Source organism: Streptomyces sp. CB01373, assembly GCF_002803075.1.
GTDB lineage: Bacteria > Actinomycetota > Actinomycetes > Streptomycetales > Streptomycetaceae > Streptomyces.
The window spans coordinates 1-115,343 of the sequence record NZ_NNBK01000023.1; the positions used below are offsets into that span (position 1 = coordinate 1).

The following is a 115,343-nucleotide window of genomic DNA, read 5'->3' on the forward strand; positions in this document are numbered from 1 at the left end:
GTACGTTCTCCGGGTCCCGGCCTCGGCCTGGACTCCGGCCGTCGAGTCGGACGGCGAGGTCCGTGACGGGGCCTGGCTCGCCGAACTCACCGGGAACCTGATCGACGGCTGGCCGAAGGGCATGCGGCTGATCGTCCGCAAGGACATCGGAGGCCACCGTAGTCAGACGCGAGTCGGTGAACTCGATCGGAGCTTCTCAACGGCACCGACCACCGCAGCCACGACGAACAGAACGCCGCCATCGCCGCCTACGTCCGCTGGCACAACGCCCGCGCCGAACCGAAGACGAACTTCGCACCCGACTCACCGATCCGTACCTGGACCTATTACCCGGCCAAGGCTGCGTGACGAGCCACTAGTCGGTGGGGGCTGGCGGGGTGTTGCCGGTCGCCTCGGGCCCATTCTCGGGCCGATCGGACGCGGGTGATGCGGTGCCATCCGTGTCGTCGGGACCTGGGTGGGATCGGTCGTCCAGGGTGATGGTGACCGGCTCACCGCTGGTGGTGAGGCCGGTGAGGCTCTCCTCAATCCGCTCATACAGGGCGGTGGCGAGCTCCCTGTCTCCGTCGCCGTTGCTGGCGGTGTGCTTGATGGAGTGCAGGCTGATCAGTAGGGCGATCAGGGAGCGGCCGGACAGTGCGGCACGGATCCGCTCGTCTCCCTCGTCGGCAACCTGCGGCGGTACTCGGAAGTGCGGGTGCCGTCCAGCGTGGGCGGTGATGAACTCCCAGATGTCGCGGTGGCACAGCAGTCTGGCGGAGGAGACGCGGGCTGCTGTCTTGAGCAGGCTGCTGTGCTCCGCGCTCACTTCGGCGGCCGCGGCCTCGTCAGTGGTGTCGGGCCGGGGCCGCAGCTCCTCCACTGCGGCACGCAGGTCGAGGATCTCCCGCTTCAAGGAGACGAGTCCGCTCCGGGCTTCCTCCAGCACGGTACTGAGCTCTTCCTTGATCTCCCCGGCCGCTTCGCGCAGCTGGTCCGGCACGGCCTGCCGGCCGCTGGCCGGGCCGTCGCCGGTACTGCCCGAGGCAGTAGGCAGGCTGAGCACGGAGGCGAGTTCCTCGGTGAGGACCTCGCGGATGGCCTGGCGAACCGTGTCGACCGACAGCGCCGGGCTGGGCGATGAGTCCTGACCGGCGGCGCGCTGCGCCGGAATCGCGGGATGGAGGGCGGTCTCCTCCTGAAGTTCTTCGGGCTCGGTGATGGTGGTGACCGGTACAGACGTACGGCCGGTGTGGTCGCCCTCACTAGCGGATGCCTCCTGAGAGTCCGAGGCGGGTGCGTGCGGGCCGGCGAGCGGTAGCGGTGCGGGCGGAGTGAGGTCCGCGAGCACGACGCGGACGCCCTGCAACTCGGTGCGCAACTGGGCGACGACGTCACGGACGGCGCTGTTGAGCGATTCTCCGTTGGAGTTCAGCTTGTTGTAGACGTCGCGGAAGTTCGCGCGCATCCGGCCAAGCTCGTCGACGACCTCCTTGGTCGTCTCGTCGTGGGCGGCCCGGCCCACCGACTCCAGCTTCTCGACGCTCTTGTCGAGTGCGTCCCGGATGTTTTTGTCCGTGTGCATGACGGCTGCGTGGAGCATCGTCAGGGTATTGGGCAGGTCCGGGTTCGGCTGACGGGCCATCATCCCCCATTTCGTTGCAGTCAGTAGTCGATCGAGTTCAACGCGTATGCTGCCCTGGATGGGGCCTCCCAGCGCGAGAATCGGCTCAACTGACCTAAGACCAGCGGTTATTCAGGCCGAAACCAGTCAGCTCTGGCCAACCGGTTGACGTTCCGGCCCAGCCGGCCGTCGCCATCTGCCCTGTGTGCCCGAGCTTCCCTCCAGCCGAGCGGGGCACGGCAAGCAGCTGGAGATGGCGCTACAGCTGGTCGGCACCCTCAGCGCCGACTGGGACCCGGCCCGCTACCACGACACGTATCAAGAGAAGGTGCGCGAGAGGGCCTGAGACGGGCACTACTTCCGCCGCCCCGCCCGCCTGTTCTTCACGTCCTGGTCCTTGGACTTCGCGGACTGCTTGGGCTTCCTACGGGTGTCCTTCTCGCGGTAGGACGAGTACCGCGCCGGCATGGGATCACTCGGACGGGTGCGTGCCTGGAACCCGGAGGGGGCAGCTGAGAGGGAGGACGCGGTCGGTCAGCTGCCCGGTGAGGTGGGTGTCGGTGAGGCGGACGTCGGTGAGCCAGTCCGCTGCGGTCAGCTGGTCGGCCAGGTGCTTCAGTTCGCCGGCATCGACCGGGACCCGGGCGGTGAGGACGTTCAGGGCGATGCCGTGGCCGTCGGGACCGAGGCGGCCCGAGGCGTTGGTCTGCGTGGCCAGTGTCAGGGCGAGCAGCCGGGTGCCGGCGGCGGCTTTGGTCTTGCGGAGCTTCTTGTCCGAGACGACCTTCTGAGCCCATCCGGAGAGTTTGGGCCGCATCTTCTTGCCGAACGTGAACTGGCCCGTCCCGTCCTCGCGGGGTGCCAGGGAGGGGACGGTGATCGGGGTGGGGTTCTCCGGCCGGGAGGCGAGCAGGTCGCCGACGGTGCCCGGAAGTTCCAGCCAGCCACAGCCAGTCAGCTTCTCGATCAGGTCCTCCGGGTCGGTCAGGCCCAGCGCGGTGAGGTCCTGGCCGACGAGGTTGCCGCTGCCGCTGTGCGCGGTGCGCAGGGCCAGCATCAGCACCAGCAGCCGTGCCTCCGGTCCAGGCAGCGGCGCGTGGTCGGCTACGTGCGCGAGGACAGAGCGCGCGTGCTCCCACTGTGTCGCCACGGTCAGCAGCCGGGCCACTGTCGGCCCCTCACCGTCGGTGATGCCGCCGGTACGCTGCTGGTGCTGGAGGCGCGCGGCGTCAGCGGCCTGCTCGGCGCGCCGGGCATCCAGCCGCAGGCTCACGATGCCGCTGACGTCGGCCCAGGTAGTGAAGGCCCGAGCCTTGCGCTCCTGGAGGTCGGCAAGCAGCGCCAGGTCGGGTTCGTCGCGCTGCTGGTAGGCACGGAAAAGGTCACCGAGTTCGACGAGTTCGTCCCGCAAGGCGACGGGCCGCAGGTCGTGTGGGATGACCCGCTGGGCAATCTTTGCCTGTGGCGGCCGACGCCGCGCGGGTGCCGAGCGGGGAGCCGGGACCGGGCCAGCGGCGACCTGGCGGTCGGAGAACTGCGGCACATTCGTTCCCGTGGCGACGGAGGCCGAGCGGTCCGCGGCCTTGAGGACCTGGGAGGTAGCCGCAGTCTTTGCTCCGGGGGTGGCGGCCGCGCACCGGGAGCAGCACTCCATGGCCTGCCACCAGCGGCCTTCCCGATCTGTGATCACGGCCAGGACGACCGGTCCGCCGCACCTCCAGGGTTCTGAACGCACGTGGCGGCTGGTGTCGGGCAGATGGTTGTGGCAGCCCTCAGCCCTGCACGCGCAGTACACCCCGGCCCTGGGGGCGGGAGCAGCGCGCAGGTGAGCCTTGAGATGGGCGATGGCGGCCGCACGGCCGGCGGCCGCGGACGGCAGGCGCTGGTCGGCGCAGGCGGGGCGGCTGCACGAGACGCGTACCGCCCCACTGCCCCGGCCAGCGGCGTCCAGACGCACCGTCCAACGGCGCCCCGGCACCCGTTCGTCCAGCTCGCTCACTGCGGCCTGCGTCATCCCGGCCTTCCTCCCGTCCCGTGTCATTCGATGCTCGCCGCTCCATCCCGGCCTTGCCGGGCGGTGTGCGGGCGGCGAGGCCACCGTATGCGGCACACGGGCGAAGGCAGGTGAACCCGGGCCTGTTCCGGAGCGTGTGGCTGGCGAAGCAGCCCACTCAGGACGTGCGCGCCCGGGTGGGTGCGCCGTTCAGGGAGTCGAGGAGCTGACCGAAGGTGATCTTCGCGTCGTCGTAATCGAAGGACATGGTGACGGCGAGTGCCTCCCACCGTCCCGTGCTGCGCCCACAGTGGTCCAGCAGGATGTTCAGGGCGACTTCGGGTTCGTGGTGGGCGAGGATCTCGTCGGCGGGGATCTGGCGCAGGTGCTCCAGGGTGCGGTAGCGGGACTTCACGACGGCGCGGTAGCCTTCGGAGCGGGAGAGGATTTCACCGGTGGCGGGGGAGTCGAGCCAGGACTGCAGGACGGCCGCGGGGTCGGGGTGCTTGCCGAGTTCGTCGTCATCCAGCAGCCGCACCACACCGTCGTCCTCGTCTTCGGGCACCGGGACGGCGGCCGCCGCGGCCAGGAACCAGTCGGGGCCGCCGGCCTTCTCGGCGATCCAGGCCAGTTCGGCGGGGTGCAGCCCGTTCAGGACGTCCGCGACGTCGGTGTGCGGGGTGTGCGGGTTGGCGGCGAGGGTGGCCAGGGCCTGAACCCGGCGGTGCTCTGAGTGGCGTTCCAGGAGCCGGGCCGGGCGGTCGTGGTCGGGATCGACGTTGTCGAGGACGCGGATCAGGGTCCGGCTCGGCGTGGGTGAGACGACGGCCGGCGGATCCAGCCGGGCGAGCTGGGCACAAGCCCCGGCAAGGTGGTCGGGGTTGGCGCTGAGGAGGGCCAGGTCCTCAGCGAGGCGGAGGACGCGGCCGTCGAACCCGTGGTCGCCTTCCTGCTTGTCAGCCCAGGTGAGTAGCTGGCCGCGGGTGACGAGAGCGTCGGCGGCCGCGTGCAGCTGGTCAGCGGCGAGGTCGACCAGGCGCGGGTTGTTGTGGACGCGGTTTGCGAGGTGATGCAGGGTCCGGCGGGCGGTCACCTGCGGGTTGGACAGGTCGGCCAGTTCGGGCAGGCACAAAGCCGGAAGGCAGGCGAGCAGCAGGTCCTCGCTGAGAGCGGGAGACGGGTCGGCGGGCAGTTCCTCGCCATCCGGGTCGGCGGCGCGGAGCCGGGCGTCCTCGAGGGCCTGCGTCTCGGCCTGGTCCAGCAGCAGATGCTGGACAGCCGCCCCGAGCACGGGGTGCGCGGTGAGCTGCTCCCACCGCTGGGGACACCTGGCCAGCATCGCCCAAGCGCTGTGACCGCCCAGCTCCAGCGACCAGTCCTTCGAGACCGCGGACACAGCCTCCCAACCCTCTTCGGGCTCTGGGTGGAGCAGGTACGCGGCGAGCGGGGTGAGGCAGGCTTCCAAGACGGCGTCGAACAGTTCCCGCGGCAGGGGCGGGGCCGGCGGGGTCTCTTTGGTGCGGGTGTAGCGGTCGGGATCCCAGTCCCGGACGACTCGTTCGACTTCGTGGCCGGGGAGGCGGGGCAGGAGGCCGATTGCCGCTTCGACCTGGCCATGGTGCCGTGCCAGCGCGGAGATCAGACCGGCCCAGGCCCGGCGGTGCCGCAGGATGGCGGGCACGTCGGCGGCGGTCACGGTGCCGTCGGCTGCCAGGACGGCCAGCGTCTTCTCGTCGGCGTGCACCAGGAGCTGGCCGCGCAGCCGCTTGGCAGAGGTCCGGGCCAGCAGCGCGGGCAGCGCGGCCTTGAGGGCTTCCTCTCGCCACCGATCGGCCTGAGAGTCAAAGCCGTGCGGAGCCTTCGCCGGGGCACACAAGGCCTCGATCACCGTCTTGAGGGCCTCCTTGGGGAGGTCCTCGCTCATCGCAAGATCCCGCCACAACGGGTACGTACGGGCATTGACCATCCTCGGATCCCCTCCCAACCCTTGACCCGGCGTCACCGCCCGGTCGCCATCCGTAGAAGCGACCGTACGGCGCACCCGGGCCCGAGCGGGGCGCGATCCGCGAAGTCGATCTCCTTGCGCGGCCTTCAGCTGCCCGGTACGAGTGTCCAGGTGGGGCCTGGCGGCCGCGCAGCTTACTGGTGGCGCCAGTGGTGGTGGACCTGCTGCACGTCGGCTTCCAGGACGTCACGCAGTTCGTCGTCGTCTGCAGGAACTTCCAGTCCCAGTGCGGCAGCGACCTCGCGGTAGGACGCCGCCATGCCGGGATCACCTGCGGCGACCAGGCTCGACAGCAGAGGCTGGTCTTTCGGCGTCTGCTGGTCAACGAGGCTGAGGACGGAGATGCGTTCGGCACCGGTCATGCGGGGCAGTGCCGAGCCGAGCTGACGCTGCAGCCTGCTCCAGCTGGTGGTCGTCTGCTCACGGGCGGCCTTCTTCAGCGCCCCGCGCACGGCGGTGGCGGCGGAGCGCAGGTGGTCCGGGGCCAGGGCGTGGCGCTCGAAGGGCGTACGCGCGGGTTCCGGCTGGGTCGGGTGGTCGATCCAGGCTTGGGCCTTGCGGCGTTCGCTGGGCAGGAGCTTGTCCCCTGCGGTATTCAGCGCAGCGGTGAGGTCCCGTCCCATCTGCTGCATTTCGGCGTCGGAGAGAGGCACGGGCTGAGTGAGGCGCAGCAGGATGTTCCTCGCCTGGCGGACCGCCGCGCGACGGGCCTGCCGCTCCTGGCGCGGCCCGTTCTTCGCCGGGCGGGTGCTTGTCTTCTCGGTAGACGCTGCGGCGGGTGCGGGGAGGAAGCGGGTCGGCTTCTTGCGCTGTGGCCGGTCCGGTGCTGCTGCGCCGACGCCGCGGCGCAGCCGCAGCAGCACGTCGGATGCCTGCCGGATGAGTTCGTTCTCCTGGGCGGTAGCTCCCTGTCGGGTGGCTGCTTCGAGCCGGTCCAGGCAGCGTTGCAGTGGCGTCACGCTTACGCGGCCGGCCAGGGCCTCGCGCAGCGCTTTCACCAGCTCGGTGCGGTCCTCGGGCGTGTCCGGTACTGCCGTGGCCGACGTGGACGCGGACGCGGCGGGGGTCTTCTCGGTGAAGTCGCGTGCGTGCGCACCGATCGGCACGGTGTGGCTGCGCCGGCGCCGGATCTCGGTTGCTGCCCGAGTGGACAGCCCCTCGGGCGCCAGCTGCACGTTGTCTGCGGTGAAGTCGTACCAGTCGACCGCGCCGTCGCTGCTCTGGGTGCCGAACTGCACCTTGCGGTGCGCCCCTTCGGACACACAGCGCACCCGGTGCACGTAGCCCTGCTCGCGCAGAAGGCGCGGGTTCGGCTCGATGTCCGGGCCGAACACCGTGTCGGCGTCGAACTCGCCGGGCACGAGCAGCGCGGACGGGTCGAGGATGAAGCGCAGGGGCTTGTGTCCGCTGGGCTCTGCGGTGATCTGGGCACCCAGCCTGACCTCTCCGGCCGGGTCGCGCAGGATGCGGGCGTCGCCGCTGAGGCCGTGACGGGCCATCCAGTCAGCCACGGCGGCCTTGACGTAGAGGTGGTCGGCGCTGCCCGATCCGGAGGACCTCGAACTTGTCCTGCGGCATGGGGAGTCGGGGGCATCGGGGTCCGGAACATGCGCGAAGTGGCAGATCTTGTCCGTGCAGAGCCTGGTCGTCAGCCGGCCCCCGCAACCGCCCAGCCACACCCCGCACCAGAAGGTGCGGCCCACGTGGCCCTGGCGAAACAGCTCGAGGTCGACCGCGTCGGTGGGAAGTTCGACCGGATCTTCGGAGTCGGCGTTGTCGAGCACCGCTGTCTGCACACGGCGTGAATCCCTGACCATTATGCCTCCGGCTCAGAACCGTCATAGCCCCAAGGCGAGGGTACGGGTGGCCACTGACAACGGCCCTGGCCAGCGTTTTGCTCCCGGGCGGCAGCACAAGGGAATTGATGGATCACCCGCTTTCCTGCGCGAGCAGGGGCGTCGGATCACCGGCTCCGGCCGGATGCACCTCCAGGCCGCCGTCGGCATTCAGCACCGGACGACGGCCCGGATAGGTACGCCGCGCTGTCTCCAGGTCACGTTCGTCGAAGTCGCCGACGAAGATGAGCACGCCGTGAAGTAGTTCCACCTTCTGCGCGCCGGTGGGCCACCGGCTGAGCAACGCTCGTGCGGTCATGGGATCCGCCGCCGGCGGCAAATCCGGTCCAGGCATGAGCCGCCTTCTCTCGGTCGGTGAGCAAACCCGCCGTTACCGCACTTGTTCCGCTTGATGGTGCTGGTCGTGGTGCTGGACAGCGCGGCGTGGAAAAGCTCGGGCCATCCAGCCTGGCGATGCTCCCACCTGGTGCAGCGTCTCGATCTGCTGGTCGTAGTCGCGCCCTTCGGGGCTGGCGTGGACGCGGAGATAGATGCGGTCGTCTTCGTCGTGGCTGTCGAAGTAGAAGGCGCAGGTGTGGCCCCACTGGTAGGGGGCGTCCGGTCCGGCGCAGTGGCAGAACCGGTGGGCCACGTGCACGGGCAGGCCCCAGCGCGGGTGGCACAGCCGCTGCAGGAGCTGGTCGTGCCACAGGGCCCGAGGGTGGGCGGTGCGGGCGTCGATCTTCCAGCTGCCGCCGTCGTCCCAGCACTGGACACGGTAGAACGCGGTGACGGTGTGGAAGAGCGCGATACGCCGGAGCAGAGCACTGCCCACCGCGGCCCGCCTGGCTCGCCTCGCAGGTGACATCGGCCCAGGTGGTGAACGCGCGGGCCTTGCGCTCCTGGAGGTCGGCGAGCAGCGCCAAGTCGGGTTCGGTGCGCTGCTGGTAGGCGCGGAAGAGATCTCCGAGCTCGATGAGTTCGTCCCGCAGGGCGACGGGCCGCAGGTCGTGGGGGATGACCCGCTGAGCGATCTTCGCCTGCGGCGGGCGGCGCCGCGCGGGTACCGAGCGGGAAGCCGGAGCCCCCGTCCTGGCGGCGACCTGGTGGTCGGAGAACGGTGGGGAACGAGGGCCTTTCGGTCGGTGTAGACGTCGCAATCCACACCGAACCCGGAAGGCCCTCACCGGTTCAAAATCCCCCAGCCGAGACCTGCCTCACCCGTCCACAACCTCCCCGGACAGAACACCTAGCTCACACACCGCATCGGCCACCGCCCCCGCCCGCTCCTCGACACCCGGCCCGGCCTCTCCGTCCCGGACGATGCGACGGCCCCGATTGAGGCGGTCCGCGCTCAGTGGCGGCGCCAGGCCGCGGCGACCAAGGCCGCCCTTACTATGCGGCAGCGAGCTGGAGGAGTTCTGGAACGCCCTGGGCGCCCTGGTAGTGCTGGAAGCGGGGGAGAAGGTCGTCGACAAGCTTCACGCAGCGGGGTGCTCCAATGCGACGTGCCAGGAGCAGGGATTCGGTGGCGGCGGCCGCGGCGGGCTCGGGTTCCTTCAGATCGAGGTAGCTCGCGGCACGGTAGGCGAGAAACACCCCGCGGGTCTTGTCCCGGGCCGGGGGCAGCAGGCCTTCGCCTTCGGCGATGAGCCGATGAGCGCGGCCGATGTCGCCGAGGTCCAGGAGGGCCTGGCCGGAGTCCACGGCGAGATCGGCTTCGGATACCCAGGCGCACCAGGCGGGCCGGTCGGCGCCAGCGTCGCCCAGGTGTTTCTCCGCCGCGGCGAGGGCACGCAGCACGGCGCGTCGTTCGCTGCGGTCGCCCTGTGCGGCGAGGGTGCGGGCGAGGCGTAGCTGGAGCAGGCAGCGGGCGGCGGGGTTCTGGGCGCGGGTCAGGGCGTAGTTGAGGATGTTTGCCGCGGTGGTGTGGTCGCGGCGCCAGGCGGCCTGGTAGGCGAGGTCGCCCAGGAGGCTGGCGCCCATGTCGTGGTCCCCGGCTGCGTGGGCGTTGTGCAGGCCGGCGATCCAGTTCTGGCTGGCGTGGGTGTGGCGGCCCAGGTCGAAGCGATGCCAGGCGACAGTCTGGGACAGGGAGGCAGCCAAGGTGTGCAGGCGCAGCCCGAGGGCGGGTGTGTAGCGGCCGTGTTCGAGCAGTTCGGTCACCGTGGACAGGTGGGCATCCAGCAGCGTGGCGGTGTGCTGCCGCTGCTCGGTGGCATGACTGGCGAGTTGCTGGGTGGTGTTCTCCAGGAACACGACGAAGTCCTCGCCGATTGGTTTGCCGTCGCGGGCCTGGGCGAGCGCGCTCGTAGGGCCGGCGGCCCAGTCCGCGGCCAGCGCAGACAGGGTGGCGCCGGAGATCGTGAAGAAGGTGCGGCGGTCCATCGCTGTTCGCAGGGCCTCTCTCAGGGCGGGCACAGAGCTGTGGGGTCCGAGCGGGACCACGCCGTCGGCAGTGAGCGGCAGCCAGTTCGGCCAGTCGTCAGCGCGGACAATGTTCGCGGGCCAGCCGAGCGCTTCGGCGATGTAGATCTGCGATTCCGCGTTGGGCTTGACGCCACGTTGCCATTTACGCACCCGCGCCTCGTCCGTGCCTGAGCGCAGACCACGCCGGGCGGCCGCGGCACGAATTCCGGAGACGAGTTCCTCCATCGTCATGCCGAGCGCGAGCCGCGCCAGGGCCAGCGGGTGACGGGTGGTCTCATGCACGCCTCCATCCAATCACTCAACGCACATGAACGGTGACTGCTTCGCGGAGACGGGACCCCTGCGGGACCCCTCTAACTAGTCGACCGAGCAGAACAGTTGAGCCCATCCTCGTCTTCTCGCGCCGCGCCACGCGGCAGCGGGGCCCCACTTGAGCGTGAGAAGAGAGGAGCCCCCATGGCACAGACGGATACGCCGCTGGTGTCCGTGGTCGTCAGCACCTGCGGAAACACTGCGAACGTACGAAGTCTGCTGAATGCGCTGGCAGCGCAGACGCTGCCCGGCGAGCAGATGGAAGCGGTCGTCGTCGACAACGACCTGCCCGGCCCCGTCCGGCCGGTCGCGGACGCAGTCCGCGACGGCGACTGGCCGTTTCCCGTACGAGTGCTGTACGAGCCGACGCCCGGGCTGAGCGCGGGCCGCAATCGCGGGATCTGCGCGGCCCGCGGCCGGTACATCGCCATCACCGACCCCGACATCACCCCTGAACCCGACTGGCTGCAGGCCCTCGTCAACACGATCGAGGAGGAGAAGGTCTTCGCCGTCGGCGGCCGCACCACCGTGGAGTACCCGGGTGGTCAGGTCGTGGCTCTGACGAAGGCGCTGCGGGAGTGCCACGGCGCGGTGGACTGCCCCGAGGGCCGGGAACTGGCCGTGTGGCCGTACTGGGTCACCGGCTGCAATCTGCTCTTCCACCGTCAGACCGCGCTGGACATCGGCCTGTTCCGAACCGATCTCGGACGTCGGGGACGATGGATGGGTGACTGCGAGGACCTGGAGTTCATCGACCGGGCCCGCCAGGCCGGCCACCAGACTCTGATCGAGCCGACCGCGGTCGTCTCCCACCCGGTCTACCGGCCGGAGACGACCCTCAGGTACTTCGTCCGCCAGGGCGCCGGGCACGGCGTGTGCGTCGCCCGGATGCACCTGAGCGTGACGGTGGAGCCTGCCGCGATCCAGGCCGACCGCCAGGCGGTGCACGCCGCGGTCATCAACCTGGCCGCCGGGTGGACCTTCCTGGACCGCTCCCGCGCCGTCGAGGCCGCCCGCAACCTTGCCCGGATCGGTGCCTACCACCTCGAACGCGGCCGCCTGCGCCTCCTGAGCCGCCGCCCCATCGCCCTCGCCCAGCACACCCCGAAGAAGGAGACCCCCGCATGGACGTGATCACCACGACGGGCCTGTCCGCCGCCTCCGCCCTGACCGGCGTCGAGGTCGTCGAACGCAAGGGAGCCGGTCACCCCGACACCCTCGCCGACGGCGTCGCCGAGGCGATCTCCCGCGCCTACAGCCGCTACTGCCTCGAGGAGTTCGGGGCGATCCTGCACCACAACACCGACAAGACCAGCCTGCTCGGCGGGGCCGCCGACGTGCGCTTCGGCCACGGCGAGCTCACCGCGCCAGTCCAGGTCCTGGTCAACGGACGCGTCACCGCCGCCCTCGGTGACCACACCATCCCGGTCGCCGACATCGTCACGACCGCGGCGCGCGACTACCTCGCGAGCGCGCTGCCGCTGCTCGACACCTCGCGGTGGGTCGACGTGCGGCCACGGCTGACCCAGGCCTCCAGCCCCGGCGCCGTCAGCGCCCCGGACACCGCCGAGCGTGAGGCGTCCCGCCAGCGGTGGTTCGCCCCGCGCAGCCTGGACGACCTCGCCGAACGCCACCGCATGTTCAGCAACGACAGCAGCGCCGGCGTCGCCTACTGGCCCCTGGGCATCGGCGAGCGGCTCGCCGTCGGCATCGAAGCGCACATGACGGGCGAGGCGTTCCGCACTGAGCACCCCTACTACGGCACGGACATCAAGGTCATGGTCGTCCGCCACGGCGCGCGCGTGCAGCTGACCGCGTGCGTGCCGCAGATCGCCCGCGAGACCCCGGACCTCGACACCTACATCGCCCGCCGGGCCCAGGCCCGTAACCTGATCGCCGAACTCGCGTCGACGATCGCGCCCGAGCATCACGTGACGGTCTGGGTCAACACCCGCGACGTCGACACCCGGCCCGAGCTGTACCTGACCGCGACCGGCTCCTCCATCGAGTCCGGCGACGAGGGCGTCGTCGGACGCGGCAACCGGGCCAACGGCCTGATCAGCATGTTCCGGCCCTGGTCCGCGGAGGGCGTGTCCGGCAAGAACCCGGTCTACCACGTCGGCAAGCTGTACAACCTGGCGGCCGCAGAAGCCGCACGCCGGCTGCACGAGGAGACCGGGCTGGACTGCGCGGTCGCGCTGGTCTCCCAGTCCGGCCGGGACCTGACCGACCCCTGGCAGGCGATCGTGCAGACCTCCGGCCCCAACGCCATCCTCGCCTCCCGAGTACACCGGGTGATCGCCGATGTCATGGAGGACCTGGGCGCCCTGCGCGAGCAGCTGCTCGACGGAAAGCTGGCCACGGCATGAGCGCATCCCTCAGCGAAGCGTTCGCGCCCTGCCTCAACCCGGCCACCCTCTCCGGGCTCCCACTGCGAGAGTTCCTCGCCGTCGCCGCGGGGGCCGGATTCCCCACGGTCGAAATCTCTATCCAGCAGGCCCAGGCCCACGGCACCAGCCCGTTACGGGACCTGCTCCAAGAGCTCGGGCTCACGGTCGCGGCCGCGAGCGGCATCCTGCCGGCCGGGCCCGTGCTGCCCGCGCCGCTGCTGGTCGACCCGGACACCTACCGCGCCTACCTCCATGGGCTGGACGGCCGGCTGGAGGCGATGGCCGCGCTGGGCTGCACCGTCGCCACGACCGTGCTCAACCCCCGCTCCCCGCTCGATACCATCCAAGCCCAGGCCGTCGCCCGGAAGCGCATCGCTCAACTCGCCGACGCGGCCGCCGGGCACGGGGTCCGGCTCGCCGTCGAGGCTGTCAGCGTCCAAGGAGGCCTGCCCGCCGACCTGGACGGCCCGCACCCGGTCGCAGGCACCTTGCCTCAGCTGGCTGAGTTGCTGCACGACACGCGCGCGGAGGGCGTCGGCGTGCTGGTCGACTCCTTCCACTGGGCGGCCGCCGGCGCCGACCCGGCCCACATCACCGGCCTCGGCTCGGGCGGCATCACACACGTGCAGGTGGCCGACGCCCCCGCCGACCGTGCCATCGGCGAACTCACCGATGTGCAAAGGCTGTTCCCCGGAGACGGCGCCCTGAACTGGACGGTGTTCGCCGATGCCCTCACCCAGGCCGGCTACGCCGGGCCGGTGTCGGTGGAGCTGTTCAACCCCAACCTGCGGGCGCTGCCCGCAGGTCAGATCGCCCGCCTGTCCCACCACGCGGCCACGCGCTGCTGGACTCCTGTGGAGGCACCCCGATGACCCCCACCCTCATCCCGGCCGTACGGCCGTGGCGTCTCGCGGTCGCCGGATGCGGCGCCGCCGCCTTCGGACTCCACCTCCCGCTCCTCACGGCCTCGGACGCCTTCGATGTGATCGCCGTAGCCGACCGCGACCCCGCACGGGCCCGCACCGCTCAGAAGCGGTTCGCGGTGCCCCGCACCGCAACCCGCGTCGGTGACCTGCTGACCGACGCCGACGTGCTGGTGATCCTCACCGGCGTACACGAGGACCTCATCGAGGAGGCGCTCGACGCCGGAGTCCACGTCGTCACCGAAAAACCCGTCTGCCTGGACGTTGTGCGTACCCGCAAGCTCGCCGCCCGGGCCCGGGACGCCGGGCTGCTGCTGGAGGTCGGGGCGATGCGCGCCCACGACCCTGCGTTGCACGCGGCCCTCGCCCACGTGCCCGAGCCCGCCGGAGGCTGGCTGGTGAAAGCGGACGGCGTCGACGAGGCCGCGCGCCGCCGCCTGCTCCCGGCCGGCTTCTCCCCCTACACCTTCGACCAGGACCCGCCCCAGCCCGTCCCCGGCCACCTGGAACCGCACCAGGTGACGGCGCTGCAGATCCTGCTGTGGCAGGGCTACCACCTGCTGACCGCGCTCATCCTGGCCCTCCCCGGCACCACCGCCACCGCCACCGCCACCGCCACCGCCACCGCCACCGCCACCGCCTGCAGCATCGATCCGGCCGGAAGTTCCGTCCACGCGCTGCTGCACGGCCCGAACGGGGAGCCGTTCACTCTGGTCATCGGCGCAAGTCCGGCCGGTGTCTTCCGCGAACAGATCCACCTCGCCGACGCGGCCGCGGCCGCCACTCTCGACTTCGCCCGCCCCTACGAGCCGGCCGCCACCACCCAGCTCACCACCGCCGACGGCATCCAGAGCGGCTTCGGTGACCCGTTCACCGCCATGTGGGCGTCCGTCAACGCACGCCTGGCCGGGCAGCACCCCGCCGACCTGCCGACCAGCGCCGACCTCGCGCTGCGCGTCGAGGACCTCGCCCTCGCCCTGGCCGGCCTCGCCCGACCCGGCGCCCGCACACGAAAGGACTCCTGATCATGGCCGACCACGCCCCCGTAATGGTCCTGGACGGCCCGCCCGGCGCGGGCAAGACGTCCCTGCTCGCCCGCATGGTGTGCGCCCTGGGCGACACCGCCATGTGGTTCACCGAGCCCAACGCCCACCTCTCCGCAGGCCTCGCCGCCCCCGTGCACCCCAGCCCAGCCGGACACACCCTGTGGTTCCTGCGGCACGAACTCGACAAGGCCCGCGCCATGGCTCACCTGGTCGCCGACCCGGCAACGAGCCTGCTCATCTCCGACCGCAACCACCTCGGGGCCCTGGCGTACTGCTACGCCACCCGCGCCGAAGACTCCCTGCCGTACCGCACGGCCCGCGACTTCTACGCCCGCCGTATCGCCCCCGAGCTCCCGGAGACGGTGCTGACCGCGATCCTCCTGGCCAGCCCCGAGCAGAGCCTGACCCGCCGCGGTAACGTCGCCGAGCTGCCCAGGTGGAAGCAGTGGTTCGACCAGGGGATCCTGGAGCGGTTGCACACCTTCTACACCGACATCGCCCCCACGCTGTGCCCCATCCCACCAGCGATCATCAACACCGACGACGCCACCCGGGAGTCGGTCCCCGCCCAAGTCGCCGACGTGCTCGAGGACGCCGGCTTCGACCACACCGCCCGGGCGCTCAGGTCCGCCGGCGCTCCCGCCGCGCGGCCGCCGCTGAACGAGCAGTTCGCCGACACCTACTCCGAGCTCGGCGGGCTCGAGGCCTTCGGTCACCCCTTCACCCCTGCCTTCGCCCACCGCGGCGGCACCGTCCAGCTGTACCAGCTCGGCGCCCTGCACACCGACGCCGCCGGCCACACCCGGCTGTGGAACCCGCTCACGGACGCTCCGCCGGTACGGGGGGCCGCCTGATGAACAGCCCCACACCCTGCGTCGTCGGCATCAACCTCGGCCACAACGGCGGCGCCGCCCTGATCACCGACACCGTGATGGTCGCCATCGGCGAGGAACGCCTCAACCGCACCCGCTACAGCCCCGGCTGGGAAGCCTCCCTGCTGTACTGCCTGCGCTCCGCCGGCCTGACCCTCGCCGACGTCGACCTGGTCGCGGTCAGCGGCATCGGCCGCACCCCACCCACCTGGGCCGAGACCGGCCTGGCCCACCTCGGCATCGACCCGAACCGGATCGTCCCGGTCGACCACCACCTCAGCCACGCCTACACCGCCTACTGCCTCAGCCCGCACCAGGAGGCGACCGTGCTGGTCGTCGACGGCGGCGGCAACAACAACGACACCGAGACTTACTACCGGGCCACCTCCGCCGGGATCGAGCGCGTGGGCGGCACCCCGGCCACCCGGCCGCGCTCCGGTGGGATCGGAGCGACCTACGAGGCCTTCACGAACTGGCTCGGCTGGCACGAGCAGGAGGCCGGCAAGACCATGGCGCTCGCCTCGTATGGCGATCCAGGCCTCTACCCCGCTCCGCTGTTCGACGTCGTCGACACGCAGGTCCACGGACGGCTCACCCGCACCCACGCGCCCGGCGTCGCCGACCTCGCCGAACAGTCCGGCTTCGACTTCGGCCCGTACGGCAGCCGCGGCGAGCACGAGCTCGGTATCAACGCCGCCGCCTACGTCCAGAGCCAGACCGAGCGCGCCCTGTGCGCGCTCGCCGAACAGACGATCGCCTCCACCGGCCTCGGAAACCTGTGCTTCGCGGGCGGCGTGGCCCTCAACTGCGTCGCCGCCGACAAACTCCGCCGCCTGGACGCGGTCACCGGCTACTTCGCCCCACCCGCCTCATCCGACCGCGGCCAGGCCCTCGGCTGCGCCCTGTACGCCTGGCACCGCCTCACCAGCGAACTGCCCAGGCGGCCGCTGTCCAGCGACTACTTCGGCCGCGACTACACGTCCGAGGAGATCGAGCAGGCCCTGCGCCGCGACCCCCGTTCCGGCCTGGTCGAACGGCGCCGGAAACCGTTCACGTGGCGCCGCGAGAGCGACATCGCCCGAACAGCCGCCCAGATGATCGCCGACGGGAAGATCATCGGATGGTTCCAGGGCGGCAGCGAGCTCGGGCCCCGCGCGCTGGGGGCCCGCAGCATCCTCGCCGATCCCCGCACCACCGCCAGTTCCGACGCCCTCAACCAAAGGATCAAGCACCGCGAGCCATTCCGGCCATTCGCACCGGCCATCCTCGCCGATCACGCCAGCACCTGGTTCGACCTGGACGTGACCAGCCCGTTCATGCTGCTGGCCCCGCCCGTCCGCCCCGACCACGCCGACAAGATCGCCGGAGTCGTGCACGTCGACGGCACCGCACGAGTCCAGACCGTCGACCCGGCCACCGCGCCCGCCTACGGGGCACTGATCGAGCACTTCCACCAACTCACCGGAGTGCCCGTCGTCCTGAACACGTCCTTCAACGACCGCGAGCCCATCGTCGAGACTCCAGCCCACGCGCTCGCCACGTTCCAGGCCTGCGATCTGGATGTGGCATGCGTTGGCGAATACCTGGTAGAGCAGTCCTGACCTGCCTTCGCGGACTGCCACACTGGAGGACATGACGACCTCCACTCCGCCGCCGAGGGAAGCCGCCCGCGCCATCGTCCTCGACGCCGACGATCGCGTCCTGCTGCTGCGCTACGACGAGAACGGCGGCTTCTGGGCGACGCCCGGCGGCTCACTGGAGGACGGGGAAGACCACGCCACGGCGACGCTCCGCGAGCTGAGCGAAGAACTCGGTATCGACGAGAAGGCGGTCGAACTGGGGGCGCAGCTCGCGGAGCGCAGCAAGGACCACCTCGTTGGCGGCCGTGAGGTCCGCCAGGTGGAGAAGTACTTCCTCACCCGAGTCTCCGCAGCCGACGTCGACCCGGCCCGGGCATCGCAGCCCGACAACATCCGCGAACACCGCTGGTGGACCCTCGCCGAACTGCGTGCCACGGCCGAGACGGTCTACCCGCTCGGTCTCGCGGACCTACTCACCGGCGTCCTCGCGCACGGTGCACCCATGCGCCCCGTCGTCATGACCGGATGAGCCTTCCCCGCACCGCGCGGGACAGCAAAGTACGGACATGACTCAACACCTCCCGCCCCGCGCTTCGATGCCGTAAGCCGTACTCTGCGACGTCGACGGCGTCCTGCGGCACTAGGGTCCGTCTTCAAACGGATCTTGCCCAGAACAGGAACGACGCAAGAGTGATCGCTGCTTCGTTAGCCTCGCGCTTTCACGAGGTGGGGTGTCCGAGGCTTGATCGAATAAGCGGAGAGTGCTTCTGACCTGCAACGATGGGACTTGTCTAGGGTCCTGTTGGCTGCACGGAAAGAAGCACTCTCCAGGTGAAGAAGCGTATCGGGTCGTACCCGCGTGTCCGCATCGAGGGCGGCGGCCGGGCGGTGGTCTCGCAGGCCGGGGGCGTACTGCTGGTTGAGACCTTCCGCAAGGCCGGCTTGGACACCGCGATATCAGCGGCGCTCACGCCGTGGCGGAAGGCTCGGGCGGTGCACGATCCGGGCAAGATCCTGCTGGATGTGGCCCTGGCGGTCGCGCTGGGAGGGGACTGCCTCGCGGATGTCGCCGTGCTGCGGGCCGAACCGGCCGTGTTCGGGCCGGTCGCCTCCGACCCGACGGTCTCCCGTCTCATCGACACCCTCGCCGCGGCCGGGGAGAAGGCCCTGCGGGCCATCCGTGCCCCGCGGGCTGAAGCCCGTCGACGTGTCTGGCGGTTGGCCGACCGGGAAGCGCCTGATGCGGGCGGGACGGTGACCGTGGACCTGGACGGAGTGCTGGTCCTCGCCCACTCGGACAAGCAGGACGCGGCCCCGACCTGGAAGAAGACCTACGGCCACCACCCGCTGATGGGGTTCGTCGACCACGGACCGGGCGGAACCGGCGAACCCGTCGCGGCCCTCCTCAGACCAGGCAACGCGGGCTCGAACACGGCCGCCGACCACATCACCGCCGCCGGCCTGGCCCTGGCCCAGATGCCGAAGAAGTACCGGCGCGGGCGCCGGACCCTGATCCGCACCGACTCCGCGGGCGGCACCCACGACTTCGTCGCCTGGCTCGCCCAGCGGGGACGGTGGCTGTCCCACTCGGTCGGCATGACGGTCACCGAGGCGATCCACCAGCATGTGCTGAAGGTCCCGGCATCGGCGTGGACGGCGGCCGTCGAGGCGAACGGCGAGATCCGCGACGGCGCCTGGGTCGCCGAACTCACCGGCGACGTCCTGGACGGCTGGCCCAAGGGCATGCGGCTGATCGTCAGGAAGGAACGGCCGCACCCCGGGGCCCAGTTGCAGCTCACGGATGCGGACGGCATGCGGATCACCTGTTTCGCCACCAACACCTTGGGCCGGCCGATCGCCGAGCTCGAGCTCCGTCACCGGCTGCGGGCCCGGGCCTAGGACCGCATCCGCGCCGCCCGGGCCACCGGCCTGCGCAACCTGCCCCTGCACCGCACGGCCCAGAACCGGATCTGGCTGGAGATCATGCAGATCGCTCTCGACCTGCTGGCCTGGATGCCGATGCTCGCCCTGACCAGCCAGGCCCGGCTCTGGGAACCCCGCCGACTACGGCTCCGCCTGTTCACCGCGGCCGGACAGCTCGTGGCCACCGGCCGTCGGCGAATCCTCCGCCTGGCCCGGCACTGGCCCTGGACCAGCCACATCACTGCAGCCCTCGACCGGCTCACCCAACTGCCCGACCCCGGCTGACCAGCGGATTCCCCGTCCCTTCGACAGCACCTCAACACCCGGAGCAGTGGAATCCGGCGCCACCCCGAGGCGACACTCGGGCCCTCGGCCTGCACAGCCTCAGCCCACGGCACGAAAACGGTCCACCTACTCCGTCGGCGGACCGTCACGAAACTTCGAGGCTAGGAGGCAACACCGCGAGCACGCGTACGATGTGATCGCGAAACTCCTCCATGAAGCGTCGCAGAAACTGTTCCGTATCACTATTGGCGACCTGGCCATCGTCCGTGAATACCTCCGGGTTGAATCTGATGTAGGCCTCGGGCGCGTTCATTTGTGGAGAGTTGCAGTAGCTGAGGACGCTGCGAAGGCTCTGCTGGGCGATGGCTGTCCCGATGGCACCGGGGGAGGCTCCGATCACCGCGGACGGTTTGTGGGTGAATGAATTGTCTCCCCAGGGGCGGCTGGCCCAGTCGATGGCGTTCTTCAGAGCGCCGGGGATTGACCGATTATATTCCGGGGTCACGAATAGAATGGCGTCGGCGGAAGAGATCGAAGTTTTGAGCCTCCTACCTTCACTGGGAAAATCACTGTCATAGTCGTAGCTGTAGAGTGGGAGGTCGCTGATCGGGATCTCATCAAACTCCAAATCCGGTGGGGCCAGTCGGATCAGGACCTTGGAAAGCGTGCGGTTGATTGAGTGAGTCGCCAGGCTTCCCACGATGTAGCCGACCTTGTACGTGGTCATTTCTCCTCGATTCGATGCGCGCGCCTCGCATTCTCCCGGCCTCTTGCTGGAAGCAGGCGCACTTCCTCCAAGTGCACGAAATCACGGTCGCTGGTAATTCGCCTTCCAGGCTGATCCAACCGGAGGAGCACGGGGCACGGTGCCGTCAGGGCAGCTCGATCCGGCGGGGCTTTTCGCTGTCCAGGCGATCTCCGGTGTGTTCCAGGCGGAGCGGTTTGCGGCGCCGCGAAGTCCGGCTTCGCCTGATCATCGGGATGCCATGAGTAAGGGGCTGACTGCATTTACTCACCTTCAAAGCGTGGTGTCGGCAGGGGCTGACGGCCCGTGATCTCTGCGGTATGCCGATTGCATGCGGTATGCGCAAGGGGGCGGACTGACCGAGGAGCGGCGGGTCTTCCACGAGAAGCTGAGGGTGGAGGCGGCCGAGCGGTTCGTCCCCGAACGCGAGCGGGGGCACGCCGGCGTCCACGTCCTGGACGCCGTGCGGCGCTGCGTGGGACGCACCCTGGATCCAGCGGCGACCGGCGACGAGTCCGCCGGGGCCGTGGTCCCCGCGTTCGCCGACATCGCCGTCGTAGAGGTGGTGGACTCCGTGATGCGCGGCGACGACCCGCCGCAGGCCCCGCTGCCGCCGGGCACACTGCTGATGCGCACCGCCTTCCGCAGCGGCCACCCCCCACCCTCTACAGGCCCACCCTTTGGGTGATGTGCGCCTCTTGCCGGCTCCCACACCCTTCACCCAGGCCCTGACCGACCCGCGCCCCCGCCTGGTCCCTCTGGACCCCTCCGCGCCCCGGCTGCCCACCTACCGTCCGCGCGCGGATGCCATCCAGTCGGCGCAGGCCCACACCCTGCTGGTAGTGCCGCCGGCCCTGCGCGACGCGGCGCTCGGCCTGGTCAGCCTCTACCGCACGGGGAAGTCGCCGCCATTCGACGAGGCCGACCAGAAACTCGCGGTGGAGGTGGCTGCCCACACCGCCCTGTCCATCGACAACGCACGGCGCTTCACCCGCGAGCACGCCATCGCCGCCACGGTCCAGCGCCGGCTACATGCCCCGAAACCCACGCCTCGCTGGAGGCCGCCCACCTCTCCCCCACCGGCGCCGCCCGCGGCGCCTGGTACGACACCATCGCCCTGTCCAGAGCCCGCACCGCGCTCGTCGTCGGCAACGTGTCCGGGCAGGGTTTGAACGCGGCCGCCGCCATGGGCCAGATGCGGACGGTCATCCGAGCCCTGTCCGCCTTTGACCTCGCGCCCGACTCGCCCGCCTGCAGGACACGGCAACCGAACTGGCCACTGAACGGGCCAACCTGCCGCTGGGCGACCCGCTACGCCGCGAGGCACTCACCGCGGACTGCATCCACGCCATCCACGACCCCCTGGCCGGCACCTGCGTGATGGCGACAGCCGGCCACCTGGCCCCCGTCACGGTGCGCGGACAGGCTGCTCGCCGCCCACGAGCTCTGCCTGGAGAAGCGGCTGTCAGGCCGTGACGACGCCGCCGGGATGCGCTACCTGGTAATGGACTGGGCCTTCGACAGCAAACGCCCCTTCCTGGTGCGGTGACGTACTCTCCACTTTCGACGATTCGTTGGTCATCGCGTGGGTCGCTCGGGCGGGTGATGTGGCGTCACCTGGCCACGCCGGCTGGTGACAACAGAGAGGCATCGGCGGCGCCTTGCGTCTCCTCCGGGGAGAGACTCGGCCCTTGCCGATCCGGTCCACCGCGGACCGGATCGGCCGATCGGCAGGATCCGGCATGGCGGACCGCTGCTGGGCCGGCGGCCGGGACGACGCGCCCGGGAGCGCGAAGGTCCGGACGCCGGCCGGGCGGAAAGGCGAGACCGGCCGCCGGGGTACGGCGGCCCCCGTGCGGCGTCGGCCTCGTCAGGAGCCGCTGCGCCGGTCTCCGTCTTCGTTGCGCGCGGAGCTCTGTCGCGTCGTGTCCGGCGCCGTGACCGTCGTGAACGGCAGCACCAGCCGGGAGGGGTGTACGGCGTCGCGGTAGATCTTGTGGGTCACGGGGCGGCCCACCGGCAGGTGGAAGGCGTCCGGTGGCAGCAGCGCGTTGTGCGCGTCGGCCAGCGGCTCGTCGTTGGAGAGCTCCACGACCAGCTTGTGACCCGGCAGGAACATCGCCGCGAACGGGTAGACGCGCAGCACGTACTCCTCGATCTTCCCCGGCTCGACCGGCACCGCGCGGGTGTGCGGGTGGTAGGGGTCGCCCTCGGTGGTGCGTCCCTCGTCGAGCTCGCGGTGCGAGGCCTTGAGGTAGGCGGTCGTGATGAGCTGCCGCTTGCCGCCCGGGGCCTCGTCCCACATGCGCAGGATGAAGTTGGTGTCGGGCTGGTCGATCTCCGCGAAGAGGTGCGCCGCGCCCTGGCCGATCATCTCGATGGGCTCGGTGAACGGCTCGGTGCTCCAGCTGAGCATCTCCACCTTGTCGGTGACCGTGAGCGGCGCCTGGTAGAAGCCGTCGGGAACGGCGTGCTCGGCGCCCATGGGCTCGGGTTCGAAGGAGAGCTTGTGGCGCGGGCGGAGGTAGAGCGGCTTGTGCTCCACGTCCTTCGGCGGCCACTGGGCCCCGGTGACGTACTGGCGTGAGCCCTCGACGTGCACGGTGACGGAGGGCTCGTCCATGATCCCGTTGTCGATGTCCTTGATCCAGTAGTCGTACCAGCGGAACATCTTGTCGTGCTCTTCGATGAAGGGGCGCGACTGCATGGGCGGGTACGGGCCGATGTCCAGCTTCTTGGGGCCGTTGAGGCGGTTGAAGACCTCGATGGTGCCGTCCATCGTCCAGCCGCGGCCCTGGTCGATCTGGAGCCAGACCGGGATGTCGATGTTCGGCGCGAGGGTGACGGGGTTGCGCTCCTCGTACCAGTCGCCGTCGACCTCGTTCATCACGATGTCGAACCAGGCCTCGTGGTTCTTCGGGTAGTTCAGCACGTGGACCAGGTTGGGCCAGGCGGCCACGTCCGGGTCCTGCAGGCGCTCGGCGACCCGCTTCTTGATCTCTTCGGGCGAGCAGGCCTCTAGCATGCGGGACTTGACGCCGTCGGTGAAGGCCCAGCCGGAGTCGCCGCCGCGCCCCTCACGGGCGGCGCGCGGCATGAACCACATGACGCCGCCGTGGTAGGTGGTCTCGTAGAAGTCGTAGTGGCCGCCGCTGACGAAGATCGCCTTGAGGCTCGGCGGACGCTCGGCCGCCGCCAGCACCTGCATCGAGCCGAAGTAGGAGATGCCGATCATGCCGACGTTGCCGTCGCACCACGGCTGCGCGGCGACCCACTCGATGAAGTCGTACGCGTCCTGGCCGAGCGAGACGCCACCGGCGTTGTAGTTGCCGATGTGCTCGCCCTCGGAGGCGCCGGAGCCGCGCAGGTCGCCGATGACGTGGACATAGCCCTCCTGGACGACGCGCGCGATGTCGCCGGCCTCGATGCAGCCGTCCCACATGGGGCTCGGCCGGCGCTGCGGCGGAGTCGTCAGGGCCAGGGCCTGGAGCTCCTTGCCGTACGGGCTCAGGGCCACCAGCGCGGGCCGCGGCGTGTCGTCCACACCACTGTACGCGTCGGCCACCAGCGTGACACCGTCGCGCATCGGCACCTGGAGATCCTTGCGGACGGCGATCGACTGCTCGCCCGAACGGATCGTGTGAAGGTCAGTCATGGGTGTGAAGCTCCTGTGTTACGCGTTCTGTTCGAGGTGCGTGCGGTAGCCGGCCATGGAGGTGAAGAACGGCGACGGCTCGAGCGCGGGGTCCCCGGTGTAGCCGAGCTCCTCGGCGGCACGGGCGAACGGGGAGTACGGCGAATCCGTCTCCCGCAGGCCCGCCTCCAGGCATCCGCAGGCGGCCGCGGCGACACGGGCCTCGACGTCCAGGCTCTGGGTGATTGCCTCCTGGGCCTGCGCCTCGTCGAGCTCGACGCCGTACGGTGTGCCGTCGACGCGGCGGTAGGGGTGCCCCAGGTAGAGGTGCCGCGGGCGGATCTCGTCCCGCAGGTACTCCAGGCCGGCGCGGTAGGCCACCGGGTCCGTGTAGCCCGGGAAGCCGTTCGCCGCCCCGTGGACCTGGACGGCGTCTCCGGTGAACACCGAGCGCTGTCCGTCGACGACGTAGGCGACCGATCCGGGTGTGTGGCCCGGTACGGAATGCACCGACACGGTGACATCACCGCCGAGGGAGAGGGTCTCGCCGCCCTTGACCAGTAGGGACGGCTCCATCTCCCCGGAGATGACGGCCTCCGTTGCGGCCGCCACCTTCGCCTCGCCCTCGGGGGCGTCCAGGTACCGGCCCCGTCCCGCGAGGTACTCCTCGACGTGGGCCCGGCGCGAGCGGAGCATCGGTGCGTCCGCTTCGTGGATGACCACCTGGGCGCGCCGCCCGGTGAGCTCCCACAGGGCGTGCGCTCCGCCGACGTGGTCGATGTGACCGTGGGTCAGCAGGATCCAGCGCACGTCCTCGATGCGGCGTCCGATGGCCTCGAGCGCGGGAGCCATCCCTTCTGCGGGCGACGAGGCGATGCCGGTGTCGACGATCACCGGCTCAGGTGCGTCGATGAAGAAGCTGTAGAGACCGAACCGGCCCCAGGGCGAGACCAGGGGGTGGACGGTGACTGGGTGCGTCATGCTTTTCTGCTCCGCTCGTGCACGGGCCGGCCGGTCAGCTGCGGCCGAGGAAGTCACGCGTCTGCGTGAAGACCGCGTGGTACTCCGGGATCCAGGAGAAGTGCTGGACGAACCCGTGGCCCGCTCCCCCGTACCGGCTCACCGTCGCTTCCACACCGGCTTCGCACAGCCGCTCGCCGTACAACTCCCCCTCGTCGCGCATGGGGTCGTGCTCGGCGGTGACGACCAGCGCGGGCGGCAGACCGGTGAGGTCGGTCCGCTTGATCGGCGACACCAGCGGGTCCGCGGGGTCGGCGCCGCTGTCGAGGTAGAAGGCGTTGAAGGGCTTCAGCCCCGCCGTCTCCAGGCCGTAGCCCACCGCGTTCTCCCGCAGCGACGGGTAGCGGTCGACGTCGAAGTCCAGGTCGAGCGAGGGGTAGTAGAGGATCTGGTGGGTGATCCCGTCGAAGCCGTCGTCGTGCGCCCTGGCGGCGACCGCGGCGGCGAAGGTGCCGCCGGAGCTGTCACCGGCGACGGCGAGGGTCGTACCGTCCCAGGCCAGGCCCGTACCCTCCTCGGCGACCCAGCGCACGACCGCGTAGCAGTCGTCGAGACCGGCCGGGAAGGCCGCCTCGGGTGCCAGGCGGTAGCCGACGGAGACGACCTTGAGCCCGGTCTCCTTGGCCAGTGAGCGCGCGACGTGGTCGTGGGTCTCCAGGCTGCCGAGGAAGAACGCGCCGCCGTGGAAGTAGACCAGCACACCGTAGCTGTCGGCCTCGACAGGGGTGTAGATCCGTACGGGTACCTCGCGGGCGGCTGTCTTCGCCGTCACGTCGTCGACCGCGTGGAGCGGCAGGCGCTCCTCCAGGGGGGCGACGTGCGCCTCGTCCGCGGCGCGCAGGGCGACCGGGTCGAGCGGACCCTCGGGCGGGGCGGGCAGGCTCGCGATGAATGCGGCGATCTCGGGATGCAGCGTCACGGTGTCACTCCTGCCCGGCAGCGGCGGGCTTCTGACCGGGGAAGACGTCGTTGATCTCGTCCTCGGTCCACCCCTGGCGCGAGATGCGCTGCAGCTCGTCGGTCACCGGCTTGCGGGTGGCCTGGTACAGGGCCAGCGCCTCCTTCACGGAGTCCGCCTGCCGCAGGGCGTCGGCGAGCGCGCCGCCATCCTCGATGGCCGAGTTGGCGCCCTGGCCCTGGTGGTGCAGCATCGAGTGGGCCGCGTCGCCGACGAGGACGACGGAGTCCGAGTGCCACGTGTCGACCGGGTCGATGTCGTAGACGGCGCGGATGTTCACGGTGTTCATGTCGAGGTCGCGCGTGATGCTCACGAGGCGCTCGTCGAAGCCCTCCACCGTCTTCAGCATGTCGTCCTTCGTGACCTGCGGGTTCCAGGTGCCGTCCGGGCACAGGGCGGTGATGTCGAACGACACCTGGCCCCGGTGGCGCAGCGGCAGCAGGTAGATCTTCGTGCCCTTGCCGATGTACATCCGGAGGTTGTCGTCGACGACCATCCCGTGGGCGGCGTCGACGGGGATGACCGCGCGGTAGGCGTGCTCGCCCGAGAACACCGGGCCCTTCTCGCCGAACAGCTGCCCCCGCACCACCGACTTGATGCCGTCGGCGCCGACGACCAGGTCGGCCTCGACGGTCTTGCCGCCCGCGAAGGTGAGGACGGAGCTGTCCCCCTTGTCCTCGACGCTCTCGAGCTTGTGGCCGAGGTGCACCATGCCCTCGGGGAGGACGCCCAGGAGCGCGTCGATGAAGTCGCCGCGGTGGATCAGGTGGGTATGGGTCTGTTCGTCGTCGACCGGCCACGTCTCTTTCATGATCGGGTCACCGGTGGCCGTGAGGATCTCGAAGTACTCGCTCGGCGAGGTCACCTTCGCGATCGCGTCGAAGATCCTCCACTGGCGGAACCGGTTCATGGTGACGGGACGCAGACCGATGCCGGCGCCCACCTCCCGGATCTGGTTGGCCTGCTCGTAGACGTCGACCTCGGCGCCGAGCAGGCTCAGGGCCTTGGCCGCCGCCGCGCCGCCGTACCCCGCTCCGACGATGGCGATCTTCAGGTTCTTCAGGTCTGAGGACTGCATGGTGGTTCTCTCTTTACTTCTGAAGGGTGAGGAAGTCGGCGGGGTTGTCGACGAAGATCGTCTTGATGGCGGCCTCGTCGAGACCGGCGGCGCGGAGGTCCGGGATGAGGTCCTCGAAGATGTAGTTGACGGTGTGGCCCTCGACGCCCGGCCAGCCCAGCGGGCTGCAGTTGGCGTCGGCGGAGGCCAGGACCTGCTTGAGCCGCAGGCCTCCGTCGATGAACCGCAGGAAGTGGTCCAGCCGCTCCTTGCGGGGGCGGGCCCAGAACGGCGGGTCGGGCAGCTCGGTCTCGTAGCCGAAGGTGTCGAAGCCGATGCGGCCGCCCTTCTCCGCGATCCAGACGTCGCGCGTCTTGTCGGCGTTCACGCCGTCGTCGACGTGCCCGAACAGGACGCGGTCCAGCGGCAGGCCCTCCTCGTCGAAGATGGCGATCGCGTTCTCGGCGTCGATCGCGAGGTGGGTCAGGATCGGCACGCCCGTGGTGAGCGAGGCGCGGGCCGCGGCGCGGTAGATCCGCTTGTCCAGGTCCGTCATGCGGCCGCCGCGGCTGACACCGACCTTGATGACACCGGCGAGGCCGCCGGTGCTGCCGATGCCGACGGTGATCTCGTGGACGAACTGCCGCATCAGGTAGTCCACGTCGGCGTTCGCGAAGTGCGGCTGGGCGGTGTCGCCGCCGACGAAGCCGGTGCAGGCGACGATGTGGACGCCGGTCTTCGCGGACAGCGACTTGTAGTAGTCGACGTCACGGCCGTTGCAGATGCCGGTCGCGTCGACGAAGGTGCCGCCGCCGTACTCGTGGAACGCGCGCAGCTTCGGGACGGTCTCCTCGTACCGCTGCTCGGGGGTCTTCCACCACTTGGTGTCCAGTTCGGAGCCGGGCATGCCGTACCCGATGTGCTCGTGGACGGCCACGAGTCCCAGCTCCTCGGCCGGGACCGGGCCCAGGACCGTGTTCACTCTCGACACAACACTCACCTTTGAGTAGGAGACTTGATGGTCGTTCGTGCCGGCGCGCTCAGCGCACCGACAGCAGGTCGCGCGGGTTCTCCACGAGAATCCGCCGCGCGTCCTCGTCGCTGAGACCCTGTGTCTTCAGGAGCGGGACGAAGATGGTCAGGACATGGCTGTACGGCAGGTCGTTGCCGGAGTGTCCCTTCGCCACACCGGTCGCGCTGCTCGACAGCAGGATCCGGTCGGCGACGCCGGCCTTCACCATGTCGGCGACCAGAGCGGCACGCTCGGCGTCGGTGACGTGTTCCCCGTCCTCCACGCCGACGTGGTCGAGGGCGACGTAGGCGCCTCGCCGGGCGACCTCCAGGGGTGCTCCGGCGGCGACGGCGTCCTTGCGGTCGAGTCCGCCGACGACGACACGGTCGGCCGCCAACTTCTCGTCCAGGACGACGTCCAGGTCGTGCGCGGCGTCGCTCCCGTAGCGGATGGAGACAGCGACGCCGGTACTCAGAGCGGTCCGGGCCGCACCCCGGAACAGGCTCTCGTCGGTCGCGGTCATGCCCTCGCGGGTCGCGGTGGTGGCCACCAGGCCCGCCGCGCCGCGGCGCTCCACCCGCGGGACCACCATGCCCTCGGTGACCTCCTTGGTGAAGAGGTCGGCGAACTTCTCGGCCGGCCACGGCGTCGGCGGGTTGGTCTGCGGCGTGAGGAAGTAACCGCCGAGCAACTCCTCGGGGCCCTGACCCGTCGACGCGACGATGTGCACGCCGGTCGTGCGGGCGAGGGTCTCGTACAGCCGGACGTCCCGGCCGTGGAACATGCCGGTGCTGTCGACGATCGTGCCGCCGCCGTGGGCGCGGAAGTCCTTCAGCTTCGCGGCGAGGGTCTCGAAGATCTCGGCGCGGTCGATGGTGATGTCGAAGGCGTGCTCGGCGCCGGGCACCACCGACAGCAGAGCCTCGTGGACCGAGACGACACCCAGCTCGGCGGCCGGCACCGGGCCCAGGACGGTGTTCACGGTGTTGCTTTCGACGCTCATGGCTTGCCTCACATGTCCGGCGTGGGGTGCCCGCGCACCCTGTGGCTGCCGTCACGGTAGCCATTCGCTTTACATGCCGTCAATGAAACGAACACCACGAAAAAACAATTCGCCAAGGGTTGCGCGAACGCGACCGGACCCCTTGCGCCGGCGCGCACTGTCAAGTGCATGACACATGCACGCCATGCATGAAGAGCCATGTAAAGCATTCACTTGTTCGATATGAGGTCGGACACTTCACTGTGGGGCATGAGCACCCCGCCTACCTCCGACGTCGACCTCTTCGCCGACGAAGTCGTCCTCGATCCCTACCCCGTCTACGCCGAACTCCGGGAACGGGGCCCCGTCGTCCACCTCCCGGAGAACGACGTCTACGCGCTGACGCGGTACGACGTCGTCCGTGGCGCCCTCGCCGACTGGGAGTCGTTCTCCTCGGCCTCGATCGCGTTCAATCCGATGGCCAACGAGGCGCTCACCGGCACCTCGCTCGCGTCCGACCCGCCCGTGCACACCCAGCTGCGCGCCACGCTCACCGAGAACCTCTCCCCGCGTGCGCTGCGCGGTCTCAAGGCCGGGATCGAGACGAAGGCGGACGCCCTCGTGGCCGGGCTCGTCGAGAAGGGCTCCTTCGAGGCCATCGACGCGCTCGCCCGGGCCTTCCCGCTGGAGGTCGTCGCGGACCTGATCGGCTTCACCGGTCACGTGCGCGACAACATGCTCCGCTGGGGACAGGCCGCCATGCAGGTCCTCGGCCCCATGAACCAGCGCACGGCCGAGAACTTCCCCATCGCCGGCGAGCTCTACGCCTGGTGCTCCCAGGTCAAGGCCGACGACCTCGCGGAAGGGTCCGTGGGCCGCGGCATCTTCGAGGCCGAGGACCGCGGCGCCATCCCGGCGGACACGGCCGGCCACATCATCCACCAGTACCTCGGGGCCGGCGTCGACACCACCATCGCGGCGATCGGCAACATCGTCGCCCTCTTCGCCCGGCATCCCGACCAGCTCGCCCTGGTCCGCGAGAACCCGTCGCTGGTCCCCGCGGCGTTCAACGAGGTACTGCGCTTCTGGGCTCCCGTCCACGCCTGGGGCCGGCGCGTCACGAAGGACGTCACGATCGAAGGGGCGGTCGTCCCGGCGGGCGCACAGGTCGCGATCCTGTTCGGCGCCGGCAACCGCGACCCCCGGCACTACGAGAACCCGGACTCCTTCCTCGTCGAGCGCAATCCTGTCGACCACCTGTCGTTCGGCTACGGCCCGCACGGCTGCGCCGGCCAGGGGCTCGCCCGCCTGGAGGCGCACGCCGTGATCGAGGCGCTCTCCCGGCGTGTCGAGCGCCTCGTCGCCGGACCCGAGGTCCGCGTCCCCAGCAACACCACCCGGAGCATCGAGGAGCTCCCCGTCCTGGAGGTGATCCCCGCATGAAGATCGTCCTTGACCGCCCCCGCTGTGAGGGCCACGGCCTGTGCGAGGAGGCCGCGCCGCAGCTCATGCACCTCGACGACGAGGGCGAACTGGTCCTGGACCGCGAGGAGGTCGGTGAGGCCGACGCCGCCCTGGCGAACGCCGCCGTCCGTGTGTGCCCGGTCGCGGCGCTGAGGGTCGTATGAGCACCGGCACTCTGAGGCGCGTCGTCGTCGTCGGCAACGGGATCGCCGGGCTCACCGCGGCCGACACCCTCCGCGAGGCCGGCTTCGACGGCGAGCTGACCATCGTCGGCGACGAACGGCACCCGGCATACAGCCGCCCGGCCCTGTCGAAGGCGCTCCTGCTCGACGGTGACGACATGTCGTCGCACGAGCTGCCGCCGGCCGGCCACGGGGCGAGCGAGCTGCTCGGCGTGCGGGCGACCGGCCTCGACCTCGACCGCCGGCTCGTCTCGCTCGACGACGGTACGGCGCTGCCGTACGACCGCGTCGTCCTGGCCACCGGTTCCCGGGCGCGACGTCTCTCCGATCTGCCCGGGGAAGTCACCCTGCGCGGACTCGACGACGCGCTGTCCCTGCGCGGCCGGCTGGCGACCGGGCCGTCGGTCGTCGTGGTGGGCGGCGGCCCACTCGGCATGGAGATCGCGTCCGGATGTCTGGCCGGCGGCTGCAAGGTCACGCTCGTCTCCCAGGGCGCGCCGCTGATTCTCCAGCTCGGCCCGTATCTCGCCGACGTGTTCATCAAGGCCGCCCTGGGGCAGGGTCTCACCGTCGTGGAGACCGCGGCCGCCCGGCTAGAGGGGAGCGACGGAAGCACCCGGGTCGTCCTCGACGAGGGCGGGGTTCTCGAGGCCGAGGTGATCCTGACCGCCGCCGGCGACGTTCCCAACACCGAGTGGCTCGCCGAATCGGGACTCATCGCCAAGGGCGCCATCCCGGTCGACGAACGCGGTCTCGTCCGCCCCGACGTGGCGGCTGTCGGCGATCTCGCGGCCTTCCCCACCCCGCAGGGCCTGCGCCGCATCCCTCTGTGGAGCAGCGCGATCGAGCAGGCGAAGGTCGCGGCGCGGGCACTCGTCCGCGGCGACGAGGCTCCGCCGCTGCGGTTCCAGCCGTACTTCTGGACGGAGCAGTTCGGAGTGAGTCTGAAGGCGGTGGGCAACCTGCCGGTGGAAGGGGAGCCGGAGTACGTCGACGGAGGGCCCGGCGGCGGTCCGGCGCTGATGCGCTGGTCGCACGAGGACGGCACCGGTGACGCCGTGGCGCTCAACTACCGGATCCCGATCCCCCGGCTGCGCCGGATGACCCGGGCGGCCACGTAGGGTTCGCCGCATGAGCACAGAGGAACGGGGCACCACGGGTTCGGGCCTGGACCGACTGGCCTCGGTCAACCTGAACCTGCTGGTGCCCCTCCTCGCGCTCCTCGAGGAGCGTTCGGTGACCAGGGCCGCGGAGCGGGTCGGTCTGTCGCAGCCGGCCATGAGCCACGCCCTGACGAGAATGCGGCGCATGCTGGGGGACGACCTCGTCGTCCGGCAAGGGAGCGGGGTCACGCTGACACCGCGCGCACTGGAGTTGGTGGGGCCGCTGCGCAGTGCCCTGCAGCAGACGGCACGCATCGTGAACTTCCCCCTCTTCGACCCCGCGACTGACCGGCGGGTCATCACGGTCGCCATGACGAACAGCACGGCGTTCGTCGTGGGGCCCCGGCTGACCCAGCTCGTCACCGAGCGCGCTCCGCACGCCACGCTGCGACTGCGGACGATCACAGTGCCGACCGAGGCGACCTTCACCGATCAGGGCGTCGACGTCGTGCTGATCTCCGAGGGGCACCTCTCGCCGTATCCGCGCGAGCGCCTGTACGACGACCGCTGTGTGGTGGTGGCCTCCCCGGACACCCCACCGGACGCCGGCGCGCTCGAACTCCTGACGACACAGCCGCACATCGTCGTCGACACCGACCGGCGGGTCTTTCCCTACTCCGTGCTGGAGGACAAGGGCATCCCCTACCGGGTGGGCCAGCTGAGCTCCGACTTCCTGCTGGTGCCCTTTCTGGTCGCCCGCGCGGGCGGCGTCGCTCTCCTGCGCTACCAGGTCGCCGCCGCCATGCGCACGCTCGCCGACCTGCGGATCGAGGAGTTCCCCTTCCCGCTTCCCGGACTCGGGATCGACATGGTCTGGAACCCCCGGCTGGCCGATCAGTACTTCGTCGAATGGCTCCGGGCGCTGCTCCTCGACGTCGCGGCGGGGCTCTGACCCGGTCAGCTCAGCAGCCGCACCCAGCTGGCACCGAGCTCGTCGAGCATCTGGTCGCGCGTGATCTTCCAGTCGGCACCGTCCCAGTGCTGGGCGACGTAGTCGAGCTGGGACATGGCGAGAACGCCCCGGAAGTGGCGTTGGTGGGGTTCGAGGCGCCCGGCCGCCGTCAGTCCGTCCTCGATGTCGCTGATGGCCTCCTCCAGCCACCGCTCGACCAGGTCGGGGAGATCCGGATCGATCACCGCGGCATCGCGGCCGATGCGGATGATCGGCCGGATGGCCGGCCAGCTCTCGGCGGTCCGTCGCAGCCACGCCATGATCGCCTCCGGCGTCCCCTCGGCGACGGTGGCCACCAGGTCCCGCGCCGTGGAACCGTGTTCGGGAGAGCGGACGCGCTGCAGCACCTCGTTGAGCTGCTCGTCGATCAGTGCCCTCATCAGGTCACTGCGCGAGGGGAAGTATGCGTAGAAGGTCACGCGCGTGGTGCCCGCGGCGGTCGCGATGTCGTCGACCGTGGTGGCTGCGTACCCCTTCGTCTTGAACAGCTCGAGTCCCGACTCCAGCAGCAGACGGCGGGTCATCTGCTTCTGTGCCTCACGAAGGTTCGCCATGCCCGAGATCCTAACGCCGTCTCTGCACGGCGAACGCACACACCGAACTTTTGCTTTTCACACCACCTGCGATCTTTACTCGATGTAAGGAATTCAGGCGTTCAACTGCACGGAGAGCCGCTCCCGCAGTTCCGCCACCGCAATGCCGTACGTCTCCAGGACCCGGACACCGTCCGGGCCGACGGCGAAGACGCCGTGGTCGGTGTAGACGCGGTGGACACAGCCGGGTCCGGTGAGCGGGTACGTGCACGCGGGGACCAGTTTGGGGGCGCCGTCCCGGGTGAACAGCTTCATCATCACCAGGACCCGCCGTGCTCCGACGGCGAGGTCCATCGCACCGCCCACGGCGGGGATGGCGTCGGGGTCACCCGTGTGCCAGTTGGCAAGGTCACCGTGCTGGGACACCTGAAACGCCCCGAGGACGCACACGTCCAGGTGACCGCCGCGCATCATCGCGAAGGAGTCGGCGTGGTGGAAGTACGCCGACCCCGGCAGCTCGGTGACCGGCACCTTCCCGGCGTTGGTGAGATCGGGGTCGATCTCGTCGCCGGTCGCGGCCGGGCCCATGCCGAGCATGCCGTTCTCTGTGTGCAGCACGATCCCCGCGTCCGGCGACAGGTGCTCGGCGATCCGGGTCGGCTGCCCGATGCCCAGGTTGACGTACGAGCCGGCCGGTATGTCGCGGGAGATGCGGGCGGCGAGTTCGTCGGTGGTGAGCGGGCCCCGGTCGGTGTGCTCCACGGTGGTGGCTGCGGTCGTCATCAGCGGGCTCCTTGCACGGTCAGCCGGCGGGCCTCGGCCCGCACCAGGCGGTCGACGTAGATGCCCGGGGTGACCACCGTCTCCGGGTCGATCTCCCCGACGGGCACGATCTCGGTGACCTGGGCGACGACCGTGGCGGCCGCGGTGGCCATGACGGGGCCGAAGTTCCGGGCGGTCTTGCGGTAGACGAGATTGCCCATGCCGTCCCCCCGGTGCGCCGAGATCAAAGCCACGTCGCCCTTGATCGGGTACTCCAGGACGTGGACGCGTCCGTCGATCTCCCGGGTCTCCTTGCCCTGCGCCAGCGGGGTGCCGACGCCGACCGGGCTGTAGAAGGCGCCGATGCCCGCCCCGGCGGCCCGCATCCGCTCGGCGAGGGTGCCCTGCGGTACGACCTCCAGCTCGACCCGGCCGGCCCGGTACAGGTCGTCGAAGACGTAGGAGTCGCTCTGCCGGGGGAAGGAGCAGATCACCTTGCGCACCCGGCCGGCCTTCAGCAGCGCGGCCAGGCCCACGTCCCCGTTGCCGGCGTTGTTGGACACCACGGTCAGGTCGCCGGCGCCCTGCCGGATGAGGGCGTCGATGAGGTCGAACGGCATGCCCGCCAGACCGAATCCGCCCACCAGGACCGTCGAACCGTCCTCGATGCCCGCCACGGCCTCGTCGGCCGTGGCGGCGATGGTCGTGGTCATCCCTGGCTCACCTCGTCGGTCACGTTCTCCAGGACCACGGCGAGGGCCTGGCCCACGCCGATGCAGATGGCCGCGACGCCCCAGCGCTGTCGCCGCTCGCGCAGCACCTTGGCCAGGGTCCCGAGGAGCCGGCCTCCCGAGGCGCCCAGCGGGTGTCCGAGCGCGATGGCGCCGCCCCGGGTATTGACGATCTCCGGGTCGACGCCCCAGGCATCCACGCAGGCGAGCGACTGGACCGCGAACGCCTCGTTGAGCTCGACCGCGCCCACGTCGTCCCAGCCGATCCCGGCCCGGCGCAGCGCCTTCTCGGCCGCCTCCACCGGGGCGAAGCCGAACATCTGCGGCTCGACCGCGTGCACGCCGCGCCCGGCGACGCGGGCGACCGGGGCCAGCCCGATCCGGCCGGCCGCCGCCCCGGTCCCCAGCAGCACGGCCGACGCCCCGTCGCTCAGCGGGGAGGCGTTGCCGGCCGTGATCGTCCCGTCCGGGCGGAACGACGGTTTCAGTGCTGCCAGCTTCGCGGGGTCGGTGCCGGGGCGAATGCCCTCGTCACGGGCGAGGTCCTCCGTCGGGAGGACCAGGTCGTCGTAGAAGCCGTCGTCCCAGGCGGCGGCCGCGAGCCGGTGCGAGCGCACCGCGAACTCGTCCTGCCGCTCACGGGAGATCGAGAACTTCTCCTGGAGCAGTTCGTTGCTCTCCCCCAGCGAGACCGTCCACTCCTTGGGCATCGCCGGGTTGACCAGCCGCCAGCCCAGGGTGGTGGAGACGGCGGTGACATCGCGGGCGGGGTAGGCCCGGTCCGGTTTGGGCAACACCCAGGGTGCCCGGGTCATGGACTCCACGCCGCCGGCGACGACGACGTCCACGTCGCCGGACTCCAGGGTGCGCGAGGCGATGATCGCCGCGTCCAGACTGGAGCCGCACAGCCGGTTCACGGTGGTGGCGGGTACGCTCACCGGCAGTCCCGCCAGCAGCACCGCCATCCGGCCGACGTTGCGGTTGTCCTCACCGGCCCCGTTGGCGTTGCCCCACACCACGTCTCCGATCGCGGCGTGGTCCAGGCCGGGTACCTTGGCCAGCAGGCCGGTGAGCGCGGTGGCGGCGAGGTCGTCGGGGCGCGCCCCGGCGAGGGCCCCGTTGAACCGGCCGAAGGGGGTTCGGGCCGCCGCGTACAGGTAGGCGTCGCTCATGCCGCGTCACCCGCGAGCACCGATTCCCCGACGGCCGCCGAGGACAGCGGAACCGGCGTGAACATCTCCGGCTCCTCGTCCGGCGTCAGCGCGGTCGGCCCGTACAGCCAGTCGGTGAACGCGTAGTCGTACGTGTCGCGGACGCGCAGCAGCACATTGCGCTGCTCGCGGGCGATACCGTCGAGGTGCCACAGCTCGCCCCACTTGCGGGAGGTGGTCAGCACGCGGCGGCAGTGCTCCGGGCGGACGGCCTCGTAGGCGGCGAGCGCGGTGCTCCAGTCGACCGTGCCGTCCTCGGCACGGTTGCGGGCGACGTGCTCGCCGAACACCCAGCCGTCCTCGATCGCCATGATCGCGCCCTGGGCGATGTACTGCAGCGGTGGGTGCGCGGAGTCACCGAGCAGCGCGATCCGGCCGTGGACCCAGTTCATGATCGGGTCGCGGTCGAACATCCGCCACCACTTGTCCCGCCACATGAACGGCAGACCCTCCCGGACGAAGTCGGAGGTCTTGGCGAAGGCGGCGTCGAGCTCGTCGGGCGTGCCCCAGTCCTCCTGCCCGGCCAGCGCCTTGGGCGACTCGAAGACCGCGACCTGGTTGAGCATCTCGCCGCCGCGCAGGCCGTAGTGGACGAAGTGGCAGCCGGGGCCGACGTACACCACGACCTCGCTGAGGTCGACGGACTTCACCCGCGGCTGCTCGGCGGGCACGGTGCCGCGGTAGGCGACGTACGCCGAGGAGACGGGCTGGTCGTCGACGAACAGCTTGCGGGCCGGAGAGTGCAGGCCGTCGGCCGCGATCACCATGCCCGCTTCGTGGGTCTCGCCGGAGGCGACGGTCACACGGGCGCCCCCGTCGGTGTTCTCGTACGAGGTCACGCGTGCGTCGTTGATCAGCTCGACACCGGCGCGTTCGCAGGCACGCAGCAGCAGGCCGTGCAGGTCGCTGCGATGGATGACGAGGTACGGGTAGCCGTAGCGCTTCTCCAGGTCGCGCAGGTCGAGCCGGGTCAGCTCGTCCCCGTCGACGGCGTCGCGCATGACCATCGCGTCCGGGACGACGCCGAGGCTCTTGGCTTCCTCCAGGAGACCGTAGTCGTCGAGGATGCGGGTGCAGTTGGGGGCGAGCTGGATGCCGGCGCCGACCTCGCCGAAGGCGGGGGCGCTCTCCAGCAGGCGGACGCTCTGGCCCTGGCGGGTCAGCGAGAACGCGACGCCGAGGCCGCCGATGCCGCCGCCGACGACGATCACATCAGGGTGGGACATGGGATGCACTCCTCTACAGCCACGGGCCGAGGTCGGGGGCGTCGGCGAGCGAGTGGGGACGGCCGGCCAGCCAGGCGGCGACCTCGGGCAGGGGGCCGTCGGGGAGCTCGGTCAGCCCGCGTTTGGCGCTGATCTCGGCGACCAGGGCGGTCAGGAAGCCCTTCGGGAGGTCGGCGAAGGTGACGACGCCGGCGCCGAGGTCGACGGCGTGGACGCACACCTCGCGGGCGCGCATCCACGGGAGTTCGGTGGCGGGGACAGTGCGGCCCTGGGCGGTGACGACCTTGTGCTGCCACTGCTCGTCGGTGAGCCCGTCCAGTCCCTCCGCGAGCCGGTGCGCGGAGGTGGTCAGCCAGGTTCGGAGCTGGTCGGCCGACAGGGACGGGCCCTTGGCGATACCGGCGGCGCGCTCCTCGGCGGAGGCGTACATCGGCGTCTCCTCGCCGGTGGCCGCCCAGTGCACCAGGTTGCACAGGGCGGCGGCGTTTGCGGCGACGTGCGCCACGAGGTGCCCCCGGGTCCACTCCGGCAGCACGCTCGGGGCCGAGAAGCCGGCCTCGTCGAGGCCCGCGACGGCGACGAGCATCAGCTCGGTGCCCGTGCGGGCCCACGCGCGCGCGTCGGCGAAGGTCCGCGTGACCTCGGTCATTCCGCGACCACCTTGTTGGTGCAGGCACCCAGGCCGGCGATCTCGGTGACCACGGTCTGGCCGGGGAGCAGGAAGACCTTCGGGTCGCGGGCGTTGCCCACGCCCGCCGGGGTGCCGGTGGCGATGATGTCGCCCGGACGCAGGGTGATGACGGTGGAGATGTACCGCACCAGGAAGACCGGGTCGAACAGCAACGTTCCGGTGTCGTCCTGCTGCATGACCTGGCCGTCGACGACCGTCTTCACTTCGAGCGCGGGGCGGACGCCTCCGACCTCGTCGGGGGTGACGACGTAGGGGCCGACCGGGGTGGAGGCCTCCCAGATCTTGCCCTGGGTCCACTCGATGGTGCGGAACTGCCAGTCGCGCACCGAGATGTCGTTCATGACGGTGAAGCCTGCGATGGCGTCGGCGGCCTGCTGCTCGTCGGCGCGGCGCACCTGCTTACCGATCACGACGGCCAGCTCGACCTCCCAGTCGAGTGCGTCGGTCTCGGCCGGCTTGACGATGTCGTCGTGCGCGCCCAGCAGGGTGTCGGCGAACTTCGGGAAGAGCGTCGGGTGACTCGGCAGATCCCGGCCCATCTCCTTGATGTGGTTGGTGTAGTTGTGGCCGACGCAGACGACCTTGGAGGGGTTCGGGACGACCGGCGCGAAGTCCGCCGCCTCGGCCGGGTAGGTGGTGCCGGACGCGGCGGCGGCCCTGGCCTGCCAGCCGTCCTCGGCGAACAGCTCGCCCAGGTCGGCGTACCCGAGGTCGACCAGGAGGTCTCCGTCGAGGCGGACCGCCCGGGTGCCGTCGGCGGTGCGGATGGTGGCGAGCTTCATGGTCAGGCGTCCTTCTGGGTGCGGTTGAGCCGGAGCGCCTCGAAGACGGGCGCGTCGGAGAAGCGGAAGAGGTCGAGGGCTCCCTCGTCGGAGTCGGTGGCGCCGGCCTCGGACCTGGCGGCGAACGGTTCCCAGGACGGGACGACGAACAGGTCGCCGCGGGTGACCGTCCAGGACGTGTCGCCGACGGTCACCAGGCCGGAGCCGTCGAAGACCTGGTAGACCGACGAACCGGTCTCGCGCACCGGCGCGGTCTCGGCGCCGCGGGCGATGCGGTGGAACTCGGCGCGGACGGTCGGCAGGACGTCGGAGCCGTCGTGCGGGTTGGAGTAGCGCACCGCGGCGTGGCCGGGTTCGACGGTGCCGCCGAAGCCCTCCTTCTCCAGCAGCAGCTGGTCCCGCAGGGCCGCGTTGGTGTACTCCCACTTGTACGACAGCAGCGGGCTGCCCGGCGTGGCGGGTACTGCCGACAGCGGGCGCAGGCCCGGATGACCCCACAGGCGCTCGGAGCGCGACCGCACGGGGGTGATCCGCTCGGCGTCGCTGATCTCGTCGCGGCCGAACTCGAAGAACTGCGCCTCGGTGACGTACTGGAAGGGGATGTCCAGACCGTCGATCCAGGCCATCGGCTCGGAGGTCGCGTTGTGGTGGGCGTGCCAGTTCCAGCCCGCCTGCGGGAGGAAGTCACCGCGGTTCATCGGCACCGGGTCGCCGCCGACGACCGTCCACACGCCCGAACCCTCGACGACGAAGCGGAAGGCGTGCTGGGTGTGGCGGTGCTCGGGGGCGTCCTCGCCGGGCATGAGGTACTGGATGGCCGCCCACAGCGTCGGCGTGGCGAAGGGCCTGCCGCCGAGGGAGGGGTTGGCCAGCGCGATGGCCCGGCGCTCACCGCCGCGGCCGACCGGCACCAGGCCGCCGGCCCGGTCCGCAAGCTCCCGCAGCCTCTCCCAGCGCCACAGGTGCGGCACGGCACGCGAGCGCGGGTGGGCCGGCATCAGGTCGCCGATCTCGGTCCACAGCGGGACGAGCAGTTCCTGTTCGAAGCCCCGGTAAAGCTCTTCGAGCGCCGGGGTGACCTCGGGCTGCCCCTCCGCGGCGACAGCCTGGAGCCGGACCGGGGAACCCGTGGCGGTGTCTTGGGCTATGGAGGTCTCAGTCACGGCATCAGCGTGCGCTGCGTCTGGTGAGGGAACATGGAGATTCTGGAGAGCAGAATCAGGGGACGCGCCATGGACAAGCCGCTGAAGACACCGCCGCCCTACCCGATCGCCAGCGTGGACCACGCGCTGCGGGCGGCGACCATCCTGCAGATGGAGGGCGGCGCGACCGTCTCGCAGATCGCCGAGCGGCTGGGCGTCGCTCGGTCCACCGCCCACCGGATCCTGGCGATGCTGGTCTACCGGGACTTCGCCGTGCAGGACGAGGACCGCCTCTACCGCGCGGGACCGGTGCTGGAACTCGCCGCGCACTCCCAGTCCCTGGTCTCACGGCTGCGTGCGGCGGCCTTGCCCCACCTGCACCGGGTCGTCGATCTGCTCGACGAGACCGCGAACCTGACGGTGCGCACCGGGGACACGGCCCGGTTCATCGCCAGCGTCGAGTGCCGGCAGGCCCTGCGGGTCGGCTCCCGGGAGGGCATGGTGTTCCCGGCGCACCGCACCACGGCGGGACTGCTCCTGCTCGCCGAACTCTCCGACGAGGAACTGGACGAGGTGTACGCCCCCGAGCGCTACCGCGACCGTCCGGCCGACCGACCGGACCTCGCCCGCCTGCACACGGAGCTGAAACGGCTGCGGCGCAACGGGTTCGCCGTCAACAAGGAACGGTCCGAGCGGGGTCTGATCGCCGTCGGCGTACCGGTACGTGATCGGGACGGGACCGCGCTGGCCGGCCTGTCGGTGTCGATGCCCACCGTGCGCTACGACCCGCACCGCCTGCAGCCCCTGGTGGCCACTCTGGACGCCGCCGCGCGCGCCCTGGAGACGGACCTGGCCGAGCGGTTCTGAGCCCCCGGCTCGCCTTACATCAAGACTGCTGATTTTAAGTTGTGCGCATTTCATTGACGTGACGTAAAGCGAAGTGTCATCCTCCACAACACCACGCCGGACTCGCGACGTGCCCTCTCCCCCCACCGCGTGCGCCGAGCCGAGCGCTTTCACGCTCTCGGGGCTCCCGCTTCCGGGACGCCCGCCTTCCCCAGCCAGGGAGAACAGCAATGACGCTCAACAACGGGACGACCACGTCCCAGGGCCCAACCGCGGGGGCCGCCCGGAGACCGGGCTACGCGGGAACACTGGCTGCCGCCTGCGGTGCGGTCTTCGTGGCCCAGGTCGCGAACGCGCTGCCGGCCTCGCTGCTCGGACTCTTCCAGGAGGACCTGAACACACACGGATCCCAGCTGACGTGGATCACCGCCGCGTTCATGATCGCCGTGGTCTGCTTCGAGTTCACCTTCGGTGTCCTCGGTGACCTCTTCGGGCGGCGAAGGCTGGTCGTGGCCGGCACGGCCCTGGTCGCCGCGGGCAGCACCGTGGCCGCGCTCGCGCCCACCGTGCAGGTGCTGTGGATCGGCGCCGCCCTCAACGGGCTGGGGGCCGGCGCCATGTTCCCCGGCTCGCTCACCGCGATCACCGCCGTCACCCGCACCCTGCGGGAACGGGCGCACGCGGTGGCACTCTGGAGCGGTTTCCTGTCCGCCGGCGCCGCCGTCTCGCCTCTGCTCGGCGGCATGTTCGCCAAGGTCGGGTCGTGGCGTGGTTCCTTCGGGGTGCTCGTCGGACTCGCCCTGGTCAGCATGGCGCTCACCCTGGTGCTGGCCACGGAGTCGAATGCGCCCGAGGGCCGTAAATTCGACGTACCCGGCCAGATCACCTTCGCCGTCGGGCTCATCCTGGTGCTGTACGGCGCCGTCGAGGGACCCGAGTCGGGCTGGACCACCCTCCCCGTCATCCTCGCCTTCGCCTTCGGCATTTGCTTCCTCGCCGGATTCGTCGTGGTGGAGCTGGGGGCCGAATCCCCCATCTTCGACCTGAAGCTGTTCCGCAACCGGGCCTTCACCGTGTCGTCCGTCGCCGCGGTCATCGGCATGCTCGCCTTCCTCGGCGCCTGCTTCGCGATGAGCATGTGGCTGGGTCCTGTGCAGCACCAGGACCCGATCCGCGTCGGGATCCTCTTCCTGCTCCTCCAGGGACCCGCCTTCGTACTCATCCCGGTCGTCTCGCGCCTCCTGCACCGGGTCGCCGCGTCCTGGCTGCTGACCTCCGGGTTCGTCCTGATGGCCGTCGGCTGCCTGCTGTTCACCGGGCTGGACGTCACCGACCCGGGACTCGGCGCGTTCCTCGCCCCCGCCCTGCTGATCGGCATCGGTTTCGCCCTGACCGTCAGCTCGGTGACGGCCGTGGCGCTGAACAGCGTGCCCCTGCACCTGGCGGGCATGGCCAGCGCCACCACCAACATGCTGCGCGACCTCGGCTTCGCCCTCGGCCCCGTCGTCGTCAGCGCGGTCGCCCTCTCCAACGCGGGGGCGGCGTTTGCGGCGAACCTGTCCGACGCGGACCTGCCGGGCGGTCAGGTGGCAGCGGCACGCGAGATCGCCGAGGCCGGAGGGCCCATCGCCGTGAACAGCCTGCCGCCCGACGCCCCGGGATCCGCCGCGCACGGTCTGGCCCTGGAGGCCCTGGGCAGTGGTTTCAGCACCGCGTTCCTGGTGTGTGGTGTGGCGGCCGCCGTCGCCGCGGTCCTGACCGCCTTCGGCATGATCGGGCTCCACGCCCGCCGTTCCGCCGAGGACGAGGCGCCCGCACCGCCGGCTCCGGGAAGCGACGGCGGAGCGGAATCGGCTCCGGCCGTCCTCCATCCCTGACCTCAGCGACTTCTCAGGACGTCACCGGGGCGATCGACGCGCACCACCCCGTCTGCCGCACACCGGGCGCGGCGGACGGGCCGTGTGCCCGGCTTCGGCCCACCTCTCCGCCCCACCCGCCATCAGCCGTCGGCGGCGGGCGAGTTGGCGCCGCGGCGCAGGCCAGCTGCGGCGAGGAGGGCACCCGCGACGCACAGGACGGCGGTGACGAGAACGGCGGCGTGCACACCGTTCATGAAGGCGTTGCCGCTGCCCTCGGCAACGGCGGCCTTCAGCTGTGCGGGCATGCCGTCCGTGACCGGCGCGATGCCCATGGCCACGGCATCCTTGGCCTCCTCCAAGCCGTGTGCTGCGGAGGCCGGCACCCCGGCGCCGGTCAGCTCCCCGGTGAGCGTGGCTCCGACCCGGCTGCTGATCAGCGAGACCAGAACGGACGTACCGAGGGCGCCGCCAATCTGCAGTGCGGTGGACTGCAGGCCGCTCGCCACACCGCCGTCCCGGACGGGCGCGTTGCCGACGATCGCGTCGGAGGAGGCCGACATGACCATGCCGACGCCCAGGCCGGTCAGGACGAAGGGCGGCCACATGGCCGCGTACGAGGAGTTCGCGTCCCAGGTCAGCATCCACACGGAGGCCACCGCCTCCAGCAGCATGCCGGCCGGCATGGACAGGCGGGCTCCGAGCCGCTCGGTCAGCGCCGCACCCAGCGGTGCCGCGACCACGGAGGCCAGGCTCAGCGGCAGGGTGCGCACGCCCACCTCGACCGGGGTCAGACCCCGGACGTTCTGCAGGTACAGCATCAGGAAGAAGATGACGCCGAGCAGCACGAAGAAGTTGATCGCGGTGACGAGGGTGCCGATGGTCAGCGCCGGGCTGCGGAACAGCCGCATGGGCAGCAGCGGGTGCCGGACACGGGTCTCGTACCAGCCGAAGAGCACCAGCAGGACCAGTCCGGCGGCGAGGGCGCCCAGGGTCCCTCCCGAGGTCCAGCCCCAGGTCTCACCCTTGATCACGCCGAAGACCACGGCGACCAGACCGAGCGCCAGCAGGATCACGCCTGGGATGTCGAAGCGGTGGCGGCCGGTGAAGTCCTTGCTCTGCGGCAGCACGAGTGCGCTGAAGACCAGGGTCGCGATGCCGATGGGCGCGTTGATGTAGAACACGGACTCCCAGTTGACGTGCTCGACCAGCAGGCCGCCGACGATCGGTCCGAGCGCGGTCGAACACGAGGCCACCATGGCCCACAGGCCCACCGCCGTACCGAACTTCTGCGGCGGGAAGACGGCGCGCAGCAGACCGAGTGTGTTGGGTATCAGCAGCGCGGCGCAGAGCCCCTGCAGCGCGCGGAAGGCGATCACGCCCTCGACGGAGCCGATCAGCCCGATCATGACGGAGGCCACGACGAAGCCCGCGACTCCGGCCATGTAGTACGTGCGCCGCCCGAACCGGTCACCCAGCTTGCCGCCCAGGATGAGGGCGGCGGCCATGGCGATGAGGTAGGAGTTGGTGACCCACTGCAGGTCGGCGGTGGACGCGTGCAGGCTGCGGCCGATCTCCGGGTTCGCTATTGAGACCACGGATCCGTCGAGGTTGACCATGAAGAGACCGATCGCGACGGCGATCAGCGTCAGCCACGGATTGGAGCGCGGGCCCGGCTTGGCGCCCAGTGGCGAGGGAGCGTGCAGAGTGGAGTGGTCCACGGGCGTGGAGGGCATGCGGGTGCCTTGTCTGTGGTGAGAACGTCGACAGGTCGACGAGATGGATCAAGGCCTTCGGCGCAGGCGGAGATACGGCAGCGCGCGGCCACCACGCGGGAAGCGCGGCGGGGCAACGGCGCGCTCGAGATGCGGGCTGCGCACGCGGCCGGGCGCTCGCCCCTGAGCACCGGAGCCGGAAGGTCAGTCGGCGGAGTAGAAGCGCCGGGTCAACGCCAGCAGCGCGCCACAGGCCGAACCGAGAGCGTCCTGCTCCCCTTCGGTGAGGGACTCCAGCAGACGCGCCACGTGGACTTCCTTCAGCCCCCGCGCTTCCGCGAGTCGCTCCGCGGCCAGCGCCGTGGGGTACAGATGAGCGACCCGCTTGTCGACGGCATCCCGCCTGCGCTCCAACAGCCCCAACTCGGTGAGCTGGGCGACGAGGGCGCTGACATTGTTCGGCTTCATCAGCAGGGCGTCCGCCGCGTCACGGACCGTGACGCCCGCACGCTCCTCGACAAGCCGCAGCAGAGCGAGCTGCCCCTCCGGCAGCGTCGGGTACGGAAAGTCCCGGATCACCTGCCGCTCGAGCGCCCTGTTCAGCACAGGCAGAACCGCCACGAGGACCGAGGCCACGTGGTCGTTCTGCCGGCCAGAGGCACTGGAATCGAGCACGCATCGACTATAGGTACGCCAACATACCTATGTCAACATAGGTACATGCCGGGCGGCCAGACGCAGTAGTCAGTGGCGACCGACCGCGGGCCCGACGACTGGTGAGTGCACCGGTCGCGCCGCCTTCCACGAACTGGCGGCGGTGTAAGGCCGGTAGGAAGGACCCCGGGCACGATGGGCGGCTCGGGGTCCTTCGCTGTCCCGGGGCTGCGCCATCGCACTGGATTGCGTGTAGGCCCTGGGACTGGGCGGCTCTCCCTGTCGGTGGTGATGGTCCGGGAGGGGCTCGCTGAAGCGGTCCAACGGACTGCATACTCGACTTCGCTAGTGCTGTGATCGGGAAGGTTCACCGTGATCGGAAGGCGGCTCGTGGGACGAGCGCACGCGAAACGGCTGGTATTACTGGGGCATGCAGGAAGAGACCGCACGCTCCGCGATCGACACGTTCATCTCCGCGTTCAACGCCTCGGACGACAGCTATGTGACTGCCCTGCTCTCCCAGGCCCTGACCTCAGACGTGGTCTTCTGGGGGCCGTTGGGTCGCAGCGAAGGAATCGAGGCGGTCGAGCGGTTCGTGCTGGACATCCGACGCCACCCGGCGGGGACCGGCACGATGGTGCGCTGCTCAGCGGTGGACATGCCTGACGAATGGGCCCGGTACCAGTGGGTCTTCACCACACCTGATGGAGGCCCCCGCCTGGCGGGAACGGATGTCGTCCATCTGCGACGGAGCCTCATCGACCAGGTCATCGTCTTCGCGGGGGAGATCGAGCCGTTCGCCTCCTGAGTCATCCTTCTGTCGCTGTCCTTCTCCTGAACTTGCCCCGTCGGCGTTCGGGGGCTGCTGTTCGCGGTTGGTCAGGCCGCGGTGTCGAGGGGGCGTCCGCCCCAGCGAATGCCCTTTTCGCTGCGGGTGCGGGCGCGTTCCTTGCGTTGTGAACCTTCCCCTTGATCGTGGACACCTGGAGACTGGGACATGAGGTTCCAGAGGAAGTAGTGCCAGGTGGGAAGCAAGAGCAACCGCAGCAGGCGGTACACGGAGGAGTTCAAACGGGACGCGGTCGCGCTCGTTCGCTCCTCCGGGAGACCGTCACCGAGGTGGCCCGGGAGATCGGGGTCAGCGCCGAGGGACTGCGGAACTGGGTCAAGCAGGACACGATCGACCGCGGGCAGGGCGCGCCGGGAGAGCTGACGACGGCCGAGCGTGAAGAGCTGCGCCGGCTGCGGAGGCTGGCCGCCGAGCAGGCCGAGACGACCGAGGTACTGCGAAAAGCGGCGGTCTTCTTCGCGAAGGAGAGCGATCGATGAGCGATGTGTACGCGTTCATCGAGGCGGAGAAGACCACCCATGACGTTGCTCTGTTGTGCCGGCTGCTGAAGGTGGCCCGCTCCTCCTTCTACGCGTGGCCGGCCGGCGAGAAGACGCGCTCGGCGAGGAAGGCCGCCGATGACGCCCTGGCCCACGAGATCACCGTGCTCCACGTCGCCTCCAAAGCCACCTACGGGGTGCCGCGCATCCACGCCGGGCTGCGCCGGCTCCGACACCGCGTGAACCGCAAACGGATCGAGCGCGTCATGCGTGAACGCGGCATCAGCGGTGTCACACGGCGCAGGCGCAAGGGCCTGACCCGCGCGGCCAGAAGGGCGGTGCCCGCCCCGGACCTGATCGGCCGCGACTTCACCGCAGCGGCGCCGGGGATGAAGCTGGTCGGCGACATCACCTACATCGCCACCGGCGAGGGCTGGCTGTATCTGGCGACCTGGCTGGACCTCGCAACCCGCGAGATCGTCGGCTACTCGATGGCCGACCACCACCGCGCCGGCCTGGTCGTGGACGCGCTGAAGATGGCCGCCGGACGCGGGCAGCTGAAGCCCGGATGCATTGCGCACTCCGACCGCGGCAGTGAATACACCTCCGACGAACTCCGGTGCGCAATATGCGGGTTGGGACTGCGGCAGAGCATGGGCCGCACCGGCTCGTGCTTCGACAACGCCGCCGCCGAGTCGTTCTTCGCACTGCTGAAGGAGGAGATCGGGACCCGTCGCTGGCCCGACCGGTCCAGCGCCCGCGCGGACATCTTCGCTTTTGTCGAGACCTTCTACAACCGACAACGCCTACGCCGCCATCCACGCTGGGGCTACCTCACCCCGCTGGAGACCCGGCAGCGCCTCCAACAAGAACACGCCCCCACGGCGTAAGCATCGAGTGTCCAAGATCACGGGGAAGCTTCAGGGCCGCCTCTCGAACCGTCATGTGCTGACGTTCGGCGTGGGCATGAGTCCGTGGAACGCTGTCAGTGGAGCACGTATGACGTCCCGGACACGAGCGCCCATTCACAAGGCCGGTGCCGTCCGGCAGTTGATGTGCCGGACGGCACCGGTCTCGTGGATCCCGAAGCGGTCTACCAGCGGCCGCGTGCCGACGCCGAGCCGAGCTTGGAACTCAGCACCGGCAGGAAGACAGGGAGCCTGGCCACCGCGGATTCGGGAACCGGGGTGACCTGGACCGTGTCTCGCACCACGTCCTGCACCACGAGTTTGTAGGTGCCGTCTTCCCCCCGGACGAGTTCGGCGGCGTAGAGCAGTGTTTCCACCAGAGGCCCTTCGGTCGTGTCGTGCGGCGGGGTCAGGAGCCGTTGAGCCAGGCGTTCCAGGTCTTGGTCGCCTGCGCTTCGTCCGCATCCTCGGCGAACAGGTGATGGCCCAGCCAGATCGGCCAGTTCCAGGAACTGCCGTTGAAGAACCGGTACAGCGCGTCCGGGCCTCGCAGGCCGACGAAGTCGGGGCTCAGCCAGTCCACGACCACCTCCGTCGAGCCGTCTTCCGTACCCGGGAGGTCGAGCGAGCGCCGGTCGCCGACGGCCGCGTCGTCGAGGCCGAGGCGTCGGCGCAGGGCGGCGAAGTCGGCGGGGTCGTCGGTGCACTCGGCACGGGCGGCCTTGACGTAGACGGCGGGGCGGCCGGCGAAGTGCTTCAGGTACTCGGGGAGGGAGTGCTGGTAGAAGTCGACGTGCTTCTCGGCCGCGTCCGCCTTGGTGTCCCAGTTCCAGGTGTCGTCGACGACGCCCGTGTGCACCCAGTGGATTCCCATCCGAAGGTGGCTCGTGCCGCCGTCGGCCGGCTCGATGCGGTAGGTGAGCGTGTTGGAGAACCCGCCTTCCTGGGTGGCCCGAACCGCGAAGTGGTGCGGCGGTTCCCACGCGACGACGGTGCTGTCACCGCGCGAGGCCTTTCCGCCGACGCGCGGCTCGACTTCCATCGGGTACAGCCAGCCGAGGTTGCCGGCGCCGGTGGCGACCGCGTCCCAGACCTGTTCGGGCGTGGCGGGCAGGTCCTGTTCCCGGCGGACCTCGAGCTCTCGGGCCATGGTCACTTCTCCTTCGTCGTCATTCATGGGTCAGTAGGTGAGCGGAAGCGCGGTGAGTCGCCGTTGCAGCGGGTTGGGCCGCCAGTCGAGGACCGCGCCGTCGGCCAGCCGCAGGTGCGGGAGCCGGCGGACCAGCGTGCCGACGGCCACCTCCGCCTGGAGCTTGGCCAGCGGGCCGCCGAGGCAGAAGTGCGGGCCGTTGCCGAAGCTGAGGTGCCGGTTGCCGGGGCGGGTCAGGTCGAGCCGGTCGGGGTCCTCGAAGCGCTCGGGATCCCGGTTGGTCGCGGCGAGGAACAGGTAGGCCAGCTCGCCCTGCTGCAGCGTCCGCCCGCCGATCGCGATGTCCTCGGCGGCGACCCGGACGATCGCCTGGGTCGGGGTGTCGTAGCGGGCGAGTTCCTCGACGGCGGTGCGGACCAGCGCCGGGTCGGCACGCAGCCGGGCCAGTTGGTCGGGGTGACGCAGCAGGGCGAGCATGCCATTGCCGACCAGGTGGGTGGTGGTCTCGTCGCCCGCAGTGATCAGGACGAAGCAGGTGGACAGCAGCTCGGAGTCGGTGAGCCGGTCGTCCTGCGCCTGAGTGGCGACCAGGGCGCTGATGAGGTCGTCGCCGGGGTCGGCCCGGCGGCGGCGGACGAGCCGGGCGAGGTACTCCTCGTACTGCTCGATCGCCGCCTCGGACTTGTCGATGTCCTCGCTCAGCCGGCCGAAGCGGTGGAACCAGGTCTTGACCTGCGGGAGGTCCTCGGGCGGGATGCCGAAGAGCTCGCAGACGACGGACATCGGCAGCGGGGAGGCGACCGCCTCGATCAGGTCCATGGTCGGCCCGGCCGCGACCGCCTCGTCGATGAGCCGGTCGACGATCCGCTGAATGCGGTCGCGCAGGGCTTCGACGCGCCGGGCGGTGAAGGCGCGGTTGGCCAGCTTGCGCAGCCGGGCGTGGTCCGGTGGATCGGTGTTGCTCATCACCCGGCCGAGCCGGTCGGTGAGCCTGCTGAATGCCTTGAGGTCGCCGCCGAGCGCGCTGTAGGCGCGGGTCATCCGGTCCCGGTCGCTGGAGAGCCGCAGGTCGCTCAGTGCCGCCTCGATGTCGGCGTACCGGGTGAGGTACCAGATGCCCTGGTTGCTGCGGTGGACCGGGCTCTCGCGCCGCATGCGGGCGTAGAACGGGTACGGGTCCCGGCGGGCCTCGGGCGTGAGCAGGGCTGCGGCGAGGTCGTCGGACCGGGCGAGGCCCGCTCTGTCGCGGGCCTCGCCGGTGGTTTCGGTCAGGTTCACTGCGAGCCGTGCTACCGCTGGGCGTTCATGGCGTCGGCGAGGCTCTTGGGCCGCATGTCGGTCCAGGACTGCTCGACGTACTCCAGGCAGGCGGCGTGGGTGTCGGGTCCGTGGGCGACGCTCCAGCCCGCGGGGACATCGGCGAACTGCGGCCACAGCGAGTGCTGGTTCTCGTCGTTGGTGAGCACGAGGAAGGTGCCGTCCTGGTCCTCGAACGGGTTGGTCATGGGTCAGTCCTCCTGTTGGGGAAGGGGGTTGTCATCGGTGGCCTCGGCGAGGCGTGCGGCCAGGATCGGTCCGATCTGGGCCAGCGAGCCGGCTTCGGTCATCCGGTTGTGCCGGGTGGTGATCTCGTGCGATTCGATCCGGCCCGCGATGTACGGGCGCCAGGTCGCGGGCCCGGCGTCGTCCCCGCCGCGGTCGATCGTCGAGTTGAACAGCAGCAGGTCGCCGTCGAACCTGGCGGGGACGAAGTCGACCGCCAGCTTCGCGTTGTTGATCATGATGTGGACGATGACCTCGATCTGCTGCTCCGTCAGGCCCTGCAGCGCGCTGCCCCGCCGGTTCAGGACCTCGGCGACCTCGCCGTAGGTCAGCTCCCGGTCGCCCAGCTCGTCCGGGTCGACGTCGAGCACGCCGACGAGCACGTCCCGCTCGGTGGGCACGGGCATCTCCTCGAACTGCACGTCCTTCACCGGGTAGGCGTCGAGGATGGCCAGCAGCGCGGTCCGCGCGCCGCGCGCCTGCAGCTCGCAGGCGAGCGCGTGGGCGATCAGGCCGCCGGCGGACCAGCCGAGCAGCAGGTACGGGCCCTCGGGCTGGATCTTGCGGATCTGGTCGGCGTAGTCGGCCGCCATCTCCTCGAAGGACGTCGCCAGGGGTTCGGGGCGGCCGAGGCCGCGCGCCTGGATCGCGTAGACCGGGTGCTCGGAACCGACGTGGTTGAGAAGCCCGCTGTAGGACCAGCTGATGCCGCCGCCGGGGTGAATGCAGAACAGCGGCGTGCCGGTCCCGGTCGAACGCAGCGGCAGCACCACGTCCAACGCGTCGTCGGGGTCGTCCATGACCAGGCGCTCGGTGAGACCGGCCACGGTCGGTGCCTCGAACAGCATGCGCAGGCCCAGTTCCAGGCCGAGGGTCTCGCGGACGCGGGAGGCAAGGCGGGCGGCCAGCAGCGAGTGCCCGCCCAGATCGAAGAAGTTGTCGTCGATGTGCACCTGTTCCCGGCCGAGTACCTCGGCGAAGAGGTCGCACAGCAGTTGCTCCCGCGGCGTCCGGGGGCCGCGTCCGGTGCCCTGCGCCCCGTACTCGGGGGCGGGCAGGGCGGCCCGGTCCAGCTTGCCGTTGGCGGTCAACGGCAGCGTGTCCAAGGTGACGAACGCCGACGGCACCATGTAATCGGGCAGTTCACGGCGTAGCCGTCCGGAGAGCTCGCCCGCCTCGGGCGGGCCCTCGGGGGCGGGCACCAGGTAGGCGACAAGCCGCTTGTCGCCGGGCCGGTCCTCTCGGGCGATGACGGCCGCCTGGGCGACGCCCGGGCAGCTCGCGAGGATCGCCTCGATCTCGCCGGGCTCGATCCGCAGGCCTCGGAGCTTGACCTGGTGGTCGGTCCGTCCCGCGAACTCCAGTGTGCCCTCGGCCGGCCACCACGCCAGGTCGCCGGTGCGGTACATCCGGCTCCCGGGCGGCCCGTACGGGTCGGCCGTGAAGCGCTCCGCCGTCAGGCCGGGTCGGCCGAGGTAGCCGCGGGCCACGCCCGTCCCCGCAAGGTACAGCTCGCCGACCAGGCCCGTGGGCACCGGCCGCAGGCGGTCGTCAAGGACGTAGGCGCGCATGTTCGCCATCGGCCCGCCGATCGGCACGGTCGCGGCGTGCTCGGGGAGGGTGTGCACCGGGTGGCAGGTGGCCAGGGTTGTGGCCTCGGTGGGCCCGTAGCCGTTGACCACCTCGATGCCGGGGCAGACTTCCAGCACCCGGGCGACGGCGGCCGGGGAGACCACGTCTCCGCCGGTCCACACCTCGCGGACCCCCGCGAGCAGGCCCGGCCTCTCCTCGGCGACCAGGCGGAACAGGCCGGCCGTCAGCCACAGTCCGGTCACTCCGTGCGTGCTGATCGTGTGCTGCAGCAGGTCGAGGTCGAGCCGCTCGGGTGGTCCGACCACGACCCGGCCACCGTTGAGCAGCGGCACCCACAGCTCGTAGGTCGAGAGGTCGAAGGCGGTCGGGGAGTGCATCAGCACCCGCTCGTGTCCACCGCCGCGCCATTCGGGGGTGAGCGCGAGGCCCACCACATCGCGGTGGGTGACGGCCACGCCCTTCGGCCGGCCGGTCGAGCCGGAGGTATACATCACGTACGCCAACTGTCGCTGGTCGCACCGTACTTCGATGCCGGAAGAGTCGGGCTCACTCTCGGTCAACGCGGTCAGCACGTCCTCGGTGAGCACCAGCGCGGCCCCGGCCTCCTGGAGGATCAGGTCGATGCGGGACTGCGGGAAGCGCGAGTCGAGGGGCGCATAGGCGCCGCCCGCCTTGATGATCGCCAGGAGCGCCACAACGAGGTCCGCCGAGCGGTCCAGCAGCACCGCGACCGGTGTCTCCGGCCGTACGCCCTGGCGGAGCAGTGCCCGCGCGAGGCGGTTGGACCGCTGGTCGAGTTCCCGGTAGGTCAGCTCGGTGGCGCCCGCCACGACGGCCACGGCGTCCGGGGTGGCGCGCACCTGGCGGGCGAACAGCTCCGGCAGCGCGGCCTCGGGCAGCTCGACCGCGGTGCCGGTGGATTCGTCCAGCAGCCGACGGCGTTCCTCACCCGACATGATGTCGATCCGGCTGATCGGCCGGCCGGGGTCGGCGACCGCCACGCGCAGCAGCCGTGCCCAGCGCTCGAACAGAAGCTCCACGGTGGCCGGGTCGAACAGGTCGGTGGCGTACTCCACCGCGCCGACCAGGCCGTCGGGACCGCCGTCCGGGCGGAACTGCTCGGCCAGGCTGAACGTCAGATCGACCCGCGAGGTCCCGGTCGACGCCTCCAGGTGGCCGGTCGACAGGCCCGGCAGCGCGAACTCGCCCACCGGCGCGTTCTGCAGGGCCAGCATGATCTGGAACAGCGGGTGGTGCGACAGCGAACGGGCGGGATTGACCACCTCGACCAGGTATTCGAACGGCACGTCCTGGTGGTCGTACGCGGCGAGCGCCTTCTGCCGCACCCGGCCGAGCAGTTCGGCGAAGCCGGGATCACCGCTCGTGTCGGTGCGCAGCACCAGAGTATTGACGAAGAAGCCGACGAGGTCGTCCAGCGCCTGGTCGATACGGCCGGCGATCGGGCTGCCGATCGGGATGTCGGTCCCGGCACCGAGCCGGGTGAGTAGCGCGGCGAGGCCGGCCTGGAGCACCATGAACATGCTGGCGCCGCGCGCGGCGGCCAGGTCCCGCAGTGCCTGATGCAGGTCGGCGTCCAGCCGGACCACGACCCGGCCGCCCAGCTGGGAGGCCACAGCCGGCCGAGGCCGGTCGGCGGGCAGCTGCACCTGCTGCGGAATTCCCGCCAGCTCGTCCTTCCAGTAGGCCAGTTGCTGGGCGAACAGACTGTCCGGGTCGGCGGCGTCACCGAGCAGATCGCGTTGCCAGCAGGTGTAGTCGGCGTACTGCACCGGCAGCGGGGACCACTGCGGCTCCTCGCCACGGCAGCGCGCCGTGTAGGCGGCCGCGAGGTCGCCGGCGAGCGGCCCCATCGACCAGCCGTCGGCGGCGATGTGGTGCACCAGGACCAGCAGCACGTGCCGGTCGGGCGCGAGTGCGTACAGCTCCGCCCGGACCGGCGGCTCTGCCGCCAGGTCGAAGCCTCGCCGGGCCGTCTGCGCCAGCCGCTCGGCCAGCCGGCTCTCGTCGAGCTCGATCACCGGCAGCTCCGGGTGCGCCTGCGAAGCGCTCAGCACGACCTGGTACGGCACGCCGTCCGTCTCACGGAAGACCGTCCGCAGGCTCTCGTGCCGGGCGATCACGTCCGCGAGCGCAGCGTGCAGGGCCGGGCGGTCGAGTTCGCCGGTCAGGCTCAGCGCGAGCGGCATGTTGTAGGTGGCGCTCGGCCCGTCCATCCGGTGCAGGAACCACAGGCGGCGTTGAGCGAAGGACAGTTCCACGCGTTCGGGTCGCGGCTGCGCGGTCAGGGCGGGGCGCGCCGTGCCGGAGCCGTCAAGGCGGGCCGCCAGTCCGGCCACGGTCGGCGTCTCGAACAGCGTCCGGACTTCCAGCTCCGTGCCGAGGGTCGCCCGGACGCGGGAGGCCAGACGGGTCGCCAGCAGTGAGTGTCCACCCAGGTCGAAGAAGCTGTCCTCGACGCCGACCTGGGCCAGGCCGAGCACCTCGGCGAACAGCTCGGCAAGGAGCTGTTCCTGCGGGGTGCGCGGCGCCCGCCCGGCTCCGGCCGGCCCGAGGTCGGGCGCGGGCAGCGCGCGGCGGTCGAGCTTGCCGCTGGCTGTCAGCGGCAACGTCTCCAGCGCCACGAACGCGGACGGGATCAGGTAGTCGGGCAGTCGCCCCCGCAGCCATTCGCGGAGTTCGCCGATGAGGGCGCCGGTGTCCCGGCTGCCGGTCGGGCGGTTGGTCAGCGACGACAGCGGCCTGCCGGCAGTCCGGGCCGGCCGGTACGGCTCGACCGGGGAGCCGTGAAGCGCCCGCGGGTCGGCGAAGACGACGTCCAGGGCGTCGGCCACGGTGGCCGACCAGGTGACGCCCACCCAGCGGTCGAACTCCAGCCCGATGGCCCGGAAGTCCTCCGGGTCGGGGAGTTCGCTCACTTCCGGGCCGTGCAGCCGCTCCAGCAGCTCGGTGAGCGAGCCGTCGCCGTTCTGCACCGCCCGGGCCAGGGCGGACTCCCGCACCACGCGACGGTTCGGCACCCCGGTGATTCGCAGCACGTCCACGTGCGGCCGGGCGAGCAGCTCGCGCAGCTCGTCGAGTCCGGCGACCTGCCGCCCCCACGCCAGCTCGACGGACCGGCTCGGAACCACCGGACCGACCGGCGGCTTGTGCAGCGTCACGTCGTAGCGGTAGCGGGTCAGTTCGTTGTGGTGGCGGCCGCGCTTGACCTCCACGGCCACCGCGCCGATGTCCGTGCCGCGCTCACGCAGGACGGTGAAGAAGTCCGGGTCGACCAGGAGTTCCTTCTCCACCCGGACGGCCTGCTCCACCGTGCGGCGCACCGCTGCGAGGTCGCCGTCGGCACCGGTCCGGTGCAGCTGGACCGCGGTGGCCAGCGCTCGCAGCAGCCGCAGGTTGCGGACATCGCCGACGAAGAGCGTGCCGCCGGGGGCGAGCAGCCGCATCAGCTTCCCGATCACGTCAGCGAGGTATTCGGCGGACGGGAAGTACTGCACCACCGAGTTGATCACGATGGTGTCGAACCGCCCGGCCGGCAGGCCGTCGGTGTCGTGCGCAGCGCGGGTCTGCAGCACGACACGCTCAGCCAGGTCGTCCTGGCGGGCGACCTGCGCGGTCAGCGCGTCGACCGCCGTGGCGGAGAAGTCCGTCGCCCAATAGGTCTCGCAGTGCGGTGCGACCTGCGAGAGCAGCAGTCCGGTGCCGACGCCGACCTCCAGCACCCGACGGGGGCGCAGGGCCAGGATGCGGGCCACGGTGGTGTCCCGCCACTCTCGCATCTGCTCGACAGGGATCGGGATCGGGCTCGCGTCGTAGCTGCTGTTCCAGCCGACGAAGTTCTGGCCGAAGTCGGCTTCCTCAGGGGTGATGGGCAGGGCGTCGTAGATGTCCTGCCACTCGCCCACGTGGTCCGCTTCCAGGCCACTGTCCCGGGCCTCGTCCTGGTGCGGGACGACGTAGCCGACGAGCCGCTCGTCCTGGGCGAGAACGGCGGCCCGGGCGACGGCGGGGTGCTCCGCCAGGGCCGCCTCGACCTCGCCCGGCTCGACCCGGAAGCCGCGCACCTTCACCTGGTCGTCGGCACGGCCGACGTACTCCAGCTGGCCGTCGCCCAGCCACCGCACCAGGTCTCCGGTGCGGTACATGCGCTCACCGGCCCCGAACGGGCAGGCGACGAACCGTCCGGCCGTCAGACCCGGCCGGTTCAGGTAGCCGCGCGCCAGTCCCGCGCCCGCGACGTACAGCTCCCCTGCCATACCCGTCGGCACCGGCCGCAGCCGCTCGTCCAGGACGTACACCCGGGCGTTGGCGATCGGACGGCCGATCGGCGGCACACCCGCCCCCGGGGACAGCGGGTCGCTCATGGTCGCGCACACCGTGGTCTCGGTCGGACCGTACGCGTTGACCATGCGCCGCCCGGACGCCCAGCGGGACACCAGCTCCGGCGGGCACGCCTCACCCGCCACCACCAGTGTCGGCACCTTCACCGCGCCCTCCGGCACGGCGGCGAGGACGGACGGGGGCACGGTCACGTGGGTGACCGCGAGGTCCCGGTCGGTCAGCGCGGCGACCGGGTCCGCCGTCGGGGGCAGCACCAGGGCCGCGCCGCGCAGCAGTGCGGTGTAGATCTCCGAAACCGAGGCGTCGAAGCTGGGCGAGGCGAACTGGAGCACCCGGCTGTCGGGTTCGATCGCGAAGCGCTCGATCTGTGCGGCGACCAGGCTCGCGACGCCGCCGTGGCCGACCACGACGCCCTTGGGGCGGCCGGTCGAGCCCGAGGTGTAGATCACGTAGGCCGGATGCCGGACGTCGAGCGCGACCACGGGGTCGGTTTCCGGCCATGCGGACACCTCGGTCACCAGCGCCGGGTCGTCGACCATCAGTGCCGGCCGGGCGTCCGCCAGCATGTACGCGATCCGCGCCTGCGGGTACGCCGGATCCACGGGCAGGTACGCGGCCCCGGCCTTCAGCACGCCCAGGACGGCCACCACGGACTCCACCGAGCGCGGCAGGGCCACAGCCACGGTCTGCTCCGGGCCGACGCCCCGAGCGATCAGTGCATGCGCGAACCGGTTCGCCCGGGCATTCAGCTGCCGATACGTCAACTCGGCATCGCCACACACCAGCGCGACCGCGTCCGGTGTCGCCACCACCTGCGCCGCGAACGCCTGCGGCACCGGGACGGCCTGCACCTCCCGGGCGGTCGCGTCGCCCTGTTCCAGCAAACGGTGCCGCTCGTCGGCGTCGAGGATTTCGATCCGTCCGATCGACCGGTCCGGGTCGGCGGTGACCGCCTCCAGGAGGTGCGTCCAGCGTCTGGCGAGGGCTGAGACCGTCGAGCGGTCGAACAGGTCGGTGGCGTACTCCACCGCGCCGACGATCCCCGCCGGGCTGCCGTCCGGACCGAACTGTTCGACGAGGCTCACACCGAGGTCGAACTTGGCGGTTCCGGTGGCCACCGCGTAGGTGGCGACGTCCAGGCCGGGCAGGGAGAACCGGCCCATCGGCGCGTTCTGCACGGCCAGGATGGTCTGGAACAGCGGGTGGTGGGACAGCGAGCGGGACGGGTTCAGCGCCTCCACCAGGTGCTCGAACGGCACGTCCTGGTGCGCGTAAGCCGACAGCGCCGTCTCCCGCACCCGCCCCAGCAGCTCGGCGAAACTCGGATCGCCGCTCGTGTCGGTGCGCAGCACCAGCGTGTTCACGAAGAACCCGACCAGATCGTCCAGCGCCTCGTCGGTACGCCCCGCGATCGGACTCCCGATCGCGATGTCCGTGCCCGCACCCAGCCGCGTGTACAGCGCCGCCAGCGCCGCCTGAAGCACCATGAACAGGCTCGCGCCCGACTTTCGGGCCAACTCCACCAGGGCGGCGTGCAGTTCGGGGCTCAGCTCCAAGCCGACGTGGTCCCCGCGCCAGCCGGCGACGGCCGGCCTCGGCCGGTCGACGGGCAGCTGGAGCAGCTCCGGGAGGTCGGACAGCTGACGCTTCCAGTAGTCGAGCTGCTTGGCGAACCGGCTCTCCGGGTCTGTGGCCTCGCCGAGCAGGTCGCGCTGCCACAGCGTGTAGTCCGCGTACTGCGCCGGCAGGGCCGGCCAGTGCGGCGCGCGGCCCTCGCACCGGGCGGCGTACGCCTCGGCCAGGTCACGTGCCAGCGGGCCGGTGGACCAGCCGTCCCCGGCGATGTGGTGCATCACCAGCAGTAGCACGTGCTCGTCCGGCGCGAGTGCAAACAGCTCCGCCCGCAGTGGCGCTTCGGCCTCCAGGTCGAAGGGCTGTCGGGCGGACTCGGCGAGCCGCTCGCCCAGTTCGGCCTCCGACACCTCGGTCAGCCGGGCCCGGGGCCGGGCCTCGGCCGGGTCCAGGATGAGCTGGCAGGGTACGCCGTCGACCTCCGGGAAGACCGTCCGCAGGCTCTCGTGCCGGGCCATCACGTCGGCCAGCGCCTCGTCGAGCGCCGCCCGGTCGAGCGTTCCGGTCAGCTGGAGTGCGAGCGGGATGTGGTAGGTCGCGGCGGCACCGTCCATGCGGTGCAGGAACCAGAGTCGGCGCTGGGCGAAGGACAGCGGCACCGCCTCCGGCCGCTCGTGCTCGGTCAGCGCCGGGCGGGAGTGGTCGGCCTCGGCCAGCGTCCCGGCCAGGCCCGCCACGGTGGGCGCCTGGAACAGCGCGCGCAGCCCCAGCTCCACGCCGAGTACCGAGCGCACCCGCGCGGCCAGCCGGGTGGCGAGCAGGGAGTGACCGCCCAGGTCGAAGAAGCCGTCGTCGACCCCGACCCGCGGCACGCCCAGCACCTCGGCGAACAGCTCGCACAGGATCTGCTCCTGCGGCGTACGCGGAGCCCGGCCGCCGGCGGTCGCGCCCGGCTCCGGCGCGGGCAGCGCCGCCCGGTCCAGCTTCCCGTTCGGCGTCAGCGGCAGTACGTCCAGCACCATGAAGACGGCCGGCACCAGGTAGTCGGGCAGCCGGTCGCGCAGGTACGCCGCCAGTTCCGCAGGGCGGACGGCCATGTCGGGACGGGCCGCGACGTAGCCGATGAGCCGGTCGTCCTGGGCGAGCACGGCGGCCCGGGCGACGGCGGCGTGCTCGGCCAGCGCCGCCTCGACCTCGCCGAGTTCGACGCGGAAGCCGCGCACCTTCACCTGGTCGTCGGCACGGCCGACGTACTCCAGCTCGCCGTCGGTCCGGCGGCGCACCACGTCCCCGGTGCGGTACATCCGCGCACCCGCCGGGCCGAACGGGCAGGCGACGAACCGCCCGGCCGTCAGCCCGGGCCGGTTCAGGTACCCGCGTGCCAGACCGGGACCGGCGACGTACAACTCCCCTGCCACCCCCGGCGGCACGATGCGCAGCCGCGCGTCGAGGACGTACACCCGGAAGCCCGCGACCGCCCGGCCGATCGGCGGTACACCGGACCCCGGGGACAGCGGGTCGCTCATGGTCGCGCACACCGTCGTCTCCGTCGGACCGTACGCGTTGATCATCCGCCGGCCCGGCGCCCACCGGGCCACCAGCTCCGACGTGCAGGCCTCACCCGCCACCACCAGGGTGGCGGCCGTGACGTCGGCGCTTTCCAGCGCCGCCAGGGCCGACGGCGGAAGTGTCACATGGGTGACGTCGAGCCGGCGGTCCGTCAGGGCCTCCAGCGGGGCCTCGGACGGGGGCAGGACGAGGGCGGCCCCGCTGAGCACGGCACTGCACAGGTCCCAGAAGGACGCGTCGAAGCTGAGCGAGGCGAACTGGAGAACCCGGCTGCCCGGAGCCACGCCGAGCCGGTCGACCTGCGCCGCCACCAGGCCCGACACGCCGGTGTGGCTCACCACGACGCCCTTGGGCCGGCCCGTCGAACCTGAGGTGTAGATCACGTATGCCGGGTGTCGGGCGTCCACCACAACACCTGGATCGGTCTCCGGCCGGCCGGAAGCCTCGGCCACCAGTGCCGGATCGTCGATCACCACGGCGGGCCGCGCGTCGTCCAGCATGAACGCGATCCGCGCCTGCGGGTACGCCGGATCCACGGGCAGGTACGCGGCCCCGGCCTTCAGCACGCCCAGGACGGCCACCACGGACTCCACCGAGCGCGGCAGGGCCACAGCCACGGTCTGCTCCGGGCCGACGCCCCGGGCGATCAGTGCATGCGCGAACCGGTTCGCCCGGACATTCAGCTGCCGATACGTCAGTTCGGTATCACCGCAGACGATCGCGACCGCGTCGGGTGTCGCCGTCACCTGCTCCGCGAACAGCTCCGGCAGGCTCATCCCGGCCGCCTCGCCCCGGACGGCGGGCAGCAGCTCGCGGCGCTCCTCGGCGGACAACAGGTCGATCCCGCCGATCGGCCGGTCGGGCGCGGCGGCGACCGCGGTCAGCAGCCTGGTCCACCGGGCGACCAGGACCTCGACCGTCGAGCGGTCGAACAGGTCGGTGCTGTATTCGACCGCGCCGCTGAGCCCGGCCGGCGCTCCGTCGGACCCGTGCTCCTCCGCGAACCCGAAGGTCAGGTCGAGCCGCGCGGTCCCGGTGAGCACGGTCACCCCGGAGACCCGGAGACCCGGCAGCTCGAAGTCACCACCCGGCGCGTTCTGCACGACCAGCCCGGTCTGGAACAGCGGGTGGTGGGACAGCGAGCGGGACGGGTTCAGCGCCTCCACCAGGTGCTCGAACGGCACGTCCTGGTGCGCGTAAGCCGACAGCGCCGTCTCCCGCACCCGCCCCAGCAGCTCGGCGAAACTCGGGTCACCGCTCGTGTCGGTGCGCAGCACCAGCGTGTTGATGAAGAACCCGACCAGATCGTCCAGCGCCTCGTCGGTACGCCCCGCGATCGGACTCCCGATCGCGATGTCCGTGCCCGCACCCAGCCGCGTGTACAGCGCCGCCAGCGCCGCCTGAAGCACCATGAACAGGCTCGCGCCCGACTTTCGGGCCAACTCCACCAGCGCCGCGTGCAGTTCGGCGTCGATCCGGAGTTCCAGCAGGTCGCCGCCGTACGACATGGTGGCCGGGCGCGGCCGGTCGGCGGGCAGGTGCAGCTGGTCGGGCAGCCCGGCCAGCGCCTCCGTCCAGTAGGTGATCTGGCGGGCGAACACGCTGTCCGCGTCGTGCTCGTCGCCGAGGATCTCGTGCTGCCACAGGGTGTAGTCGCCGTACGTCACCGGCAGCGGCGGCCACGCCGGCGCCACGCCACCCTGCCGGGTGGTGTAGGCCGCGGCGAGGTCGCGGGCCAACGGGCCCATGGACCAGCCGTCCCCGACGATGTGGTGCATGACCAGCAGCAGCACGTGCTCGTCCGGCGCGAGTGCGAACAGCTCCGCCCGCAGCGGTACTTCCGAGGTCAGGTCGAAGCCACGCACCGCCGCCTCACGCAGCAGGGTGGGCACTTCCGCCTCGCCGGCCGCGCGTACCGTCAGCGGGACGGCCGCTTCGCTGGTGTCCAGCACCCGCTGGTACGGGACTCCGGCGGTGTGCGGGAAGACCGTGCGCAGGGTCTCGTGCCGGGCCACCACGTCCGCGAGCGCGGCACACAGCGCGGCCCGGTCGAGGTCGCCGGACAACCGCAGGGCGAGCGGCATGTGGTAGGTGGCGCTCGGCGCCCCGAACTGCTGGAGGAACCAGAGCCGGCGCTGGGCGAACGACAGCGGCATCGGTTCGCGGCGGGGCTGGGGTACCAGGGCCTGCCGCGCGGTGCCGGCGTCATGCAGCCCGGCCGCGAGCCCGGCGGGTGTCGGCGCCCGGAACAGGCTGCGCAGTTCCAGCTCGACCCCGAGGGTCGCCCGGACCCGCGAGACCAGCCGGGTGGCGAGCAGGGAGTGCCCGCCCAGGTCGAAGAAGCCGTCGTCGACCCCGACCCGCGGCACGCCCAGCACCTCGGCGAACAGCTCGCACAGGATCTGCTCCTGCGGCGTGCGCGGAACCCGGCCGCCGGCGGTCGCGCCCGGCTCCGGCGCGGGCAGCGCCGCCCGGTCCAGCTTCCCGTTCGGCGTCAGCGGCAGTGCGTCGAGCAGCACGAACGCGGATGGCACGAGGTGGTCCGGCACCCGGTCGCGCAGGTGCGCTGCCAGCGCCGCCGTGGTCGCCCCGGTCCCGGCCAGGGGGACGACGTACGCGACGATCCGGTCCTCCCGGGCGAGCACCGCGACCTGGGCGACACCCGGGTGCGCGGTCAGCTCGGCCTCGATCTCGCCCGGCTCGACCCGGAACCCGCGGACCTTCACCTGGTGGTCCACCCGGCCCGCGAACTCCAGCTCGCCTCCCCCAGCCGCCGGACGGGGGTGCCCCCCGGCGCGCCAGCGGACCAGGTCACCGGTGCGGTACATCCGCGCGCCGGGCGGACCGTACGGGTTGGCGACGAATCGCGTGGCGGTGAGCCCGGGCCGGTTCAGGTAGCCGCGGGCGAGTCCCGCACCGGCGAGGTACAGCTCGCCCGTCACGCCGGGGGCGACCGGTTGCAGGGCCGAGTCCAGCACGTACACCTGGCAGTTGGCGATCGGCCGGCCGATCGGTACCGGCAGCGGGCAGTCGGCGGGATCGGCCGGCAGCGGGTAGGCGGTGATCACATGGGTCTCGGCGGGGCCGTAGTGGTTGTGCAGCTCCCGGCCCGGCCGCCGGGCCTGGAAGCGGCGTAGGGCACCGCCGAGGCGCATCGCCTCGCCGGCCTGCGCGATCAGCCGCAGCTTCGGCAGCTCCAGGCCGGCCTCCTCAGCGGCCTCGGCCAGCGCCTCGACCACCAGGTTGGGCGCGAACAGCTCCTCGACCCCGTGCCGGTCCAGCCAGCGGGCGAACAGCTCGGCGCTGCGGCGCTGCTCCTCGGTCGGCACCACGAGGGTCTTGCCGTACAGCAGCGCGGAGAGCGTCTCCTGCACCGAGACGTCGAAGCTGATCGCGGTGAACTGCGCGGTACGCGTGCCAGGTTCGCCACCGACGGCCCGGTGGTGCCACGCCAGCAGGTTCAGCAGCCCGGCGGCGGGCATCACCACGGCCTTGGGCCGGCCGGTGGAGCCCGAGGTGTAGATGACGTAGGCCGGGTGCCGGGGGTCCACGGCAATGGCCGGATCGTGCTCCGGCAGCTCGCCGTCCGGTGTGACGGCCGCGAGGTCGTCGAGCACCACGACCGGGCGCGCGTCCTGAAGCATGTACGCGATGCGGGCGGCCGGGTAGTCCGGGTCGACCGGAAGATACGCCGCGCCCGTCTTGAGCACCGCGAGGACAGCGACCACCAGCTCGGCCGAACGCGGCAGCCGCAGGGCGACGACCTGCTCCGGCCCGACTCCGCGCGCGATCAGCGCGTACGCCAGGCGGTTGGCCCTGCGGTTCAGCTCCCGGTAGGTCAGCACGGTGTCCTCGAACACCACGGCCGGGGCCTCCGGCGTCGCCCGGACCTGCGCCTCGAACAGAGCCGGCAGGCCGGCATCATGAGCCGGGCACGCGGTGTCGTTGCGCACGACCAGCAGCTCGTGCCGTTCCTCGGCGGTGAGGACGTCGATCCGGCTCAGCGGCCGGTCCGGCTCGGCGACCACCGACGCCAGCAGACCCAGCCACCGGGCGACCAGTGCCTCCACCGTGGCGGAGTCGAAGAGGTCGGTGCTGTACTCGACCCGCCCGACGATGCCCTCGGCCGGGCCGCCGCTGCCGCCGCGCTCCAGCAGGTGGAAGCCGAGGTCGAACATCGCCGTCGGCGTCCGCACCAGGAGGATCTCGGCGGCCAGACCACTCAGCGCGAACTCGGTACGGGGCACGTTCTGCAGCGCGAGCAACACCTGGAACAGCGGCTGTCGGGCAAGCGAACGGGACGGGTTGAGGGCCTCGACGACGTGCTCGAACGGCAGGTCCTGGTGCGCGTACGCGGCCAGCGCGCCCTCGCGGACCCGGCCCAGCAGCTCGGCGAAGGTCGGGTCGCCACTGGTGTCCGTGCGGAGCACCAGGGTGTTGACGAAAAACCCGACGAGGTCATCCAGGGCCTGGTCGGTCCGGCCGGCGATCAGGCTGCCGACCGGGATGTCCGTTCCCGCGCCGAGCTTGTCCAGCAGCGATGCCAGGCCGGCCTGCAACACCATGTACACGCTGGCGCCGTGCTCCCGGCCCAGCCGGATCAGCCCGGCATGCAGTTCGGCGTCCAGTTCGACCGCGAGGTGGCCGCCCGAGCAGGAGGGGGTCGCGGGGCGAGGACGGTCGACGGGGAGCCGGATCTGCTCCGGCAGGTTTGCCAACTGCTGCGTCCAGTAGGTCTGTTGGCGGGCGAACAGGCTGTCCTGGTCGGCCGGGTCGCCGAGCAGGTCGTGCTGCCACAGGGTGTAGTCGGCGTACTGAACGGGCAGCGGCGCCCACTGCGGTTCCTCGCCCCGGCAGCGTGCCGCGTACGCGGTGGCCAGGTCAGCGGCCAGCGGGCCCAGCGACCAGCCGTCACCGGCGATGTGGTGCATCACCAGGAGCAGCACGTGCTCGTCCGCGGAGACTCCGAACACCTCGGCGCGCAGTGGCGGTTCGGCCGCGAGGTCGAATCCGCGCACTGCGGCCCCCGCCAGCAGTTCCGGCAGGTCCGTCTCGTCGGCCGTGGTGAACGACAGCCTCGGGCGCGCCTCTCCGGTGGCCAGTACCTGCTGGTAGGGCACGCCGTCCGCGGCCGGGAAGACCGTGCGCAGGGTTTCATGCCGGTCCACGATGTCGCCCAGCGCCGCCTCCAGGGCCGCCAGGTCCAGTGGTCCCGAGAGCCGCCACGCGAGCGGCATGTTGTAGACCGAGTCGGCGCCCTCCAGCTGGCGCAGGAACCACAGCCTCCGCTGAGCGGACGACAGCGGCACCAGCTCGGACCGCTCCGCCCGCCCCAGGCCGGGCCGGGCCCGGTCCGCGCCATCCAGCGCGGCGGCCAGCCCGGCCACCGTCGGGGTCTGGAACAGGGTGCGCAGCGCCAGTTCCACGCCCAGGGCCGCACGGACCCGGGCCACCAACCGGGTGGCCAGCAGGGAGTGCCCGCCCAGGTCGAAGAAGTCGTCGTCGACACCGACCTGAGACAGACCCAGCACCTCGGCGAACAACCCGGCCAGCACGTGTTCCTGAGGAGTGTGCGGGCCGCGGCCGACCCGCGACGCCGCGTACTCGGGCTCGGGCAGGGCGCGCCGGTCCAGCTTGCCGTTGGCGTTCAGCGGCAGTGCGGCGAGGGAGACGAACGCGGCCGGCACCATGTAGTCGGGCAGCCGCTCGCGCAGGTGCGCCCGCAGGTCGTCCGGGCGAAGCTCCGCCCCGCCGGCGGGCACCAGGTAGGCGACCAGGCGGGTGTCCTCCGCCCGGTCCTGCCGGACGATCACGGCGGCCTGCACGACCTGCGGGTGTTCCGCCAATGCCGCCTCGATCTCGCCGAGTTCGATCCGGTATCCCCGGACCTTGACCTGATCGTCGGTGCGGCCGAGGAACTCCATGTTCCCGTCCGAGCCCCACCGCACCAGGTCGCCGGTGCGGTACATCCTCGTGCCGGCCGGACCGAACGGGTCCGCCACGAACCGTCCCGCGGTCAGGCCCGGCCGGTTCAGGTAGCCGCGTGCCAGCCCCGCACCGGCGATGTACAGCTCGCCCGGCACACCCGCGGGCACCGGCTGCAACGCTGCGTCGAGCACGTGCAGCCGGACACCGCCGAGCGGCCGGCCGATTACTTGGCGCTGGCTCGACTTCAGCGGCGCGAAGACCGAGTCCACCGTGCACTCGGACGGCCCGTAGTAGTTCAGGGAGAACACCCCGTCGGCCGCCCGCAACCGCTCCCACAACTGCTCGGGAACGGTCTCCCCGCCCAACCCGACCACCGACGGACGCCACTGCGGGTCGTTCAACAGGCCGTGTTCGACGAGGACTTGCAAGTAGGACGGAGTGCCGCCGACAGTGTCCAGCCCGGCCCGCGCTGCGTACTCGAGGTAGGCGTCCGGGTCGGACCAGGTCGCCTCGTCCAGGACGTGCAGCTCGTGGCCGGCGTACAGGGCGAACATCTGGTCGCAGGAGGCGTCGAACGACACGGATGTGGTCAGCCCCATCCGCAGCGGCTCCCCCGTCCGGAAGACCAGCGGACACTGGTTGGCGAACAGGTTGCGCAGGCCGCCGTGCGTCGCCACCACGCCCTTGGGCTTGCCGGTGGAACCGGAGGTGTAGATGACGTAGGCCGGATGGCCCGGATCGATGGCCACCGCAGGGTCCGTCGACGGGCACCCCGCCACCAGCGCGGCCGTCTCCGGGTCGTCGGCCACCAGCCACCCGGTGGGACCGGTCTCCGGCAGTCGGCCCCGGGCTCGGGAGTCGGTCACCACCAGGACCGGCCGGGCGTCGTCGAGCATGTATTCGACGCGCGCGGCCGGGTACTCCGGATCGACCGGGAGGTACGCGGCGCCGGTCTTCAGCACCGCGAGGATGGCCACAATCAGCTCGGCCGACCTCGGCAGGGCCACTGCCACCAGCCGCTCCGGCCGCGCGCCCCGCGCGATCAGCGCATGCGCCAGCCGGTTCGCCCGCGCGTCCAGCCCCGCATACGTCAGCGATGCTTCCGGCCCCACCACCGCGACGGCGTCCGGAGTCGCACGCACCTGAGCCCGGAACAGCTCCGGCAGACTCTCGGTGAAGGCCTGGGCCGCCGGGCCGGTACCCAGCGCCGTCAGCTCACCGTGCTCCTCGGCGGTGAGCAGGCCGAAGCGGCTGAGCCTCCGCTGCGGGTCGGCGACCACGGCGCGGAGCAGCCGCTCCCACCGCTCGATCATCGTCTCGACGGTGGCCGGGTCGTACAGGTCTCCGCTGTACTCGACGGACCCGTCGATCCCCTCCGGGGAGCCGTCCTGCGCGTGCCGCTCGGACATGGTGAAGAGCAGGTCGAGCTTGGCGGTGGTCGACGTCGACGGCATGTCGCCGACGCGCAGCCCGGGCGGCGCGAAGTCCGCCCGGGGTGCGTTCTGCAGCACCAGCATGACCTGGAAGAGCGGGTGGTGCGCCAGCGACCGGACCGGGTTGAGGGCCTCGACCAGGTACTCGAACGGAAGGTCCTGGTGCGCGTACCCGGCCAGCGCGGTCTCCCGGACCCGGCCCAGCAGTTCGGCGAACGTCGGATCGCCCGAGGTGTCGGTACGGAACACCAGGGTGTTGACGAAGTAGCCGACCAACTCGTCCTGCGCCTGGTCGGTCCGGCCCGCGACCGGGCTGCCGACCGGGATGTCGTCGCCCGCGCCCAGCTTGCTCAGCAACACCGCCAGCCCGGCCTGAAGCACCATGAACAGGCTGGTGCCGTGGGCGCGGGCCAGCTCGCGCAGCCCGCGGTGCAGCTCGGCGTCCAGCCGGGCACGCACGGAACCGCCCCGGTGCGAGGCGACCGCCGGGCGGGGCCGGTCGCCGGGCAGCTGCAGCTGCTCCGGCAGATCGGCCAGCTGCCGGGTCCAGTAGGCCGCCTGGCGGGCGAACAGGCTGTCCCCGTCGGCCGCGTCGCCGAGCAGCTCGTGCTGCCACAGGGTGTAGTCGGCATACTGGACGGGCAGCTCCTCCCACTGCGGCTCCTCGTCGCGGCAGCGCGCCGCGTAGGCGGTGGTCAGGCCCTGCGCAAGCGGGCCCAGCGACCAGCCGTCACCCGCGATGTGGTGGAGCACCACCTGGAACACGTGCTCGTCCGCCGCGAGCTCGAACAGCCCGGCACGCAGTGGCACATCGACCGACAAGTCGAACCGTTGGGCCTTCGCTTCCGCCATGGCGGCTGGCAGCTCGGCCTCGGTGGTCCGGCTCACGAGCAGCCGCGGGCGGGCTGCCACGACGTCCAGCACCTGCTGGTACGGCACGCCGTCGACCGCCGGGAAGACGGTGCGCAGGCTCTCGTGCCGGGCCACCACGTCCGCCACGGCGGCTTCCAGGGCCCGCCGGTCCAGATCCCCGGAGAGCCGCCAGGCCAGGGAGATGTGGTAGTTCGCGCCGGCGCCCTCCAGCTGGTGCAGGAACCACAGCCGCCGCTGCGCGAACGACAGCGGGATCGCCTCGGGGCGCTCGCGCCGTGCCAGGGCGGCCTGCGCGGGTCCGGCCGCCACCAGGGCGGCGGCCAGGCCGGCCGGGGTCGGCGCCTCGAACAGGGTGCGCAGCGGCATTTCCACGCCGAGCGTCGCGCGGATCCGGGCGGCCAGGCGGGTGGCCAGCAGCGAGTGCCCGCCCAGGTCGAAGAAGTCGTCTTCGACGCCGGCCGATGCCACGCCCAGGACCTCGGCGAACAGCTCGCAGAGGATCTGCTCCTGCGGGGAGCGCGGCGCGCGAGCGGTGGCTGCCGGGGCGAGGTCGGGGGCGGGCAGCGCCCGGTGGTCCAGCTTGCCGTTGGCGGTCAGCGGCAGGGCGTCCAGCATGACGAACGCCGACGGCACCATGTACTCCGGCAACCGCTCGCGCAGGTGCGCGCGCAGTTCGGCCGAACTCGGTGCGGTACCCGCGGCCGGCACCAGGTACGCGACCAGCCGGGTGTCGTCGGCCCGGTCCTGCCGGGCCAGGACGGCGACCTGGGCCATGCCGGGGTGCGCGGCCAGCACCGCCTCGATCTCGCCGAGCTCGATCCGGAAGCCGCGCACCTTCACCTGCTGGTCGGCCCGGCCGACGTAGCGCAGGCTGCCGTCCACCGCGCGGCGCACCACGTCGCCGCTGCGGTACATCCGCGATCCCGGCGGTCCGAACGGGTCGGCCACGAAGCGCCCGGCGGTCAGGCCGGGCCGGTTCAGGTAGCCGCGAGCCAGGCCGGCGCCCGCGACGTACAGCTCGCCGGGCACGCCCGGGGCCACCGGCCGCAGGTGGGCGTCCAGCACGTACGTCCGCAGGTCCGGAATGGCCGCTCCGACCTGGCCGGCGGCGGTTTCGGCCCCGTCGAGAGCCGCGTACGTGACGTGCACCGTGGTCTCGGTGATGCCGTACATGTTGACCAGCCGGGGCGCGTCGTCAGGGTGCCGCTCGTACCAGCTCGCCAGCCGGGCGTGCTCCAGCGCCTCACCGCCGAACACCACCGTGCGCAGCGCGAGCGAGCGGCCGGTCTCCGGGGCCTCCGCGTCCGCCTGCATCAGCTGGTAGAACGCGGACGGCGTCTGGTTGAGGACGGTCACCCTTTCGCCGGCAAGGAGCTCCAGGAAACGGCCGGGCGAGCGGCTGGTGTCGTGGTCCACGACCACCAGACGGCCGCCGTACAGCAGCGGACCCCACAGCTCCCACACCGAGAAGTCGAAGGCGTAGGAGTGGAAGAGCGTCCAGACGTCCTCGGCGGAGAAGCCGAACAGCCTCTCGGTGGTGCCGAACAGCCGCACCACGTTCCGGTGCGGGACCACCACGCCCTTGGGATCGCCGGTAGAGCCGGAGGTGTAGATGACGTAGGCAGCGTGGCCCGGGTCGAGGGGGACTTCCGGGTCCGTGTCCGGCAGCCCGTCCAGATCGGCGGCGTCCAGCAGCAGCCGGTCCACCGGGTCCACGCCCGGCAGATCGCCGATCCGGCTCGTGGTCACGAGGAGCGCGGGCCGGGCATCCTGGAGCAGGTAGGCGATCCGGGCGGCCGGGTACTGCGGATCCACCGGGAGGTAAGCGCCGCCCGCCTTCAGCACGGCGAGCACCGCCACGACCTGCTCCGCCGAGCGCGGCAGGGCCAGCGCCACGCGTTGCTCCGGGCCCACCCCCCGGTCGATCAGGGCGTGGGCGAGCCGGTTCGCGCGGGTGTTCAACTCGCCGTACGTCAGTGAGACTTCGCCGTCCGTGAGGGCGACGGCGGTCGGGTTCGCCCGTACCTGCCGCTCGAACAGCGCGGTCAGGCTGCTCTCCGACGGCCCCTCGCTCCGGTCGGTACGCGCCGGGAGCAGCGCGCGGAGCTCGTCGGCGGACAGCACGTCCACCTGGCCGATCCTCCGGCCGGGGTCCGCGACGACGGCGCGCAGAAGCCGCAGCCACCGCTCGACGATCCCGGTCACGGTGGCCGCGTCGAACAGGTCGGTGCTGTACTCCACCATGCCCGACAGACCGCCCTCGCCGGGCTGTTCGGCCAGGATGAAGGTCAGGTCGCACTTGGCCGTCCCGGTGTGGACCAAATCGGTCGCCACCCGCAGCCTGGGCAGATCGAACGTGCCGAGGGGCGCGTTCTGCAAGGCGAGCATGGTCTGGAACAGCGGATGGTGCGCCAGCGACCGGGCCGGGTTCAGTGCCTCCACCAGGTGCTCGAAAGGCACATCCTGGTGCGCGTACGCGGCCAGCGCGTAGGCCCGCACCCTGCCCAGCAGTTCGCTGAACGACGGGTCGCCGGAAAGGTCGGTGCGCAGCACCAGGGTGTTGACGAAGAAGCCGACCAAGTCGTCCGCGGCCTCGTCGGTGCGTCCGGCGATCGGCGTGCCGATCGGGACGTCGGTGCCCGCGCCCAGCTTGCCCAGCAGGGCGGCAAGCCCGGCCTGGAGCACCATGAAGAGGCTGGCCCCGCCGCCGCGGGCGAGCGTCCGCAGGCCCTGGTGGAGCTCGGCGTCGATCCGCACCGGCAGGTGGGCGCCCCGGTAGGACATCGCGGCCGGCCGGGGCCGGTCGAACGGCAACTCCACCTGCTCCGGAAGGTTCGCCAACTGCTCACGCCAGTAACCGAGTTGGCTGCTCAGCAGGCTGTCCTGGTCCGAGCCGTCGCCGAGCAGCTCCCGCTGCCAGAGGGCGTAGTCGGCGTACTGGACCGGCAGCGGCGACCACTCCGGCTTCGCGCCCTCGGCGCGGGCCGCGTAGGCGGCCGTGAGGTCCCGCGAGAGCGGCCCCATCGACCAGCCGTCGCCGGCGATGTGGTGCACCACCAGCAGCAGCACGTGCTCCTCAGCCGTCAGCTGGAAGAGTTCGGCGTGTAGCGGCGGCTCCTCGGCGAGGTCGAAGGCGTACCGGGCCGACTGTGCCAGCCGCTCCGGCAGCTCGCGTTCGCCGAGTTCAGTCACCCGCAGCCTCGGCCTGGCCTCCTCCGGGTTCAGCACCCGCTGGCACGGCACGCCGTCGACCGTCGGGAAGACGGTGCGCAGGCTCTCGTGCCGCTCGACCACGTCCGCCAGGGCGGCTTCCAGGGCCCGCTGGTCCAGGTCACCGGACAGCCGCAAGGTCAGCGGGATGTTGTAGGTGGCGCTCGGGCCTTCCATGCGGTGCAGGAACCACAACCGGCGCTGCGCGAAGGACAACGGGATCGCGTCGGGCCGCTCGCGCAGCCCCAGTGCCGGGCGCGCCCGGCCCGCGACGTCCACGGCCGCCGCCAGTTCCGCCACCGTCGGCGCGTCGAACAGGTCGCCGAGCCGCAGCTCCACGCCGAGGATCGAGCGGGCCCGGGCGACCAGCCGGGTGGCCAGCAGGGAGTGCCCGCCGAGGTCGAAGAAGCTGTCGTCCGGCCCTGGCTCGGCCACCCCGAGCACCTCGGCGAACAGCCCGACGAGCAGGTGCTCGGTCGCGGTGCGCGGTGCGCGGCCCGGCGCGGCGGGCTGTCGCTCGGGCGCCGGGAGGGCCCGCCGGTCGAGCTTGCCGTTCGGGGTCAGCGGCAGCGCGTCCAGCAGCACGTACGCGGCCGGCATCAGCTGCCGGGGCAGCCGGTCCCGCAGGTGTTCGCGCAGGGCGGTGCCGGTCACGGTGGCGCCGGGCTCGGGCACCGCGTAGGCGACCAGGCGGGGTTCCTCCTCGGTGCGCACCATCACGGCGGCCCGGGCTACCTGCGGGTGCTCGGCGAGAACGGCCTCGATCTCGCCGAGCTCGACCCGGAAGCCGCGGATCTTGACCTGGTCGTCGGTGCGGCCGAGGAACTCCAGGTTCCCGGCCGCGCCCCAGCGCACCAGGTCCCCGGTGCGGTACATCCGCGACCCGCTCGGCCCGAACGGGTCCGCGACGAACCGCCCGGCGGTCAGCCCCGGCCGGTCGAGATAGCCGCGAGCCAGCCCCGCGCCCGAGATGTACAGCTCACCCGCCGCACCGGTCGGCAGCGGCCGCAGGGCGCCGTCGAGCACGTACAGCCGGGCGTTGGTGACCGGTCGGCCGATCACGGGGCGTGGGCTCGACTCCAGGGGCGCCACCACCGAGTTGACGGTGCATTCGGACGGCCCGTAGAGGTTGAGGCAGGACACGCCCTCCGCCGCCCGCAGCTGCTCCCACAGCCGCTCCGGGACGGCCTCGCCGCCCGCCGCGACCAGTGCCGGGCGCCGCTGCGGATCACTCAACAGCCCGTGGGAGACGAGCACTTGGAGATAGGACGGGGTGGCCTCGATGTAGTCCAGTCCGCAGCGCGCCGCGTAACCGACGAAGGCGTCGGGGTCGGTCCAGGTGGCGTGCTCCAGGACGTGCAGCTCGTGGCCTCCGAACAGGGCGAGCAGCTGGTTCCAGGAGGCGTCGAAGGACACCGAGGTGGTCAGCGCCACCCGCAGCCGCTGCCGCTCCTTGAGTACCGGGGCCAAGTGCACCTGCCGGAGGTCGGTGAGCAGGTCGAGCAGGCCGCCGTGGGTCAGCAGCACGCCCTTGGGCCGTCCGGTGGAGCCGGAGGTGTAGATGACGTACGCCGGGAGGCCCGGGTCGACGGCCACCATCGGGTCGGCCGCCGGGCAGTCGGTCACCAGGGCGGCCGTCTCCGGGGCGTCGAGCACCAGCCGGTCGACGGGGCCGGCCTCCGGCAGCCGCCCCTCGCTGCGGGAGTCCGTGACCAGCAGGGCCGGCCGGGCGTCGTCGAGCAGGTACGCGATCCGGGCGGCCGGGTACTCGGGGTCGACCGGCACGTACGCCGCCCCGGTCTTCAGCACCGCGAGGATCGCCACCACCAGCTCCGCCGAGCGCGGGAGGGCCACCGCCACCCGCCGTTCCGGGCCCGCTCCCCGGGCGATCAGGGCATGCGCCAGCCGCTTGGCCCGCGCGTCCAGTTCCACGTACGTCAGCGAGACGTCGCCGCACACCAGCGCGACCAGGTCCGGAGTCGCCCGGACGTGCTCCCGGAACAGCTCCGGCAGGCTCTCGGCCGGGGCCGGCGCCACCGGCCCGGCGCCGAGCACCGCCAGCTCGCGGCGCTCCTCGGCGGTGAGCAGTTCGATCCGGCCCACCGGCTCGTCCTGGTCGCAGTCCGCCAGGGTGTCCAGCAGCGCGAGCAGCCGCTGCTGGTGGTCGGCGAGGTCGTCGGGGGCGTACGCCTGCGGCGAGCCGTGCAGCCGCAGCAGCGGCGGATTGCCGTCCCGGTAGTCGAAGACCCAGACGGCGAGGTCGGTGGTCGACCCGGACACGAAGTGGTGCACGGAGGCCGGATGCCCGGCGAAACTCGGCCTGGAGTTGAAGGCCATGATGTTGACGATCAGTGGGAACGCCGTCCCGATGCTGCCGGGGGCGCCCAGGTCCCGCAGCAGGTCCTCGCTGCGGTAGCGCTCGTGCGCGACGGCCGTCTCGACCTCCCGCGCCGCCTGGGCGACGAGTTCGCGCCACGGCATGTCCGGCCGCACCGACAGCCGCAGCGGCACCACGTTGGACATCGTGCCCGGCACCGCCGTCAGGTCGCGGTCGGCACCCCGACGGGCGGTGACGGGCAGGGCAAGCACCACGTCCTGGCTGCCAGTCAGCCGGTGGGCGTAGAGCGCCGTCGCCGCGACCAGCAGCCGGGACCACCGGACGCCGGAACGTCCCGCCGCCGCCCGCAGGGCGTCCGGGCGGCGCAGTTCCCGCTCTTCGGCCAGCCGGAGGGCGCGGTGCGGGTCGGTCACGGAGGTGTCGGTGAGCCGGGTCGGAGCGGGCAGGTCGGCGAAGCGCTCGGTCCAGTAGGCGCGGTCGGCGGCGAAGTCGGTGGAGGCGCGGTAGGCGGCGTCGCTGTCGACCAGGTCCCGCAGCGAGCCGAACGGGCAGGGCGGCACGGCGCCGCCGTCGGCCAGTGCCGAGTACACCTCGCCGACGCGCTGCCGGAGCATGGAGCTGCTGATCGCGTCCAATACCACGTGGTGGTAGTTCAGGTACCAGAGATACTCCGTCGGCGAAGCCTTGATCAGCGCGTGGCCGAACAGCGGGTCGCGGGCGAGGTCCAGCGGGCGCAGCAGGTCCCGTTCCATCCATTCCACGGCCGCCGCCCGGGGGTCGGGCTCCCCGCTGAGGTCGAGGTGGGCCGGAGCCCAGTCCCAGCTCTCCCGGAGGACCTGGCGCGGGCCGTCCCCATCGTCGACGAAGGTCACGTGCAGGGCATCGACCTCGTCGACCACCCGGCGCAGCGCGCTCTCGAACAGCTCCCGGTCCACCGGCCCGTGGATCTCCAGGCACTCGCCGACGCGGTAACCCGGAATCGGCGTCCGGGAGCGTTGCTCGGCGAGCCAGATCTCGCGCTGGGCCGCTGTCAGGGGAAGGGCGTCACCGTCGCGACGGGGCATGGCGGTATCTCCGAATGTATGGGCAGGCGTGGTGGCAGGGCGCGCCGGACCGCGCCGACAGTGGTGTCGTCACGCGGTCGGTCGGCGGGAGGGGCGGCTGCTGCGGTCAGGCGGCGGGTTCGCCGGCCTGGAGTTGCCATAGGGACGCGTAGAGTCCGCGCTGGGCGAGGAGTTCGTCGTGGGTGCCCTGCTCGGCCACGACCCCGCCCTTGTCCACGACGTAGATCCGGTCGGCGTGGCGGACCGTGGAGAGCCGGTGGGCGATGATCAGCATCGTCCGGTCCGCCGCGAAGGCGCGGAGCGTGCGCTGGATGGCGGCCTCGGTCTCGTTGTCCACTGCGGAGGTGGCTTCGTCGAGGATCACGACCGGCGCGTCCTTGAGGATCGCGCGCGCCAGCGCGATCCTCTGTCGCTGACCGCCGGAGAGCGCGGCACCGCGCTCTCCGATCACCGTCTCGTAGCCGTCCGGCAGAGATGCGACGAAGGTGTGTGCCTCGGCCTTCATGGCCGCCTCGACCACGGCCTCGTCCGAGGCTCCGAAGCTGCCGTAACGGATGTTGTCGGCGACGGTGCCGTCGAAGAGGAAGGGGTCCTGGGCGACGAACCCGATCGCGTGGCGCAGGTCGTGCCGCGACAGCTCGCGCACGTCCCGCCCGTCGAGCAGTACGCTGCCGATGTCCGCGTTCTGGAATCGCATCAGCAGCTTGGCGATCGTGGTCTTGCCGGAGCCGGTGGCGCCGACGAGGGCGGTGACCTGCCCGGCCGGGATGGTCAGCGAGAGGTCCTCCAGCGCCGGTGGCCGATCGGGGTAGGCGAAGGTCACGCCGTCGAGGACGATCTCCCCGTGCACCTCTTCGACGTCGAGCGGTCCGCCGGTGCCATCGGTCTCGGCGGGCAGGGCGCGCAGCCGCCGGACCCGGTCGTAGGCGGTGATCGTGCGCTGGTACTGGTCGACGATGCCGCCGAGCCGGCTCATCCGCAGCAGCACCATCTGGGGCAGCCCGATCAGCGGGCTGAACACCTCGAACGGCAGGCTGCCGTCGAGCACCGCCCGGCCGCCGATCAGCAGGGTTCCGGCCATCGAGCTGGTCGTGCAGACCCGGACGGTCTCGGCGTGGCGGATCGTGCTCCGGTCGGTCCGCCGGCTGCTGTCCTGGACCTCCCCGCTCAGCCGGTCGATGCGCTCGGCCTCGTAATCCTCGGTGCAGAAGCTCTTGACGGTGGCACCGGCCTCCAGAGTGTTCACCAGCTGGCTGTGCAGCTTGGCCCGGTGCTCGCCGGAGACGGCGTAGTCGGCCGCGACCTTGTCCTGGTAGTGGAACGACAGCCAGGCGATGACCGGGATGGGCAGGAACGCGATCCAGGCGATCTGCGGCGCCAGCAACAGGAACAGCGGCACCAGGAGGGCCAGACCGGCGCCAAGTTGCAGCAGGTCGTTGGCCGAGGTGGCGAAGAAGGTACCGAGCTGACGGACGTCGTCGGTGAGCGCGCCGGCGATCCGGGTGGTCCGCTCGCCCTCCAGGTGTCGTAGTTCGAGGTGCTGCACGTGGGCGTATGTCCGGTTGCGCCAGTCGTGCTCGATGTCCTGGCCGAGCCGGCGCCACTGGAGGTTCGAGGCGTACGAGAGGCCCGCCACGGCGGCACAGGCGGCGGCCACCAGCCCGGCCAGACCGAAGAGTTGAGCAGACGCGGTGGTCAGGCCGAGACCGACCAGCGGAGCTGCCTGGCCCTTGATGAGGACCAGTCCGGTCCAGCCGAGGAAGGTACCGAGCGCCACCTCCGAGATCTGGCAGGCGATGGACAGGGCAGCGGCCCGGTAGAGACGGCGTCGGTGCGGTCCGACGATCTCCGGCAGGGGGTGGCGTTCGACGCGAGGCCCGGCCGCGTCCTGGGACGCGTCGACCCCTTTGCGCCAGGCCTTCCGGAGGACGGCCGCGGTCGCCGCGGCCACCCCGCCCACTGCCACCAGCTGCCTGCTCAGCGCCGATCCCCTGATCAGCGCGACCCCTGCCGCGACCCCGCCGCCGACGGCGAGCACCGGTCGCACGACCAGTCCGCGGTCCGCCCGCGGGACCGGTGCGGCGACGGGTCGGGCCGGTGCCGGGCGTCCCACTCCGGTCGGATCCTCCGCGACCAGGGTGACGGCTTTGCAAAGGATCCGGCCGACGTCCGTGGCGCGCACCCGCGCATCGTGCCGGACGAGCACCCCGCCGGTGACCGGGTTGGCCCGGGCCTCGGTGATCCCGGGAACGCGGCGCAGCGCGGCGGCGAGTACCTCGGCCGTCCTTGGCCGTCCGAGCACCGGCTTGACGTCCCAGCGCTGGCGGCCCGGAGTGACCGAGCGCGGACGCGCGCCCCATTCCGCGGATCGGAATCCGGCTGCGGCACCCAGTAGCGATGACATGCGTACGATCACCTGTTTACGGAGGTCACGGGTAGTCCGTCAACGGGCGCGGCGGAATTCGGCGCGCGACGGATTACTGCGACGGAGTGGAAAGTCCGAAAGGGGGCAGAAGCGCGACCGAAAGGCCCACGGCCGACCGCCGCGAGGACCCGTCTTCAGAGGTCGGCAGGAAGAAGCGCCGAAGCGGCGGGCCGGGCAGCGCATCAGGGCGTCACCGCGACGCCTTCCCGGGGGCGGCGGTCGCACGGGTCTTCGGAGTCCTGGCCCCGTCCTTCTCGCCGTTCGAGGCCGCACCCTCGGTAGGCCGGTGGCCGTCACCGGCGGCGTTCTGCGCCGCCATCATGTCGGCAGCCACGTCGACCGCGAGGTCGTGGATGTTCTCTCCGGCCTCATGGGCCGCCTTCTTCACCTCCATGACAAGACCGACGGACGTCGTGACGACACCGCGCACCAGCGGCTTGAAGACACGCCTGGCCAGTGGCACGACGATGAGACCGATCAGAAACGGTGGAACGACGGGCGGCATGATGCTCCAACTTCTCTACGCAGATGTATGACAGCGGACCCAGGGCACTGCGAACCCCGGAGCACGCACAGCGGAGGGAAGACGGAAGCACCCATTTTCGGAATTCTCGATATCCCGTGCCGGACTCCCTGCCGGGTTGAATTCCTTGTCGATGAGGTAAACCGTCCGCTCATCGATCACCGTAGTCCAGTCATGCCCGTCGAGACCAAACGGTCTCGACGGGTTTCACTCATGCGAGTGCTATCCATGTTCGGACCGCTACGGATTGCGGTAGGCGAATCCACCAAGCGAAGCGCTTTTCTAATTTACCTATTACTGGTGATCGCCTTCATGACGACTGCCGAGTTCGCGCGGCGCACGCCGAGCACGAAGCGGCGAGGGTCTCCCACCGCGGTCCGGCTGACGCCGTACGCACCCGACGACCTCGACCGCACACTCCGCAGCGAGTTGCGCAAGATCCGGCGGAGACTTCCCACGCCCGCGCCTGCGTCCTGAGTCACGTCTCAGCTCCGACCACTCACGGACGAGTGAACTCCCAGCCGGCCACTGGCGCACCGGCTGCTGCGGACGCCAGCATGGCCGGCATGGCCACCACGCACCCCCGAGCTGAGCGGGCCGCCCAGGCCCGAGCGGCCGAAGCCCAGCTCGCCGCCGACGGAATCGACGGGGTGGTGTTCGGCTGGGTCGACAACGCCGGGCTCACCCGGGTGAAGTCCGTCCCGCTCGCCCAGCTCGAACACGCCGCGGAGTACGGCGTCGGCGCCGTACCCTGCTTCGACGTCTCCCTGGTGGACGACTCCTTCACCACTGCGCCTTCGAGTACCGGCCCGGTGGGCGACCTGCGGCTCGTCCCCGACCTCGACCGGCTCACCCCGCTCGCCGCCCAGCCCGGCTGGGCCTGGGCCCCGGCAGACCGTTACGCCCAGGACGGCACCCCGCACCCCGGCTGCCAGCGCCGATTCGCCCACCAGGTAAGCGAGGCCATCGAGCGGCGCGGGCTTTCCGTGCGAGCCGGGATCGAGGTCGAGTGGGTGGTGGCCGACGCCGCCGGGGCGCCCGCGACGCTCGCGCCCGCGTACGGGATGACCCGCTTCGTCGAGCACTCCGGCTACCTGCGGGAGGTGCTGCGCGCCCTCACCGCTCAGGGGCTGGCCGTGCTCCAGCTCCACCCCGAGTACGCCGCCGGGCAGTTCGAGGTCTCGGTCGCCGCCGAGGGGCCGGTCGAGGCGGCCGACACCACGATGCTGGTGCGCCACACCATCCGGTCCGTCTCCGCCCGGCACGGCCTGCGCGTCTCGTACGCGCCCGTCTTCACCGAGGGCTCGGTCGGCAACGGCGGCCACCTGCACATCAGCCTCTGGCGACAGGGCCGGAACCTCGGGCACGGCGGCCCCGGCCGCCACGGGCTGCACCCCGACGCCGAGCAGTTCTTCGCGGGCGTACTGGCCGAACTGCCAGCCCTGCTCGTCCTCGGCGCGCCCAGCGTCGCCTCCTACCTGCGGCTGGTCCCCTCCCGCTTCGCCGGGGCCTACCGCTGCTGGGGCCTGGAGAACCGTGAGGCGGCGCTGCGCCTGATCACCGGCTCCGCCGCCGGGCAGGCAAACGCCGAGCTCAAGTGCTTCGACGCCGCCGCCAACCCGTACCTGGAGGTCGGAGGCGTGCTGGCCGCCGGACTCGCCGGACTGGAGGCCGGCCTGCCCCTCCCGCCCGAGACCCCGAGCGACCCAGCCGCCCTCGGCGCCGCCGAGCGCCTCCCGGCGAGCCTGCCGGAGGCGATCGACGCGTACGAGAAGTCCGCGCTGTTGCGGCAGGCGCTCGGTCCCGAGTTGTACGAGGCCGTGCTGGCCGTCCGGCGGGCGGAGGCGGAGCTGTTCGCGAGGCACACGGATGCGGACGTCATCGAGGCCGTCCGCTGGCGCTACTGACGAGCATCGGTTCTGATCCTCCGGCTCCCAGGCGATGAGCTGGTCGAGGAACTGCTGTTCGCCGTCACGATTCACGGAGCTCAGCAGGATGCGGCCCCGGAGGGTGAGGAGCGGTTCCTCGGCCGTGCCCGTGCCTGTGGCGGAAGCAGTCGCAGGCATGGCGTCGTCCGAGGTGAGAGAAGCGGGCCAGACGCCGTTGCCGTTCATGAGGCACCGGGTGCACTGCGCTTGGGTGCACACCGGCGATGCCCCGCTCGCGCAGCCGCGTGAGCGGCGGTGTTCCACATGCCGGAATTCACTTCATGCGGCCCTCGTCGCGAGCCCGACCGGGGCGGCTGCTGATCACCTCGGTGTGGGGACGCTCGTCGAGCGCGGCGAGCGGCGAGGCCCACCAGCCAGTTCCAGTGGCTTCGCCATGTAGACCGCCCCGGCGCCGTAGCCGGCGGGCAGCCCGATCTCGGGCCGGGCTCGGTAGCCCAGCCGGGACCACAGCACCTCGGAGCCGCGCACGGCGACCAGCGAGAGGGTCCGGTAGCGGGCCGCCCGCCCGGTCTCCTCCAGATGCCGCTGCATCCGGCGGGCCAGGCCCCGGCCGCGCGCCCGCTCGGCGATCGCCAGGTCGTGGGTGTGCAGGTTGCTTCCCCGGTTGGTCTCCTGCACCGCGTCTTCCTCGGCCAGGGTCAGGTCCGGGCAGCGGAACAGCGGGTACGGCAATGCGAGCAGGTAGCCTCCGAAGCCGCCCGCGTGCTCCAGCACGAAGCAGGTCGAGGGCGAGGCGCGGTGCCGGGAGCGCAGCGTCTCCCGCCCCTCGGACAGGCCGCTCGCGGCGTAGGCGCGTTCCTCCAGCGCGACCACCTCGTCCCAGTCCTCCTCCCGAAGCAGCCGGATCCGGGTGTTGGTCATGCGTCTCCTCCGCCCAGAGCCGGGCCGCCGACGCAGGTGTACGGCAGCGGCGCGAACCCGTTGAAGCCGCGGGTGGCGTAGCCGGCGGCGTACGCGCCGCAGGAGTGGACCCACACCGGGTCGCCGGAGGCGATCGCGCGCGGAACCCGTACCAGACCGTCCTCCTGGGCGTACGCGTCGTCGCTGTCGCAGGTCGGGCCGGCCACCACGGCGTTGACGAACTGCCCGCCGGGGTGGGTGGGGAACTCCAGGCGGTACTGCAACTGGTCCATCTCGTAGAGGCCGTTGAACTTACCGCAGCTCAGGTAGAGCCAGTCCTCGCGGGTGCCGTCGAGCCGATGGCGGGAAGAGAGCCGGGCGACGTGGGCGCGGATCGCGCCGTGATCGGCGACCAGGTGGCGGCCGGGCTCCAGCAGGAAGTCCAGCGGAGCGGCGTTGACGGCGCGCAGCCGTTCCATGCCCTCGCGCATCACCACGAACATCTTGTCCAGCGGCGGTTCCAGCGGCCGGCGGCGCCGGTCGAGTACGCCGAGGGCGGGCAGTCCGCCGCCGAGGTTGATCCGGTCCAAGGTGATGCCGTGCCGGCTGAGCGCCTCCAGGACAGCGGCCAGCGAGTCGATCGCCGCGACCCAGGCCTCGGCGGTCATCTGCTGGGAGCCGACGTGCACGGACAGACCGGAGGGCACCAGCCCGGCGGTGCGGGCGGCGCCGAGCACCCGCGGGGCGTCGCCGGGCGAGCAGCCGAACTTGCGGCTGAGGCCCCACAGCGCGCCCTCGCCGGTGGTCGCGATCCGGCAGAACACCCGAGAGCCGGGGGCGTATTCGGCGATCGCACCGACGTCCTCCAGGCAGTCGGTGGCGAAGTCGCGCACGCCCAGCCGGTAGGCCTCGGCGATGTTGCGGTCCGACTTGACGGTGTTGCCGTAGTGGATCAGCCCGGGCGCCACCCCGGTGCGCAGCGCCTGGGCGATTTCCTGCGGGCTCGCCGCGTCGAAGCCGGAGCCGAGCCGGGCGAGGTGGCCGAGCACCTCGTCCACAGGGCAGGCCTTCATCGCGAACCGGACGGCGACGCCGGGCAGTTCGGCGCACAGGGCGGCGTACTGACGGCCGATGCCGTCCAGGTCGTAGATGATGGCGTCCTCGACGGCGGCGGCGAGCGCGGCGCGCAGGGCGGGGTGGACGCGCTGGTCGGGGAGGGGCGCGCTGGATACGTGCACGGTGGCCGGCGCGGTCGGGGCGCGGTGGCCGGTACTGCCATGGTCGGCCGTCCAGCGCGGTTCGGCGATCTGGCGCACGTCGGTGGTCTGAGGCCTCACGTGTGAACTCCCGGTCCGACTGGATGAATGATGCCAGGGGCTTGCTGGCACGCATGAGATGAAGCGAGGGAGTCCAAAGGTCGGCTGTGACGCCTGACCTGGACTCCCTCCACGCCGCACTCTATGCACTTCTGGGGCCTGCTCCTGCACCTGCTGTGCACCCTGCACGGCCTGCCCGCCGCCTTCGCGCCGACCGGCGTGAAGGCCATCCCTGTCCTCGGCCCGGCACTGACGGAACGTGAATCCCCGCAAGAGGAGGGACGTGTGCCCGAATGAGCCGCGCCGCCTCTCGTCCTGGCAGTAGTCGAACGCGTACTGCACCGAACATGTTTACGCCGACGCGCCGGCAGACCCTTGAGGAGTCCCCCGATCCCGCTCCTGCAAGGTGCCGCCGGACAGTTGCAGCGCGCCTTGAGCCACCGCTCGACATACAAGACCACCCAAACGGCGTCGGTTTGAGCCTCCACGGCCTTGACGACCAGGTGCCGCCGGACGCTGTCGAAGAACTTCCGGATGTCGAGATCGATCACCCAGCCCTACTTCCAGCAGCGGTTCCGGCAACACCCCAACGCGTCATGGGGCGACCGTCATGCCCGGTACCCGTACGAGTCCGGGTGGGACACCGGCTCCACGCGCCTCGCCAGATGCCTGGCCACCACGATCCAGGCAACCCGATCGGCGACTGCCGGAACGCCGAGCATTCTCGGGCGGCCGCCGTGCTGCTCGGGAATCTCCACCCACAGGGCCGGCAACCGGGCGAGATTCGAGGCGCCAGCGGTACCCCACCGGGGCCGGCAGCGCCCGGGGGCTGCGTTCACCGGCGACAAGTGCACCGAGCATGACCCGATTCGTTACGCCGAGGAGATCCGAGACCACGCTGGACAGTTTGGTCTGCGCGTCCTGGAGTCTCTCGTTGAGTGAGGTCAGCGGGGTCGCCCGTGTCCGGCGTGATGCCCGTCTCGTTGCGGTAGCTGGTTGATCGGCTGGCGTGAGAGGTGGGTCGGATGAGCTGCGATGAGGTACCGCGGCGGCTGCGGGAGCGGGAGGCGGCTTGTCACAGCGAAGCCGAGCGGCATCGGGCCGAGGCTGAGCGGATCACGGTCCTGCTGGCGATCGGCGAGCAGGAGCCGGGCCGTATCTCAACGGCGTGCGAGGTCGTCGGTGAACAGCCGTGAATCGAGACGGTGTTGGTATCCCCTGCTGATGCAGACTCCGGGCGGGTTGTTCACTCTGACGCATGGCGCGGTCGCGGCGAGCGGATGAACGTGCTGCAAGAGGAAGGTCTTCTCCTCGTCGGCCGGGTTGCTCCGCCTGACCCCGCTGGAAAGAAGATGAGGGCCCGTACCCAGGAGACACTGGAGAACTACGCCACGGGCAGCTCGTGGAGATCTGTGCGCGGGCCGCCGCGGACATCGACGCGTTCCGCACTGCCGCACGCCGGGCGGACGCCGTGCACATCGACGCCGCCGAGCTGCTGGTGCTCACCTGCGACGCCACCGGCGTGAACATGATCCCGTCCGGATGGAGGGACGCCACCCGCACCACCGCCGAAACCCACGCGGCGGCCGGCCCTCCCCAAGCATTTCGACGTCTGTCCATAAAGGGGCGCCTTGCGGCGCCTTTGCCTGCAGATGTCTCTGAACGATGTTTCGCCCCGACAGCTGGAAGGTGCCATGAGCGCGCGTCGTCTCTTACCGAACGAGGAGTCCCTTGACCTCATCAGACTGGTCCGGAAGATGGCGGCCGATGAACTCGCTTCGCGGGTGGATGCCGATGAGGCCAGCGACGCGTTCCCGCGTGACATCTTCAGGCTCCTCGGAAGCGTCGGCCTGCTCGGTTTGCCGTACTCCGAGGCATACGGTGGCAGCGGTCTGTCCTACGAGGTGTATCTGCAGGTTGTCGAAGAGATCGCGTCCGTGTGGGCTTCGGTCGGCGTAGGTGTCTCCGTGCACGTGCTGTCGTGCTTCGGGCTGGCGACGATGGGTACCGAAGAGCAGAAGCAGGAGTGGCTGCCCGCAATGCTCGGTGGCGAGCTGCTGGGTGCCTACTGCCTCTCGGAACCGCACGCCGGCTCGGACCCGGCCGCGATGCGGACCCGGGCCCGTCTGGTCGGCGATCACTACGTCCTGAACGGCGCGAAAGCCTGGACGACCCATGGCGGCCACGCGGACTACTACAAGGTCATGGCCCGCACCTCGGAGGAGCGCACGGGTATCTCGTGCTTCATGATCCCGGCTGGCACCGAGGGCCTCACCGCTGATGTGCCTGAACGGAAGATGGGTCTGACCGGGTCCACCACGGCGACCATGGTGCTCCAGGACGTCCGCGTCCCCGTCGAGCGGCGTGTCGGCGCTGAGGGCGGCGGCCTGCGCATCGCTCTCGCGAGCCTGGATTCCGGCCGTCTCGGTATCGCGGCCGTCGCGGTCGGTCTCGCCCAGGGCGCTCTCGACCACGCGATCGCCTATGCACGCGATCGGGAGACGTTCGGATCACGCATCATCGACCACCAGGGAGTCGCGTTCCTGCTCGCCGACATGGAGGCCGCAGTCTTTTCAGCACGTGCTGCGACCCTCCATGCCGCCCGGTTGAAGGACGCGGGACTGCCGTTCAGCCGCGAGGCGTCGGTCGCGAAGCTCGTCGCGACCGACAACGCGATGCGTGTCACCACCGATGCGGTGCAGGTGCTCGGCGGGGTCGGCTACACGCGGGAGTTCCCGGTCGAGCGGTACATGCGTGAGGCCAAGGTGACTCAGATCTTCGAAGGCACGAACCAGATTCAGCGCATGGTCATCGGGCGGTCGCTAGCCAAGTCCAACAATGGTGACCTCACCCTGGCCCCCTGAGCTTGGCTCTGAAGCTGATCGGAAAATCGATGTCCGGGAGGGCAGGCGGCAGCATCCGGTCCGCGTGCGGACCGGTGCAAAAGGTGGCACCAGGCGTGGGCGCTCGGTGGAGCGTCGGCCCCTGAAGTTGAAGGGGCCCGCGTCCAGGCCCATGCTGAGCGAGGCACTGATCGCGCGAGGCCGTCGAAGTCGGCGGGGACGCGGCGGCGGGTGCCGGCAGCGCGGATGGCGCAGCCCTGTTCTGTCGGCGCGAGGTGGACGAGGACGGCGGTGCCGTTCCCGACAGTTTCGCTGACGGCTTTGCCAGAGTTGGTCGCGCACCCAGGCTGAGACAGAGCCGATGAAGACTTCCCGTACGACCTCGCTGGTCCACCGGCTCAGGGCGCCGCGCACAAGTGGTCGGGAGCGGTAGCGGCGATTAATGACATGCACGGCATCAGGGCAACACCCAAGGCGTAGTTGACGCCTGGCCAACAGGACGCCCCCCTCGGCGTGCGCGGCCAGTGAGCCAGTACCACCAGCAGACGAAGAATCTTCTGGTGTCGTACTCGCCGAAGAGGCTGGGCTTCTTCTAGACACATGCGAAATGGCGCCTGACCTGGGTTTTCACCCGTCAGGCGCCCTTCGTGCAACCCGTTCTCGACCGGGCCCGGCTTGCGTGCTAACTCCCAATTCCTCCCACGACTGCACCCCTCCTGACCAGTGCTTCCGGACCAGTCACGGACCAAACCCCCGGTTCAGCCCTCGGGTACGTCACCCTGACTGACGCGCTGCCACTCGTTCATGGACTGCTCGATGAGACGGTTCGCCTGCTCTCGAAGGCCGTCAAGGAACTTGGCGTAGTGGCGAAAGAGAACCTCGATGCTCTGGCCGGCGCGGCGGGCGCACTCGGCCGGGTCCACTCCGGAGTAGAGCCAGAACGAGATCCCGGCGTGACGGAGATCGTAAGGCCGCTTGGCCAGGCGAGAAGTGCGCTCAGTACGGGTCAGGGCGTATTCCCGGGCCCGCGCCCATGTGATGCCGTAGGCGGCAGCGTCCACGTAATTGCCAGCCTGGTTCCGGAAAAGTCGACCGTCAGGTGCCACGTCGAACCGATTCACATGGGCACGCAGCATGCGTACGAACTGCGGCGGGATGGGAACAGGCCGCGTCGCGCTTGCCGCGCGACGCTTGAGCGAGTGCACCTCGTGCACCTCACCGTCGTCGGTCCACCCCTTGCCAGACGTGACGACCCCGCCCGAGAGATTCAGCATGCCCCATCCCGTCTTTGGCAAGTGGCATTGCTCGATCCGAAGGTGGATGACCTCTGCTGGCCGCATAGCCGCGAAGTACATGCAGCCGAAGAATGCTTCAAGATGAGGACCCCGCCCCCGCTGGCGAGCAACGGCCTCGAGCAGCCGAAGCACCTGGGCCGGATTGGGAACGGCGGCCGGATCCACCTCCTCACTGACTGCTGGCGCTTGCCACCGGAGCCCTTTGAGGGGGTTCTCTGCGAAGTACCCCTTCTCCACCGCAGTGTTGAGAGCTTCGTTGAATGCAGCCCTCTTGCGTCGGGCTGTTTTAGCCGCAGCCGCCTTGCCGTCCAGCTTGCGGCACATCGCATCGAGGGCCCGCCTCAGAACGTCGGCTTCCGCGAGGGCGCTGACCGGCAGCGAGTTGCGCTTCATCCAGTCCAGCGCATGGAGCCACTCCTCGGTGGGCTCGCACTCCCAAGCTTTCTTGTTGAATGCCCACGAGTACAGGGCACGCCGCAGTACCCGCGGATCGGAATATGCTGCGCCGGGGCGTACCAGGGCGGGCGTGACCGTAGCGAAGGCATCAGCCAGGGTGCGGCGGGTGTTCCCTGGCGTGCGCTCCCATCTTTGCTCGATGTATTCGTGCACCAGGTCGTACCACGTAGTGCGCTGCTTGATGGACCGCAACTCGGATGCTGGCAGACCTGTGTGCTCGTCAAACGGCTCACCCTCGCGCGCGGCTGTCATCAGCTTCGCACGCCGGCTGTCAGCAAGCGCGAACGCGATGAAGGACTCAGACTTCTCTCGCCCGTTAACCGTCCACCGAATCTGGAAAGGCTTGCGCCGGTCGGGGCGCTCACGTATCTCCCAGAAGCGGATGTTATAACTCATCGCCATCCAGGCGTATCCCTTTCACAGGCATCCCACCACGCATCCAGATCGGCGCGGCGGCAGCGCAGTTCACCATTGGGCAGCTTGATCATTCGGGGTGCCTGACCGCGAGCGCGCAGGCGATAGAAAGCCGACGGGCTCATCCTGATTTCCGCTAGGACCTCGGCGAGCTTGAGCGCAGGTGGACGAGCCATTGATGTTTCCTCGGATGTTCCAGATATGTCGGCGGCCCAAGCAGCAGTGCTCGACTTGCACCCACTCCGCCGCAACTGATGGGCAAACTCTGTCAGTTACGGGGACTACTGGTCGCCGACATGAAGGGCCATGGTGTCCGAACGGCTCCACCGCCAAGCACAGCCGCTGAGAACACCTCAATGGTCGTCACGATCGCCGGTTTGGCCAACCGGCGATCGTGGTCTATGTTGCGCCCCGCAGGGCATCTCACGGACGATTGCAACGGACGAAACGCAGGGGCCCAGTCGGCGCGATCGGAGAACAAGGCCGCGCCATCCGTCACGAACACCCCGAGTCCGTTGTCAACGCGGTCGCACAAACACAGAGGCACAGCGCCGGGGAGGAGCGGCGCAATCCTCTCGCTCCGATGTGGTCCATACGTTCAGGGCACCAAGTGTCGAGCAGATGGGGGCGTTGAATCGGACCGATCGGAGAGCGGCATTCGACAGGGGTGCTCCTTGGGTCGGGGCCTCCGCGATGAGGCCGAGCAGCGCGAGGTGTCGGACGTCGTCATGGCCGACGTGCAGGTCGGCCTGGAATCCTGAATCCCGCCACTGACCTGGTATTTTCCGGGACGTTGTACGTTGACATATTCCCAGAGGAGGTTCCAGTCCTTCGGGGCTGTTTCTCGTCTGCCGTGGGCGAATGCCGAGCCGCGGGAAGGCCAACCAAAAGACGCAGGGGGCGTTCCGTCGGAGAAGAGGGGCAAGGCGTGCTCCTCCTTCACCTGACTCGGTCGCACCGTGATGTCGATGTGCACGATGCCAGGGACCAGCCCGGACGAGCGGCCGACAACCTCCGAAAAGAAGGCGGCGGAGGTCGCCGGCTACGCTGCAGACATACCAGTGGAGGGCGCAGGCAATTGGGGAGCGAAGTGAAACTGAAGAGCTACAACACCTGAGTGTCGGAGTGTTCGTGAGGGTTACATGGATCCCTCTCCAGTTCCAGGTCACGGCGCTGCACGGCCATGCAGGCAGTCGACACGGTACTGAGCCTCTGCTTGCCACTCGGTCGCGTGGCCTCATACGGGGCTTTGTAGGTTGCCATGCGCAACTCGCGAGGAGGAACTCGTATCCTTCGCACCTCGGTGACGTCCGTGCCGTACGTCTCGCGAAACTGGGCGTACTCGGTCTCGGTGGCCGCGTCGGCCGTCGTCATCTCCGCGGCCATAGAGTTCAAGATCCCACTCCGACGGCACGACGGCGACCCGCTTGAAGTCCATCAGTAGCGGACGGGCCGTCGTGCGGTCGACGTTCACAGGTCACGCACTCGGGTGTGCCCGCGGCTCTGTGCCCCCCGATGCCGCAACTACCCGTGACCGTCCTCGGACAGGGGCGTCGCCGCCTCGATGGCTCGGTGACCCGCATGATCACGCCGCTCTGTTTGGCGGATGGTCCGGCACGGGCCGGGATGATGCTGTTTCAGTAGCGTGACGTGTGCCCTTGACGGCTCGGTAGAGTCGCGGTAACTGAACTGGAGAGGTAATTGCATGGCCAACGAGATTGTGATCGCGCAGACGACCAGCGACAACGAGGATCAGGCGAAGGCGTTGGCCCGTGGCGCGGTCGAGAGCAAGCTGGCAGCGGGCGTTCACATTGATGCGCCGATCACAGCCTTCTACTGGTGGAAGGGGAAGGTCGAGACGGCGCAGGAGTGGCGGATCTCGTACATGACTATGACGGACCGTCTCCCGGCACTGGAGGCGTGGCTGCACGAGAAGCACCCCTACGACGTTCCCCAGTGGATCACGCTGCCCGTGACCGGCGGGTCGGAGGCGTACCTGTCCTGGGTTATCGAGGAGACGGCATAGGTTCTGCGGAGCGCCGGGCCGCCCGTACGACGGTCGCGTCCTGGGCTTACCCGCTTACTGCGTGTGGGGTCTCAGGATGCGAACTTCCGTAGATAGCGACCGAGTTCCTGCTCACTGTCAGGGAGCGACGAGGCGATAGTCGATGCGCGCTCCTTGCCCATCGTGTTGGGCTTGGCCTCTGCAGCTGCGACGAACTGACGTGACACGTCCACCCCTTGATCGACGTCACCCCCACGCAGTAGGGCCGAAGCGAGATCACCGAGGACCACGACGCCCCCGTCTGGTAGTCCGTCTCCGAGGCGGTCGACCGCGGTATCAGCTGTGGACGTGAGCTCGGGGCGCCTCAGCTGGCCGTACACGGACAGGGCCAACGAGTCCATGCGGTATGGGGTCACGAACCTGACCCATGCCTGCTCGCTGGTGTGGTCCGCGAAATCGTAGGCGAAGCGCGCTCGGTCTAACGCCTGGAGCGCCCCCACCTCGTCGCCGGCCGCCGCAGCTTCTTCCGCGTGCCTACCGAGGACCCAGGCGGCAGCAGTAGCGTTACCGTGGCCTCGCACGTCGTTGGCGGCTTGGGAGAGGAACTCCATCTTCGCCTTTGGCGTCAAAGCGCCGTAGCTGCTGTAGGTCAGGGCCAGAGCTCGGAGTGGAGGATGCCCGGCAGCCGCCGCGCACTGCGACGTGACCTTGTAGTAGGCGTTGGCTTTGTCGTGCTCCCCCAGGTCCCAGGCCACCCAACCGGCCAGAGCGGCGGTTTCCCCGGCGGCGATGGTGAGAGCGCCTTCGTGTTCGCCTGCACGAGGCAGGGCCGCAGTGATCGCGTCAAGATGCGACTCGACCGGGTCATGGTGTCCCGGCCGGAGACAGCGTTGATCGCCTCCGCCTGCTCCTCCTGTGTCCGGCCCGCCTCCTGCCGAAGCCGGAGGAGCAGGTCGGCGAACGGGTCTGGCATGAGTGTGACCTCTGTCGGTGGGCGGAATCCAATCATGGCCTCAATTCCCCCCTTCAGTTTCCCCCTTGACATGATTTTCCCCCTCTGGATTCCCCTGGTCGACGGCGTCGCCGCACGGTGCCATAGCCCACATGACCAGGCTCCAAGAGGCGGCCCCGCCCGGCGGGGGCATCCGCAGCTGTGCGGCTACAGCAGGCGCGTCATGCGTCAGGCCGGCTCAGGAAGACGAGGCCGGCGCATGGGCGAGGGCAGAGGTACCGGCGGCATCCCATGCCTGTCAGGCGGCCCTTCTCCCCGACCTTGCGAAGGTCGGGGAGATGCGGCGCATAGCCAGGGCGTTCCTGCGGCGGTGCCGTGTTTCGGAGCCGGTGGCGGGGTTCGTCGTACTGGCCGTTTCGGAGCTGGTCACCAACGCCGTAGTCCACGGTGAGGGCGAAGTCGTGCTCCACATCACGGTGGCCGTCGACGTGGTGCGTGTCTCGGTAACCGACCACAACCCGGCGCCCGCTGTGCTCAAGGAAGCCGGACCCGACGGCGAATCGGGGCGCGGGATCCGGCTGGTCGATGCGATCTCAGACGCATGGGAGAGCAACGGCGAGGAGACGTGGTGTGAGTTCCGAGACGCGAGGGCTGCAGCTTGAGCCAGACCTCCAGTTGGTTCCCGACGATGCAAATGGCAAGCCGGGCAGCTCAGTCGCTTCTGTCATACAGGGCGCTCCGAGGGCCGTTCGCTTGCCTTCGCCCAGTAATTCGGTTCGAGCATCTCGCCGGGCCAGGCGGGCTGACGGATCGGGCCACGAGGCCCCATCTGTTCGAAGTACGGTGCCAAGTCGATCACGGGCGTTCCGTCTACAGCGTCGAGATCGGTGACCAACAGGTCCCGTCCCTCGACCTTGAGCAGCCGCGGGTAGCTGATCGCCAGTTGATTGGGACGCCGATGGTTGCGGTGGACGAAGGTACCGGTCGACGGCCAGTCCGGATTCCCGCGGGGGCTGCGTGCGTGGAGCTGGACGTCTTCCGGTCGCGCCAGGTGGAAGAGCCAGGTCACCGTCAGGTGGGAAAACTCTTCGATTCCCTGCAGCGTCTCAAGGGGGTACGCCTCGTTGAGTCGGATGACCGACTCGACTCCGCCCTGGTAATCGTCCTGAACGCGGGTGTGGCCCCCGACCACCGTTGCGATCGATTCGACCTCGTAAGTTGCCATCGGCGCTCGTTCCTCTCTAACGGGGTCGCGTGTTCAGCAGCTGCCGTCAATAGCTGCGGACGTGCCCTGTGGTCAGCCTATGGCGCGCAGCATTTCCCGCGCCCGGCGGTCCAGTTCAGCGACGTGGCGGCCACCACGTTGCCGCACAGGCGAGAGGTCGCTCTGCATGCGGACGATGACGTCGCGGGCGCGGCCGGACTGGACGCCAGCCATGGCGTCCAGTGCTTGTCCCCAGGTACCACATGCCTCATCGAGGCGTCCCTGCTGGACCTGGACAGCACCGAGGTAGCCGAGGGTCACACTGTGGGTACGGGCATACTGCTGCCGCCGGCGGGTGGCGACGCTGCGCTGGAAATGCAACTCCGCGTCGAGAGGATTTCCCAGGTCCCGCAAGGCACACGCAGTCTCGTGGGCGAGGGAGGCTTCCTGGAAGAAGCTGGCGCGGTCGGGGGCGTCCTCGTTATCGGCACGTGCGAGGTCCCTCTCCGCGCGACTGATGGCCGCGAGAGTGCCGCGGCGGTCGCCGCCGGCGGCCAGGGCGCGGGCATGGACTACCGCGAGCAGGGCCTTCTCCCGCGAGCTGGCCTGGCCGTAGTGGGTGCGGGACATGGAGGCGTCGGCCAGGTCGAGCGCTCTGCGTGGGTGCCCGAGGTCGACTGCTTGATGGGCGAGGGCACGCAGGATGTGGCCGCCCAGCGGTCCGTCTGCGGCTTCGGCCGCAATGCGTGCGGCGAGGGTGAGGTAGCGCTGGGCGGTCCGATGCTCGGAGGCGTCGAAGGCCATCCAGCCGGCGAGGTAGGTCATCTCTGCCACGGCCGAGTACGTATCCCGGCGGTGCTGTTCCGTTCGGAACCTGCTGCCCAGGAGCGGCACCGCTTCGTCGCGAAGATGGCCGGCCAGGGCCGAGCGCCCCGAGGCTCCACCGCGCTGCTGGTCCCTCGCGGAGTAGAAGGTGGTCAGTTTGCGGACATCGTCGATGTCAGCCTGAGTCACCAGCCGGGAGGAGACTGCAGGGCGCGAGGCCGCCGCGGCCGGGGCGGCTGCCCACCATGGAGCGGCAGGCAGGACGAGGCCGGCGGCCGAGTACGCGGTGGTAGCCAACAGCTTGCGTCGGTGCATGTCCAGATCGTCGCTTCCCAGCTCGGCCAGCACGGTCAGAGGGTCGACGCTCCAGTCAGAACTACTGTCAGTGGATCCTGTCGGCCCATCTTCCAGTCCGAGGTCAGCGAGGGTGAGGCGTCGGCCGAGCCTGCGGGACAGCGTCTCACGCAGGATATGAGGCGCTCGTCCACTGGGCTTCGTGCCCTGGACCCACATGGCGATGTGGGAGCGGGAAATGGCCTCCAGTTCGCGTACACCGCTCTCCGCGGCAACGCGAGCGACCGCGGCGGCTGCTTGGGGCTGGGACCAGCCCGCTTCGCGCAGGAGCGCGGCAAGGGCGACGTTTCTCTCACGGGCCATGTACTGCCCCTCGGTTCCGAAATGATCTTTGACGCCTTTGACGGCCTTGAGGGCCGCGTAGGCATACCCCCTGACAGGGATTCGCGGTTCGCTCAACGTAGCCGCAGGATCACTCACCTTGCACGTCAGTTGCCTGCGGTGCACAGCGTTCCTCGATCAAGTTGGCTTGATTCACCTAGGAGTTGCGTCATGCGTCCCTCGCTGGCCCTTCGCCGGGCGTGCCAACTCAGTGATCAGGGAAGGAGAAGCCACGCCCTTGGTGAGGCCATCCTGCGACGGGACCCGGCGGCCTCGGCGACGGAAACGGTGGCGCTCGTGCTGGGCGAGGACTCGCCGTTACCCGATACTGCCGCCGATGTGGAGGACCTCGCACTGCGGCTGCGAGGACACGTCAGCCAGCTCGGAGCTCTGACGCCTTCGCAAGAGCCAGCTCTGCTCCGTGCGCAGCAGCTCTGTTCGGGCGGCCTCCCCGATGGCTACATGCCCAGCAGGGTTCATCTGGTCAGGCTGGCCGAGGCGACCCAAGACCTTATCGCTGCCGTGCAGGCCCACGACGTGGCCCCTGCGAAGTCGGTCCAGAGACGGCGCTGGTGGAAGCCGCCGATCAACGTGCTGCGCGGCGCGGTCTTCGCTCTCGCCCTCGCGTGCGTGGTTCTGGCCGCGTCGGTGCCCCGGACATGACCGCCGCCGGGGCAGTTCTGATCGCGCTGATTCTCGGTCCCATGGCGTGGCTGGCTCTTCGTGGTGAGCGAGTAACCGACCGCATTGCTCCACGGGACGTGGATCCCCGGCCGAGGCAGAACAGTCCTCCCCCGGACCGGTAACCACCGTGCCTCTCTCACCGACACTTCCCGGCCGCCCCGGCGGCCCCGAAGCCACCCCCGGGTCCACGGGGACTACGGAGACCCACACGATGAAACGCCTCCCGCGCATCGAGCAGTACGGCCTGATCGGCGACATGCAGACCAGTGCCCACGTCTGCGACGACGGTTCGATCGACTGGCTGTGCCTGCCCCGGTTCGACTCGTCGGCCGTCTTCGCCGGCCTGCTCGGCACGCACAAGCACGGCACCTGGCAGATCGCCCCGGCCGCGCCTGGCCCCTCCGGGCCCAGAGCGGTCGCCGAGCGCCGGTACCGCGGTGACACGCTCGTCCTCGAATCGATTTGGCGCACACCGGCCGGGTCGGTCCGCGTCCTGGACTTCATGCCGCCTCGCGACGGGGCACCGCAGGTGATCCGGATCGTCGAGGGTCTGGCCGGTGAGGTGGCAATGGTTTCGGCCATGCGTCCGCGGCCGGGATACGGCAGCGTCAGCCCGTGGATCCACGAGGCCGATGGGCGCATGGTCGCGGAGGCCGGCGCGGACGCACTGTGGCTCGACACCTGCGTCCCGCAGGCGGAGAAGGACGGGGTCGTCGTCAGTGCCTTTGCCATCCGCGCCGGGCAGAGCGTGGCCTTCGTGCTCAGCTGGTGCCCGTCCCACGCACCGGCTCCGGAGATCCCCGACCCGCACGCGGCGCTCACCGAGACGCTCGCCTTCTGGCAGGACTGGACGCAGCAGTGCACCTACGACGGCCCCTACCGTGAGGCCGTGGTCCGTTCCTTGATCGCACTGAAGGCACTGACCTACCACCCGAGCGGCGGGATCGTCGCCGCGCCGACCACCTCGCTGCCCGAGGAGATCGGCGGCCGACGCAATTGGGACTACCGCTTCACCTGGCTGCGCGACGCCGCTACGACCCTGGCCGCGTTACTGGAGACCGGCTACCGGCAGGAGGCGCAGGCATGGCGGCGCTGGCTTCTGCGTTCCGTGGCCGGCGACCCAGAGAACCTGCAGATCATGTACGCGATCACCGGAGAGCGTGATCTTCGGGAACGGGAGTTGCCCTGGCTGCCCGGGTATGAGGGCTCGACGCCGGTGCGGGTCGGGAACGGGGCGGCGGACCAGCTCCAGCTCGACGTGTACGGCGAGGTGATCGAGACCCTGTACCTCGCGCACGAGAGCGGTGTGGCCCACTGTGCCGACACCGCGGTGCTGCACCAGCGGCTCGTCGAGCACCTGGCACAGCGCTGGCGGGAGCCCGACGAGGGGATCTGGGAGATCCGCGGGGCACGCCAGCACTTCGTCCACTCCAAGGTGATGGCCTGGGTGGCGATCGACCGCACCATCCGCCTGGCCGAAGCCGGCGCGCTCGACATCGACCTGGGCCGCCTGACCGAGCTGCGGGCAACCATCCACCACGAGGTCTGCACCAGGGGCTTCGATCCGGTGCGCAACACCTTTACCCAGTCCTACGGTTCCAAGGAACTCGACGCCGCCACGCTGCTGATCCCCCGCGTTGGCTTCCTACCGCCGAACGACCCGCGCGTCATCGGCACCGTGGACGCAGTGCGCCGTGAACTCTCCACGTCTGACGGGCTTGTGCGCCGTTACCCGACCATCGGCGACCACACCGGGGTGGACGGCCTGAGCGGAGACGAGGGCACATTCGTCCTCTGCTCCTTCTGGCTCGTAGACGCCCTGGCCCTGACCGGCCGCCTCGACGAGGCCCACGCCCTGTTCGAACGCCTCCTCGCACTGCGCAACGACCTCGGCCTCCTGGCCGAGGAGTACGACCCCGTCCAGCAGCGCCAGCTCGGCAACTTCCCGCAGGCATTCAGCCACATGGGCCTGATCCAGAGCGCCCGGCTGCTTCAACTCCTGGCGACGCAGTCCTCCCACCGCGGCGCGGTCGCGTTTCCGTCGCCCCGCTCGACCGCACGCAGCACACACAAGACCTGCGCAGACCTGACGCTGCAGCACGCCTAGCCACCCCCACCCTGACGAGGATTCCCATGCCTGACAGCGCCTTTTCGGCACGGCCGGCCGCCACCGGCCACCGCCGACGGCGGCCTCCGATCAACGCGTTCACCCTGCACCGTGTCCACCGCGCCGTCGCACTGCCCCTAGTGCTCCTTGCCGCCCTGCTGGGTGCCGCCTTCACCCTCTGGTCGGTGTCCGCGGTGGGCCCCGGCTGGCTCCTGGCCGGCCTGATCTGCGGACTCGCGGGCGTCGCCACGATGGCGGCTCGCGGAGCGCGAACGGCTGCAGGAGCCATACAGGCAGCGGCGGAGGAGGCCCGGGCAACGGCACTGGCAGCAATCGCAGGGGCAGCCGCGGCCATCGAGAAGTCGGTGCAGTGGTCGGCGGACGAGCTGTGCCGCGGGGGACGCCCGCCGCTGCCGGACCTGCAAGCGCCACCTGCCAGCCCTGACGCCGAGATTGACAAGGCGTTGAGTGCTCTCCAAGTGCGGGCCGTCGCGTCGCTGATACGGGTGCACGACGAGTCCCAGTCCGTCGTACTCCTGGAAGTGCTGCGTCGCCTGGCCATGCGCGAGCACGCGCTGGTCGGCAAGGCGCTTGAGGCACTGAGCCAGCTGGAGATGCTGACCGACGACCCGGAGCTGCTCGCCAAGATCTTCGAGATCGATCACCTCGTGACGCGGATGCGTCGCCAGGTCGAGAGCACGGCGGTGCTGGGCGGGCAGTCTCTGCGCAGCGCGCGTCGGCCCGTTCCCGTCAAGAGCGTGCTGCGCGGCGCCGTCTCCGAGGTCGTGCAGTATCCGCGGGTGGCGGTTGCGGCGGGGTCCGTGGGCGCGGAGCTGGGCCTTCCCGGCCATATGGGTCCGGACCTGACGCACCTGCTGGCTGAGCTGATCGAGAACGCCTGTGAGTGTTCCGATCCGGCTACGAAGGTGATGGTGCGTGCGCAGCGGGTGGCGAACGGGTTGGCGGTCGAGGTCGAGGACCGGGCCATCCCCATGCATCCGCAGACGCGGGCGCAGATGAACCACCTGCTCCAGGCCCCCGAAGAGGTCGACGTCAGCGGCCAGGTGCGAGCGGGGCAGCTCGGCTTGCTGGTCGCCGCGAAGATCGCCCAGTCGCACGGGCTGTCCGTTCTCCTGCAGGAGAACGTGACGGGAGGCACCACCGCCCTGGTGGTCATCCCGGCACGGCTCCTAGTAGCGATTCCCTCCGTCGACGATGCGAGCGCGCTGCCCCAGGACGCCCGCCCCTTGGCGCCGCAACCGCAGCCGGTTGCCGCGACTCCAGCCACTCCGAGGCCGGGGCAGGTCCCACACCCCGGTACCGCAGGGGCTCCGGAACCCGCACGGGCAGGTCACTCTGCTGATGCGCCCGCCCTTCCCACGCGTAGACGCCAGGCCGGCACCTTCCATCCGCCACACGAGCGGGAGCAAGCCCCCGTGATCGCGGCGACGCCAGCGCTCGCAGCCGCCTTCCGCACCGGCATCCAGGCCGGCGGGCAAGCCGGTTCTCCCACCGCTTCGACAGAGCACCCCAGGACCTGAACCTCGTCCCTCCACGTTCCCGGTGGCCGTTACATCCGCTGGCCCTTCCCCCCTTTCTGGAGCGATCCCTATGAGTACCCACCCCGCGATGAACAACGTGACCGGCGACGCACCCGCAACCGAGACAACGGCAAGCGGACAGCGGGACAACATGGCGTGGCTGCTGCGGCAGTTCGCCTCCGACACGACGGGCGTCACGCACGCCGTCCTGCTCTCGCGGGACGGACTGCGGCTGCTGGACAGCGACGTCGACAAGGACTGGGCGGACGAACTGTCGGCCGCCATCAGCGGAGTGGCCTCACTCGCGGCGAACATCACCGGTCCCACCCACAAGAAGAGGTCGGCGAGGCAGGTCGTCATCGAGCGAGACGACTGTCTGATCTTCGTCCAGAGTTCCGGTCGCAGCGCGGCCTTCGAGGGCCATCCCGGCAACGAACGGGGAGTGGTGGACACGGTCCTCGCGGTGATCGCGACCATGGACGCCGATGCCGGCACCGTCGGGTTCGAGATGGGGCGCCTGGTGCAGAAGTTCGCCCCCTACATGCAGATCCCCGTGCGCGTCGGCACGGGTGATGAGGTCCGGTGACCGCACACGGGAGCGCGGCCGAGGATTCGACATTCGTGCGGACCTACACCCTGACGCGCGGTCGCACCCGGCCACGGCATCTGCTCGGCCTGGACACGGTGCTGGACGCCGGACCCGGGCGGCCCGGCCCGGGCCAGGCCGAAGAATGCGCAGAGATCCTCGCCCTGTGCCGGGAGCACCGGCGTTCGGTGACCGAGCTGGCGGGCCGACTCGGCCGTCCCGTAACCGCCGTCAAGATCCTCATCTCCGACCTCCTGGACGCCGACGCCCTGGTCGTCCCCGTCACCGCCTATGCCGCGTCCGACGCGCATGCACGTCCCTCTGCACAACTGCTGGCGGCCCTATCTGCGGGCCTGAAGAGGAAGTGGCCCGATGCCATCGCCTACCCCCAGGCCGGGTGACCCGGCCGTGGTGCTGCGGCCGTCGTCGCGCCCGCGTACCGGTGCACCGACCGTGCTTAAGGTCGTGATCGCTGGCGGTTTCGGCGCGGGCAAGACCACCGCCGTGGGTGCCGTCAGTGAGATCACGCCGCTGAGCACGGAGGAGTACCTGACCGAGGCGAGCGCGGACGTGGACAGCCTGGCGGGCGTCGAGGCCAAGCAGACCACCACGGTCGCCTTCGACTTCGGTCGCCTCAACCTGCCCGACGCGCCCGTGCCCCTGGAATTGTTCCTGTTCGGCACGCCCGGCCAGGACCGGTTCGTCGACCTCTGGTACGACCTCTGTCGCGGAGCCGTCGGCGCGGTCGTCCTGGTCGACACCCGACGCCTGGAAAGCAGCTTCACCCCCGTCGGTTTCTTCGAGGACATCGGCCTGCCCTTCGTCGTCGCGGTGAACCAGTTCGACGGAGCACATCGTTACCACCCCGATGAGGTCCGCACCGCCCTCGAACTGCCCGCCTCTGTGCCGGTGGTCACCTGCGACGCCCGCGATCCGAACCACGTCGCTGGCGTTCTGCTGACCCTCGTTGGTCACGCCTTGAAGAGCGCGTCGGCAAGCCCCGCTCGCCCCGCATCCACTACCACTTTTCAGGACGCCTGATGTCGTATCAGCCCAACGACCCCTACCGCGCGCGGCAGACCGCCCCCCTCACGCAGTCGCTGCCGCGACGTACCATGCGGGACGTCACCCACGGGCCATCCCTCCCCGCCGGCGCCGCCGTCCCCGTCCCGCAGGCCCAGCAGGCGACCGAGCTGGCGCAGCGGTACGAGCTGCTGGATCGCCTAGGCGTGCCCACCGCTGCCAGCGAGGACTTCGACGAACTGGCCCGCGACATGGCAACACAAGCCGGGTTCCTGTACGGCTTCGTCAACCTCTTCCTGGAGGAGCAGACCTTCGTCGGGCTGCACCAGCCGTCCGCGGACAGCGGGTACGTCATCGTCGGCCGCACCATGAGCCGCGACCACGGCTGGTGCCCGGAGGTCATGGCCCGCAAGAAGGCCCTTCCGCTGCACGACGTGCACGCCAGCCCGCGCTTCAGCGGCAACCCCGTGGTCGACGCGGTCGGGATCCGCTCCTACTTCGGTGCCCCGCTCATCCACGACAGCGGCACCGTGCTGGGCACGGTGTGCGTCATCGACCCCGAGAAGCGGCCCCTGAGCGAGGCCCGACGGCTGAGAGACATCGTCATCAACGCAGGCGTCCGGGTGATGGACCACATCGCCCGCGCGCCCGTCCGCTAGTCCGTTGCACGACCCCCTACCCGGGAGCCGCAGGCGATCCCCGGCCGCTCCACCGTGCGACCTTCATCCAGGGAGAGGGAGAGGACCATGCCCGCCACACCCACCACGCCGCCGCCGGCGCTGCGCCCCTATCTCAACGCCCGCCACGAACTGCTGTGGGACGAGGCGGACGCCTTCGCGGCCGAGCACATCGCGCCGCGCGCCGCACGCATGGAGGCCGCCCCCGGCAGGGTGGAGCGCAAGGTCGCCGACCTGATGGCCGCACGACGCTGGTTCGCCGTCAGCGTCCCGTCCTCCTTCGGCGGGCTGGACGCCGGACACGTGGCCAAGACAATCCTCGTCCACCGCATTGCCCGCGTCTCGGCGGCTGCGGCGGCCATCCTCCAGGCCACGCTGATCCCCGTCGGCGCCCTGCTGCACTTCGCCACCTACGAGCAGAAGGGCCGCTGGCTGCCCCGCGTAGCGGACGGTTCACTGCTCTTATCGATCGCCGTGACCGAACCGCGAGCCGGCGGACACATCGGCGGCATCGAGACCATCGCCGAGCACGTCGGCAACGAATGGGTGATCACCGGCAGCAAAATCCACATCGGGAATAGCCACCTCGCGGGAGCCCACCTCGTGGTCGCCCGGACCGCCAAGGCAGGCGTGAGCACCTCCCAGGCGCTGACCGCGTTCATGGTCGAATCCAAGCGCCGAGGGCTCTCAGTCGCCGACCACCGTCCCGGCCTCGGCCTGCACGGCTTCTCCGCCGGCCGCCTCGACCTCGATCATGTCCGTATCCCCGAGGAAAACGTGGTCGGAGAGATCGGCCAGGGGCTGGGCGTAGCGCAGAGCAGCAGCATCCTGTACGGCCGTCCCAACCTGGCCGCAGTCAGCCTGGGAATACACGAGGCAGTCGTGGCCACCTCGACCGCTTACCTCAAGACGCGCTCCCGCTACCGGGGCGCCCTCTCCGATCTGCCGGTTCTGCGGGACCGCATCGGTGACATGGAGGCCCGCCTGCGCGCCGGGCGAATCCTGGCCTATCAGTCCGTGCACCTCCTCGACCAGGGCCTGCCCTGCGACACCGACCTGATCAACGCCAAGTACCTCGGCCACCAGTGGGCGATGCAGTCAACCCAGGACGCCATGGAGCTGCACGGCGCCCATGCCCTCAACGGCGACTACATCCTCCAGCGCCTGTGGCGCGACATCCAGTTCACCTACCCACCGGCCGGAACCGGCGAAGTCCAGCGCATACGCCTCGCCGACGCCGCCTTCGACGAGGCCCACATCCAGTGGTCAGAACGTCTCGCCGCCGAAGCGGCGTGGGCCCGCCCCGACCCGACAGCCGCATGAGCCCCCGTGTGCGGCGCCCCGTGAATCCAGACCGCCGCGCACGGGCCCGTGTCGCCGGCCCCCGTCCCCCGCGGGGTCCGGCGACACCCCACCCGATATCCCTCAACCCAGCCGCGAAAGAGACACCCGTGACCCCGCGCATGATGACCAGCGCACCGATCACCCCCCTGACCCCGACCCAGCAGCGCGTCGCCCAGCACCTCGTGGACGGCCTCGGCCCTCAAGAGATCGCCGCGAGGACCGGGCTGTCGGCCGTGACCGTCCGCCAGTACGTACGCGACATCCGGGAGAGCCTCCACTGCCCGCCCCGCTGCAAGCCCCCGGTGATCGTGCACTTCCTGTGCAACGCCCGGCAGGTCGCTCCGCCCACAACGGACAGGCCAATGCCGGAACTCAGTCCAGAGCAGCAACTGTTGCTGCGGGCGGTCGCTGAGCACAGCAATCCCAGCGGCATTGCTGCCATAGCCAAGATCGCGCCCGCCGACGTGCGAGCCGCACATGACGAACTGCTCGACAAGACCGGGGCGGCCAACACCACCCAACTTGTCGCCTGGGCCCACGCGTGGGGCCTGTTGGGCGCCAGGCGGGCCACCACGATGGAGAGCGGAGCGAGCCAGTGAATGCCTCACCCGCTTCTGCGGCCATCGAGTCCTCCCCCGCGCCTCGAGGCCAGTGCGCGAAAGGGTTACCGGCCGTGTACGAGATGCGGTCGTTGCGCACCGACGCCGAACGGGACGAGGCCGCGGCCCTCGTCCAGGACCGTCAGCGCTGGCTCGCCATGCGCGGGGTGCCTACACCGGCCCGGTCCGATATCCCGGCCCTGTTCCGCGCCCCGCAGGTGAAACCGGCTGGACTGTTCGAGGACGGGCTGCTGCTGGCCTGCATGATCCCGCAACGCGGGCCCGACCTCGGATGGGGCGAAGGCCCGTGCCTCTTCCTGAACTGCGTCCACACCCTGCCCGGTCACTCCGATGACACCGTCCGGCTGATCACTCTGTGGGCCTCCGACTTCGCCGCCCGGCTTGAGGTACCGCTTGTGCGGGCCGAGGCCATGGCCCGCCATCCTCTCGACGTCGATCCGATCGCCACATTCCTTCGTCGGCTCACCGACATGGGCTGGGACGTCCGTGGATCGGGCACCGGACAGCACCATGAGCGAGTCGCGCGCCTCGAACTCACCGCTGAGCTTCGGCCTGGGCTGAGCGCGCTCATCGGCTGCCAGGTCCACGAGCCGCAGTCCGCCGCCGACCAGCGGAGTATCGCGTGAGGACCGCGGAACCGCTGCGGCCGGACCTCGCCCGCGAACTCATCGCCCGCGCCGCACAGTCGGCAGCACGCCGGGCCAGACGCGTACGCAACCAGCTCGACGCCGTCCACCTCGGCCAGGACCGTCACGCTGAGCACGCCGACACCAAAGTGCTGCGCCGCATCCTGGCCGAACATGACTGGCCCAGCCACCGTCTCGTGGGCCCCGACGCAGCACGTGCCGCCTGGAGCATCGCTCTTCACGCCGACGACGAACCCGACTTCCAGCGGGCGGCCACCACCCTTTTGAAACGTGCGGTCCAGGACGGCGATGCGCGCATCCAGCACTGGGCCCACCTTCACGACCGCGCCCTGGTCAACAGCGGGCGCCCCCAAGAGTTCGGGACGCAACTCGTCCTCAGCGCAGCAGGGGTGGAGCTGTGCCCACTGCGTACGCCGCAGTTGCTGGACCAGCGAAGGGCCGCCGTCGGACTGCCGCCGATCGCCGTCGCTTTGGACACTGTGCGCCGCCGGTACGCCCTGGATCGCATTGTCGGCGGCTCACCGGCCGTCGTGCTAGCGGGGGTCGCATGACGCAGCGAGCCCCGCAGGCTTCCACAGACCCGCCCTCGCCCCAGATCACTTTGCGTGAAAGGACCGTTAAAGCATGAAGCTCACCACCGCCGTCCTCGCTGCCGGCGCCGCGGTTTCCCTCGCCACCGTCGTGGTCGGAGCCGCCCGGCTGAGGCAGGACGCGCGGCACCAGGCCGAACGAAATGAGGCGACCGTCGCGCGCAACCAACTCGACTGGCTGACGCAGATGTCCGCCAACCCTGACCTCGCCAAGCTCTGGACGCCCGAGGACCTGGACGTCGAGGAGTACATGCAGCTGCTGAAGGCCAACCAGCTCATCTGCATGCTCAGCCTGCGCGACCGCCTCGGCTTCGTCCGGGAGGGGCGTCTGCCGTTCTACGCCTCGAAGCTGATGGAGAGGGACGTCTGCCGGCGGTACTGGGCCCGTTTCGGGGGCCTCCGCGCTCAGGAGGCCGAGGGCGATGAGCGCGCCGAGCACTTCACCAAGGTGCTGGACAAGGCCGCGAAGAACCACCTGGGGGCACAGCCCGTAGCCGCCTGAAGAGGCGGCTGCCCCACCCCGCCCGAATCAGCCACACCCTCACCTCTCGGAGAAATCGAATGGGCTTCACTGCTGTTCCACTACCGCCCGGCATTTTCACCATCGGTAAGAAGTTCGCCTTCGAGGCTGGCCATCGGCTTCCCCGGCTGCCGCATGAGCACAAGTGCTCCCGCCAGCACGGGCACAGCTACGAGGTTGAGGTCATCCTCACTGCATCCGCGCTGGAGGATCCCGGCTTTGTCACGGACTTCGGTGCGCTCGCCCCGTTCAAGTCGTTCCTGGACACCGAGCTCGACCACCACAACTTGCACGAGATCCTGCCCTTCGAGCCCACCTCGGAGCGCCTGGCCCAGTTCCTGGCCGGCTGGTTCGTTCAGAACCTCCAATCGGAGATCCCCGGCCGCCTTGTCGCCGTCCTGGTCCGCGAGACCGCAAGCAGCTGGGCCCGCTTCGATGTGGTGGGCCAATGACCACAACCAAGCGGCTCAACCTCGAACCGGAAGTTGCCGAAGGCGAATCCCTGATCGTCGCGGAGTGCTTCGGTACCGAGGTGCCGACGTTTCAGGGCGAGGGCCCAAGCTGCGGACACCCGGCCCTGTTCATCCGCCTGTCCCGGTGCAACCTCACTTGCACGAGATGCGACACGAAGTACACCTGGGACTGGTCTCGGTTCGACCCGCACGAGGAGTCGACGAGGCAATCCGTCGCGGGCCTGGTGGCCTGGGCCACGTCTTCACCGGTCGAGCTGGTCGTGATCACCGGCGGCGAGCCGTTGATCCAGCAGGCGCGACTGGTGCCTCTCGTCCGGGGACTGATAGCAGCCGGCAAGCGGATCGAGTGCGAGACGAACGGCACCATCGCGCCCACTCCCGAGCTGGTGGCCGACGGGGTCCGGTTCAACGTCTCGCCCAAGCTTGCCAGCTTCGGCGTGAAGGAGACCAAGAGCATCGTGCCAGCCGCGCTGGAGGCGTTTGTGGCCTCCGGGCGGGCGGCGTTCAAGTTCGTCGCTTCCACGGTGGACGACCTCGACCGGATCGCCGAGCTGGCCGACGCCCACCGGCTCGCGCCGGTGTGGGTCATGCCGGAGGGCACCACCCCCGAGGTGATCACCGCGACTACCCGGGTCCTCGCGGACGGGGTCGCGGCCCGGCACTGGCACTTCACCACGCGCCTTCACGTGTTGGCCTTCGCGGACGCCCGAGGCCGCTGACCGCACGCGACTCCACGCCCTATCCGTTCTCCAGTCCCCGGAAACGAGAGATGCCCATGACGACCTCTATCGCCAGCCCTGCGGCGGCGCCGACCGCTGCCGTCGCCGGGCCCGCTACGGTCATCGACACCGGCCGGGTCGCCGGCCTGATCCACCAGCTCTTGGTCGAGCTGGGCGAGAACCCCGCCCGCGAGGGGCTGACCGGCACCCCGGACCGCGTCGCGGCCTGGTGGAGAGCCTTCCTGTCCCCGGACGGCGCCGAAACGGCCACCTGCTTCACCGAGTCCCAGCTGGGTGGTCAGCTGGTCATCGTGGGCGGCATGAGCGTGTGGTCGCTCTGCGAGCACCACATGCTGCCCATGAACTTGCAGGTCACGGCTGGATACGTGCCGGATGGCGAGGTGGTGGGCCTTTCGAAGTTCGGGCGGATCGCCCAGCACTTCGCCGGCCGACTGCAGGTCCAGGAACGCTTCACCCGCCAGGTCGCCGAATACCTCAACGGCGTGATCGGACACGAGAACATCGCCGTCGCCGTACGCGGCGTGCACCTGTGCATGAGCATGCGGGGCGTACGGATGGAGGAGGCTCGCACCACCACGGTGCACTCGGGCGGGCGCTTCGGCACCGACCCCGTCCTTTCCCAGCAGTTCCTCACCCTCACCACCGGCCTGTGGGGGGCGTCGTGATCACCACCGCGGGCATCGACTTCTCCGTCATCGCTCCGCCTGCCTACCTGAAGAACTTCGTCGCCCAGGAGCCGGCCCGCGTCCACCACGTGGCCGCCCAACACGTGCTGTCCGACGAGAGCTACCGGGCCTTCTTCGCTCACGAGGCCGAGCGCGGCGCCGAGATCATCATCGACAACGGGCTCTTCGACCTCGGCTACGCCCTGCCGGCGGAAAGCCTCGTCGAAGCCGCGCTGGCGGTATCCGCGAGGGAGATCATCCTGCCGGACGTCATGCGGGACGGGGCCGCGACCTTGAAGGCGAGCGAGAAGGCCGCGCGAGAGATCCGGAAGCTGTCCGGCGACGCATTCCGGCTGTGCGCGGTCCTGCACGCCGCTGACGACGACGAGTGGCTGCGCACCTACGACGCCTTCGTGACCAGCGGCTGGGCCGGGGCCATCGCCCTGCCGGCCTCGCGTCGACCGGATCCCGACGAGCAACTGTGCCGCACCCGCTGGTTGGCGACCGCCTACCTGCAGGATCGCGGCCTGGTCGACAATCTGCTCATCTACCGGCTGCTCGGTCTGGGCCGGACCGGGCACCTGGAGCTGATCGAGCAGCGCGAGCACGAGTGGATCTCCTCCGTGGACGGCGCAGCCCCGGTCATCCTCGGCGCGATGGGCGTCGCCCTGCTGCCCGAAGGGCCATACGAGAAGCCCTCCACGCCCCGCATCGAGAAGCTCGGCCCGATCCCCGAAGACCGGTTCGATCTCATCCGGAAGAACATCTCCGTCGTTCGCGCGGCGGCCGGCAGCACCGTGACGATAGCCGAGGAGCACCGATGACGCCCTTACTCGCCGACCGGACCCCCGGACTCCTGCGCGCCGCCCCGATCGAGCCGGCCGGGCACACTATGACCCACGCGAGGCTGCTGCGCTACCTGGAGATCAAGGTCCACCACCTCATCCAGGACCAGGACTGGGACAGCATCCGCGTCATCGGCGGCTACGACCGCACGGCGGTGGTCTCCCGGTACGAGAAGACCGGGAAGCTGTTCAACATCGAACGGCCCACCGCAGAGATCCACGGCCGTGACCTCATCGTCAAGGCGTTCCCCGGAGCCGATTACGTCCAGCACTACGCCCTGATCATCGCCACGTATCTGGCCATGACCGGCCGCCCCGTCGGCACCGTCACCTATCAGCCGCCCGAGCAGGAGGAGTGCCGAACGGCGCTCGACGCGCTCGACCTGGAACTGGACGGCGACCTGGTGATCGTCGGCTGGGGCCTTCAGTACCTCGCTCCCGAGAACGGAGTGTGGACCCGCGGACCCGGCTACGCCTGGCAGCGCCTCGACGTCGCCGGCCGTCGCGTGGTCTACCTCGGGTTCCTCCACAGCATCTGGGGAGACGTGGCCGGACGGGTCGTCACGCGCCTTGCCGAACTCGGCGCAGGCGACGTCGTCTACGTCGGCAAGGTCGGCTCGCTGACCCCCGGCGTCGAACCGAACGCCTGGCTGGCGACCGGCAACACCAGCCTGGTACGCGGGGCGATGGTGAGCTGGGACGACTTCTTCGGCGACTACGCCGCCGCCCACGATGGGGTGCGCAGCGGCCTGCACGTGTCCTCCCCGTCGATCCTGCTGGAGAACCGCGACTGGCTGGCCCAGCACACCGCCTCGTACGCCTTCGTCGACCCGGAGATCGGCCCCATGGGGGCGGCGGCGCGCCAGGCGGGGATCAGATTCGGTTACCTCCACGTCATTTCCAACAACCTCGCCACGCACTATCCCGCCGACCTGTCCAATGAGCGTCACAGCGACGTCCTGCGCCAGCGCGCCGTCCTGGTGGACCGCATCCGCACCATCATCACCGGCCGCCTGACCGCCAGCCCGACCCACCCCCTGGGAGAATCCCGATGACGGCGAACGCGCCGACCACCACCGCAGCCGGGAAGCTGATCACCTTCGTCGGTGGTGACGGGGCCGGCAAGTCCACCCTCGCCGCCCGCCTGCACCAGGCCCTCAACGACGCCGGCCACACGGCAGTCCTCATCGGCAAGCACAGCACCGACGTCCGCCGGGACCCGGAGCTGTCCGCCTACCTCGACCGCCTCAACGAGCTGGTCTACCGGCGCGACGCCGGCGTCGCCCAGGCATGCGGCGACCACTACTGGCTGCTTGCCCTGGCCTCCTGGTACACCCTGCAGGACCGGCTCGTCATCCAGCCGGCCCTCGCCGCGGGAACCCACGTGATCCTCGACAACGCGCACCACAAGATCCTCGCTCGGTACTCGGTCAACCCCGAGGTCTCCCCCCGCCTGTGCGAGCAGGTCTTCGCGCATCTCACAAAGCCGGACCTGGTGTTCTTCCTGAACATCGGTGCTCGCGAGGCTCTCGTCCGCAAAGGCTCGTTCACTTCCCTGGAGGCCGGCCACGCCGGCGGCGGTGACGAGGACTTCATCCGCTACCAGGACACCGTCCTGGACCAGATGCGCGAACAGGCGGAGCGCGGCGCCTGGCTGACGCTGGACGTCGCCCAGTTGGACCGCGACCAGGTCTTCAAGGCCGCCGCCGCTGCCCTGGCCGACCGTCTGCGCCTGACCGTCTAAACCGGCCCTCCCTCCCCGATCGACAAGGAACGCACCATGGACCAGGCCCTGCCCGTCAGCGGGACATACGTCTGTCACGGCATCACCTGGGCGAGCGCAGACCCCCGTCTTCTGCTCGCCCCCGTGACCGGCGGACCACTCGTCTACGCCCCGGTCATGGGCAGGCGCCTGAGTTACCAGGTGAGCGGTACCGGCCGGTGGTGCATCGGCAGGTACCGGTTCGCCGACCGCGTCCGCGTCGAGGCGGTCGCCTGCCCTGACCGGGCCCCGGCCGAGGTCGGCGGACAGTGCCCGGCCTGCGCCGGGCGGGACGACTTCCGCTTCGCCCACCGGTTCCACTCCGGCGGGCATGTTCCCGACTCCCTGGCGGCGTACATGGCCCAGCCGCACTGGCTGTACCTGGCGACGTTCGCCGACGGCACCACCAAGATCGGCACCGCGGCCGAACCCCGTAAGCGCTCCCGCCTCGACGAACAGGGTGCCCTGATCGCTACCTACCTCGCCCGGAGTGCTGACGGCCGCGCTGTGCGGTTCCTGGAGGATGCCCTCACCCGCCAACTCGGCCTGACGCAGACCGTGCGAGCCGCGGCCAAGCTGACGGCCCTGGCCGAGCTGCGCGACCTCGCCCCGGCCGACGCCGCCCACCATCAGCACCTCGACCGCGCCACCGCGGCCCTGAGCGGCCTGAACGTCCCGGCCACACCGGAGCCGTGGACGCCGCCCGGCGAAGGCGAACTGCTGCGGACGCCGGAGACCGGGCGCGCCTTGTACCCGCACGACCCACGCTCCGGTGAGCACGGACTGACGGTGCTCTCCTGCCTCGGCTCCCAGGTCCTCGCCACCCTCGACGGCGACGGTGAACAACTGCCCTACCTGCTCGACCTCGGCACCCTCAAGGGCCGGCGCATCGTCCTCGGCGCACAGTTCTCCTCACCGCCCGCCGCCGTACAGTCCGCGCTCTTTTGACCCTGCCCGAACACCCGGCCTGCACTGCCGGGCCGCTCTGAGAAGCGAGGCCACAGCAACATGGCACCCCAGGACGCCATCCTCGGCTGGGACGAGGACAGCAACGCCGAGGCATACAACGCCTTCACCCGCGCCCATCCCATGTACGACGCGACCAGCCGCGACCTTGCCCGTCGAGGCCATCTGGCCAACGCCAGCCTGGTGGTCGACCTGTGCGGCGGCGCCGGCGCGACCGCCCGCGCGATCCTCGACCTGATCCCGGCCTGCGCTCGGGTCGTCTCCGTCGACAACGCCGCCGCGATGCAGCGTGTCGGTCGCCGCACCCTGACCGACGCCCGCCTGACCTGGATCACCTCCCCGGCCGAACGGCTCGCCGACCACCTGCACGCCAGCAGCGCCGACGCCGTAGTGTGCAACTCCGCGATCTGGAAGACCGACACCGCCGCAGTGTTCGCAGCCGTCGCCCACATCCTGCGCCCAGGCGGGCACTTCGTCTTCAACATCGGCGGCGGCTTCGCCGGCGTCCGGCACCCCGACGAACTGTCAACCCGCACCGGGCCTTCCCTGAACGCCCTCATCCGCCAAGTCGCCGCTGAGGCCCACGGATACACCCCACCGCCGCGCGACGCGGACAGGCCGCCGAAGCTGCCGCTGAAAACAGTCACCGAGCAGCTGACCGCAGCCGGACTGACGGTCGTCGGCACAGAGCTCACCGCCCAGCACAGCACCATGGCCGAGAAGAAGGCGTGGCTGTCCATCCCCGTCTTCGCGCGGCCCGAAGGCGACTTCACCCACGCCCAGCGGATGCAGATCCTCGACACCGCCTACGCCATGACCACCCCCGATGCCCCGGCCGTGACGAGCTGGCTCGTCGTCGTCGCCCAACGGCCAAAGGCCGCCGCATGACTCCGGCCGCCCCGGCTCCCGGCGGCGGGGCCCGCCTCTGTGACCACGCAAGCGTCGGGGTACTGATCTCCTCACCGAGCGGCCTGCTGGTGTTCGAGCGGGCGATTCCTCCGGCCGGAATCGCCCCGGTCGCCGGTCACGTCGACGAGCATGGCGGCCCCGAGCAGGCCGCGCGCGACGAAGTCACCGAAGAGGTCGGTCTTACCGTCACCCACCTGCACCTGCTGCTGGACCAGTGGCGGCCCAACCACTGCCACCGCACGCCCAGCGGTCCGGTCGGCCACCACTGGTGGATCTTCCAGGCCGAGGTTTCCGGGTCGCTGTGCCCCTCGCCCCGGGAGGTCCGCGCCCCTCGGTGGATCCACCCGGCCCAGCTGCAGCAGCACGCGCTGCGGACCACCGCGCACGCCAACGGGTACCTGGACCGTGAGGAGTTCGAGCGCGAACCCGGCCTGGAGCCGGTGTGGTGCCGCTTCCTACACGACCTTGAGCTCGTCAGCCTGCCCTCGGCCGACCTCGACCGGATCGAGGCCCTCCTGTGAACGGCGGCCAAGGGCCTACCTCAGCGGGAGCCGACCGCCCGGCCGGCTGCCAGACAGCGAGCGTGCGCACGGATCCGCTCGCGGTCCTCGGGGAAGACGCTGTCCCAGCCTGTATCCAGACGGAACCATGCCGCCGGCTGGTTCTGCTCCCCGGCGAGCGGCACGTCGCGTCCCACGATCGCGGCGTAGGACAGGCCCAGCGTCGGAGACCAGTCGGCCCGGTAGGAACGCACCGCCACGGCAGCGGGCTCGGGCAGCAACTCGGTGCGCAGGCCGGTCTCCTCCAGCAGCTCTCGTGCCGCCGCCGCACGCGGCGCCTCGCCCGGCTCCACCTTGCCACCGGGCGGCACCCATCCGCGCACGCGGTGCTTGACCAGCAGGACGTGCTCGAAAGCAGGGTCGGTGACCCACACCTCGGCCGCCAGCGGCTCCATGGGATGTCGGCGGGCTTCCTCCAGCCAGGCCCGTGCACCGTCGAACTCCCACGCGGCGAGGCGGGCATCCGCAACAGCCTCGTCCAAGATCACCTGACCGACTTCACCATGACTCACCCGCCCCACCCTAGGCCGACGAACCGGCCGGACGTCGCAGCGACGAGCAGGCAGCCATCCGGGCATGTCCGGCCGGCCCGGTGGCCCCTTCGGGCTGCAGGGCGATCACCCGTGGCACCCGCTTCACACGAAGGAGACCAGCGTGCCCGATGAGCAGCCCTCGGACCGGGGAGCCTGGGTCGTCCTCGGCGGCGTCCACCTCCTAAACCGCACCGCGCCACGGCGACCAGACGAGCCGATCGTGCTCGTACGGGTGCCACCGCAGGAGGTATGCCGGCCGGCCACCACCGTGATCGTCCGCTGGAACGCGCTGGGGCCCTGCCCGGCCGAAGCGCTGCACCCCGGCGGCACCCGGCTCGGGGCGGCCAGGATCGACGGCGGCGAACTGTTCCCCGACGCCATCGCCGGTCCCGCCCTGCGCGGCCTGGTCGGTACCGAGCACGCCCCCGGCCTGGTGCCGCTGTGCTACCTGGCTGAACATCCCGGCGGCGGCTACCACGCGTACGCGCAGATCCGCTTCCATCCCGAGGATGCCTGCTTCGTCCGCACCACCCGGAAACCAGTCGGCCACGGCCCGGTCGAGGAACTGCGCTGGTTCGACCCCGTGCTGACGGCGCACGCGGAGTCGAGTACGGCGCTTAACAACCATCTGCGGTACTTCCGCAAGCACTTCTCCGGCACTGAGCTGGAGTTCAAGTACACCCTTGCCCCGGCACCGGACATCTGGTCCGCGTCCATGGAACTGCTCAAGGCACTGCGCGACGGCAAGCTGGAAGGCTGCCGTCCGGAGTACCGGGAAGAGTTCCAGATCCACCACACCGAGAACCATCTGTTCGACGTCACCGGCCCCGAGCCCGAGATCGGCTACGCCTCCTTCATCCCCACCGTCACCGCCGGGCACGTGCTCAAGCGAAAGTGGTTCACCGAGGACGCCTTCGCCCGCCGCGAGGAACTCACCCCTGGCCTCGACATCACCCCCGACCGCTTCGAGACGTTCCTGCGCGAAGACTTGAACCTCCAGGTCCGGGCCATGCCGCCCTTCCAGCGCGTCCGCTACGACATCCAGTGCGAGTCGCTGCGCACCGGACACGTCTACGGCATCTTCCTCGACCGCTGCGCGCTCCTGGCGGCCCCCGACGTGGTGCTCTCCCAGTGCGAGCTGGAGTACCTCCGCTCACGCAGCATCCTCGACCACGACCAGGACGAGATCCTCATCGAGATGAACCGGATCGACAGCTGGCTCTGCGAGTACCTCGCCAGTCACGGTTGGGCCGCCGAGCACACCTTCTACTCCAAGCGCAGCTTCCTTCGCGACGCCATCTCCCTCCGCCCGGACCTCGCCACGCGATGACTGACCAAGCGCCCCCCGGCAATCCCCCGCAGGAGGTACCGCAACCCACATGAGTGATCGAACACTGCATCACAACCCGCACCACCCGACCACACAAGGAGAGAGCCTGGTATTCGAAATCACGTTCTAGATTTCGCCCCCCCTCCACCCGTTACGGCTACAGCAGGGCCGCCGTTACCCGATCACCTGTCCGCATCTCGCCCCGAGGAGTCCCCATGCATCCCGTACGCCGCCCTGGACTCGTTCATCCTGCGTTCGAAAATGCCGCTACCTCCTCGGGCGCCAGCCTTCGCCTCACCTCCGGTCGCGCAGCTCTGCTCGCCGACGGGTCACGGCCGGATACGAGGTACCTGGCATGACGCAACCCACACCTCTCCCGTCCTCCGTCCTCACCTATAGCTTTCGGTACGACGGTGCCCTCGTGACCAATGGTCGGCACACCGTAGAGCGCCTGGTACAGGAGGGCCGCCCGTGAGCGACTCGCCTCACCAGCTGATCGCCGACGTGGCGCAGGTCCTGCTCCGTACGAACGGCGCCGCCCTGTGCGTACGCCGCGCACTGGACGCCGCCCTCGCACCGGGACAGCTCACTGTCGTGGGCGGCCACCTGGAAGTCGGTGAACCACTCGACCATGCTGCGCGACGCGAGGCCATGGAGGAGGTGGGGGTCCTTATCACTGCTGAGCAGCAGGAGTTCTGCGGGCTAATCCACCACCACGACTCCGACGGTGGCCTGGACCGGATCACCGCCGTGTTCGTGGCACAGTCCTGGACGGGTGAGCCGTACAACGCCGAGCCACACAAGCACGAAGGGCTCTTCTGGGTGCCGATGGAACGACCGTCGCCGGACTGTCACCCCTACACCGCCACCATCTTCCACATGCTCACACACGGCCCGTCCTACCGGGCCATCAACTGGCCTGCGGGAGGCGCCCGGTGAAGAGATTCTTCGGCCCGGTCACGATGGCCGATCCTCAGGTCTCCGACGCCGAACACGAGCTGTTCGGCGGCCCCCTGCGCTACGACATGGGCTGGTCCCAGCACGAGCACGCGACCTTGGACCTGACCATGATGTCCGCGCTGCGCTCCATGCCCACACTCGTCGGCGCAACCCTGCGCATGGCGTGGCAGGCCGACCGGCGTGCTCTGCTCTCGGTCGGGGTCAGCGAGATCGGCCAAGGCATCGCCGCAGCCGCCGGCCTGCTCGCCGTCAACGCCGTCATGCACGCTCTGCTCGCCGGCAACGGCAGCGCTGCCGAGCGGCTGCACGCCCTGTTACCCGGCCTGTTGGCCGCCGCCGCTATCGGCGTCATCAACTCCGCCCTGTCCGCCTGGTCCACCTCCCGCGCAGGGCGGCTGGAGCCGAAGGTCGAGCGGATCGCGACCACGCAGTACCTGGCCGCCGCAGCCAGCGTCGAACTGGAAGCCATCGACGATCCCGACTTCCGGCGGCTCGTGGACATCGCCCAGCATGGCCCGGGTTCGGCCCGCCGCATGATCAGCGCCTGCGTAGCCGCGCTGAACGGCCTCATCTCGCTGATCACCACCGCCGGCGTCCTCGCCGTACTCCACCCCGTACTGCTGCCCATGCTGATCCTCATCGCCGCCCCTCGCGGCTGGGGCGCCATGCGCGTGGCCCAGGAACGATACGTGTCGGTGATGAGCTGGATCGAGCACGTGCGGGCCAGCCGCCTGATCGGCAACCTACTCACCGAACGCACCGCCGCCCAGGAAGTGCGCCTCCACGCCGTCGGCGACTTCCTCCTGAGCCGCTACGAGCAGATGGCCGAGAGCGCCGAGGCCGAACAGGAACGCCTCGCCTCCAACAAGGCCCTGACCGAGTGGGTCGCCTCCGCGCTGTCCGGTCTGGCGATGGCGGCGACCTACGGGGCCATGTTCTGGCTGATCATGGCCGGGCACATGAGCCTCGCCGTCGCCGGGACCGCCGTCATCGCGGTACGCACCGGCTCGGCGAGCCTGGGAGCGCTGGTCATGAACATCAACCAACTCCACGAGGAGAGCCTCTACGTCCGCGACCACGGCCGCTTCCTCGCCCAGGCCGCTCAGCGGACGCTGCCCGCCGGCGGTGCGCCCGTACCGGAACGCGTCAGGGAAATCGTTCTGGACCAGGTCACCTACCGCTACCCTGACCGGGACACCGCCGCCCTGGACAGCGTGTCACTGACCCTGCCTATGGGATCGGTCACCGCCGTGGTGGGTGAGAACGGCTCCGGCAAGAGCACCCTGATGAAGATCCTCTCGGGCATGCTGCTTCCCGAGGCCGGCACCCTGCGCTGGGGCGACGCGGACCTCACCGGTCTCGACCGCGCCCAGGTCTTCGAGCGCGTCTCCCTGCTCACCCAAGACTTCCAGCGCTGGCCCGTGACCGCCGCGATGAACATCCGCCTCGGCCGCCCCGACCACCCCGCTACAGACCAGGACCTCAAGCCCTCGGTCGACTACGCCGTTGCCGGCCCCGTCATCGCCAAACTCCCCGACGGGCTGCGCAGTCTGCTGGCCCGCATGTTCCGCGGCGCCATCGAACTGTCCGGCGGCGAATGGCAGAAAGTCGGCCTGGCCCGCACGCACTGGCGCAGTTCAACATCACAGGCAGACGGCGTCCTCATCGTCGACGAACCGACTTCCGCCCTCGACCCCGAAGCCGAAATCGAAGCCTTCGACCGCATCCGCCGCCTCGCCGCACCGAACCGAGCCGTTGTCCTGGTCACCCACCGCATGTCCGGCGTCCGCCACGCCGACCACATCTACGTCCTCAACAACGGACACCTCGCCGAGCACGGCACCCACGACGAACTCATCGCCGCCCGCGGTCGGTACGCCGCCATGTTCGACGCCCAGGCCGCCCAGTACGCCCCGATCGCGACCATCCCGAACCCTGCAACGCCCACCGTCTCGGACCAGGTATGACCCGCACGACCGAAAGGCCCGCCGTGACCACACGCCCCACCACGGACCTCGACGAAGCCACCGCTCTGCGCCACCAACTGGCCGACGAACTCGCCGCCGCCGGACACATCCGCACCCCCGCGGTCGACCGCGCCCTGCGCACCGTGCCCCGGCACGCCTTCGCCCCCGAAACGCCCCTCCATGCTGCGTACGCCAACGAGATCATCGCCACCCGCCACAGCGACGACGGCACCGTCATCAGCTCCATCTCCGCGCCCTGGCTGCAGGCCGACATGCTCGAAGCCGCCCGCATCCAGCCCGGCCACCACGCTTTGGAGATCGGCTCCGGCGGCTACAACGCTGCTCTCATCGCCGAACTCGCCGGCCCGACCGGCCACGTCACCACCCTCGACATCGACCCAGCCGTCACCGACCGGGCCACCCGCTTCCTGACTCAGGCCGGATACGGCCGCATCCGCGTGGTCACCGCGGACGCCGAGCACCTGCCTGCCGAGGTGGTGCCGGACGGCGGATTCGACGCCATCGTGGTCACCGTCGACACCTGGGATCTGCCCTGGATCGACGCCCTGGCCGAGGGCGGCCGTCTCGTCGCACCGGTGCGTCTGCACGGGTACCACTGGGCCATCAGCTTCACCAAGCACGACGGGGCCTTGCACAGCGACGAGCCGCTCATCGTCTGCGGCTTTGTCGCCATGCAGGGCGACGGCGCCTGGCACAGGAATCGCCGCACCGTCCCAGGCACCGGCGTCCACCTGTCCTGGGAAGACGGCAACCCGTTGCCCGTCGACGAACTCGCCCCAGCCCTCACCTGCGAGCCGACCGTGACGTACACCCACGTCACCGTAGGCGGCCAGGAACCCTTCGACGCCCTCACCCTCTACCTCGCCGGGGCCCTGCCGGGCTTTTGCCGCCTCTCGGCCGACTCCGACGGCGACAACGGGGTCCTGAACCCGCCGCCCAAGCACTGGCCCGGCGCCGCGATCGTCCGCGGCAACTCCCTCGCGCGACTGGCCACCGAGCGCATCGGCGACGGAGACGACGGCAAGGGCCTGTACGAGTTCGTTGTCCATGGCCACGGCACCCGAGGACACCTCGCTGCACAGGAGATGGCCGAGCAGGTCCGGCACTGGCAGCACAACCACCGCGGCGCCCTCTGCCCCCGCATCACCGCACGACCGGCCGCCAGTTGCACCCCGCCGACCAGAGACCACGAACCGCACGTATTTGCCAAGAAGCACACCCGCATCACCGTGGACTGGCCGATCGTTCCCGGCCGCGCTGCACTGCTCACCGTCCGAGGGAGCTGCAGCGCCGGATGAACGGCCGTACCTCCTGATCACCGCTCCCGGCCCGTGCCGAACCCATGCCCGCCCCACCGATAAGGAAGGCACCGCCAAGTGACCACTCCCGTCTCAGGTTCGGATGATGTCGCACCGCGTGCCGCCCTGTCCGCAGGGCAGCACGCCGTCCCCCGGCACACGGTGTGGGTCGGCGCCGCCGCGCTCGTCACTGACCAAGTCGGCCGCGTCCTGCTCGTTCACCCCACCTACCGCGAGGACGACCGGTGGCTGCTGCCCGGAGGAGTCGTCGAACCCGGCGAACACCCGCACGTCGCCTGCCGGCGCGAGATCACCGAGGAACTCGGCCTGACAAGCCTGCCCCTGTCGGGCGTGCTCCCCGTCCACTCCCTCTCCCCGCACCACCCGGACAGCCAGCACAGCACGCGTTTCCCCGGGGAGATCCGGTTCGTTTTCGATGGCGGAACGCTCACTCCTGACCAGGCGGAGGCCATCCGCCTCCCGCGCGAGGAGCTGTCCGAGTACGCCTTCCTGGAGACCCGGGACGCGGTGCAGCGGCTGCGCCCCGTGGACGGGCAGATCATGCTCGCCGCCTACCGTGCACGGCTCGGGAACACGGCCACCGCTCACCTCGCGGACGGCCGGCACATCCTCGACGTCCCGGTACTGGACCGCCATGACGTGCACGTTCGCTACCGGCCTCTGTGGGAGAGCCCCTTCAACCGCGACCCCGTCCCCGAACGGCTCCCCGTGCAGCAAGCCTGGGCGTGGTGCTTCGTCCCCGACGGCCGGGTCGTCCTCTTGGCCGACCCCGGCCCGCAAGGCGCGCTGCCGATGCTGCCCGGCGGCACGGTTGAGAAGACCGACGCGACTCCCGAGGACACCCTCCAC

92 protein-coding genes and 3 pseudogenes (1 of these 95 running past the window's edge) are annotated in these 115,343 nt (G+C 70.5%); 54 read left to right on the plus strand and 41 right to left on the minus strand.

What is annotated here, in order from left to right:
• Positions 1 to 146 (plus strand): annotated as a pseudogene (locus CG719_RS30795) (IS1380 family transposase); the annotation flags it as partial.
• A 209-nt stretch (positions 147 to 355) separates the two neighbouring features.
• On the opposite strand, the gene CG719_RS36835 reads toward CG719_RS30795, so the two are convergent.
• Positions 356 to 1,564 (minus strand): hypothetical protein, encoded by a 1,209-nt coding sequence (locus CG719_RS36835; protein WP_234375839.1) that lies wholly within the window; start codon positions 1,562 to 1,564, stop codon positions 356 to 358.
• A 244-nt stretch (positions 1,565 to 1,808) separates the two neighbouring features.
• Here CG719_RS36835 and CG719_RS30810 point away from each other — a divergent pair, with 244 nt between their 5' ends.
• The gene (locus CG719_RS30810; protein ID WP_234375840.1) at positions 1,809 to 1,949 is read left to right on the plus strand and encodes a hypothetical protein; all 141 of its coding nucleotides are present in this window, start codon (positions 1,809 to 1,811) and stop codon (positions 1,947 to 1,949) included.
• Between the two features lie 126 nt (positions 1,950 to 2,075).
• Here CG719_RS30810 and CG719_RS30815 read toward each other — a convergent pair whose 3' ends face one another.
• The 6 genes from CG719_RS30815 to CG719_RS30850 all read right to left on the minus strand — a co-directional run bounded on the left by CG719_RS30815 (position 2,076) and on the right by CG719_RS30850 (position 10,148).
• Positions 2,076 to 3,617 carry a hypothetical protein gene (locus CG719_RS30815; protein ID WP_100572016.1) on the minus strand — a complete coding sequence of 514 codons (1,542 nt, stop codon included), beginning with the start codon at positions 3,615 to 3,617 and terminating at the stop codon, positions 2,076 to 2,078.
• A gap of 157 nt (positions 3,618 to 3,774) precedes the next feature.
• Positions 3,775 to 5,520 carry a hypothetical protein gene (locus CG719_RS30820; RefSeq protein ID WP_234375841.1) on the minus strand — a complete coding sequence of 582 codons (1,746 nt, stop codon included), beginning with the start codon at positions 5,518 to 5,520 and terminating at the stop codon, positions 3,775 to 3,777.
• 215 nt (positions 5,521 to 5,735) lie between these two features.
• Positions 5,736 to 7,397 (minus strand): hypothetical protein, encoded by a 1,662-nt coding sequence (locus CG719_RS30825; RefSeq protein WP_100572018.1) that lies wholly within the window; start codon positions 7,395 to 7,397, stop codon positions 5,736 to 5,738.
• A 133-nt stretch (positions 7,398 to 7,530) separates the two neighbouring features.
• Entirely contained in the window at positions 7,531 to 7,689 is a 159-nt protein-coding gene (locus CG719_RS30830) for a hypothetical protein (RefSeq protein WP_159024990.1), read from the minus strand.
• A 138-nt stretch (positions 7,690 to 7,827) separates the two neighbouring features.
• The gene (locus CG719_RS30835; RefSeq protein WP_234375842.1) at positions 7,828 to 8,271 is read right to left on the minus strand and encodes a hypothetical protein; all 444 of its coding nucleotides are present in this window, start codon (positions 8,269 to 8,271) and stop codon (positions 7,828 to 7,830) included.
• 560 nt (positions 8,272 to 8,831) lie between these two features.
• Positions 8,832 to 10,148, minus strand: coding sequence for a transcriptional regulator (locus CG719_RS30850; RefSeq protein WP_100572021.1), 1,317 nt, complete (start codon positions 10,146 to 10,148; stop codon positions 8,832 to 8,834).
• A gap of 174 nt (positions 10,149 to 10,322) precedes the next feature.
• Here CG719_RS30850 and CG719_RS30855 point away from each other — a divergent pair, with 174 nt between their 5' ends.
• The 8 genes and pseudogenes from CG719_RS30855 to CG719_RS30890 all read left to right on the plus strand — a co-directional run bounded on the left by CG719_RS30855 (position 10,323) and on the right by CG719_RS30890 (position 19,197).
• Complete coding sequence (locus CG719_RS30855) at positions 10,323 to 11,312, plus strand: glycosyltransferase (protein ID WP_100572022.1); 990 nt, start codon at positions 10,323 to 10,325, stop codon at positions 11,310 to 11,312.
• The gene (locus CG719_RS30860) at positions 11,303 to 12,547 is read left to right on the plus strand and encodes a methionine adenosyltransferase (protein ID WP_100572023.1); all 1,245 of its coding nucleotides are present in this window, start codon (positions 11,303 to 11,305) and stop codon (positions 12,545 to 12,547) included. Before CG719_RS30855 ends, CG719_RS30860 begins: the two co-directional genes overlap by 10 nt.
• Positions 12,544 to 13,440, plus strand: coding sequence for a sugar phosphate isomerase/epimerase family protein (locus tag CG719_RS30865; RefSeq protein WP_100572024.1), 897 nt, complete (start codon positions 12,544 to 12,546; stop codon positions 13,438 to 13,440). The genes CG719_RS30860 and CG719_RS30865 overlap by 4 nt, the downstream gene beginning before the upstream one ends.
• Positions 13,437 to 14,516 (plus strand): Gfo/Idh/MocA family protein, encoded by a 1,080-nt coding sequence (locus CG719_RS30870; protein ID WP_100572025.1) that lies wholly within the window; start codon positions 13,437 to 13,439, stop codon positions 14,514 to 14,516. Before CG719_RS30865 ends, CG719_RS30870 begins: the two co-directional genes overlap by 4 nt.
• A gap of 2 nt (positions 14,517 to 14,518) precedes the next feature.
• Complete coding sequence (locus CG719_RS30875; protein ID WP_100572026.1) at positions 14,519 to 15,391, plus strand: hypothetical protein; 873 nt, start codon at positions 14,519 to 14,521, stop codon at positions 15,389 to 15,391.
• Positions 15,391 to 17,010, plus strand: a complete 1,620-nt coding sequence (locus CG719_RS30880; RefSeq protein WP_100572027.1) for a carbamoyltransferase family protein — start codon at positions 15,391 to 15,393, stop codon at positions 17,008 to 17,010. Before CG719_RS30875 ends, CG719_RS30880 begins: the two co-directional genes overlap by 1 nt.
• Before the next feature lie 31 nt (positions 17,011 to 17,041).
• Positions 17,042 to 17,518 (plus strand): NUDIX hydrolase, encoded by a 477-nt coding sequence (locus CG719_RS30885; protein WP_100572028.1) that lies wholly within the window; start codon positions 17,042 to 17,044, stop codon positions 17,516 to 17,518.
• A 302-nt stretch (positions 17,519 to 17,820) separates the two neighbouring features.
• Positions 17,821 to 19,197: pseudogene (locus CG719_RS30890) on the plus strand (IS1380 family transposase).
• A 145-nt stretch (positions 19,198 to 19,342) separates the two neighbouring features.
• Here CG719_RS30890 and CG719_RS30895 read toward each other — a convergent pair.
• A complete protein-coding gene (locus CG719_RS30895; protein ID WP_100572029.1) occupies positions 19,343 to 19,924 on the minus strand; it encodes an NADPH-dependent FMN reductase in 582 nt (193 codons plus the stop codon).
• Positions 19,925 to 20,273: 349 nt separating this feature from the next.
• Between CG719_RS30895 and CG719_RS36845 the strand changes: the two genes are divergently transcribed.
• From CG719_RS36845 to CG719_RS37235, 3 genes are read left to right on the plus strand one after another with little or no spacing between them, the layout of a single operon-like run.
• A complete protein-coding gene (locus tag CG719_RS36845) occupies positions 20,274 to 20,630 on the plus strand; it encodes a hypothetical protein (protein ID WP_234375843.1) in 357 nt (118 codons plus the stop codon).
• 10 nt (positions 20,631 to 20,640) lie between these two features.
• Positions 20,641 to 21,114: a GAF domain-containing protein gene (locus CG719_RS36850; protein WP_234375844.1), complete on the plus strand. Its 474-nt coding sequence runs from the start codon at positions 20,641 to 20,643 to the stop codon at positions 21,112 to 21,114.
• The gene (locus CG719_RS37235) at positions 21,096 to 21,323 is read left to right on the plus strand and encodes a hypothetical protein (RefSeq protein ID WP_267895375.1); all 228 of its coding nucleotides are present in this window, start codon (positions 21,096 to 21,098) and stop codon (positions 21,321 to 21,323) included. The genes CG719_RS36850 and CG719_RS37235 overlap by 19 nt, the downstream gene beginning before the upstream one ends.
• 489 nt (positions 21,324 to 21,812) lie before the next feature.
• On the opposite strand, the gene CG719_RS30905 is transcribed toward CG719_RS37235, so the two are convergent.
• Genes CG719_RS30905 through CG719_RS30930 form a run of 6 tightly spaced genes read right to left on the minus strand, consistent with a single transcriptional unit; the run spans position 21,813 to position 28,626 of the window.
• Positions 21,813 to 23,597: a CocE/NonD family hydrolase gene (locus tag CG719_RS30905; protein ID WP_100572030.1), complete on the minus strand. Its 1,785-nt coding sequence runs from the start codon at positions 23,595 to 23,597 to the stop codon at positions 21,813 to 21,815.
• Positions 23,598 to 23,615: 18 nt separating this feature from the next.
• The gene (locus CG719_RS30910) at positions 23,616 to 24,557 is read right to left on the minus strand and encodes an MBL fold metallo-hydrolase (protein ID WP_100572031.1); all 942 of its coding nucleotides are present in this window, start codon (positions 24,555 to 24,557) and stop codon (positions 23,616 to 23,618) included.
• A 34-nt stretch (positions 24,558 to 24,591) separates the two neighbouring features.
• Positions 24,592 to 25,515: an alpha/beta hydrolase gene (locus CG719_RS30915; RefSeq protein ID WP_100572032.1), complete on the minus strand. Its 924-nt coding sequence runs from the start codon at positions 25,513 to 25,515 to the stop codon at positions 24,592 to 24,594.
• 4 nt (positions 25,516 to 25,519) lie between these two features.
• Positions 25,520 to 26,632: an FAD-dependent oxidoreductase gene (locus tag CG719_RS30920; RefSeq protein ID WP_100572033.1), complete on the minus strand. Its 1,113-nt coding sequence runs from the start codon at positions 26,630 to 26,632 to the stop codon at positions 25,520 to 25,522.
• 13 nt (positions 26,633 to 26,645) lie between these two features.
• A complete protein-coding gene (locus CG719_RS30925) occupies positions 26,646 to 27,602 on the minus strand; it encodes a phosphotriesterase family protein (RefSeq protein WP_100572034.1) in 957 nt (318 codons plus the stop codon).
• Between the two features lie 49 nt (positions 27,603 to 27,651).
• Positions 27,652 to 28,626 (minus strand): aryldialkylphosphatase, encoded by a 975-nt coding sequence (locus CG719_RS30930; protein WP_100572035.1) that lies wholly within the window; start codon positions 28,624 to 28,626, stop codon positions 27,652 to 27,654.
• 249 nt (positions 28,627 to 28,875) lie between these two features.
• Between CG719_RS30930 and CG719_RS30935 the strand changes: the two genes are divergently transcribed.
• From CG719_RS30935 to CG719_RS30950, 4 genes are read left to right on the plus strand one after another with little or no spacing between them, the layout of a single operon-like run.
• The gene (locus tag CG719_RS30935) at positions 28,876 to 30,048 is read left to right on the plus strand and encodes a cytochrome P450 (protein ID WP_100572036.1); all 1,173 of its coding nucleotides are present in this window, start codon (positions 28,876 to 28,878) and stop codon (positions 30,046 to 30,048) included.
• Complete coding sequence (locus tag CG719_RS30940; RefSeq protein ID WP_100572037.1) at positions 30,045 to 30,233, plus strand: ferredoxin; 189 nt, start codon at positions 30,045 to 30,047, stop codon at positions 30,231 to 30,233. Before CG719_RS30935 ends, CG719_RS30940 begins: the two co-directional genes overlap by 4 nt.
• The gene (locus CG719_RS30945; RefSeq protein WP_100572038.1) at positions 30,230 to 31,372 is read left to right on the plus strand and encodes an NAD(P)/FAD-dependent oxidoreductase; all 1,143 of its coding nucleotides are present in this window, start codon (positions 30,230 to 30,232) and stop codon (positions 31,370 to 31,372) included. The genes CG719_RS30940 and CG719_RS30945 overlap by 4 nt, the downstream gene beginning before the upstream one ends.
• A gap of 10 nt (positions 31,373 to 31,382) precedes the next feature.
• Positions 31,383 to 32,306 (plus strand): LysR family transcriptional regulator, encoded by a 924-nt coding sequence (locus CG719_RS30950; protein ID WP_100572039.1) that lies wholly within the window; start codon positions 31,383 to 31,385, stop codon positions 32,304 to 32,306.
• Positions 32,307 to 32,311: 5 nt separating this feature from the next.
• Here CG719_RS30950 and CG719_RS30955 read toward each other — a convergent pair whose 3' ends face one another.
• The 8 genes from CG719_RS30955 to CG719_RS30990 form a co-directional block, all read right to left on the minus strand.
• Entirely contained in the window at positions 32,312 to 32,920 is a 609-nt protein-coding gene (locus CG719_RS30955; protein WP_100572040.1) for a TetR/AcrR family transcriptional regulator, read from the minus strand.
• A 93-nt stretch (positions 32,921 to 33,013) separates the two neighbouring features.
• The gene (locus tag CG719_RS30960) at positions 33,014 to 33,682 is read right to left on the minus strand and encodes a 3-oxoacid CoA-transferase subunit B (protein ID WP_100572041.1); all 669 of its coding nucleotides are present in this window, start codon (positions 33,680 to 33,682) and stop codon (positions 33,014 to 33,016) included.
• The gene (locus CG719_RS30965) at positions 33,682 to 34,374 is read right to left on the minus strand and encodes a 3-oxoacid CoA-transferase subunit A (protein WP_100572042.1); all 693 of its coding nucleotides are present in this window, start codon (positions 34,372 to 34,374) and stop codon (positions 33,682 to 33,684) included. The genes CG719_RS30960 and CG719_RS30965 overlap by 1 nt, the downstream gene beginning before the upstream one ends.
• Positions 34,371 to 35,564, minus strand: a complete 1,194-nt coding sequence (locus tag CG719_RS30970; protein ID WP_100572043.1) for a thiolase family protein — start codon at positions 35,562 to 35,564, stop codon at positions 34,371 to 34,373. The genes CG719_RS30965 and CG719_RS30970 overlap by 4 nt, the downstream gene beginning before the upstream one ends.
• The gene (locus CG719_RS30975) at positions 35,561 to 36,814 is read right to left on the minus strand and encodes an FAD-dependent oxidoreductase (protein ID WP_100572044.1); all 1,254 of its coding nucleotides are present in this window, start codon (positions 36,812 to 36,814) and stop codon (positions 35,561 to 35,563) included. The genes CG719_RS30970 and CG719_RS30975 overlap by 4 nt, the downstream gene beginning before the upstream one ends.
• A 28-nt stretch (positions 36,815 to 36,842) precedes the next feature.
• Positions 36,843 to 37,478 carry a maleylpyruvate isomerase N-terminal domain-containing protein gene (locus tag CG719_RS30980; RefSeq protein ID WP_100572045.1) on the minus strand — a complete coding sequence of 212 codons (636 nt, stop codon included), beginning with the start codon at positions 37,476 to 37,478 and terminating at the stop codon, positions 36,843 to 36,845.
• On the minus strand, positions 37,475 to 38,302 hold the full coding sequence (locus CG719_RS30985) for a fumarylacetoacetate hydrolase family protein (RefSeq protein ID WP_100572046.1): 828 nt from the start codon (positions 38,300 to 38,302) through the stop codon (positions 37,475 to 37,477). Before CG719_RS30985 ends, CG719_RS30980 begins: the two co-directional genes overlap by 4 nt.
• Before the next feature lie 2 nt (positions 38,303 to 38,304).
• Positions 38,305 to 39,465 (minus strand): cupin domain-containing protein, encoded by a 1,161-nt coding sequence (locus CG719_RS30990; RefSeq protein ID WP_199836849.1) that lies wholly within the window; start codon positions 39,463 to 39,465, stop codon positions 38,305 to 38,307.
• Positions 39,466 to 39,534: 69 nt separating this feature from the next.
• Here CG719_RS30990 and CG719_RS30995 point away from each other — a divergent pair, with 69 nt between their 5' ends.
• Both CG719_RS30995 and CG719_RS31000 read left to right on the plus strand, forming a co-directional pair.
• Positions 39,535 to 40,311, plus strand: a complete 777-nt coding sequence (locus tag CG719_RS30995; RefSeq protein WP_100572047.1) for an IclR family transcriptional regulator — start codon at positions 39,535 to 39,537, stop codon at positions 40,309 to 40,311.
• 209 nt (positions 40,312 to 40,520) lie between these two features.
• A complete protein-coding gene (locus CG719_RS31000) occupies positions 40,521 to 42,167 on the plus strand; it encodes an MFS transporter (RefSeq protein WP_100572048.1) in 1,647 nt (548 codons plus the stop codon).
• Positions 42,168 to 42,289: 122 nt separating this feature from the next.
• On the opposite strand, the gene CG719_RS31005 is transcribed toward CG719_RS31000, so the two are convergent.
• On the minus strand, positions 42,290 to 43,882 hold the full coding sequence (locus CG719_RS31005; protein WP_100572049.1) for an MFS transporter: 1,593 nt from the start codon (positions 43,880 to 43,882) through the stop codon (positions 42,290 to 42,292).
• 183 nt (positions 43,883 to 44,065) lie between these two features.
• Positions 44,066 to 44,536 carry a MarR family winged helix-turn-helix transcriptional regulator gene (locus CG719_RS31010; protein WP_100572050.1) on the minus strand — a complete coding sequence of 157 codons (471 nt, stop codon included), beginning with the start codon at positions 44,534 to 44,536 and terminating at the stop codon, positions 44,066 to 44,068.
• A 409-nt stretch (positions 44,537 to 44,945) separates the two neighbouring features.
• On the opposite strand from CG719_RS31010, the gene CG719_RS31015 reads away from it, so the two are divergent.
• The 3 genes from CG719_RS31015 (at position 44,946) to CG719_RS31025 (ending at position 46,734) form a co-directional block, all read left to right on the plus strand.
• Positions 44,946 to 45,323 carry a nuclear transport factor 2 family protein gene (locus tag CG719_RS31015; protein ID WP_018566052.1) on the plus strand — a complete coding sequence of 126 codons (378 nt, stop codon included), beginning with the start codon at positions 44,946 to 44,948 and terminating at the stop codon, positions 45,321 to 45,323.
• Between the two features lie 311 nt (positions 45,324 to 45,634).
• Entirely contained in the window at positions 45,635 to 45,844 is a 210-nt protein-coding gene (locus CG719_RS35570) for a transposase (RefSeq protein ID WP_159024991.1), read from the plus strand.
• The gene (locus tag CG719_RS31025) at positions 45,841 to 46,734 is read left to right on the plus strand and encodes an IS3 family transposase (protein WP_100572052.1); all 894 of its coding nucleotides are present in this window, start codon (positions 45,841 to 45,843) and stop codon (positions 46,732 to 46,734) included. The genes CG719_RS35570 and CG719_RS31025 overlap by 4 nt, the downstream gene beginning before the upstream one ends.
• Positions 46,735 to 46,937: 203 nt before the next feature.
• Here CG719_RS31025 and CG719_RS31030 read toward each other — a convergent pair whose 3' ends face one another.
• From CG719_RS31030 to CG719_RS31060, 7 genes are all read right to left on the minus strand, one after another.
• On the minus strand, positions 46,938 to 47,129 hold the full coding sequence (locus CG719_RS31030; protein WP_234375845.1) for a hypothetical protein: 192 nt from the start codon (positions 47,127 to 47,129) through the stop codon (positions 46,938 to 46,940).
• A gap of 32 nt (positions 47,130 to 47,161) precedes the next feature.
• Positions 47,162 to 47,902, minus strand: coding sequence for an SRPBCC family protein (locus CG719_RS31035; protein ID WP_100572053.1), 741 nt, complete (start codon positions 47,900 to 47,902; stop codon positions 47,162 to 47,164).
• 30 nt (positions 47,903 to 47,932) lie between these two features.
• Positions 47,933 to 49,180 (minus strand): cytochrome P450, encoded by a 1,248-nt coding sequence (locus CG719_RS31040; protein ID WP_100572054.1) that lies wholly within the window; start codon positions 49,178 to 49,180, stop codon positions 47,933 to 47,935.
• An 11-nt stretch (positions 49,181 to 49,191) separates the two neighbouring features.
• A complete protein-coding gene (locus CG719_RS31045) occupies positions 49,192 to 49,407 on the minus strand; it encodes an MbtH family protein (RefSeq protein WP_100572055.1) in 216 nt (71 codons plus the stop codon).
• Positions 49,408 to 49,410: 3 nt separating this feature from the next.
• Positions 49,411 to 73,383 carry a non-ribosomal peptide synthetase gene (locus tag CG719_RS31050; RefSeq protein WP_100572056.1) on the minus strand — a complete coding sequence of 7,991 codons (23,973 nt, stop codon included), beginning with the start codon at positions 73,381 to 73,383 and terminating at the stop codon, positions 49,411 to 49,413.
• Positions 73,384 to 73,489: 106 nt separating this feature from the next.
• Positions 73,490 to 75,787 (minus strand): ABC transporter ATP-binding protein/permease, encoded by a 2,298-nt coding sequence (locus CG719_RS31055; protein ID WP_100572057.1) that lies wholly within the window; start codon positions 75,785 to 75,787, stop codon positions 73,490 to 73,492.
• 211 nt (positions 75,788 to 75,998) lie between these two features.
• On the minus strand, positions 75,999 to 76,313 hold the full coding sequence (locus tag CG719_RS31060; RefSeq protein WP_100572058.1) for a DUF5132 domain-containing protein: 315 nt from the start codon (positions 76,311 to 76,313) through the stop codon (positions 75,999 to 76,001).
• Positions 76,314 to 76,897: 584 nt separating this feature from the next.
• On the opposite strand from CG719_RS31060, the gene CG719_RS31065 reads away from it, so the two are divergent.
• Positions 76,898 to 78,238, plus strand: coding sequence for a glutamine synthetase family protein (locus tag CG719_RS31065; protein ID WP_100572084.1), 1,341 nt, complete (start codon positions 76,898 to 76,900; stop codon positions 78,236 to 78,238).
• Positions 78,239 to 78,580: 342 nt separating this feature from the next.
• Here CG719_RS31065 and CG719_RS31070 read toward each other — a convergent pair whose 3' ends face one another.
• Together CG719_RS31070 and CG719_RS31075 are read right to left on the minus strand one after the other, a co-directional pair.
• On the minus strand, positions 78,581 to 79,141 hold the full coding sequence (locus CG719_RS31070; protein WP_100572059.1) for a GNAT family N-acetyltransferase: 561 nt from the start codon (positions 79,139 to 79,141) through the stop codon (positions 78,581 to 78,583).
• A complete protein-coding gene (locus CG719_RS31075) occupies positions 79,138 to 80,310 on the minus strand; it encodes a type III PLP-dependent enzyme (RefSeq protein ID WP_234375850.1) in 1,173 nt (390 codons plus the stop codon). The genes CG719_RS31070 and CG719_RS31075 overlap by 4 nt, the downstream gene beginning before the upstream one ends.
• A gap of 270 nt (positions 80,311 to 80,580) precedes the next feature.
• Between CG719_RS31075 and CG719_RS35575 the strand changes: the two genes are divergently transcribed.
• The 3 genes from CG719_RS35575 (at position 80,581) to CG719_RS31085 (ending at position 83,300) form a co-directional block, all read left to right on the plus strand.
• Positions 80,581 to 80,733 carry a hypothetical protein gene (locus CG719_RS35575; RefSeq protein ID WP_159024992.1) on the plus strand — a complete coding sequence of 51 codons (153 nt, stop codon included), beginning with the start codon at positions 80,581 to 80,583 and terminating at the stop codon, positions 80,731 to 80,733.
• Between the two features lie 728 nt (positions 80,734 to 81,461).
• Positions 81,462 to 81,632 (plus strand): hypothetical protein, encoded by a 171-nt coding sequence (locus CG719_RS35580; protein WP_159024993.1) that lies wholly within the window; start codon positions 81,462 to 81,464, stop codon positions 81,630 to 81,632.
• A 498-nt stretch (positions 81,633 to 82,130) separates the two neighbouring features.
• Positions 82,131 to 83,300 (plus strand): acyl-CoA dehydrogenase family protein, encoded by a 1,170-nt coding sequence (locus CG719_RS31085; RefSeq protein ID WP_100572061.1) that lies wholly within the window; start codon positions 82,131 to 82,133, stop codon positions 83,298 to 83,300.
• Here CG719_RS31085 and CG719_RS37615 read toward each other — a convergent pair.
• The 4 genes and pseudogenes from CG719_RS37615 to CG719_RS36865 form a co-directional block, all read right to left on the minus strand.
• Positions 83,234 to 83,635 (minus strand): type I-E CRISPR-associated endoribonuclease Cas2, encoded by a 402-nt coding sequence (locus CG719_RS37615; RefSeq protein WP_442802758.1) that lies wholly within the window; start codon positions 83,633 to 83,635, stop codon positions 83,234 to 83,236. The two genes, CG719_RS31085 and CG719_RS37615, sit on opposite strands and share 67 nt — an antisense overlap.
• Positions 83,634 to 83,879 (minus strand): annotated as a pseudogene (locus CG719_RS37620) (hypothetical protein); the annotation flags it as partial. The gene CG719_RS37615 and the pseudogene CG719_RS37620, both read right to left, overlap by 2 nt.
• Before the next feature lie 158 nt (positions 83,880 to 84,037).
• Positions 84,038 to 85,432 (minus strand): tyrosine-type recombinase/integrase, encoded by a 1,395-nt coding sequence (locus CG719_RS31095; protein WP_073946052.1) that lies wholly within the window; start codon positions 85,430 to 85,432, stop codon positions 84,038 to 84,040.
• Positions 85,423 to 85,620 carry a helix-turn-helix transcriptional regulator gene (locus tag CG719_RS36865; RefSeq protein WP_073946053.1) on the minus strand — a complete coding sequence of 66 codons (198 nt, stop codon included), beginning with the start codon at positions 85,618 to 85,620 and terminating at the stop codon, positions 85,423 to 85,425. The genes CG719_RS31095 and CG719_RS36865 overlap by 10 nt, the downstream gene beginning before the upstream one ends.
• Positions 85,621 to 87,149: 1,529 nt before the next feature.
• Between CG719_RS36865 and cutA the strand changes: the two genes are divergently transcribed.
• A complete protein-coding gene (gene cutA / locus CG719_RS31110) occupies positions 87,150 to 87,470 on the plus strand; it encodes a divalent-cation tolerance protein CutA (RefSeq protein WP_100572063.1) in 321 nt (106 codons plus the stop codon).
• Positions 87,471 to 87,541: 71 nt separating this feature from the next.
• Here the strand turns inward: cutA and CG719_RS31115 are convergent, their stop codons facing one another.
• Positions 87,542 to 88,204: a hypothetical protein gene (locus tag CG719_RS31115; protein WP_234375846.1), complete on the minus strand. Its 663-nt coding sequence runs from the start codon at positions 88,202 to 88,204 to the stop codon at positions 87,542 to 87,544.
• Positions 88,205 to 88,553: 349 nt separating this feature from the next.
• Here CG719_RS31115 and CG719_RS37245 point away from each other — a divergent pair, with 349 nt between their 5' ends.
• A complete protein-coding gene (locus CG719_RS37245; protein WP_079189042.1) occupies positions 88,554 to 89,063 on the plus strand; it encodes an ATP-binding protein in 510 nt (169 codons plus the stop codon).
• 62 nt (positions 89,064 to 89,125) lie between these two features.
• Here the strand turns inward: CG719_RS37245 and CG719_RS31125 are convergent, their stop codons facing one another.
• Both CG719_RS31125 and CG719_RS31130 read right to left on the minus strand, forming a co-directional pair.
• Entirely contained in the window at positions 89,126 to 89,626 is a 501-nt protein-coding gene (locus tag CG719_RS31125; RefSeq protein ID WP_073948162.1) for an SAM-dependent methyltransferase, read from the minus strand.
• A gap of 72 nt (positions 89,627 to 89,698) precedes the next feature.
• On the minus strand, positions 89,699 to 91,087 hold the full coding sequence (locus tag CG719_RS31130) for a Tat pathway signal protein (RefSeq protein WP_199836851.1): 1,389 nt from the start codon (positions 91,085 to 91,087) through the stop codon (positions 89,699 to 89,701).
• Between the two features lie 189 nt (positions 91,088 to 91,276).
• Here CG719_RS31130 and CG719_RS31135 point away from each other — a divergent pair, with 189 nt between their 5' ends.
• The 21 genes from CG719_RS31135 to CG719_RS31235 all read left to right on the plus strand — a co-directional run bounded on the left by CG719_RS31135 (position 91,277) and on the right by CG719_RS31235 (position 108,325).
• Positions 91,277 to 91,768, plus strand: coding sequence for a DUF6415 family natural product biosynthesis protein (locus tag CG719_RS31135; RefSeq protein WP_234375847.1), 492 nt, complete (start codon positions 91,277 to 91,279; stop codon positions 91,766 to 91,768).
• A gap of 232 nt (positions 91,769 to 92,000) precedes the next feature.
• Entirely contained in the window at positions 92,001 to 93,896 is a 1,896-nt protein-coding gene (locus tag CG719_RS31140) for a glycoside hydrolase family 15 protein (RefSeq protein WP_100572064.1), read from the plus strand.
• A gap of 26 nt (positions 93,897 to 93,922) precedes the next feature.
• Positions 93,923 to 95,437, plus strand: coding sequence for a sensor histidine kinase (locus CG719_RS31145; RefSeq protein WP_100572065.1), 1,515 nt, complete (start codon positions 93,923 to 93,925; stop codon positions 95,435 to 95,437).
• A gap of 70 nt (positions 95,438 to 95,507) precedes the next feature.
• Positions 95,508 to 96,023: a roadblock/LC7 domain-containing protein gene (locus CG719_RS31150; RefSeq protein WP_100572066.1), complete on the plus strand. Its 516-nt coding sequence runs from the start codon at positions 95,508 to 95,510 to the stop codon at positions 96,021 to 96,023.
• Positions 96,020 to 96,424, plus strand: coding sequence for a DUF742 domain-containing protein (locus tag CG719_RS31155; protein ID WP_006143017.1), 405 nt, complete (start codon positions 96,020 to 96,022; stop codon positions 96,422 to 96,424). Before CG719_RS31150 ends, CG719_RS31155 begins: the two co-directional genes overlap by 4 nt.
• A gap of 7 nt (positions 96,425 to 96,431) precedes the next feature.
• Positions 96,432 to 97,064 (plus strand): GTP-binding protein, encoded by a 633-nt coding sequence (locus CG719_RS31160; protein ID WP_079189041.1) that lies wholly within the window; start codon positions 96,432 to 96,434, stop codon positions 97,062 to 97,064.
• A complete protein-coding gene (locus CG719_RS31165) occupies positions 97,064 to 97,705 on the plus strand; it encodes a GAF domain-containing protein (protein ID WP_073948158.1) in 642 nt (213 codons plus the stop codon). The genes CG719_RS31160 and CG719_RS31165 overlap by 1 nt, the downstream gene beginning before the upstream one ends.
• 87 nt (positions 97,706 to 97,792) lie before the next feature.
• Positions 97,793 to 99,046: an acyl-CoA dehydrogenase family protein gene (locus tag CG719_RS31170; RefSeq protein ID WP_100572067.1), complete on the plus strand. Its 1,254-nt coding sequence runs from the start codon at positions 97,793 to 97,795 to the stop codon at positions 99,044 to 99,046.
• Between the two features lie 128 nt (positions 99,047 to 99,174).
• Positions 99,175 to 99,666, plus strand: a complete 492-nt coding sequence (locus CG719_RS31175) for a LuxR C-terminal-related transcriptional regulator (protein WP_234375848.1) — start codon at positions 99,175 to 99,177, stop codon at positions 99,664 to 99,666.
• Positions 99,667 to 99,740: 74 nt separating this feature from the next.
• Positions 99,741 to 100,313, plus strand: a complete 573-nt coding sequence (locus tag CG719_RS31180; protein ID WP_100572068.1) for a hypothetical protein — start codon at positions 99,741 to 99,743, stop codon at positions 100,311 to 100,313.
• Complete coding sequence (locus CG719_RS31185) at positions 100,310 to 100,885, plus strand: DUF6624 domain-containing protein (RefSeq protein WP_100572069.1); 576 nt, start codon at positions 100,310 to 100,312, stop codon at positions 100,883 to 100,885. The genes CG719_RS31180 and CG719_RS31185 overlap by 4 nt, the downstream gene beginning before the upstream one ends.
• A 73-nt stretch (positions 100,886 to 100,958) precedes the next feature.
• The gene (locus tag CG719_RS31190; protein ID WP_073948154.1) at positions 100,959 to 101,426 is read left to right on the plus strand and encodes a DUF6082 family protein; all 468 of its coding nucleotides are present in this window, start codon (positions 100,959 to 100,961) and stop codon (positions 101,424 to 101,426) included.
• A 59-nt stretch (positions 101,427 to 101,485) separates the two neighbouring features.
• On the plus strand, positions 101,486 to 101,896 hold the full coding sequence (locus tag CG719_RS31195; RefSeq protein ID WP_073948153.1) for a 6-pyruvoyl trahydropterin synthase family protein: 411 nt from the start codon (positions 101,486 to 101,488) through the stop codon (positions 101,894 to 101,896).
• Positions 101,893 to 102,636: a 7-carboxy-7-deazaguanine synthase QueE gene (locus CG719_RS31200; protein ID WP_073948152.1), complete on the plus strand. Its 744-nt coding sequence runs from the start codon at positions 101,893 to 101,895 to the stop codon at positions 102,634 to 102,636. Before CG719_RS31195 ends, CG719_RS31200 begins: the two co-directional genes overlap by 4 nt.
• Before the next feature lie 56 nt (positions 102,637 to 102,692).
• Positions 102,693 to 103,322, plus strand: coding sequence for a GTP cyclohydrolase I (gene folE, locus CG719_RS31205; protein ID WP_100572070.1), 630 nt, complete (start codon positions 102,693 to 102,695; stop codon positions 103,320 to 103,322).
• Positions 103,319 to 104,146, plus strand: a complete 828-nt coding sequence (locus tag CG719_RS31210; RefSeq protein ID WP_100572088.1) for a hypothetical protein — start codon at positions 103,319 to 103,321, stop codon at positions 104,144 to 104,146. The genes folE and CG719_RS31210 overlap by 4 nt, the downstream gene beginning before the upstream one ends.
• Entirely contained in the window at positions 104,143 to 105,222 is a 1,080-nt protein-coding gene (locus tag CG719_RS31215; RefSeq protein WP_100572071.1) for a hypothetical protein, read from the plus strand. The genes CG719_RS31210 and CG719_RS31215 overlap by 4 nt, the downstream gene beginning before the upstream one ends.
• Positions 105,219 to 105,911, plus strand: a complete 693-nt coding sequence (locus CG719_RS31220; protein ID WP_100572072.1) for a dTMP kinase — start codon at positions 105,219 to 105,221, stop codon at positions 105,909 to 105,911. The genes CG719_RS31215 and CG719_RS31220 overlap by 4 nt, the downstream gene beginning before the upstream one ends.
• Positions 105,912 to 105,947: 36 nt before the next feature.
• On the plus strand, positions 105,948 to 106,877 hold the full coding sequence (locus CG719_RS31225; protein WP_073948148.1) for a DUF2797 domain-containing protein: 930 nt from the start codon (positions 105,948 to 105,950) through the stop codon (positions 106,875 to 106,877).
• Between the two features lie 60 nt (positions 106,878 to 106,937).
• Positions 106,938 to 107,783, plus strand: coding sequence for a class I SAM-dependent methyltransferase (locus CG719_RS31230; RefSeq protein ID WP_073948147.1), 846 nt, complete (start codon positions 106,938 to 106,940; stop codon positions 107,781 to 107,783).
• Positions 107,780 to 108,325, plus strand: coding sequence for an NUDIX domain-containing protein (locus tag CG719_RS31235; RefSeq protein WP_100572073.1), 546 nt, complete (start codon positions 107,780 to 107,782; stop codon positions 108,323 to 108,325). The genes CG719_RS31230 and CG719_RS31235 overlap by 4 nt, the downstream gene beginning before the upstream one ends.
• Before the next feature lie 20 nt (positions 108,326 to 108,345).
• Here CG719_RS31235 and CG719_RS31240 read toward each other — a convergent pair whose 3' ends face one another.
• Positions 108,346 to 108,846, minus strand: a complete 501-nt coding sequence (locus CG719_RS31240; protein ID WP_073948169.1) for an NUDIX domain-containing protein — start codon at positions 108,844 to 108,846, stop codon at positions 108,346 to 108,348.
• A gap of 172 nt (positions 108,847 to 109,018) precedes the next feature.
• Here CG719_RS31240 and CG719_RS31245 point away from each other — a divergent pair, with 172 nt between their 5' ends.
• The 5 genes from CG719_RS31245 to CG719_RS31270 all read left to right on the plus strand — a co-directional run.
• Positions 109,019 to 110,227, plus strand: coding sequence for a hypothetical protein (locus CG719_RS31245; protein WP_073948168.1), 1,209 nt, complete (start codon positions 109,019 to 109,021; stop codon positions 110,225 to 110,227).
• Positions 110,228 to 110,698: 471 nt separating this feature from the next.
• Positions 110,699 to 111,166 carry an NUDIX domain-containing protein gene (locus CG719_RS31255; protein WP_061915968.1) on the plus strand — a complete coding sequence of 156 codons (468 nt, stop codon included), beginning with the start codon at positions 110,699 to 110,701 and terminating at the stop codon, positions 111,164 to 111,166.
• Entirely contained in the window at positions 111,163 to 113,154 is a 1,992-nt protein-coding gene (locus CG719_RS31260; protein ID WP_079189039.1) for an ABC transporter ATP-binding protein, read from the plus strand. The genes CG719_RS31255 and CG719_RS31260 overlap by 4 nt, the downstream gene beginning before the upstream one ends.
• A 23-nt stretch (positions 113,155 to 113,177) precedes the next feature.
• Positions 113,178 to 114,473 carry a methyltransferase, FxLD system gene (gene fxlM / locus CG719_RS31265; protein ID WP_159024994.1) on the plus strand — a complete coding sequence of 432 codons (1,296 nt, stop codon included), beginning with the start codon at positions 113,178 to 113,180 and terminating at the stop codon, positions 114,471 to 114,473.
• Positions 114,474 to 114,551: 78 nt separating this feature from the next.
• Positions 114,552 to 115,343: the 5' portion of an NUDIX hydrolase gene (locus CG719_RS31270; RefSeq protein WP_100572075.1), read on the plus strand. 348 nt of this gene lie beyond the right edge of the window; the window shows 792 of its 1,140 coding nt (coding positions 1-792); the start codon lies at positions 114,552 to 114,554; its stop codon lies off the right edge, out of view.

Coding starts and splice junctions, on each gene's coding strand:
- CG719_RS31225 (WP_073948148.1), top strand. CDS start 105,948: ATGGACCAGGCCCTGCCCGTCAGCGGGACATACGTCTGTCACGGCATC.
- CG719_RS31130 (WP_199836851.1), bottom strand. CDS start 91,087: ATGGCCCGTGAGAGAAACGTCGCCCTTGCCGCGCTCCTGCGCGAAGCG.
- CG719_RS30935 (WP_100572036.1), top strand. CDS start 28,876: ATGAGCACCCCGCCTACCTCCGACGTCGACCTCTTCGCCGACGAAGTC.
- CG719_RS37245 (WP_079189042.1), top strand. CDS start 88,554: ATGACCAGGCTCCAAGAGGCGGCCCCGCCCGGCGGGGGCATCCGCAGC.
- CG719_RS30905 (WP_100572030.1), bottom strand. CDS start 23,597: ATGACTGACCTTCACACGATCCGTTCGGGCGAGCAGTCGATCGCCGTC.
- CG719_RS30815 (WP_100572016.1), bottom strand. CDS start 3,617: ATGACGCAGGCCGCAGTGAGCGAGCTGGACGAACGGGTGCCGGGGCGC.
- CG719_RS31145 (WP_100572065.1), top strand. CDS start 93,923: ATGCCTGACAGCGCCTTTTCGGCACGGCCGGCCGCCACCGGCCACCGC.
- CG719_RS31230 (WP_073948147.1), top strand. CDS start 106,938: ATGGCACCCCAGGACGCCATCCTCGGCTGGGACGAGGACAGCAACGCC.
- CG719_RS30820 (WP_234375841.1), bottom strand. CDS start 5,520: ATGAGCGAGGACCTCCCCAAGGAGGCCCTCAAGACGGTGATCGAGGCC.
- CG719_RS30855 (WP_100572022.1), top strand. CDS start 10,323: ATGGCACAGACGGATACGCCGCTGGTGTCCGTGGTCGTCAGCACCTGC.
- CG719_RS31065 (WP_100572084.1), top strand. CDS start 76,898: ATGGCCACCACGCACCCCCGAGCTGAGCGGGCCGCCCAGGCCCGAGCG.
- CG719_RS31085 (WP_100572061.1), top strand. CDS start 82,131: ATGAGCGCGCGTCGTCTCTTACCGAACGAGGAGTCCCTTGACCTCATC.
- CG719_RS30985 (WP_100572046.1), bottom strand. CDS start 38,302: ATGAAGCTCGCCACCATCCGCACCGCCGACGGCACCCGGGCGGTCCGC.
- CG719_RS31060 (WP_100572058.1), bottom strand. CDS start 76,313: ATGCCGCCCGTCGTTCCACCGTTTCTGATCGGTCTCATCGTCGTGCCA.
- CG719_RS30885 (WP_100572028.1), top strand. CDS start 17,042: ATGACGACCTCCACTCCGCCGCCGAGGGAAGCCGCCCGCGCCATCGTC.
- CG719_RS30930 (WP_100572035.1), bottom strand. CDS start 28,626: ATGAGCGTCGAAAGCAACACCGTGAACACCGTCCTGGGCCCGGTGCCG.
- CG719_RS30980 (WP_100572045.1), bottom strand. CDS start 37,478: ATGACCGAGGTCACGCGGACCTTCGCCGACGCGCGCGCGTGGGCCCGC.
- CG719_RS36835 (WP_234375839.1), bottom strand. CDS start 1,564: ATGCACACGGACAAAAACATCCGGGACGCACTCGACAAGAGCGTCGAG.
- CG719_RS31150 (WP_100572066.1), top strand. CDS start 95,508: ATGAGTACCCACCCCGCGATGAACAACGTGACCGGCGACGCACCCGCA.
- CG719_RS31165 (WP_073948158.1), top strand. CDS start 97,064: ATGTCGTATCAGCCCAACGACCCCTACCGCGCGCGGCAGACCGCCCCC.
- CG719_RS30965 (WP_100572042.1), bottom strand. CDS start 34,374: ATGACCACGACCATCGCCGCCACGGCCGACGAGGCCGTGGCGGGCATC.
- CG719_RS30875 (WP_100572026.1), top strand. CDS start 14,519: ATGGCCGACCACGCCCCCGTAATGGTCCTGGACGGCCCGCCCGGCGCG.
- CG719_RS31125 (WP_073948162.1), bottom strand. CDS start 89,626: ATGGCAACTTACGAGGTCGAATCGATCGCAACGGTGGTCGGGGGCCAC.
- CG719_RS30960 (WP_100572041.1), bottom strand. CDS start 33,682: ATGACGACCGCAGCCACCACCGTGGAGCACACCGACCGGGGCCCGCTC.
- CG719_RS31195 (WP_073948153.1), top strand. CDS start 101,486: ATGGGCTTCACTGCTGTTCCACTACCGCCCGGCATTTTCACCATCGGT.
- CG719_RS36845 (WP_234375843.1), top strand. CDS start 20,274: ATGCGGTATGCGCAAGGGGGCGGACTGACCGAGGAGCGGCGGGTCTTC.
- CG719_RS31000 (WP_100572048.1), top strand. CDS start 40,521: ATGACGCTCAACAACGGGACGACCACGTCCCAGGGCCCAACCGCGGGG.
- CG719_RS36865 (WP_073946053.1), bottom strand. CDS start 85,620: ATGGCTCGTCCACCTGCGCTCAAGCTCGCCGAGGTCCTAGCGGAAATC.
- CG719_RS31215 (WP_100572071.1), top strand. CDS start 104,143: ATGACGCCCTTACTCGCCGACCGGACCCCCGGACTCCTGCGCGCCGCC.
- CG719_RS30970 (WP_100572043.1), bottom strand. CDS start 35,564: ATGAGCGACGCCTACCTGTACGCGGCGGCCCGAACCCCCTTCGGCCGG.
- CG719_RS31095 (WP_073946052.1), bottom strand. CDS start 85,432: ATGGCGATGAGTTATAACATCCGCTTCTGGGAGATACGTGAGCGCCCC.
- CG719_RS30945 (WP_100572038.1), top strand. CDS start 30,230: ATGAGCACCGGCACTCTGAGGCGCGTCGTCGTCGTCGGCAACGGGATC.
- CG719_RS30955 (WP_100572040.1), bottom strand. CDS start 32,920: ATGGCGAACCTTCGTGAGGCACAGAAGCAGATGACCCGCCGTCTGCTG.
- CG719_RS30895 (WP_100572029.1), bottom strand. CDS start 19,924: ATGACCACGTACAAGGTCGGCTACATCGTGGGAAGCCTGGCGACTCAC.
- cutA (WP_100572063.1), top strand. CDS start 87,150: ATGGCCAACGAGATTGTGATCGCGCAGACGACCAGCGACAACGAGGAT.
- CG719_RS30880 (WP_100572027.1), top strand. CDS start 15,391: ATGAACAGCCCCACACCCTGCGTCGTCGGCATCAACCTCGGCCACAAC.
- CG719_RS30995 (WP_100572047.1), top strand. CDS start 39,535: ATGGACAAGCCGCTGAAGACACCGCCGCCCTACCCGATCGCCAGCGTG.
- CG719_RS31025 (WP_100572052.1), top strand. CDS start 45,841: ATGAGCGATGTGTACGCGTTCATCGAGGCGGAGAAGACCACCCATGAC.
- CG719_RS31220 (WP_100572072.1), top strand. CDS start 105,219: ATGACGGCGAACGCGCCGACCACCACCGCAGCCGGGAAGCTGATCACC.
- CG719_RS30920 (WP_100572033.1), bottom strand. CDS start 26,632: ATGCAGTCCTCAGACCTGAAGAACCTGAAGATCGCCATCGTCGGAGCG.
- CG719_RS31070 (WP_100572059.1), bottom strand. CDS start 79,141: ATGACCAACACCCGGATCCGGCTGCTTCGGGAGGAGGACTGGGACGAG.
- CG719_RS30860 (WP_100572023.1), top strand. CDS start 11,303: ATGGACGTGATCACCACGACGGGCCTGTCCGCCGCCTCCGCCCTGACC.
- CG719_RS31050 (WP_100572056.1), bottom strand. CDS start 73,383: ATGCCCCGTCGCGACGGTGACGCCCTTCCCCTGACAGCGGCCCAGCGC.
- CG719_RS31140 (WP_100572064.1), top strand. CDS start 92,001: ATGAAACGCCTCCCGCGCATCGAGCAGTACGGCCTGATCGGCGACATG.
- CG719_RS30865 (WP_100572024.1), top strand. CDS start 12,544: ATGAGCGCATCCCTCAGCGAAGCGTTCGCGCCCTGCCTCAACCCGGCC.
- folE (WP_100572070.1), top strand. CDS start 102,693: ATGACGACCTCTATCGCCAGCCCTGCGGCGGCGCCGACCGCTGCCGTC.
- CG719_RS31035 (WP_100572053.1), bottom strand. CDS start 47,902: ATGGCCCGAGAGCTCGAGGTCCGCCGGGAACAGGACCTGCCCGCCACG.
- CG719_RS30910 (WP_100572031.1), bottom strand. CDS start 24,557: ATGACGCACCCAGTCACCGTCCACCCCCTGGTCTCGCCCTGGGGCCGG.
- CG719_RS31135 (WP_234375847.1), top strand. CDS start 91,277: ATGCGTCCCTCGCTGGCCCTTCGCCGGGCGTGCCAACTCAGTGATCAG.
- CG719_RS35580 (WP_159024993.1), top strand. CDS start 81,462: ATGAGCTGCGATGAGGTACCGCGGCGGCTGCGGGAGCGGGAGGCGGCT.
- CG719_RS31200 (WP_073948152.1), top strand. CDS start 101,893: ATGACCACAACCAAGCGGCTCAACCTCGAACCGGAAGTTGCCGAAGGC.
- CG719_RS30870 (WP_100572025.1), top strand. CDS start 13,437: ATGACCCCCACCCTCATCCCGGCCGTACGGCCGTGGCGTCTCGCGGTC.
- CG719_RS30950 (WP_100572039.1), top strand. CDS start 31,383: ATGAGCACAGAGGAACGGGGCACCACGGGTTCGGGCCTGGACCGACTG.
- CG719_RS31015 (WP_018566052.1), top strand. CDS start 44,946: ATGCAGGAAGAGACCGCACGCTCCGCGATCGACACGTTCATCTCCGCG.
- CG719_RS31170 (WP_100572067.1), top strand. CDS start 97,793: ATGCCCGCCACACCCACCACGCCGCCGCCGGCGCTGCGCCCCTATCTC.
- CG719_RS31235 (WP_100572073.1), top strand. CDS start 107,780: ATGACTCCGGCCGCCCCGGCTCCCGGCGGCGGGGCCCGCCTCTGTGAC.
- CG719_RS31055 (WP_100572057.1), bottom strand. CDS start 75,787: ATGTCATCGCTACTGGGTGCCGCAGCCGGATTCCGATCCGCGGAATGG.
- CG719_RS30940 (WP_100572037.1), top strand. CDS start 30,045: ATGAAGATCGTCCTTGACCGCCCCCGCTGTGAGGGCCACGGCCTGTGC.
- CG719_RS31190 (WP_073948154.1), top strand. CDS start 100,959: ATGAAGCTCACCACCGCCGTCCTCGCTGCCGGCGCCGCGGTTTCCCTC.
- CG719_RS31005 (WP_100572049.1), bottom strand. CDS start 43,882: ATGCCCTCCACGCCCGTGGACCACTCCACTCTGCACGCTCCCTCGCCA.
- CG719_RS31045 (WP_100572055.1), bottom strand. CDS start 49,407: ATGACCAACCCGTTCGAGGACCAGGACGGCACCTTCCTCGTGCTCACC.
- CG719_RS35575 (WP_159024992.1), top strand. CDS start 80,581: ATGCACTTCTGGGGCCTGCTCCTGCACCTGCTGTGCACCCTGCACGGC.